This window comes from Bacillus sp. MN7755 (genome assembly GCF_054771475.1).
Genome location: NZ_BTRL01000006.1, coordinates 57,672 through 173,014 on the forward strand (window position 1 = coordinate 57,672; position 115,343 = coordinate 173,014).

General features: G+C 35.4%; 98 protein-coding genes and 3 pseudogenes (2 of these 101 cut by a window edge). 69 read left to right on the plus strand and 32 right to left on the minus strand.

Annotated elements, in window-relative coordinates:
* The 7 genes from fdhF to ACYVEC_RS04580 form a co-directional block, all read left to right on the plus strand.
* Positions 1 to 2,378, plus strand: partial view of a formate dehydrogenase subunit alpha gene (fdhF, locus tag ACYVEC_RS04550; protein ID WP_063225178.1) — the 3' portion only. Its footprint begins 559 nt before the window's first position; only the last 2,378 of its 2,937 coding nucleotides appear in the window; its start codon lies beyond the left edge, outside the window; the stop codon is at positions 2,376 to 2,378.
* 12 nt (positions 2,379 to 2,390) lie between these two features.
* Positions 2,391 to 2,873 carry a helical membrane plugin domain-containing protein gene (locus ACYVEC_RS04555; RefSeq protein ID WP_063225177.1) on the plus strand — a complete coding sequence of 161 codons (483 nt, stop codon included), beginning with the start codon at positions 2,391 to 2,393 and terminating at the stop codon, positions 2,871 to 2,873.
* Between the two features lie 165 nt (positions 2,874 to 3,038).
* On the plus strand, positions 3,039 to 4,910 hold the full coding sequence (locus tag ACYVEC_RS04560; protein ID WP_063225176.1) for a glycerophosphoryl diester phosphodiesterase membrane domain-containing protein: 1,872 nt from the start codon (positions 3,039 to 3,041) through the stop codon (positions 4,908 to 4,910).
* A gap of 370 nt (positions 4,911 to 5,280) precedes the next feature.
* Positions 5,281 to 6,414, plus strand: a complete 1,134-nt coding sequence (gene ald / locus ACYVEC_RS04565; protein ID WP_460505746.1) for an alanine dehydrogenase — start codon at positions 5,281 to 5,283, stop codon at positions 6,412 to 6,414.
* A gap of 103 nt (positions 6,415 to 6,517) precedes the next feature.
* Positions 6,518 to 7,933, plus strand: a complete 1,416-nt coding sequence (locus tag ACYVEC_RS04570) for an amino acid permease (RefSeq protein WP_063225174.1) — start codon at positions 6,518 to 6,520, stop codon at positions 7,931 to 7,933.
* Between the two features lie 266 nt (positions 7,934 to 8,199).
* Complete coding sequence (locus ACYVEC_RS04575; RefSeq protein ID WP_063225173.1) at positions 8,200 to 8,577, plus strand: ArsR/SmtB family transcription factor; 378 nt, start codon at positions 8,200 to 8,202, stop codon at positions 8,575 to 8,577.
* Between the two features lie 24 nt (positions 8,578 to 8,601).
* A complete protein-coding gene (locus tag ACYVEC_RS04580) occupies positions 8,602 to 10,968 on the plus strand; it encodes a heavy metal translocating P-type ATPase (protein ID WP_460505749.1) in 2,367 nt (788 codons plus the stop codon).
* Between the two features lie 202 nt (positions 10,969 to 11,170).
* Here the strand turns inward: ACYVEC_RS04580 and ACYVEC_RS04585 are convergent, their stop codons facing one another.
* Entirely contained in the window at positions 11,171 to 12,634 is a 1,464-nt protein-coding gene (locus ACYVEC_RS04585) for a nicotinate phosphoribosyltransferase (protein WP_063225171.1), read from the minus strand.
* A gap of 199 nt (positions 12,635 to 12,833) precedes the next feature.
* Between ACYVEC_RS04585 and ACYVEC_RS04590 the strand changes: the two genes are divergently transcribed.
* The 3 genes from ACYVEC_RS04590 (at position 12,834) to ACYVEC_RS04600 (ending at position 16,236) form a co-directional block, all read left to right on the plus strand.
* Positions 12,834 to 14,108, plus strand: a complete 1,275-nt coding sequence (locus ACYVEC_RS04590; protein ID WP_063225170.1) for a tetratricopeptide repeat protein — start codon at positions 12,834 to 12,836, stop codon at positions 14,106 to 14,108.
* Positions 14,105 to 14,359 carry a Phr family secreted Rap phosphatase inhibitor gene (locus tag ACYVEC_RS04595; RefSeq protein ID WP_063225169.1) on the plus strand — a complete coding sequence of 85 codons (255 nt, stop codon included), beginning with the start codon at positions 14,105 to 14,107 and terminating at the stop codon, positions 14,357 to 14,359. Before ACYVEC_RS04590 ends, ACYVEC_RS04595 begins: the two co-directional genes overlap by 4 nt.
* 176 nt (positions 14,360 to 14,535) lie before the next feature.
* Positions 14,536 to 16,236, plus strand: a complete 1,701-nt coding sequence (locus ACYVEC_RS04600) for a M4 family metallopeptidase (RefSeq protein ID WP_063225168.1) — start codon at positions 14,536 to 14,538, stop codon at positions 16,234 to 16,236.
* Positions 16,237 to 16,298: 62 nt separating this feature from the next.
* Here ACYVEC_RS04600 and ACYVEC_RS04605 read toward each other — a convergent pair whose 3' ends face one another.
* Complete coding sequence (locus tag ACYVEC_RS04605) at positions 16,299 to 16,847, minus strand: TVP38/TMEM64 family protein (protein WP_063225167.1); 549 nt, start codon at positions 16,845 to 16,847, stop codon at positions 16,299 to 16,301.
* Between the two features lie 394 nt (positions 16,848 to 17,241).
* Here ACYVEC_RS04605 and ACYVEC_RS04610 point away from each other — a divergent pair, with 394 nt between their 5' ends.
* Complete coding sequence (locus ACYVEC_RS04610; protein ID WP_063225166.1) at positions 17,242 to 17,760, plus strand: RNase A-like domain-containing lipoprotein; 519 nt, start codon at positions 17,242 to 17,244, stop codon at positions 17,758 to 17,760.
* Between the two features lie 14 nt (positions 17,761 to 17,774).
* Positions 17,775 to 18,047, plus strand: coding sequence for a hypothetical protein (locus ACYVEC_RS04615; protein ID WP_063225165.1), 273 nt, complete (start codon positions 17,775 to 17,777; stop codon positions 18,045 to 18,047).
* A gap of 36 nt (positions 18,048 to 18,083) precedes the next feature.
* On the opposite strand, the gene ACYVEC_RS04620 is transcribed toward ACYVEC_RS04615, so the two are convergent.
* From ACYVEC_RS04620 to ACYVEC_RS04630, 3 genes are all read right to left on the minus strand, one after another.
* The gene (locus ACYVEC_RS04620; protein ID WP_063225164.1) at positions 18,084 to 19,346 is read right to left on the minus strand and encodes a VanW family protein; all 1,263 of its coding nucleotides are present in this window, start codon (positions 19,344 to 19,346) and stop codon (positions 18,084 to 18,086) included.
* A gap of 234 nt (positions 19,347 to 19,580) precedes the next feature.
* Complete coding sequence (locus ACYVEC_RS04625; RefSeq protein ID WP_063225163.1) at positions 19,581 to 20,597, minus strand: LCP family protein; 1,017 nt, start codon at positions 20,595 to 20,597, stop codon at positions 19,581 to 19,583.
* Positions 20,598 to 20,929: 332 nt separating this feature from the next.
* On the minus strand, positions 20,930 to 22,108 hold the full coding sequence (locus ACYVEC_RS04630; protein ID WP_063225162.1) for a NupC/NupG family nucleoside CNT transporter: 1,179 nt from the start codon (positions 22,106 to 22,108) through the stop codon (positions 20,930 to 20,932).
* Between the two features lie 91 nt (positions 22,109 to 22,199).
* Here ACYVEC_RS04630 and gloA2 point away from each other — a divergent pair, with 91 nt between their 5' ends.
* The 3 genes from gloA2 to aspA all read left to right on the plus strand — a co-directional run bounded on the left by gloA2 (position 22,200) and on the right by aspA (position 25,598).
* On the plus strand, positions 22,200 to 22,586 hold the full coding sequence (gene gloA2, locus ACYVEC_RS04635) for an SMU1112c/YaeR family gloxylase I-like metalloprotein (RefSeq protein ID WP_063225161.1): 387 nt from the start codon (positions 22,200 to 22,202) through the stop codon (positions 22,584 to 22,586).
* Between the two features lie 107 nt (positions 22,587 to 22,693).
* The gene (locus ACYVEC_RS04640) at positions 22,694 to 23,992 is read left to right on the plus strand and encodes a hemolysin family protein (protein WP_063225160.1); all 1,299 of its coding nucleotides are present in this window, start codon (positions 22,694 to 22,696) and stop codon (positions 23,990 to 23,992) included.
* A 172-nt stretch (positions 23,993 to 24,164) separates the two neighbouring features.
* On the plus strand, positions 24,165 to 25,598 hold the full coding sequence (aspA, locus tag ACYVEC_RS04645) for an aspartate ammonia-lyase (RefSeq protein WP_063225159.1): 1,434 nt from the start codon (positions 24,165 to 24,167) through the stop codon (positions 25,596 to 25,598).
* 40 nt (positions 25,599 to 25,638) lie between these two features.
* Here the strand turns inward: aspA and ACYVEC_RS04650 are convergent, their stop codons facing one another.
* Entirely contained in the window at positions 25,639 to 27,258 is a 1,620-nt protein-coding gene (locus tag ACYVEC_RS04650; protein WP_063225158.1) for a lactate permease LctP family transporter, read from the minus strand.
* A gap of 809 nt (positions 27,259 to 28,067) precedes the next feature.
* Here ACYVEC_RS04650 and ACYVEC_RS04655 point away from each other — a divergent pair.
* Together ACYVEC_RS04655 and ACYVEC_RS04660 are read left to right on the plus strand one after the other, a co-directional pair.
* Positions 28,068 to 28,355 (plus strand): ArsR/SmtB family transcription factor, encoded by a 288-nt coding sequence (locus ACYVEC_RS04655; RefSeq protein WP_000081429.1) that lies wholly within the window; start codon positions 28,068 to 28,070, stop codon positions 28,353 to 28,355.
* Positions 28,356 to 28,545: 190 nt separating this feature from the next.
* Positions 28,546 to 28,725 (plus strand): acid-soluble spore protein H, encoded by a 180-nt coding sequence (locus ACYVEC_RS04660; RefSeq protein WP_063225157.1) that lies wholly within the window; start codon positions 28,546 to 28,548, stop codon positions 28,723 to 28,725.
* A gap of 38 nt (positions 28,726 to 28,763) precedes the next feature.
* On the opposite strand, the gene ACYVEC_RS04665 is transcribed toward ACYVEC_RS04660, so the two are convergent.
* Together ACYVEC_RS04665 and ACYVEC_RS04670 are read right to left on the minus strand one after the other, a co-directional pair.
* Entirely contained in the window at positions 28,764 to 30,113 is a 1,350-nt protein-coding gene (locus tag ACYVEC_RS04665; protein ID WP_017560398.1) for a peptide MFS transporter, read from the minus strand.
* Between the two features lie 381 nt (positions 30,114 to 30,494).
* The gene (locus tag ACYVEC_RS04670) at positions 30,495 to 31,460 is read right to left on the minus strand and encodes an ABC transporter substrate-binding protein (RefSeq protein WP_063225156.1); all 966 of its coding nucleotides are present in this window, start codon (positions 31,458 to 31,460) and stop codon (positions 30,495 to 30,497) included.
* Between the two features lie 172 nt (positions 31,461 to 31,632).
* Between ACYVEC_RS04670 and ACYVEC_RS04675 the strand changes: the two genes are divergently transcribed.
* From ACYVEC_RS04675 to ACYVEC_RS04685, 3 genes are read left to right on the plus strand one after another with little or no spacing between them, the layout of a single operon-like run.
* The gene (locus tag ACYVEC_RS04675) at positions 31,633 to 32,637 is read left to right on the plus strand and encodes a FecCD family ABC transporter permease (protein WP_017560400.1); all 1,005 of its coding nucleotides are present in this window, start codon (positions 31,633 to 31,635) and stop codon (positions 32,635 to 32,637) included.
* Positions 32,634 to 33,692 (plus strand): FecCD family ABC transporter permease, encoded by a 1,059-nt coding sequence (locus ACYVEC_RS04680; RefSeq protein ID WP_063225154.1) that lies wholly within the window; start codon positions 32,634 to 32,636, stop codon positions 33,690 to 33,692. Before ACYVEC_RS04675 ends, ACYVEC_RS04680 begins: the two co-directional genes overlap by 4 nt.
* A 12-nt stretch (positions 33,693 to 33,704) precedes the next feature.
* Positions 33,705 to 34,526, plus strand: coding sequence for an ABC transporter ATP-binding protein (locus tag ACYVEC_RS04685; RefSeq protein WP_063225153.1), 822 nt, complete (start codon positions 33,705 to 33,707; stop codon positions 34,524 to 34,526).
* Between the two features lie 30 nt (positions 34,527 to 34,556).
* On the opposite strand, the gene ACYVEC_RS04690 is transcribed toward ACYVEC_RS04685, so the two are convergent.
* Positions 34,557 to 35,288, minus strand: a complete 732-nt coding sequence (locus ACYVEC_RS04690) for a class I SAM-dependent DNA methyltransferase (protein WP_460505761.1) — start codon at positions 35,286 to 35,288, stop codon at positions 34,557 to 34,559.
* A gap of 213 nt (positions 35,289 to 35,501) precedes the next feature.
* Here ACYVEC_RS04690 and ACYVEC_RS04695 point away from each other — a divergent pair, with 213 nt between their 5' ends.
* From ACYVEC_RS04695 to ACYVEC_RS04710, 4 genes and pseudogenes are all read left to right on the plus strand, one after another.
* Positions 35,502 to 36,692, plus strand: a complete 1,191-nt coding sequence (locus ACYVEC_RS04695; protein WP_000095906.1) for a glycine C-acetyltransferase — start codon at positions 35,502 to 35,504, stop codon at positions 36,690 to 36,692.
* Between the two features lie 44 nt (positions 36,693 to 36,736).
* Positions 36,737 to 37,702, plus strand: coding sequence for an L-threonine 3-dehydrogenase (locus ACYVEC_RS04700; RefSeq protein WP_063225152.1), 966 nt, complete (start codon positions 36,737 to 36,739; stop codon positions 37,700 to 37,702).
* A 131-nt stretch (positions 37,703 to 37,833) separates the two neighbouring features.
* A pseudogene (pyrE, locus tag ACYVEC_RS04705) lies at positions 37,834 to 38,348 on the plus strand (orotate phosphoribosyltransferase).
* Positions 38,335 to 38,757, plus strand: coding sequence for an NUDIX hydrolase (locus tag ACYVEC_RS04710; protein ID WP_063225151.1), 423 nt, complete (start codon positions 38,335 to 38,337; stop codon positions 38,755 to 38,757). The pseudogene pyrE and the gene ACYVEC_RS04710 overlap by 14 nt, the downstream one beginning before the upstream one ends.
* Before the next feature lie 40 nt (positions 38,758 to 38,797).
* Here ACYVEC_RS04710 and ACYVEC_RS04715 read toward each other — a convergent pair whose 3' ends face one another.
* The 3 genes from ACYVEC_RS04715 to ACYVEC_RS04725 form a co-directional block, all read right to left on the minus strand.
* Positions 38,798 to 40,681, minus strand: a complete 1,884-nt coding sequence (locus ACYVEC_RS04715) for a vWA domain-containing protein (protein ID WP_063225150.1) — start codon at positions 40,679 to 40,681, stop codon at positions 38,798 to 38,800.
* Positions 40,682 to 40,684: 3 nt separating this feature from the next.
* Positions 40,685 to 41,578 carry an ATP-binding protein gene (locus ACYVEC_RS04720; protein ID WP_063225149.1) on the minus strand — a complete coding sequence of 298 codons (894 nt, stop codon included), beginning with the start codon at positions 41,576 to 41,578 and terminating at the stop codon, positions 40,685 to 40,687.
* A gap of 127 nt (positions 41,579 to 41,705) precedes the next feature.
* Positions 41,706 to 43,235, minus strand: coding sequence for a cardiolipin synthase (locus tag ACYVEC_RS04725; protein ID WP_063225148.1), 1,530 nt, complete (start codon positions 43,233 to 43,235; stop codon positions 41,706 to 41,708).
* A 336-nt stretch (positions 43,236 to 43,571) separates the two neighbouring features.
* On the opposite strand from ACYVEC_RS04725, the gene ACYVEC_RS04730 reads away from it, so the two are divergent.
* Together ACYVEC_RS04730 and ACYVEC_RS04735 are read left to right on the plus strand one after the other, a co-directional pair.
* On the plus strand, positions 43,572 to 43,910 hold the full coding sequence (locus tag ACYVEC_RS04730) for a hypothetical protein (protein WP_048525065.1): 339 nt from the start codon (positions 43,572 to 43,574) through the stop codon (positions 43,908 to 43,910).
* Between the two features lie 483 nt (positions 43,911 to 44,393).
* On the plus strand, positions 44,394 to 46,100 hold the full coding sequence (locus ACYVEC_RS04735) for a putative bifunctional diguanylate cyclase/phosphodiesterase (RefSeq protein WP_063225147.1): 1,707 nt from the start codon (positions 44,394 to 44,396) through the stop codon (positions 46,098 to 46,100).
* Between the two features lie 28 nt (positions 46,101 to 46,128).
* Here ACYVEC_RS04735 and ACYVEC_RS04740 read toward each other — a convergent pair whose 3' ends face one another.
* The gene (locus ACYVEC_RS04740; RefSeq protein ID WP_063225146.1) at positions 46,129 to 47,526 is read right to left on the minus strand and encodes an amino acid permease; all 1,398 of its coding nucleotides are present in this window, start codon (positions 47,524 to 47,526) and stop codon (positions 46,129 to 46,131) included.
* A 449-nt stretch (positions 47,527 to 47,975) separates the two neighbouring features.
* Here ACYVEC_RS04740 and treR point away from each other — a divergent pair, with 449 nt between their 5' ends.
* From treR to treC, 3 genes are all read left to right on the plus strand, one after another.
* Complete coding sequence (gene treR / locus ACYVEC_RS04745) at positions 47,976 to 48,686, plus strand: trehalose operon repressor (RefSeq protein ID WP_060629520.1); 711 nt, start codon at positions 47,976 to 47,978, stop codon at positions 48,684 to 48,686.
* A 140-nt stretch (positions 48,687 to 48,826) separates the two neighbouring features.
* Entirely contained in the window at positions 48,827 to 50,254 is a 1,428-nt protein-coding gene (gene treP / locus ACYVEC_RS04750) for a PTS system trehalose-specific EIIBC component (RefSeq protein ID WP_460505768.1), read from the plus strand.
* 13 nt (positions 50,255 to 50,267) lie between these two features.
* The gene (gene treC, locus ACYVEC_RS04755; RefSeq protein WP_063225145.1) at positions 50,268 to 51,929 is read left to right on the plus strand and encodes an alpha,alpha-phosphotrehalase; all 1,662 of its coding nucleotides are present in this window, start codon (positions 50,268 to 50,270) and stop codon (positions 51,927 to 51,929) included.
* Positions 51,930 to 51,961: 32 nt separating this feature from the next.
* Here treC and gerKC read toward each other — a convergent pair whose 3' ends face one another.
* Genes gerKC through gerKA form a run of 3 tightly spaced genes read right to left on the minus strand, consistent with a single transcriptional unit; the run spans position 51,962 to position 55,656 of the window.
* Positions 51,962 to 53,086: a spore germination protein GerKC gene (gene gerKC / locus ACYVEC_RS04760; RefSeq protein ID WP_063225144.1), complete on the minus strand. Its 1,125-nt coding sequence runs from the start codon at positions 53,084 to 53,086 to the stop codon at positions 51,962 to 51,964.
* On the minus strand, positions 53,067 to 54,173 hold the full coding sequence (locus tag ACYVEC_RS04765; RefSeq protein WP_000185786.1) for a GerAB/ArcD/ProY family transporter: 1,107 nt from the start codon (positions 54,171 to 54,173) through the stop codon (positions 53,067 to 53,069). Before ACYVEC_RS04765 ends, gerKC begins: the two co-directional genes overlap by 20 nt.
* Positions 54,154 to 55,656 carry a spore germination protein GerKA gene (gerKA, locus tag ACYVEC_RS04770; RefSeq protein WP_063225143.1) on the minus strand — a complete coding sequence of 501 codons (1,503 nt, stop codon included), beginning with the start codon at positions 55,654 to 55,656 and terminating at the stop codon, positions 54,154 to 54,156. The genes ACYVEC_RS04765 and gerKA overlap by 20 nt, the downstream gene beginning before the upstream one ends.
* A gap of 188 nt (positions 55,657 to 55,844) precedes the next feature.
* Between gerKA and ACYVEC_RS04775 the strand changes: the two genes are divergently transcribed.
* From ACYVEC_RS04775 to ACYVEC_RS04825, 11 genes are all read left to right on the plus strand, one after another.
* Entirely contained in the window at positions 55,845 to 56,816 is a 972-nt protein-coding gene (locus ACYVEC_RS04775) for a phosphotransferase enzyme family protein (RefSeq protein WP_460505771.1), read from the plus strand.
* Positions 56,817 to 56,973: 157 nt separating this feature from the next.
* Positions 56,974 to 58,434: an alanine/glycine:cation symporter family protein gene (locus ACYVEC_RS04780; RefSeq protein WP_000387178.1), complete on the plus strand. Its 1,461-nt coding sequence runs from the start codon at positions 56,974 to 56,976 to the stop codon at positions 58,432 to 58,434.
* A gap of 136 nt (positions 58,435 to 58,570) precedes the next feature.
* On the plus strand, positions 58,571 to 59,299 hold the full coding sequence (locus tag ACYVEC_RS04785) for an amino acid ABC transporter ATP-binding protein (RefSeq protein WP_162840220.1): 729 nt from the start codon (positions 58,571 to 58,573) through the stop codon (positions 59,297 to 59,299).
* Positions 59,300 to 59,311: 12 nt separating this feature from the next.
* The gene (glnH, locus tag ACYVEC_RS04790; RefSeq protein ID WP_460505774.1) at positions 59,312 to 60,142 is read left to right on the plus strand and encodes a glutamine ABC transporter substrate-binding protein GlnH; all 831 of its coding nucleotides are present in this window, start codon (positions 59,312 to 59,314) and stop codon (positions 60,140 to 60,142) included.
* Positions 60,143 to 60,204: 62 nt separating this feature from the next.
* Positions 60,205 to 60,861 (plus strand): amino acid ABC transporter permease, encoded by a 657-nt coding sequence (locus tag ACYVEC_RS04795; RefSeq protein ID WP_063225140.1) that lies wholly within the window; start codon positions 60,205 to 60,207, stop codon positions 60,859 to 60,861.
* Positions 60,862 to 61,506: an amino acid ABC transporter permease gene (locus ACYVEC_RS04800; protein WP_063225139.1), complete on the plus strand. Its 645-nt coding sequence runs from the start codon at positions 60,862 to 60,864 to the stop codon at positions 61,504 to 61,506.
* A gap of 205 nt (positions 61,507 to 61,711) precedes the next feature.
* Entirely contained in the window at positions 61,712 to 63,139 is a 1,428-nt protein-coding gene (locus ACYVEC_RS04805) for an amino acid permease (protein WP_063225138.1), read from the plus strand.
* Entirely contained in the window at positions 63,114 to 63,491 is a 378-nt protein-coding gene (locus ACYVEC_RS04810; RefSeq protein ID WP_048525050.1) for an OsmC family protein, read from the plus strand. Before ACYVEC_RS04805 ends, ACYVEC_RS04810 begins: the two co-directional genes overlap by 26 nt.
* Positions 63,492 to 63,553: 62 nt before the next feature.
* Positions 63,554 to 63,988 (plus strand): HIT family protein, encoded by a 435-nt coding sequence (locus ACYVEC_RS04815; RefSeq protein ID WP_063225137.1) that lies wholly within the window; start codon positions 63,554 to 63,556, stop codon positions 63,986 to 63,988.
* A gap of 179 nt (positions 63,989 to 64,167) precedes the next feature.
* A complete protein-coding gene (locus ACYVEC_RS04820; protein ID WP_460505777.1) occupies positions 64,168 to 64,725 on the plus strand; it encodes an RNA polymerase sigma factor in 558 nt (185 codons plus the stop codon).
* Positions 64,691 to 66,115 (plus strand): DUF4367 domain-containing protein, encoded by a 1,425-nt coding sequence (locus ACYVEC_RS04825; protein WP_460505779.1) that lies wholly within the window; start codon positions 64,691 to 64,693, stop codon positions 66,113 to 66,115. Before ACYVEC_RS04820 ends, ACYVEC_RS04825 begins: the two co-directional genes overlap by 35 nt.
* A 39-nt stretch (positions 66,116 to 66,154) precedes the next feature.
* On the opposite strand, the gene ACYVEC_RS04830 is transcribed toward ACYVEC_RS04825, so the two are convergent.
* On the minus strand, positions 66,155 to 67,150 hold the full coding sequence (locus tag ACYVEC_RS04830; RefSeq protein ID WP_460505781.1) for a helix-turn-helix transcriptional regulator: 996 nt from the start codon (positions 67,148 to 67,150) through the stop codon (positions 66,155 to 66,157).
* A 64-nt stretch (positions 67,151 to 67,214) separates the two neighbouring features.
* On the opposite strand from ACYVEC_RS04830, the gene ACYVEC_RS04835 reads away from it, so the two are divergent.
* Positions 67,215 to 67,739, plus strand: a complete 525-nt coding sequence (locus ACYVEC_RS04835) for a dihydrofolate reductase family protein (protein WP_454015928.1) — start codon at positions 67,215 to 67,217, stop codon at positions 67,737 to 67,739.
* A 38-nt stretch (positions 67,740 to 67,777) separates the two neighbouring features.
* Here ACYVEC_RS04835 and ACYVEC_RS04840 read toward each other — a convergent pair whose 3' ends face one another.
* The gene (locus tag ACYVEC_RS04840; RefSeq protein ID WP_460505783.1) at positions 67,778 to 69,148 is read right to left on the minus strand and encodes a sensor histidine kinase; all 1,371 of its coding nucleotides are present in this window, start codon (positions 69,146 to 69,148) and stop codon (positions 67,778 to 67,780) included.
* An 11-nt stretch (positions 69,149 to 69,159) separates the two neighbouring features.
* Positions 69,160 to 69,837 carry a response regulator transcription factor gene (locus ACYVEC_RS04845; protein WP_063225131.1) on the minus strand — a complete coding sequence of 226 codons (678 nt, stop codon included), beginning with the start codon at positions 69,835 to 69,837 and terminating at the stop codon, positions 69,160 to 69,162.
* Between the two features lie 175 nt (positions 69,838 to 70,012).
* On the opposite strand from ACYVEC_RS04845, the gene ACYVEC_RS04850 reads away from it, so the two are divergent.
* The 4 genes from ACYVEC_RS04850 to ACYVEC_RS04865 all read left to right on the plus strand — a co-directional run bounded on the left by ACYVEC_RS04850 (position 70,013) and on the right by ACYVEC_RS04865 (position 73,682).
* Entirely contained in the window at positions 70,013 to 71,260 is a 1,248-nt protein-coding gene (locus tag ACYVEC_RS04850; protein ID WP_460505786.1) for a cell wall-binding repeat-containing protein, read from the plus strand.
* Between the two features lie 157 nt (positions 71,261 to 71,417).
* On the plus strand, positions 71,418 to 72,869 hold the full coding sequence (locus ACYVEC_RS04855) for a SulP family inorganic anion transporter (protein ID WP_063225129.1): 1,452 nt from the start codon (positions 71,418 to 71,420) through the stop codon (positions 72,867 to 72,869).
* Positions 72,870 to 72,934: 65 nt separating this feature from the next.
* Positions 72,935 to 73,357 carry a universal stress protein gene (locus ACYVEC_RS04860; RefSeq protein ID WP_000277989.1) on the plus strand — a complete coding sequence of 141 codons (423 nt, stop codon included), beginning with the start codon at positions 72,935 to 72,937 and terminating at the stop codon, positions 73,355 to 73,357.
* Positions 73,358 to 73,556: 199 nt separating this feature from the next.
* A complete protein-coding gene (locus tag ACYVEC_RS04865; RefSeq protein WP_080468770.1) occupies positions 73,557 to 73,682 on the plus strand; it encodes a DUF4027 family protein in 126 nt (41 codons plus the stop codon).
* A gap of 100 nt (positions 73,683 to 73,782) precedes the next feature.
* On the opposite strand, the gene opp4A is transcribed toward ACYVEC_RS04865, so the two are convergent.
* From opp4A to glpT, 6 genes are all read right to left on the minus strand, one after another.
* Positions 73,783 to 75,558 carry an oligopeptide ABC transporter substrate-binding protein gene (gene opp4A, locus ACYVEC_RS04870; protein ID WP_460505789.1) on the minus strand — a complete coding sequence of 592 codons (1,776 nt, stop codon included), beginning with the start codon at positions 75,556 to 75,558 and terminating at the stop codon, positions 73,783 to 73,785.
* A gap of 12 nt (positions 75,559 to 75,570) precedes the next feature.
* On the minus strand, positions 75,571 to 76,476 hold the full coding sequence (locus tag ACYVEC_RS04875; protein ID WP_460505791.1) for an ABC transporter permease: 906 nt from the start codon (positions 76,474 to 76,476) through the stop codon (positions 75,571 to 75,573).
* 17 nt (positions 76,477 to 76,493) lie between these two features.
* On the minus strand, positions 76,494 to 77,459 hold the full coding sequence (gene opp4B, locus ACYVEC_RS04880; protein WP_063225126.1) for an oligopeptide ABC transporter permease: 966 nt from the start codon (positions 77,457 to 77,459) through the stop codon (positions 76,494 to 76,496).
* A 14-nt stretch (positions 77,460 to 77,473) separates the two neighbouring features.
* Positions 77,474 to 78,400: an ABC transporter ATP-binding protein gene (locus tag ACYVEC_RS04885; protein ID WP_098986089.1), complete on the minus strand. Its 927-nt coding sequence runs from the start codon at positions 78,398 to 78,400 to the stop codon at positions 77,474 to 77,476.
* On the minus strand, positions 78,387 to 79,406 hold the full coding sequence (locus ACYVEC_RS04890) for an ABC transporter ATP-binding protein (RefSeq protein WP_063225124.1): 1,020 nt from the start codon (positions 79,404 to 79,406) through the stop codon (positions 78,387 to 78,389). Before ACYVEC_RS04890 ends, ACYVEC_RS04885 begins: the two co-directional genes overlap by 14 nt.
* 283 nt (positions 79,407 to 79,689) lie before the next feature.
* Entirely contained in the window at positions 79,690 to 81,039 is a 1,350-nt protein-coding gene (gene glpT / locus ACYVEC_RS04895) for a glycerol-3-phosphate transporter (protein ID WP_063225123.1), read from the minus strand.
* 272 nt (positions 81,040 to 81,311) lie between these two features.
* On the opposite strand from glpT, the gene ACYVEC_RS04900 reads away from it, so the two are divergent.
* The 11 genes from ACYVEC_RS04900 (at position 81,312) to ACYVEC_RS04950 (ending at position 93,407) form a co-directional block, all read left to right on the plus strand.
* The gene (locus ACYVEC_RS04900) at positions 81,312 to 81,770 is read left to right on the plus strand and encodes a MarR family winged helix-turn-helix transcriptional regulator (protein WP_063225122.1); all 459 of its coding nucleotides are present in this window, start codon (positions 81,312 to 81,314) and stop codon (positions 81,768 to 81,770) included.
* A 19-nt stretch (positions 81,771 to 81,789) separates the two neighbouring features.
* Complete coding sequence (locus ACYVEC_RS04905) at positions 81,790 to 83,403, plus strand: MDR family MFS transporter (RefSeq protein WP_098556467.1); 1,614 nt, start codon at positions 81,790 to 81,792, stop codon at positions 83,401 to 83,403.
* A 137-nt stretch (positions 83,404 to 83,540) separates the two neighbouring features.
* Positions 83,541 to 84,512 (plus strand): ribose operon transcriptional repressor RbsR, encoded by a 972-nt coding sequence (gene rbsR / locus ACYVEC_RS04910; RefSeq protein WP_098556469.1) that lies wholly within the window; start codon positions 83,541 to 83,543, stop codon positions 84,510 to 84,512.
* A 13-nt stretch (positions 84,513 to 84,525) separates the two neighbouring features.
* Positions 84,526 to 85,422: a ribokinase gene (gene rbsK / locus ACYVEC_RS04915; RefSeq protein ID WP_098556482.1), complete on the plus strand. Its 897-nt coding sequence runs from the start codon at positions 84,526 to 84,528 to the stop codon at positions 85,420 to 85,422.
* Positions 85,419 to 85,814 (plus strand): D-ribose pyranase, encoded by a 396-nt coding sequence (rbsD, locus tag ACYVEC_RS04920; protein ID WP_063225119.1) that lies wholly within the window; start codon positions 85,419 to 85,421, stop codon positions 85,812 to 85,814. Before rbsK ends, rbsD begins: the two co-directional genes overlap by 4 nt.
* Positions 85,815 to 85,832: 18 nt before the next feature.
* Complete coding sequence (gene rbsA, locus ACYVEC_RS04925; protein WP_063225118.1) at positions 85,833 to 87,317, plus strand: ribose ABC transporter ATP-binding protein RbsA; 1,485 nt, start codon at positions 85,833 to 85,835, stop codon at positions 87,315 to 87,317.
* A 2-nt stretch (positions 87,318 to 87,319) separates the two neighbouring features.
* Positions 87,320 to 88,255, plus strand: coding sequence for an ABC transporter permease subunit (locus ACYVEC_RS04930; RefSeq protein WP_001074641.1), 936 nt, complete (start codon positions 87,320 to 87,322; stop codon positions 88,253 to 88,255).
* A 14-nt stretch (positions 88,256 to 88,269) separates the two neighbouring features.
* The gene (gene rbsB, locus ACYVEC_RS04935) at positions 88,270 to 89,196 is read left to right on the plus strand and encodes a ribose ABC transporter substrate-binding protein RbsB (RefSeq protein ID WP_060629555.1); all 927 of its coding nucleotides are present in this window, start codon (positions 88,270 to 88,272) and stop codon (positions 89,194 to 89,196) included.
* A gap of 34 nt (positions 89,197 to 89,230) precedes the next feature.
* Positions 89,231 to 89,878, plus strand: coding sequence for a fructose-6-phosphate aldolase (gene fsa, locus ACYVEC_RS04940; RefSeq protein ID WP_000667666.1), 648 nt, complete (start codon positions 89,231 to 89,233; stop codon positions 89,876 to 89,878).
* Positions 89,879 to 90,347: 469 nt separating this feature from the next.
* Complete coding sequence (gene inhA2 / locus ACYVEC_RS04945) at positions 90,348 to 92,747, plus strand: M6 family metalloprotease immune inhibitor InhA2 (protein WP_460505799.1); 2,400 nt, start codon at positions 90,348 to 90,350, stop codon at positions 92,745 to 92,747.
* Positions 92,748 to 93,065: 318 nt separating this feature from the next.
* Positions 93,066 to 93,407 (plus strand): hypothetical protein, encoded by a 342-nt coding sequence (locus ACYVEC_RS04950; RefSeq protein WP_063225116.1) that lies wholly within the window; start codon positions 93,066 to 93,068, stop codon positions 93,405 to 93,407.
* 36 nt (positions 93,408 to 93,443) lie between these two features.
* Here the strand turns inward: ACYVEC_RS04950 and ACYVEC_RS04955 are convergent, their stop codons facing one another.
* Positions 93,444 to 94,598 (minus strand): MFS transporter, encoded by a 1,155-nt coding sequence (locus tag ACYVEC_RS04955; protein ID WP_063225115.1) that lies wholly within the window; start codon positions 94,596 to 94,598, stop codon positions 93,444 to 93,446.
* 226 nt (positions 94,599 to 94,824) lie between these two features.
* Here ACYVEC_RS04955 and bdhA point away from each other — a divergent pair, with 226 nt between their 5' ends.
* The 6 genes from bdhA to ACYVEC_RS04985 all read left to right on the plus strand — a co-directional run bounded on the left by bdhA (position 94,825) and on the right by ACYVEC_RS04985 (position 101,115).
* Positions 94,825 to 95,877: a (R,R)-butanediol dehydrogenase gene (gene bdhA / locus ACYVEC_RS04960; RefSeq protein ID WP_033691573.1), complete on the plus strand. Its 1,053-nt coding sequence runs from the start codon at positions 94,825 to 94,827 to the stop codon at positions 95,875 to 95,877.
* A gap of 118 nt (positions 95,878 to 95,995) precedes the next feature.
* On the plus strand, positions 95,996 to 96,340 hold the full coding sequence (locus ACYVEC_RS04965) for a potassium channel family protein (protein WP_063225114.1): 345 nt from the start codon (positions 95,996 to 95,998) through the stop codon (positions 96,338 to 96,340).
* Between the two features lie 263 nt (positions 96,341 to 96,603).
* Entirely contained in the window at positions 96,604 to 97,455 is an 852-nt protein-coding gene (gene cerA, locus ACYVEC_RS04970; RefSeq protein WP_063225113.1) for a phospholipase CerA, read from the plus strand.
* Positions 97,456 to 97,528: 73 nt separating this feature from the next.
* The gene (sph, locus tag ACYVEC_RS04975; RefSeq protein WP_454015931.1) at positions 97,529 to 98,530 is read left to right on the plus strand and encodes a sphingomyelinase C; all 1,002 of its coding nucleotides are present in this window, start codon (positions 97,529 to 97,531) and stop codon (positions 98,528 to 98,530) included.
* Positions 98,531 to 98,641: 111 nt separating this feature from the next.
* On the plus strand, positions 98,642 to 99,814 hold the full coding sequence (locus ACYVEC_RS04980) for an amino acid deaminase/aldolase (RefSeq protein ID WP_063225111.1): 1,173 nt from the start codon (positions 98,642 to 98,644) through the stop codon (positions 99,812 to 99,814).
* Positions 99,802 to 101,115 carry a D-arabinono-1,4-lactone oxidase gene (locus ACYVEC_RS04985; RefSeq protein ID WP_063225110.1) on the plus strand — a complete coding sequence of 438 codons (1,314 nt, stop codon included), beginning with the start codon at positions 99,802 to 99,804 and terminating at the stop codon, positions 101,113 to 101,115. Before ACYVEC_RS04980 ends, ACYVEC_RS04985 begins: the two co-directional genes overlap by 13 nt.
* A 7-nt stretch (positions 101,116 to 101,122) precedes the next feature.
* Here ACYVEC_RS04985 and ACYVEC_RS04990 read toward each other — a convergent pair whose 3' ends face one another.
* Positions 101,123 to 102,274 (minus strand): VanZ family protein, encoded by a 1,152-nt coding sequence (locus tag ACYVEC_RS04990; protein WP_460505804.1) that lies wholly within the window; start codon positions 102,272 to 102,274, stop codon positions 101,123 to 101,125.
* Positions 102,275 to 102,446: 172 nt separating this feature from the next.
* On the opposite strand from ACYVEC_RS04990, the gene ACYVEC_RS04995 reads away from it, so the two are divergent.
* Entirely contained in the window at positions 102,447 to 102,650 is a 204-nt protein-coding gene (locus tag ACYVEC_RS04995; protein WP_001268339.1) for a hypothetical protein, read from the plus strand.
* Positions 102,651 to 102,708: 58 nt separating this feature from the next.
* Here ACYVEC_RS04995 and ACYVEC_RS05000 read toward each other — a convergent pair.
* Both ACYVEC_RS05000 and ACYVEC_RS05005 read right to left on the minus strand, forming a co-directional pair.
* Positions 102,709 to 103,490 (minus strand): annotated as a pseudogene (locus ACYVEC_RS05000) (undecaprenyl-diphosphate phosphatase).
* Between the two features lie 133 nt (positions 103,491 to 103,623).
* A pseudogene (locus ACYVEC_RS05005) lies at positions 103,624 to 104,127 on the minus strand (methyl-accepting chemotaxis protein); the annotation flags it as partial.
* Positions 104,128 to 104,788: 661 nt separating this feature from the next.
* Here ACYVEC_RS05005 and ACYVEC_RS05010 point away from each other — a divergent pair.
* The 4 genes from ACYVEC_RS05010 (at position 104,789) to ACYVEC_RS05025 (ending at position 107,611) form a co-directional block, all read left to right on the plus strand.
* Positions 104,789 to 106,066 carry a 3D domain-containing protein gene (locus ACYVEC_RS05010; protein WP_460505807.1) on the plus strand — a complete coding sequence of 426 codons (1,278 nt, stop codon included), beginning with the start codon at positions 104,789 to 104,791 and terminating at the stop codon, positions 106,064 to 106,066.
* 112 nt (positions 106,067 to 106,178) lie between these two features.
* Entirely contained in the window at positions 106,179 to 106,397 is a 219-nt protein-coding gene (locus ACYVEC_RS05015) for a helix-turn-helix transcriptional regulator (RefSeq protein WP_000154014.1), read from the plus strand.
* Positions 106,390 to 106,863 (plus strand): DUF2178 domain-containing protein, encoded by a 474-nt coding sequence (locus ACYVEC_RS05020; protein WP_460505809.1) that lies wholly within the window; start codon positions 106,390 to 106,392, stop codon positions 106,861 to 106,863. The genes ACYVEC_RS05015 and ACYVEC_RS05020 overlap by 8 nt, the downstream gene beginning before the upstream one ends.
* 115 nt (positions 106,864 to 106,978) lie before the next feature.
* Complete coding sequence (locus ACYVEC_RS05025) at positions 106,979 to 107,611, plus strand: class A sortase (protein WP_460505811.1); 633 nt, start codon at positions 106,979 to 106,981, stop codon at positions 107,609 to 107,611.
* Between the two features lie 29 nt (positions 107,612 to 107,640).
* Here the strand turns inward: ACYVEC_RS05025 and ACYVEC_RS05030 are convergent, their stop codons facing one another.
* The gene (locus ACYVEC_RS05030) at positions 107,641 to 109,026 is read right to left on the minus strand and encodes a peptide MFS transporter (RefSeq protein ID WP_063225104.1); all 1,386 of its coding nucleotides are present in this window, start codon (positions 109,024 to 109,026) and stop codon (positions 107,641 to 107,643) included.
* 252 nt (positions 109,027 to 109,278) lie between these two features.
* On the opposite strand from ACYVEC_RS05030, the gene brnQ1 reads away from it, so the two are divergent.
* Together brnQ1 and ACYVEC_RS05040 are read left to right on the plus strand one after the other, a co-directional pair.
* Positions 109,279 to 110,580 carry a branched-chain amino acid transport system II carrier protein BrnQ1 gene (gene brnQ1 / locus ACYVEC_RS05035; RefSeq protein ID WP_460505813.1) on the plus strand — a complete coding sequence of 434 codons (1,302 nt, stop codon included), beginning with the start codon at positions 109,279 to 109,281 and terminating at the stop codon, positions 110,578 to 110,580.
* Between the two features lie 133 nt (positions 110,581 to 110,713).
* Positions 110,714 to 112,435 carry a DUF2339 domain-containing protein gene (locus ACYVEC_RS05040; RefSeq protein ID WP_063225102.1) on the plus strand — a complete coding sequence of 574 codons (1,722 nt, stop codon included), beginning with the start codon at positions 110,714 to 110,716 and terminating at the stop codon, positions 112,433 to 112,435.
* Between the two features lie 35 nt (positions 112,436 to 112,470).
* Here ACYVEC_RS05040 and ACYVEC_RS05045 read toward each other — a convergent pair whose 3' ends face one another.
* Both ACYVEC_RS05045 and ACYVEC_RS05050 read right to left on the minus strand, forming a co-directional pair.
* Entirely contained in the window at positions 112,471 to 114,018 is a 1,548-nt protein-coding gene (locus ACYVEC_RS05045; RefSeq protein WP_063225101.1) for a hypothetical protein, read from the minus strand.
* A gap of 181 nt (positions 114,019 to 114,199) precedes the next feature.
* On the minus strand, positions 114,200 to 115,343 hold the 3' portion of the coding sequence (locus ACYVEC_RS05050; protein ID WP_063225100.1) for an amino acid permease. It continues 248 nt past the right edge of the window; 1,144 of the gene's 1,392 nt are visible here — the last part of the coding sequence; its start codon lies beyond the right edge, outside the window; its stop codon occupies positions 114,200 to 114,202.

Genomic DNA, 115,343 nt, shown 5'->3' on the forward strand with positions numbered 1-115,343 from the left:
TAAGCATAAATGACTCATCTTGTGTGAGTTGTGGGCAATGTGTAACAGTATGTCCATGTAATGCGTTGATGGAAAAATCAATGTTAGGTGAAGCTGGATTCATGACAGGATTAAAACCAGATGTGTTAGATCCGATGATTGATTTTGTAAAGGATGTAGAGCCTGGATATAGTAGTATTTTAGCGGTTTCAGAAGTAGAGGCTGCGATGCGTAAGACGAAAGTTAATAAAACAAAAACAGTTTGTACATTTTGTGGTGTCGGTTGTTCATTCGAAGTATGGACGAAAGATCGTCAAATTTTGAAAGTGCAACCTGTTTCAGATGCACCTGTTAATGGTATTTCCACATGTGTAAAAGGTAAATTTGGATGGGATTTTGTAAACAGCGAAGATCGTATTACAAAGCCATTAATTCGCCAAGGAGATATGTTTGTTGAAGCTTCTTGGGAAGAAGCTCTTGAAGTGGTTGCATCTAATATGCAGCATATTAAATCAGAATACGGCAGCGATGCATTTGGATTTATTTCTTCTTCAAAAGTAACGAATGAAGAAAATTACCTTATGCAAAAACTAGCTCGACAAATATATGGAACGAATAATGTAGACAACTGTTCTCGTTACTGTCAGTCGCCAGCGACAGATGGTTTATTTAAAACTGTCGGTATGGGCGGGGATGCTGGAACAGTGAAAGATATAGCTGAAGCAGGACTTGTCATTATTGTTGGTGCGAATCCAACAGAAGGACATCCTGTACTTGCGACGCGTGTAAAACGTGCTCATAAATTACACGAGCAAAAACTAATTGTAGCAGACCTTCGTAAACATGAAATGGCAGAGCGTGCGGATTTATTTATTCATCCGAGCCAAGGAACGGATTACGTATGGCTTGCTGGTATTACGAAATATATTATTGATCAAGATTGGCATGATAAAAAGTTCATAGCTGAAAACGTAAAGAATTTTGATGAATATAGCAAAATGGTAGAGAAATATACGCTGGACTATACAGAGAAAATTACAGGGATTTCGAAAGAAAATCTAAAAGAAATGGCTCGTATGGTATATGAAGCAGATGGTACTTGTGTACTTTGGGGAATGGGCGTAACTCAAAATACAGGAGGAAGTACGACGTCCGCTGCAATTTCAAATTTACTACTCGTTACGGGTAACTACCGTCGTCCTGGTGCAGGTGCATATCCATTACGAGGACATAATAACGTACAAGGTGCTTGTGATATGGCAACATTGCCAAACTGGCTTCCAGGTTATCAAGCAGTATCAGATGATACGCTTCGTGCTAAGTTTGAAAAAGCATATGGTACAACTATTCCGAAAGCGCCAGGATTAAATAATATTGCAATGTTACTTGCGGCAGAAGAAGGAAAACTACGTGGTATGTATGTCATGGGTGAAGAAATGGCTTTAGTCGATTCAAATGCGAACCATGTGCAACATATTTTAGCGAATTTAGATTTTCTTGTCGTTCAAGATATGTTCTTATCGAAAACAGCTCGTTTTGCTGATGTTATTTTACCAGCAGCACCAAGTTTAGAAAAAGAAGGAACATTTACGAATACAGAGCGCCGTATCCAAAGGTTGTATGAAGTATTAAAGCCGCTTGGTGAGTCAAAACCAGACTGGTGGATTTTACAAAAAGTAGCTCGTGCACTTGGTGGGGATTGGAATTACGAAAGTCCGAGTGAAATTATGGATGAAATTGCATCACTTGCACCATTATATTCTCAAGCAACGTACGACCGTCTAGAAGGATGGAATAGTTTATGTTGGGGTAGTCATGATGGTAGCGATACACCGCTATTATATGTAGACGGATTTAACTTCCCAGATAAACTTGCTCGTCTATCATTAGATGAATGGGTACCACCGGTTGTAGCACCAGATGAGTATGATTTACTTTTAAATAATGGACGCATGCTCGAGCATTTCCATGAAGGGAATATGACGAATAAGTCGGCTGGTATTTTATCTAAAGTATCTGAAGTATTCGTTGAAATTTCACCGGAACTTGCTATAGAGCGCAATGTGAAAGATGGTGGTCTTGTGGAATTAGCATCACCATTTGGGAAAATTAAAGTACAAGCGCTTATTACTGATCGTGTAACGGGGAAAGAGCTATATTTACCGATGCATGCAACGATAAATGAAGAAGCAATTAATATTTTAACTGGGACGGCAACAGACATTTATACGTGTACACCGGCGTATAAACAAACGATGGTGAAAATGCGTGTATTACGTGAAAAAGGAAACCGCCCGTTACCATCTTCGAACCCGCGAGATAAAAAGCGTAATCCGCAAAATGGTGTTGAAATCGAGCAAAAGTGGCAAAGAAAACAATACGTATCACTTGTGGACTAGGGGGCGGAGATAGTGGCGAAAGAAATTACTTTAATTAAAAAGAAAGTTATAACAGAGGAAGAACAGAAACAGCAAGTAGCAGATGAACTTCTAAATGAGCTATCTAATAATCGTGAAGCAGTAGAAGAAACAATGCAGCTTTTAGCACAGTTGCAAAAGGCTGGTATATTAGATGCGGCGATTAGTTTACTTGCTGCGAAGGAAGATGTTTCAAAAATCGCTGTGGAGCAATTAAATCGTGAACCAGTTAAAAATGCACTCAATAATATGATGGGGGCAGGGGAAGCGCTATCCTCAGTTGACCCAGAAGTAACAAAACAAATCACATCGAGTTTAGTCACTGGATTACAATTTGCAACAGATGAATTAAATAGTGGTAAAAAAACAAAAGTGATGGATTTCTTTAAAGTGTTAAAAGATCCAGATATCAATAGAGCCATTACATTCGGTTTTAGCTTCTTGAAAGCATTTGGACAAGGGTTAGAGAAAAAATAAAGTAGATGAAAAAAGTGATGGGGAGTAACCATCACTTTTTTCATTGTATGTATAAGAGTGTTCATGTTAAGCGGAATATATTATTATTATTATTATTAAAAAGATGGATTAGAAATGGAAATGTGGAATCCATCTCAAATATCGTTTTAGAATGTGGAGGAATATATGCAACACCGTAAAAGACTATCTATACCAGGAGTAATTGGACATTCCTTTCAAACAGTTAGATTTGCTTTTTGGAATGTATTAACCTTTCAACTTGCTTATAAATTATTAGCAGCGATTGTATTTGTCCCGCTATTTGGGATCATTTTTAATAAGTTATTGTATTTTGGTGGTTATGCAAATGCGACGAATGATGAATTATTAGCGTTTTTAAAGACGCCATACGGCATATTGGCAATCGTAATTTTATCATTGTTAGCACTGTTTCTTATCTTTACGGAATTTGCGGTGCTTATTATTATTTCGTACTTTGCTCATAAAAGGCAAAAGGTGAGATTACGTCCGATTTTGTATAAAACAGTAACGTATTTACCTTCCCTTTTTACATATTGCTTACCAGGATTTATTTTGTACGCAGTTGTGTTATTACCACTATTAAGTACGGGGTATAAATCTGCATTGATTCCTGAGATTCAAATTCCTAATTTTATTACAGGTGAACTATTTAAGACAACAATGGGTCAAGTTGGATATTATGCTTTCTTTGCTGTAGTTGCCTATTTAAATCTTCGTTGGATCTTTGTTTTACCTATTATTGTTTTAGAGGAAAAGCCGTTCCGCACCGCAGCACGAAAAAGTGCAAACTTAGTAAAAGAAAGCTTTTTTAAAGTATTATTCTTTTTAGTAGGTTTTTTCATATCTGTAGGAATTGTCTTTCTTTTATTTATAGGAATTTATTTACTTTGTCTGTGGGGAGTATATGAATTTACAAACCCAGCAGGGACATTTGCATTATTAGCGGAATCAACAATGTCTGTATTTTTAACGAGTACATTGTATTTATTTAGCTTTATCGTGACACCATTTTATATTATGGCGATTACGCGATTATATTTACAAAAGGTTCCAGTTGAAGACGTTTTATTAGAGGAAGGATTGGATTATTCGAAAACGAAAGCAGATAAATGTTTCTTCCAAAAACATCGTTGGAAATTTATTGGCGTATATATTGTAGGAATTATTACTGCGGGAATGGTTGTTGCCTTCATTGTGACCTTTATTACAAACACATATAAAGAACCAATTATTATGGCTCATCGTGGTTATATTTCAAAAGGTGTAGAGAATACAAAAGAAGCTTTGCAAGGGGCTATTGATGCGAAAGCAGACTACGCTGAAATTGATGTACTGCAAACAAAAGACGGTGAATTAGCAGTTATACATGATTTGAAGTTGAAACGCCTTGCTAATGCTAATGTTCATGTGTCAGATTTAACGATGGACGAGTTAAGACAACTTACGCTTAGTCAAGATGGGTTTTCAGGACAAATAAGTACACTTGATGAGATCATTAAGCTGGCAAAGGGAAAAATCAAACTCAATATTGAAGTGAAGCTTCATGGTGGCGAAAAAGATTTCGTAAACAAAGTATTAAAAGCGATTAAAGATAATGAATTTGAGAAACAATGTGTAATTCAAACGTTACACTATCCGCTTATTAAAGAGTTTAAGCGGGCAAATCCAGATATAAAAGTAGGATATATACTGTATGCGAGTAGAGCTAACTTAAAGAATGTGAAAGCTGACTTTTATGTAGCAGAAGAATACATGTTAAATAAGAAATTAGTAAAAGAAGCAAGAAAGTTAAACAAGCCAATTTACGTATGGACGGTAAATGATATGGAAAGTTTAAAGGGATATTATAAACTAAACGTAGATGGTATCATTACCGATTATCCTGAAGATGCACGTGAAACAATTAAGATATTAAAAGAGCAAGAGGCGGAAGAAAGTGATTTGTTTGATAAAATTACTGAAACAACAGATGATTTATTTTCCAAGTTATTTATAAGTTACCCAGCTGCTGGCTAAATGCCCGCAGCTGTTTTTTTTATGAAAAGAATATATCTCTAAAGTATTGTGTAAATTAATGACTGTATATGTATACGGCATCAGTAGGGTTTCTTACATTGTTACATTATTGTCAAATAATAAAAGATTACTGTTTGTTTTGAAGAAGTATAATAAAAATAGAGTGATAGATAATGAAATGAAATGAGAAACTTAATAGAATCAATGTTTTATATATTTACACTATTCTAAATATATAAACTTTTAAAAAATAGTATGTTAGCGTTTTCATAACTTTTAAGTTATGCTAGAATAAGGACATAAGTTATTAATTATTACAAAAAGAAAAAAGACTTTCTTTTTTCTGTTAATTATAAGGGGGCATTTCATTATGCGTATTGGGGTACCAGCAGAAATTAAAAACAACGAAAACCGTGTAGCAATGACACCAGCAGGTGTTGTACATTTAATTCGTAACAATCACGAAGTATTCATTCAAAAGGGTGCAGGTTTAGGATCTGGTTTCACAGATGCTCAGTATGTTGAAGCAGGAGCGAAAATTGTTGATACAGCTGAAGAAGTTTGGAACATGGAAATGGTTATGAAAGTTAAGGAACCAATTGAAAGCGAATACAAACACTTCAGCGAAGGTTTGATCTTATTCACATACTTACACTTAGCTCCAGAACCAGAATTAACAAAAGCATTAATTGAAAAGAAAGTTGTTTCTATTGCATATGAAACAGTACAATTAGAAAACCGTTCTCTACCATTACTTGCACCTATGAGTGAAGTAGCTGGTCGTATGGCTGCACAAATTGGTGCACAATTCCTTGAGAAGAACAAAGGCGGTAAAGGTATCTTACTTGCAGGTGTTCCAGGGGTTAAACGTGGTAAAGTAACAATTATCGGTGGTGGACAAGCTGGTACAAATGCTGCTAAAATTGCAGTTGGACTAGGTGCGGATGTAACAATCATCGACTTAAGTGCAGAACGTCTTCGTCAATTAGATGACATTTTCGGAAATCAAGTGAAAACTTTAATGTCTAATCCTTACAATATTGCAGAAGCTGTAAAAGAGTCTGATCTTGTAATCGGTGCAGTATTAATCCCAGGTGCAAAAGCGCCAAAACTTGTAACAGAAGAAATGATTCAATCAATGGAACCAGGTTCTGTTGTTGTAGATATCGCAATTGACCAAGGTGGTATTTTCGAAACAACTGACCGTATTACAACTCATGATAACCCAACTTACGAAAAACACGGCGTTGTTCATTATGCAGTTGCAAACATGCCAGGTGCGGTTCCACGTACATCAACTCTTGCATTAACAAACGTAACAGTACCATATGCAGTACAAATTGCTAACAAAGGCTACAAAGAAGCTTGCCTAGGCAATACTGCATTACTAAAAGGTATTAACACATTAGATGGCTATGTAACATTCGAAGCAGTTGCAGAAGCTCACGGTGTAGAGTACAAAGGTGCTAAAGAATTACTAGAAGCAGAAACAGTATCTTGCTAATAGAAGCATTATACAAAACAAAATCGAACACTATATAAAACAACATGATAAGAGCTAAGAGATAATACCTCTTAGCTCTTCTTGGTAAAAGGGGGCATTCATCGTGGCCAACCTATTTAAAAAGAAATCCGTTACGCAATTGTTAGGGGAAAGTAAAAGTAAAACTTTAACGAAAACGCTAGGGGCATTTGACCTAACAATGCTAGGGATTGGTGCGATAATTGGTACAGGAGTTCTAGTATTAACTGGATTAGTAGCCGCAAGAGATGCTGGTCCAGCAGTTATTTTTTCATTTATGATTGCAGCAATTGTTTGTGGATTTGCAGCTTTATGTTACGCAGAAGTTGCATCTACACTTCCTGTTTCAGGTAGTGTGTACACATATTCGTATGCAACAATTGGTGAGTTTGTTGCCCATTTAATGGGATGGACATTGTTATCCGTATATGTTGTAACGACTGCCGCAGTAGCTGGTGGATGGACGGGTTATTTCCATAACTTAGTGAGTGGATTGGGACTTGAAATTCCAAAAGCATTGCTAACGATTCCAGCACAAGGTGGTATGGTAAACCTACCAGCAGTTATTGTTACGTTGGTGATAACTTGGTTATTATCACGAGGTACGAAAGAAAGTAAACGTGTGAATAACATAATGGTATTAATTAAAATTGGTATTGTTGTTTTATTCATTGCAGTTGGTGTATTCTACGTGAAACCAGAAAACTGGATACCATTTGCACCTTACGGTTTAAGTGGAGTGTTCGCAGGGGGAGCAGCAGTATTCTTTGCTTTCTTAGGATTTGATGCATTAGCAACTTCTGCTGAAGAAGTAAAAAATCCACAACGTGATCTACCAATTGGTATTATTGCTTCGCTAGTTATTTGTACAATCATTTATGTTGTAGTTTGTCTCGTTATGACAGGTATGGTTTCTTATAAGGAATTAGATGTACCTGAAGCTATGGCATATGTGTTAGAAGTTGTAGGACAAGATAAAGTGGCTGGTGTAATTGCTATTGGAGCTGTAATCGGTATTATGGCTGTAATTTTCGCTTACATTTATGCAACAACTCGTGTATTCTTCGCGATGAGCCGTGACGGTTTATTGCCAAAATCTTTCGCGAAAATTAACAAGAAGACTGAAGCACCAACATTTTCAGTTTGGTTAACAGGAATTGGTAGTGCTTTAATTGCTGGATTTATCGATTTAAAAGAATTGTCGAATTTAGCGAATATTGGAGCGTTATTAACATTCGCCATGGTTGGTGTAACTGTTATCATTCTTCGTAAAACGCATCCGAAATTACAACGTGGATTTATGGTACCACTTGTACCGATCTTACCGATTATTTCAGTTGCATGTTGTGTATTCTTAATGGTAAATTTACCATTAAAAACATGGATATACTTCGGTGTTTGGTTAGCAATTGGAGTAGTTGTATACTTTGTATATTCGAAAAAGCATAGTCATTTAAAAGACGATGGAAGTTCGCAGGATAATTTAGAACAAGCTAATTAAAAGCTTAATTAAAAGGGATATAAGTATAGTAAGCCTTGTGCGTCTAGGGAACGCGCAAGGCTTTTTCTTTTGTGCAAAGTGTACATCCTTTTTTGTATGAGAATGTAATTGATGCGGAAAATATGTGTAGATCTTTTTAAAATGTGAACGAAATGTTCAAAAAAATGTATTAGATTTCATTGACACATATGAATGGACGCTCATATAATAAAGGTATAAGATATATGAATGATTGTTCATATGTTCAAATAAAGAGGTGAGCTATAATGGCTGGAAATAAAGTAGAAACACCACAAGAGACATGTTCTCAAACGATAATCCATGAAGAAGTTGTGGATCAAGTAAAACAAACAATTCCAACTGATGACAGTTTAAGTAAAGTAGCAGAATTATTTAAAGTATTAGGCGATCGTACACGTACGAGAATATTACATGCATTATTTGAAGCTGAAATGTGTGTTTGTGATTTAGCTTATTTATTAGGAATGACACAATCATCTATTTCACATCAGCTTCGTGTGTTAAAGCAAGCGAAACTTGTAAAGAATCGTAAAGAAGGAAAGGTCGTTTATTATTCGTTAGCTGACCAGCACGTAATTCATATCTTCGAGCAAGCGTTTGAACATGTAAACGAGGAAGAATAAAAAAGAACGCGAGGAGGGAGAACGATGGCTGAAGCATTAGTGAAAAAGAAACTGATGTTAGAAGGTTTAGATTGTGCGAACTGTGCAATGAAAATTGAAAAAGGTGTTGGGAATATAGAAGGAGTAAATTCTTGCTCTGTAAATTTCGCGACAAAAACAATGGTTTTAGAGACAGCACAAAATAAAGAAAACGAAGTTGTTACAGAAGCAAAACAACTCGTTACAAAATTAGAGCCACACATTAAAGTGCAAGAAGAAAAAAATACAAAAGTGGCAAAAGAAGTATTTATATTAGAAGGTTTAGATTGCGCGAACTGTGCGATGAAGATTGAAAATAAGGTTAAGGAAATGCCGACTGTTTCAGCAGCAACTGTTGATTTCGTATCAAAGAAATTACGAGTTGAAGTAGCGAATAAAAGAGAATTAGAAGCGACTGTAGCCAATATAACAAATGTCGTTCAAAAGTTAGAACCAGATGTGAAAGTTGTTCGTGAAGAAAAGGGTGGCCATGACCACGGGCATAGTCACGACCATGGTGAAGCAAATGTGAAAAAGATGGTAGGACGATTAGTGGTCGGCGGAATTTTGACAGCAATTGCTGCATTAGCTGGCTTACCACAAATGATAACAATTCCGTTATTCGTCCTTGCGTATTTATTAATAGGTGGAGATATCGTTTGGAGAGCGGTAAGAAACATAACTCGTGGCCAAGTGTTCGATGAGAACTTCTTAATGGCAATTGCAACACTAGGAGCTTTTGCGATTCAGCAATACCCAGAAGCAGTTGCAGTAATGTTATTCTATCAAGTAGGAGAACTATTCCAAAGTATTGCGGTGAACCGTTCTCGAAAGTCAATTACTTCATTAATGGATATTCGTCCTGATTACGCGAATGTAAAGGTTGGAAATGAAACGAAACAAGTATCACCAGAAGATGTACAAATCGGCGATTATATCATCGTGAAACCTGGTGAGAAAGTATCGTTAGACGGAAAAGTAGTTGAAGGGACATCAATGGTAGATACTTCAGCGTTGACTGGTGAATCTGTACCACGTGAAGTTGAAGTTGGAAATGATGTACTAAGTGGTTTTGTGAACCAAAATGGTGTATTAACAATTGAAGTTACAAAAGAATTTGGTGAATCAACTGTATCGAAAATTTTAGATTTAGTTCAAAATGCAAGCAGTAAAAAAGCGCCAACAGAAAACTTTATTACGAAGTTCGCACGTTATTACACTCCAGTTGTAGTTATTACAGCAGCGATTATGGCGTTTATTCCACCACTTATTTTAGAAGGAGCTACATTTGCTGATTGGATTTATAGAGCTTTAGTGTTCTTAGTAATCTCTTGTCCATGTGCGTTAGTTGTATCTATTCCTCTTGGGTTCTTTGGAGGTATCGGTGGTGCATCTAAAAGTGGTGTGTTAGTAAAAGGAAGTAACTATTTAGAAGCTTTAAATGATGTGAAATATATTGTTTTTGATAAAACAGGAACATTAACAAAAGGTGTCTTCAAAGTTACAAAAATGGAACCAAGCGAAGGTATTACAAATGAAGAATTATTAGAGTATGCAGCATTTGCTGAAGTGTATTCTAATCATCCGATTGCACAGTCGATTCGAAATGCATATGGAAAATCAATTGATGAAAAAATAATCGATGATTATAGCGAAATTTCTGGTCACGGTACAGTCGTAAAAGTACAAGGAAAAGAAATTTTTGCAGGTAATGCGAAATTAATGAGAAAAGAAAACATTACATTTAAGCAACCAGAAACAGTAGGTACATTAGTTCACGTTGCTGTAGATGGAAAATATGCAGGTTATATTGTTATCTCTGATGAGGTAAAAGAAGATTCAAAACAAGCAATTCAAAAGTTAAAAGAACTAGGTATTAAGAAGACAGTCATGTTAACTGGTGATGCAAAACTAGTTGGTGAAGCTGTTGGTAAAGAATTAGGTTTAGATGAAGTTCATGCAGAACTATTACCGCAACAAAAAGTAGAAGAGATTGAAAAAATTGATGCAGCGAAGCATGGGAAAGAAAAAGTTGCTTTCGTTGGTGATGGTATTAATGATACACCGGTATTAGCAAGAGCTGATGTTGGTATTGCAATGGGTGGTTTAGGATCAGATGCAGCAATTGAAGCGGCAGATATCGTTATTATGACTGATGAGCCTTCAAAAATTGCGACAGCTGTAAACATTGCAAAACGTACACGACGCATTGTATGGCAAAATATCATCTTTGCATTAGGCGTAAAAGGATTAGTTTTATTACTTGGTGCTTTTGGTATTGCAACAATGTGGGAAGCTGTCTTCTCAGATGTTGGTGTGACACTACTGGCAGTATTAAATGCAATGCGTGTATTACAAGTGAAAGATTTATAAAAAAGAGGACGCAGGTTGCGTCCTCTTTTTTAGGTTATTTTGTTGAAATTGACTCAATAAAATAATAACAAATATTACTTTATAAATAAATAACGTAATATTAAAATTTACAAATAAAAAATATTTGTCTTATTATTTTAATATATTTTCCACAAAGATACATATAGTATTGAAAAAACAGAGAAGGAGAAGCTTCTCTGTTTTATTTTTGTATATTTTTTTCAACTTGTTCTCGAACAGTTTGAATGTAATTCATTTTATGATCCCAACATTCTTGACTTAGATCGACAGGGTACTCTTCGGGATTTAAAGTTCGCATATATTCTTCCCAAAATAGTGCGAGACTCTGTTCATTATATTTTTGAATATCTAATATGCCAGGTAATTCATATGTTCTTTCACCGTTAACGAAAATATCTTTATGCAGTTCGCGTGCTTCAAAGTTTGTTACAAATTTACTTATATACGTGTGAACAGGATGAAACATTTTTAAACGTTCTTCTTTTCCTGGCTCTTCAGAATCTAATGCAATATAATCGCCTTCTGCATGATCGTTCACTCGATTGATAATGCGATAAATACGCTTAAGTCCTGGAGTGGTAATTTTTTCAGGGTTAGATGAAATTTTAATTGTATCATTTAATTTTCCATCAGTATCTTCAATCGCAACTAGTTTATAAACAGCCCCTAACGCTGGTTGCTCAAAAGACGTAATTAATTTTGTTCCAACGCCCCATACATCAATTTTTGCTCCTTGAGATTTCAAGTGCATAATTGTGTATTCATCTAAATCGCTAGAAGCAATAATTTTTGTATTTGTAAACCCAGCTTCATCTAGTAATTTTCTTGCTTTTTTAGATAAATAAGCCATATCCCCACTATCAAGGCGAATGCCGTAAAAATCGATACGATCTCCAAACTCTTTCGCAACGCGAATTGCATTTGGAACACCAGATTTCAAAGTGTCGTATGTATCGACAAGAAACACACACTTTTTATGTGTCTCAGCATATTTTTTGAAAGCAACATATTCATCGCGATACGCTTGAACGAAAGAGTGAGCATGTGTGCCGGCTACAGGTATTCCAAAGCGTTTCCCAGCCCGTACGTTGCTTGTAGAGGAGAAACCACCAATAAAGGCAGCGCGTGTGCCCCAAAGGGCTGCATCAAACTCATGGGCACGTCTTGTGCCAAACTCTAAAAGTTCATCATTATTTGCAGCGTGCTTCATACGAGCTGCTTTTGTTGCAATTAATGTTTGGTAATTCACAATATTTAACAGGGCAGTTTCAATAATTTGTGCTTCGCCGAGCGGTGCATCAACACGTAATAAAGGCTCGTTATTAAATACAACTTCACCTTCTTGCATACCTCGAACCGTCCCAGTAAATTTCATATTTTGTAAATAATGAAGGAATTCTTCTTCAAATTGTAATTCTGCTAAATAAGCGATATCGCTTTCGGTAAAGCTGAAGTTTTCTATGTACTCTACAATCTTTTCAAGACCAGCAAAAACAGCATAACCGTTCTCAAATGGAAGTTTTCGAAAGTATAAATCAAACACCGAGCGGCGATTGTGAATACCATCTTTCCAATATGTATAAGCCATATTAATTTGATATAAATCTGTATGTAAGGCATAGCTATCGTCTTTATAATAAGTCATCGCGAAAACACCTCCATAATTTGGTTATAGTATACCAATTTTTCACCGCTCGTAGCAAAGAATGGATATGGAAGTAGAGTCAAGAGGGAAAAAAATGAAATAATGCATATTTTTTAGAAAATTAACATTTATCAATTTATATTTCTCAAGATTTTATGTATTATTAGAGTAATGGGGGTAATGAGAATGGAGGAGGACAATGCAACAAACATTAGAAAAAATAGGCAAACAAGTCTTTTACAAACGGCTACAGCAAAAAATGACACAAGAAGAATTATGTCAGGGCATTTGTTCTGTCTCATACTTAAGTAAAATCGAAAATGGAAAGATCGAAGCATCAGAAGAAATTCTACAATTGCTCTGCGCAAGATTAGAAATTGCCGTGACGGATTTGAGGGATGTAGAGGAAGATGTGAAGGGGAAGCTGGATGAATGGCTAAATGCATTAGTTCATTTGGACAAGCCACAAGTAGAACGCATATATGAAGAATTACAAGGTGAAATGAAGCATGTTTTGGATTTTGAAATTATAAATTATTATAAACTGCTTTATACGCGTTATTTAATTATGAAAAGGGATTTTCCTGCTGTTGAAGAAGAGTTAGAAAGATTGAAAAAAGTTTACAAGAAATACTCACCTTTTCAGAAGATGTTGTATACGTACAGTAAGGCATTGCTACTTAGCCTGCAATATAGGCATAAGGAAAGTTTGAAGTATTTAATTGAAACGGAAGAAATGGCTAAAGAGCAAGGATATTATGAAACTGGTATATATTATAATTTGAGCCTTGCGTATAGCCACCTAAATATACCACATTTAGCCATGCACTTTGCTCATATTGCTATGGAAGGGTTCCGTAATGAATACAAATTCCGTTATGTAATAAATTGTCAAACAATTATTGCTTTAAGTTATGTGGAAAAAGCACAGTATGAAGAAGCACTAAAGATTTATGAAAGTATATTAAGAGAAGTGGATTCTTTTGCGGAAAAAGACATGATTAAAGCTATGACTTTAAATAATATGGGAGAATTATACCATTATAAGAATGAGCATGATAAATCTAAAAACTATTTTCTTCAAAGTTTCCAATTGCAGAAGACTGTCAATATGAATTATATTGAAACAATTTATGGGCTAGCTAAGCAATGCATTCATCTTAAATGTTATGAAGAAGCGCAGGAATGGATAGAAAAAGGAATTGATTGCTCGCGGAGTGATGAAAAGTATAATAAAATGATTTATTCATTCTGTATATTTAAGTACAAATATTTTGGGGAATCTCAAGAATTTAAGAGATTTTTAGAGAACGAGGCTATTCCGTTCTTTAAGAGTGTAGGTAGTATGAAGGAATTAAAAAATGCTTATTTAGAATTGGCTATGTATTTAGAGAATGAATTTAAGTACGAGGAAAGCAATAAATATTATAAAGAAGCAATTAAAGTTTTGGAAGAAAGGGAGGAATTGAATTGAAAAAGCGTATATATGGTGTAGTAGGGTTGGGAATAGTAGCAATTCTTTCTTTAGGAGTTAATTATTCTAATCCAGATATATATGGAGTAAAATCCTTGAAAGAAGGATCAGTAAATTACTCTAATCCAGATATTTATGGATTTAAGTCTTTAAAAGAAGAAAATATACAATATTCTAATCCGGATATTTATGGCTTTAATTTTTCAGAAAAAAGTTTCATAAATTATTCTAATCCAGATATTTATGGTTAAGAAAATATTGAAAAACCCCTTTCCAATCGGAAAGGGGTTTTTCAATATTTGTTCCCCAAAATTCTACAAAACTTGAGAAATAAATTAATTGAATTTTTAGTATATTAATAGTGAAAACATAATGCTAATATGAAACTACTCTTTTTCAAAAAAATAATTTATTAGGGGGAAGATTCATGAAAAAGAAAAGTTTAGCGTTAGTGTTAGCGACAGGAATGGCAGTTACAACGTTTGGAGGGGCAGGGTCTGCATTTGCGGATTCTAAAAATGTACTCTCTACGAAGAAGTACAATGAGACGGTACAGTCACCTGAGTTTATTTCTGGTGATTTAACTGGGGCAACTGGTAAGAAAGCAGAATCTGTTGTGTTTGATTACTTAAACGCAGCAAAAGGTGATTACAAGTTAGGGGAAAAGAGTGCGCAAGATTCTTTCAAAGTGAAACAAGTGAAAAAAGATGGTGTAACTGATTCAACAGTAGTACGTATGCAACAAGTATATGAAGGAGTACCTGTATGGGGTTCTACTCAAGTAGCTCACGTAAGTAAAGATGGTTCTTTAAAAGTATTGTCTGGAACAGTTGCACCTGATTTAGACAAAAAAGAAAAGTTGAAAAATAAAAATAAGATTGAAGGCGCAAAAGCAATTGAAATTGCGCAAAAAGATTTAGGTGTAACACCTAAATATGAGGTAGAACCAAAAGCGGACTTATATGTATATCAAAACGGTGAGGAAACAACATATGCATACGTTGTGAATCTAAACTTCTTAGAGCCAAGCCCAGGAAACTACTACTATTTCATTGAAGCAGACAGCGGTAAAGTATTAAATAAATATAATAAATTGGATCATGTAGCAAATGAAGATAAGTCACCAGTTAAGCAAGAGGCACCTAAACAAGAAGCGAAACCGGCTGTAAAGCCTGTAACAGGAACAAATGCAGTGGGTACTGGTAAAGGTGTATTAGGAGATACGAAGTCACTTAATACAACGTTATCTGCATCATCTTACTATTTACAAGATAATACGCGCGGAGCAACGATTTTCACATATGATGCGAAAAACCGTACTACATTACCGGGAACATTATGGGTAGATGCGGATAATGTTTTCAATGCAGCGTATGATGCGGCGGCAGTAGACGCTCATTACTATGCGGGTAAAACATATGATTACTATAAAGCTACATTTAATAGAAACTCTATTAATGATGCAGGAGCACCATTAAAATCAACAGTTCATTATGGAAGTAGATATAATAATGCGTTCTGGAATGGCTCTCAAATGGTATACGGAGATGGTGATGGTGTAACATTCACTTCATTGTCTGGTGGAATTGATGTAATTGGCCATGAATTAACGCATGCTGTTACAGAGTATAGCTCAGATTTAATTTATCAAAATGAATCAGGAGCATTAAATGAAGCTATTTCAGATGTTTTTGGTACATTAGTAGAGTATTATGATAACCGTAATCCGGATTGGGAAATTGGTGAAGATATTTACACGCCTGGTAAAGCAGGAGATGCACTTCGCTCTATGAGTGATCCAACGAAATATGGTGATCCAGATCATTATTCTAAGCGTTACACTGGCACTGGTGATAACGGTGGCGTTCATACAAATAGCGGTATTATTAACAAAGCAGCTTATTTATTAGCGAATGGTGGTACGCATTACGGTGTTACTGTAAACGGTATTGGTAAAGATAAAGTAGGAGCGATTTATTACCGTGCAAATACGCAATATTTCACGCAATCTACTACCTTTAGTCAAGCTCGTGCTGGATTAGTACAAGCTGCAGCTGACTTATATGGTGCTAGCTCTGCAGAAGTAGCAGCAGTTAAGCAATCATATAGTGCTGTTGGCGTAAACTAAGGCTTTAAGGGATAGTTATAATAAAATAACTCAAAAATAAAGAAGGAGCATAGGCTCCTTCTTTATTTTTTTCTCCATTTTTTCCACAAATAAAACAACCCAATAGCGCCTGCAATGGTTACAATCCACTTCGCTTCATTTGTTCCATTGATAACATGATATGCCGAATATACTTCAATCAATAAAGCCGGTATTTTACCTATTGTACTGGCAATACTGAAGGATAGTAATGACATTTTACCTAGAGCTGCAAATAAAGTAACGATGCTGGATGGGATGAAAGGTATCAATCGGAACGATAGGACAAGTAGAAAGGCCTCTCTACCTTTTACATAAAGGAGGCGCTCTACCCTTGGATACTTATTTACTTTACTGTGAGTGAATTTCTGAAGGCCTATACGATAAATATAAAACGAGATAATAGCTCCTAATGCCTCACCTGCGATCGAAATAATGGTTCCGTTTGTTACACCGAAGAGTTGTATGTTAATAGCCGTCAAAAAAATACTAGGGATAAAACCTAAAAGACTGATGATGATGTTAATTAAGATACTAAGTGGAATTGCAATTGAATAATAGTCTGTTAAGAAGTTTTGAATTGTTTCAGCCATTGTTTAAAATCCTTTATCTTTTTTTGCATTACACCATATTTCTGTTGTGTAGGCAAGTGGAAATTTACATAATGTAGAAAACGTTGATAAAACTACTTTCATATACCTTATATGGGTATTGAGTATATGAAAGTAGGGGTATATTTTTCTAGATTAAAAAACACCGAATAAACCCTTTAAATAAAGGGTTTATTCGGTGTTTTTATGGGTGGTTTAATTCGGGAAATAATCATAAAAACATAGGGGTATATTTATGAAGGGGGTCGAAAATAGCGATTTAATGAAACTAGGGTGGTAATATGGCAAATAGATGAGGAATTTTTAAAATGTGTTTTTTTGTTGTGAAATTGACTTTTAGTGAAGTTACGATAATAATCATGAAAGAGGTGATATGATGAAACGAATAAGTAGTCTTTTCTTGAGTAGTTTATTGGCATTAATGCTGATCTTAAGTGGATGTGCAGGAAAAGAACAAAAAACAGAGAAACAAACAGGGAATCAATCGACATCAGTAGAAAAAATTAGTGATAATATTTTAGATGAAATGGAAGGGCCGCCTAAAAATGGTCATACAATTGAAAGACATGTAGGCAAATCAGAAGAGGATTTGAAGAATCGCTTGAAGACAGATAAAGTATCAGCGGCAAGTACATACTATGATAAGGAAACAGCGACGAAAGCTGTAAAAGATAGTTTGAAGCAGCATGATAAGGAAATTCAAGATTGGTTGAAAAACTCTAAAGAGGCTCGTCTCGTATTAAATACCACTCATTCATTCCCTGTTGGTAAAACGGTAATAAAGAAAAATATGAATGTAAAAGACAAGTTAGTAAAAACTGTTACTGTTTTAGCGAGAGATAAGTCAGGAGATTTAGGATATAAGATTATTACTTCTTATCCATTTGATAAATAGAAGGGGGAGTAAATATGTATACGACATTACAATATTTTCTCAAATCGTACTGCACGTTAAGTATCCATGAAGATGAAATAGTAGGCGTGATGGAAGAATTTATAGAGCAAGAAGACGAAGAAATTGTTTTGAAATTACGCGATGAATTATTATATATGAAGAAAAAGAACGCTTGGGAAGAGGCGTGCGTATTAGTTGCGAAGCAAGGAAATCGTATGTGGTCTTTAGAAGAAACGAAAGACCATCTTGCAACCTTTTTATTATTATTGCAAAAGAAAAAGGCGTGAGTAGATCACGCCTTTTTTTGTTGGTTTGATAGTACCTCATTGTGTTGGAGCGCTTTTATATACGCTTTTTGAAATTTGTCCATTAGATACTACTTCACCGTTTTGTGTTACTTTTTTATACGTAACTGCTGTTATTTTATCACCAGTCCTACTAACTACTTGAGAAGAAACTTCAACATTTTTACCAGTATTGGTACCGAAAATGCGTGTAGTAATACTACCTCCATTTGAAAATGCTTGAATATAAATATGATTGCCTGTATTGTTTTTAAATTTTAAATCTGGACCATAATCTGCTACTGCTGCATCTTGCCCAAGTGGTAAATAATTTACAGGCATAGAATGATTGCTTCGAGAAACAATTCCTAGATCTGCCCTTAAAGCTGCGCTATATAAAGTACTACTAACTTGGCAAACGCCTCCGCCAGCACTTTGTATAACCTTACCTTGTGAATATACAGCTGCGGATTTATAACCATGTGCAGCATCAGTTACGCCGACGCGACCATTAAAACTAAACGTTTCATCAGGTGCGACAATAACGCCACTTAAAGTATTAGCCGACTTATTTACGTTGAAGGATTGATTCCCGTTACGACCAGCCATTGGAGTCGAATATTCAGCGATTACTTCTTTAATCCCCATTTTCTGTATATCTTCTGTAGAACGTTCAGGTTTTAATAGTGTAACTGGCAACGTAACGTCAGATGTACCAGAAGTAATGGCCTGTTTCGTTAAATCGGTTAACTTGCCTTTATCAATTTTTTCTCCATTTTGACTTTGGCTAATATTTACTGTAGCGCCTTCAATACTTAATTCTGCATTAACAGGATTTTTTAATGTTTCATTATATTTATCCTTCATAAAGCTTTCGTAGGTAGTTGTATTTAATTGAGGTGTTAATTTATAGTCGCGTTTCAATTCACCGTTTTCAGCCTGCTTCCGCATTTTGTAACGATTCATTGCGTTTCCTTCTTGTTCTTTAAAGATCTTGTCGATAATATCTTTTTCTTTATAATTTATCCCTAAATCTTTCCATGTGTAAGTTTGTTTATCATTTTGGAATATGTAGGTAAGAGATTTTTGATCTAATTCAGTTATCTTTTGATTAATAATTGCTTGAATATCTTTTTTATTTTTTCCATCGAGAGAAATACCTTCAAATGTAGTATTTGGTAATGCAGTAGTATCTAATTGATTATTTAGTTTGGATACATATTGATATCCACTAACACCGCCTACACAAAGTAATATGCCCCCAGCAATTGCAGAACCGATCAGTATTTTACCTAGCTTCATTTATTTCCCCCCAGAAATTTTTGTATAAATATATGTATTACATTTTTTGTATAAAAATGATGAAAATAACATTATGTACGTACTAGTATACTATTATTTTCACTACGCGTGTAATGTTTTTATAAAAATTGTTACACTGATGTAATAATTGTCTCTTTTTGTCACAATATGCATGAGAAATATGTTGAAAATTATAATAAAAAGGCTGTCTAGAAAGATCTAGCAGCCTTTTTATTATAATTTTTTATGTTGATTTTTATTCGTAACACCGAGATGTTCTTGAAGTGTTGTCGATATATTATTGACGCTTTTTTCGTTTGGAACGTAATAATAAATACCGCCTATATATTTATCAATACCTTCTACTTGCAATTTGTCCATTTTTAAGTCTGAACCCATTGAATTTTTGGCAATTGTCATCATATCATCAAAAGTTAAATTTGTTTTTAAGTCTTTATCAACAGCGTCTAATAGACCACCAATTTTATTAATGGAATTAAGCGATAATGCCTTTTCAGCAATAGCTTCTAAAACAAGCTGTTGTCGTTGACCACGCATATAATCACTATCGATATGACGAGTTCTCGCTAGTGCTAGTGCTTCTTCTCCGTTTAAATGTTGACGTCCTTTTTTAAGGTGAATTGCTTCTGCTTCATCTTTACTATTTTGTTCTGTAAACTCCACTGGAACATCTACAGTAATACCACCAAGGGAATCAACAATTTTGATAAAGGATTTAAAGTTGAATTTTACATAGTAATCAACTGGAACGTCTAAAAAATTCTCAACTGTATCAATTGTACTGTCTACACCACCGAATACGTGCGCATGTGTAATTTTATCGTATTTATCACGTGATTTAATATAGACACGTGAGTCACGTGGAATACTGACAAGCTTAACAGATTTATCGTTTTTATTAATTGTTGCAAGTAATAGTGCATCTGTACGAGTTGCTTTCCCATAATTCTTGTCCCTAATATCACTTTCATCAACACCCATAATAAGTACGGAAATGTTATCAGTCATAGGTTTAACGGCTTTTTCACGTTTGCTGGATTTATCTCCGCGACCAAGTTCAGAATAGGCATTACTTAAAATTGATTTTGCTTTACTGTATATATGGAAGGAGTAGCCTCCTGCTCCAAGTGCTATAATCAGTAATGGAATAAGAAGGAACCAAAGTAGGCGTTTTTTCTTTGAGTGTCCTTTTTTGGCTCGAGTATCTTTGTTCATATCGGATTTCATCATTTTTTCTCCTTTAAAACTATCAAAGTGTATACATCTTAGAAGCGCATTCAAACACATAAAAAATATTGTACGCTAAATAAAAGCGATTGTACATGTATAAAAAATAGATGTCTTGATTATTTATCCCGTATTAACGGGCAGTAAAACTCCCACCTCAAAGTCCAGCGAATGCAAGGAAGTTAGGCGGGAGATAACTGCCCGTAAATACCCGATTGGTTCAACTAATAATCAGAGGGGGAAATCCCGCTCTGATTAAAGTTTCACTTTATAAGACATCTATTCGTTATTGTATACAAAAGATAGGGATAAGAAAATGATAAAATTTTACCTAATTACAACATAATGCTTACGATAATTGCAGATAAAATACTAACGAGAGTGGCTCCATACAGTAATTTTAGGCCGAAGCGAGCAACGACATTGCCTTGTTCTTCGTTTAATCCTTTTACCGCACCTGAAATAATTCCAATGGAAGAAAAGTTGGCAAAAGAAACGAGGAACACAGAAATGATACCAATCGTACGGGTAGAGAGAGTACTGGAAATTTTGCTAAGATCCATCATGGCAACGAATTCATTTGTTACAAGCTTCGTTGCCATAATGCTACCAGCCGCGACAATTTCAGAACTTGGTACACCGATAAGGAATGCAATAGGTGCAAATACGTAGCCGATTAATTGTTGGAAAGTAATGCCGAATATAATGAGGAATAAGTCATTAATGCAACTAATTAATGCGACGAATCCGATGAGCATAGCGCCGACAACGATGGCTACGCGAAAGCCATCTAGAATGTATTCTCCAAGCATTTCAAAAAAGCTTTGCTTTTCGCCTTTAATCTCTAAAATATCTTCGTCATCTTTAACGTCGTAAGGGTTAATGATGAGTACGATAATAAAACCACTAAATAAATTGAGAACGAGTGCGGTTACTACATATTTAGGTTCAATCATTGTCATATAGGCACCTACAATAGACATAGACACGGTTGACATGGCAGATGCACAAAGTGTATAAAGACGGTGTTTCGGAATTTGAGCTAATTGTTTTTTTACCGTAATAAAAACTTCTGATTGGCCGACAATGGCAGATGCGATAGCATTATAAGATTCTAATTTCCCAAGACCATTTATTTTACTGAGGAAGTAACCGATCCAACGAATGAAAAATGGTAGTATTTTGAAATGTTGTAGTATACCAATTAAGACGGAAATGAAGACAATTGGTAATAAGACAGTAAGGAAAAATGGTATTTCACCTTTATTGGCAAGACCGCCAAATACGAAGTTTATACCATCAGCAGCATACTCAAGTAGCTTTGTAAACAGACTGGAAATGACTCGAATAAGTATGAGGCCGATTTCTGTATTTAATAATAAATAAGTTAAAATTAACTGTATAATAAGCATGATGAAAATTGGTTTAAATTTAATATGTTTCTTATTATTGCTAGCGATATAAGCAAGGAAGAAAACAACGATAAGCCCCACGAAAAAGGTAATAAATTTCATAGTAAGCCCCCTAAAAGAGATATTCTGCTATATATGTTTTTCATTTCAAGGGAGAATATGCATCTTTGGTAAAGAAAGGAATAGAGAAGTCATGAATATAAGTAAAGTGCATCACGTTGCAATTATTTGTTCGAATTATGAAGTGTCAAAGGATTTTTATACTAGGATATTAGGTTTTAAAGCGATAAATGAAGTATATAGAAAGGAAAGAGATTCTTATAAGTTAGATTTATGTATAGGACAAGAGTATCAAATTGAATTATTTTCATTTCCAAATCCGCCGAAGCGGCCAAGTTTCCCAGAGGCAGCTGGACTTAGACATTTAGCATTTTCTGTTACAAATATAGGAGAGGCTGTACAACATTTAAGTCAATGTGGCGTTGAAACTGAGGCGATACGTATTGATGAGATAACTGGAAAAAAATTTGTTTTTTTCCAAGACCCTGACGGTCTACCTTTAGAATTGTATGAGGTTTGAAATTGGTGAATTTTATATAGGGTTGCTTTTGAGTAAATGAAGAAACTAAAGTGAAACTTCTTTTTAAAAGGAGGTGTAACTTTAGCTAAGAAAGCTAAAGGGTATATGTGGATATTTTAAAATTACTGATGGTAGCCGTCCTTATTGGATTAACAGGTTTTTTTGTAGCTGTTGAGTTTGCAATTATTAAGGTGCGTAGCAGTCGTATTGATCAACTCGTTAGTGAAAAACGACGAGGAGCATTGGCAGCGAAAAAAGTAACTTCGAACTTAGATGAGTATTTATCAGCATGTCAGTTAGGTATTACAATTACTGCTTTAGGGCTTGGGTGGTTAGGCGAGCCGACTATAAAACATTTACTTGAGCCGTTGTTTTTAAAACTACACTTATCTCCTGCAATTGCAAGTACCGTTTCATTTATTATTGCATTTGCAGTTATTACGTTTTTACATGTTGTTATTGGTGAACTTGCTCCAAAGACGTTCGCCATACAAAGAGCGGAGCAAGTTAGCTTATTATTATCGAAGCCACTTATTTACTTTTACCGTGTAATGTATCCGTTTATTTGGGCTTTAAATGGTTCGGCAAGGCTTGTAACCGGATTATTTGGTTTACATCCAGCTTCTGAACATGAAGTAGCTCATTCAGAAGAAGAATTACGATTAATCTTATCTGAGAGTTATGAGAGCGGAGAGATTAATCAAAGGGAATTTAAATATGTAAATAACATTTTTGAATTTGATAATAGAGTCGCAAAGGAAATTATGGTGCCGCGTACGGAAATTGTAGGTTTATATGAGGACGAACCATTTGAAACACATATTAAAATAATCGCACAAGAAAAATATACGAGGTATCCTGTATTCGGTGAAGATAAAGATGAAATTATTGGGATGGTTAATGTAAAAGATTTATTTATTCGTTATATGGATGGTAATCGGGACGAGGAGTGCTCGATTATGCCATATACAAGGCCAGTTATTGAAGTGCTAGAAAATATTCCAATTCATGATTTACTATTACAAATGCAAAGAAAACACATTCCATTAGCTGTGTTGTACGATGAATATGGAGGTACAGCAGGGATTGTTACATTAGAAGATATTTTAGAAGAAATTGTTGGAGAAATTCGAGATGAATACGATGAAGATGAACACCCGCCTATAGAGCATATAAGTGAAGGGTGTAAAATTGTAGAAGGAAAAGTGCTTATTAGTGAAGTAAATGATTTATTTGGCATACATTTATTCGCTGATGATGTAGATACAATTGGTGGCTGGATTATGGTACAAAAGCAAATCGTTGCTGAAGGAGATATTATTGAAAAACACGGCTTTTCTTTTAAAGTTCTTGAAAAAGATATGCATCAAATTAAACGAGTGGAAATAAAGAAGGTAGAAGAATGATTTTCTATAGATTTTTATAAAAGATATATATAGAAAAATAAATGTTTGCGCTTTCAAAAAAGGTGCTATATAGTGAAGGTGGATACTGAAAAATTCTTCTGAATGATACTCGTATTTTTAAAGGGTGAATTTTTTGGATAAGGATTTAGAATGAAAAGTATAGGTGATGAAAATGATAGCAACGAAGGATATACGTATAGAAAAAGATTTTTTAGGTGAAAAAGAAGTACCAAGTGTAGCTTATTACGGTGTACAAACATTACGTGCTGTAGAAAACTTCCCGATCACAGGATATCGCATTCATCCGTCACTCATTACGGCAATGGCAATTGTGAAAAAAGCGGCGGCACTTGCAAATATAGATACTGGTTACTTAGCGAAAGACATTGGACATGAAATTGCGGAGGCAGCGCAAGAAATTGTTGATGGAAAATTTCATGATCAATTTATTGTAGATCCAATCCAAGGCGGTGCTGGAACTTCTATTAATATGAATACAAATGAAGTAATCGCTAATCGAGCGTTAGAACGTATGGGACATGAAAAAGGCGAGTATGCGAAAATTAGCCCAAACACGCATGTGAACATGGCTCAATCAACGAATGATGCATTTCCAACGGGAATTCATATCGCAACTCTTATGATGTTAGAAGAACTTCTTATTACAATGGAAGAACTTCATTCTACTTTCCGTGCAAAAGCAAAAGAGTTCGATCACGTCATTAAAATGGGACGTACACATTTACAAGATGCTGTTCCGATTCGTCTTGGACAAGAATTCGAAGCGTATAGCCGAGTGCTGGAGCGTGATATAAAAAGAATCAAACAGTCTCGCCAACATTTATATGAAGTGAACATGGGGGCGACAGCTGTTGGTACGGGATTAAATGCAAACCCTACGTACATTGAACAAGTGGTTAAACACTTGCGTACATTTAGCGGATTCCCACTTGTTGGTGCAGAGCATTTAGTTGATGCAACGCAAAACACAGATGCATACACAGAAGTATCTGCGGCATTAAAAGTATGTATGATGAATATGTCTAAAATTGCGAATGACCTTCGTATTATGGCATCTGGTCCACGTGTTGGATTGGCGGAAATTCAATTACCAGCTCGTCAACCAGGTTCATCTATTATGCCAGGTAAAGTAAATCCTGTTATGGCAGAAGTAATTAATCAAGTTGCTTTCCAAGTAATTGGTAATGATCATACAATTTGCTTAGCATCAGAAGCAGGACAATTAGAGTTAAACGTAATGGAGCCTGTACTCGTGTTTAATTTAATTCAATCTATTAGTATTATGAATAACGGATTCCGTGTATTCCGTGAATATTGTATTAAAGGAATTACAGCAAATGAAGAATTGCTGAAGCAATATGTTGAGAAAAGTGTTGGAATTATTACGGCAGTTAACCCTCATATTGGTTATGAAGCAGCATCTCGTATTGCACGTGAAGCGATTGAAACAGGAAAATCTGTTAGGGAGCTATGTTTAGAGCATGGTGTACTGACAGAAGAAGAATTGGATATTATTTTAGATCCATTCGAAATGACGCATCCTGAAATTGCTGGAGCTTCTTTACTAAAGAATAAGAAGATGTAATGTGAAAAAACACCGATCCATTTGGATCGGTGTTTTATTTTTAAAAGATATTAAATACAGCATTTAATTGAAGTAAGCTAATAATAGCTAAGAAGATTAAACTATATTTCATCACTGTTTTAAATAGAGCAGATTCTTTACCAACTAGTCCAACTGCCGCACAAGCAACTGCTACAGATTGTGGTGAAACCATTTTTGCTATTGTGCCACCAACTACGTTTAATGAAACGAGAGTAGATGGGACGATGTTTAATTGATCGGCAGTTACTGCTTGAAGTGGTGCGAATAGTGAACCACTAGATACTACTGAACCAGTAATGAATACGCCAATCCATCCTAAGATTGGAGAAAGAATAGGGAATGCATTTCCAGTAGAAGAGAATGCAAGTCCAAGTGTAGATGACATACCAGAGTAGTTCTCTACGTAAGCTAAAGCGATAACGCTACAAATTGTATATACTGGAACCTTTAATTCTTTTATTGTTTCAATCATTAATTCTTTAATCATTTTGCCGTTTACACGGTAGACGATAAGTGAAACGATAATTGCTAATACAATCGCAGTAGTTGTAGAAGAGAATACATCTAGTTTGAAAATCGCTGCGAAAGGTGTATCAGCTTTTGTGATTGGTGCAGTTTTTATAACTTGATTATGAAGACCAGGGAATTGAATGTTAAATACTAAGTTTGCTAATGGACCATCCGGAGCAAATAAAGCTTTAATTGGTTTTAAATTAAAGATTGTTACAAATGCAGTTAAGAATACGAATGGAGACCAAGCATATAAAATTTGATTGAATGTATGAGATTCTTTTTCTTCTTGTTTTTCTTCTTTAGCAGAAGATTTTGGTTGCCAAACACGTAAGAATAATGCAAGAGCGACCATACTTATGACTGCTGCGAAAATATTAGTAAGTTCAGCGCCTAAGAAGTAAGTTACAACGAACTGAGTAATTGCGAAAGAAACACCACTTACAAGAATACCTTGCCAAGTTTCTTTAATGCCTTTAAATCCATCTACCATTGAAACAAGTAAGAACGGTAAAACAATGCTAATGAATGGCAAAATGGAAACTGCTTGACGACCGACAGTTAATGCATCTATTCCAGTTAATTGTGCAGGTACTGTAACTGGAATACCCATAGCCCCCATAGCACCACCAGCGATATTAGCTACTAAGCAAATACCTGCTGCTTTTAATGGATTAAAGCCCATACCTACAAGTAATGCAGCTGTAATAGCAACCGGAACACCGAAACCAGCTGCGCCTTCTAAGAAAGCGCCGAAAGAATAAGCGATTAATAATACTTGTAAACGTTGATCATTTGTAATACTTGAAATGCTATCACGAATGACATTGAATTGTTCTGTTTTAACAGTTAATTTGTAAAGGAAGATAGCTGCGATAACGATAGTACAAATTGGATAAAATCCAGATAAAACACCAAATCCGGCAGATGCTACTGCTGCAGTTGTAGGCATTTTATAAACAAATATAGCAAGAATAATAGCAACAATTACACTGTAAAGACCAGCCATGTAACCTTTCATTTTGAATCCCACTAAACAAATAATGAAGCAAAAAATTGGAAGTGCTGCGATTAGTGCAGATAGCCAAATATTGTTTAATGGGTCATAAATTTGTGTCCAAGTACTCATAATAATGACAACTCCTATCTATTTTATGTGAAGAAATTCACATTATTTGTGAAACTATTCACAATCAACTTACATGCTTAGTATATTCTCCTTCAACACTATTGTCAACGTAAAAAAGTATAATTATTCCATAATAGTGTTAAAAGAAATACTTTGTTCATAAAGTGGACAAAAAGCACACTCGAATTTATTTGAGTGTGCTTTTTGAATTATTTGCATATTTTTTTACGTATTAATATGGTATTTTTCCTACAGGTGTATATTAGATGCCGTTTTTTGCATCGAGTATAAATTTTTAATACGTAGCATGTATCTGTCCTGTTGGATCTAGTGATGAGGAACGGTATATGTATTTAATAGGAAGTTCCTCACAACATTCCAGCCGCTTGCAATACGAATAAAAAATAAGAAACAAATTTTTAATACCGCAGCATCTCTTTTTACTGAAAATTCCTTTTAGCGTAACAAAGAGGTTAAATATGGTTCAACTACATTACGATAGGTTATCAATTATAGACGGTATTTTACAATACCATTACTGTGCGTTTCAATGAGGTAAAAATATAACAAAAAGCCTGATAAAACAACGTTTACAAGCAAAGTATTCGTAGGCCATTATTTTGCTTTTTCGTTATATCATATAGTATAATATTCAAAATCAGCAAGGATTTTTTCCTGAATTTTTTGCTGATAAAGATGGAAAAATTTTTCGGCTTTATAGGTTGATAAAGTTATGTCGTAACAGGAAATATAAGAACAGATATATAAATAAATAAAAAGAAAATAAAAACGAAAATGAGGGGAACTTTATGAGCCAAAATCAATTCGAATGTCGTATTTCAGAAGAAGATGTACAAATGTTAAGAGCGTTAGCGCATCCATTGCGTCTGCGTCTAGTAATGGAACTAATGCAACGTGGAACTTGTAATGTAACACAATTACAGGAAGTGTTAGAAATTCCGCAATCAACAGTTTCGCAACATTTAACAAAATTAAAACAAAATAAAGTAGTGCGCTTTGAAAGACGAGGATTAGAAGTGTATTATCAAATTCATAATGATAAAGTAAGTGAAGTTGTAAAAACATTATTTTCTTAAAATTTGAATATTATGGAAAAAGACGTGTGGAATATACGTCTTTTTTATTTGTCATAAAGGTAACAAGAGAGTAAATATTAGCATGTGTGGAAGAAATGACTATTAACTAACATGCTGCTTTACGGAATATATTCTAAATAGAAAAGAGAAGATAGAAAGGAGTGTAGTAACTAAAAGGAGGAGTAATAGTATGGATGTAAAACGTGTGAAACAAATTTTATCTTCTTCAAGTAGAATTGACGTTACATATGAGGGCGTACCAGTATGGATTGAGAGCTGTGACGAGCAGAGTGGAATTGCTCAAGTGTATGATGTATCTAATCCTGGAGAAAGCGTTCACGTAAACGTGACGGCTTTAGAGGAGAAGTAATAGAAAAGACGCTTCTAATTTTAGAAGCGTCTTCTTATTTATTCCATCATATGTGCAATTTTCTTAGAGAACATAAGAAGTACTAATCCGAGTACGATTACGATAACACCGATGCTTGCGAATACTTCTAAATATCCTAAAGATTGAGTGAAAGCAGCTAATTGTCCTGCTAATAAGTTTGCGAAGCCAGTACCAGCTAACCATACACCCATTAATAATGATGCTAATTTAACAGGAGCGATTGCACTTACCATAGATAATCCGATCGGTGATAAGAATAATTCACCAATTGTATGGAACATGTAAGTGAATACAATGAATAGTAAGTTTGCTTTCATTGTAATATTACCTTCATCGCTACCAGTTTTTAATACAGCTAAAGTTAGAACTAAATATCCAATCCCTAGTAAGATCATACCAAATGCCATTTTTGTTGGGATTTTTAAGTCACCATTTTTCGTTTTTGAAAGTTTAATCCATAATGCTGAAACCGGTAATGCTAGTAAGATAATGAATAGTGGGTTTACAGATTGGAACCAAGGTGTTGGGATTGTAAATCCACCAATTGTACGATCCACGAACTTATCCGTGTAAAGTGTTAAAGAACTACCAGCTTGTTCAAATCCTGCCCAGAAGAATACAACGAAACAAGTTAAAATTAAAATTGCAGTTGTACGCTTTTTCTCTTGTGTTGTTAAAGGTTTTTTCTCAATTGCTTTTGCATTTTTTTCTTTAGACTTTTTACCTACAACAGTTGTTCCGATAGACCCTAAGTAACGAGGTGCTAAGAAATTAAAGGCAAGTTGCCCAATAATCATACCGATACAAGCTGTTAAGAAACCGTATCTATAATCTGCGAAATAACCGCAAATGAATGGAGCGATAAGAGCTCCTAAGTTAATTCCCATGTAGAAGATAGTGAAGGCACTATCACGACGAGAATCGTTTTCGCTATATAATTGACCTAATAAAGTCGAAATATTTGGTTTGAAGAATCCGTTACCAATAACTAATAATCCTAATCCTAAAAATAGTCCAGTTTTCGTGTTCATTGAAAATAGTACAAAGTTACCAATTGCCATGATGATACCACCAATAGTAATGGCGTGTCGCTTCGTAATGAAATGGTCAGTTAACCAACCACCGATAATTGGTGTGAAGTATACTAACATTGTGAAAATACCGTAAATTTGAACGGCAACTGCTTTATCAAATCCTAAACCGCCGCTTACTAAGCTCGTTGTTAAATAAAGAACTAATAAGCCACGCATTCCGTAATAACTAAATCTTTCCCATGCTTCTGTAAAGAACAACAAGTATAACCCTGGTGGATGTTTTTTTGGTGATTGTTGCTCTCCAGCTTTGTCTAATTTTAAAGCTGCATCCATTTTTGTTTCCCCCTAATCCTGTATAACGGATATTTATGTAATCATTTTAATTTACAAAATATTTAGAAGTCAATAGAATTATATGGAAATAGAAAGAAAATTTCTAAAAAAGTTCTATTTTTCTTCAACCGTTACTGTATTTTGCCCTGAAAACGAGATGATAAGCGTTTTCAAATGTAATAATTGAATTCTAAAAGAAAATAAAATAGTGATTAATCAGAAAATTTAGATTAAAATATTTATTCTGATATAGAGAAAATATATTCTATTTACTTTTATAATATAACATATTGGGAATAAAAATACAAAATGAAATAATGTGACATTTAAGTGAATTGAAAAAAAACCAGCTCCATAGAAGGGGAGCTGGTTAGGGAAATATTATTTAACAAAGCGTTTTTCGATATCATCTAATAGTAGGTTAGCAGCCATTACACCACCAGCTGTATTCCAAATAACGTCGTCAACTTTGTATGCTTTACCATTTTTCACTGCATTTAAATTTTTAAATAGAGGATCATTGATATATTCTTTTTCTAATTCAGAGCCTTTTTTCTCGTTTCCTTTATCGAATGTGAAGTAGAATAATACGTCACCATCCATTGCAGAAATACGTTCTTTAGATACGTTACGCTCTGCGAAGTCATCTTTATTTTGATCACCAGGACGTTTAAATCCAAGTTCTTTTAAAATAACACCAGAGAATGTATCACCATGATAAATACGAACATCACCAGGCATGAAGCGAACCATAGAGATTTCTTGATTTACTTTATCACCTAGTTTGGCTTTTAAATCTTTCATACGTTTATCGTAATCAGCTAAAACCTTTTGACCTTCTTTTTCTTTATTTAATGCTTTTGCATAAAACTTGAAGTTATCTTTCCATTCACCACGTAATGTTTCAGAGAACACAGTAGGTGCAATTGCTTTTAGTTGCTCATACACTTTCTCGTGACGCATTTTGTTACCGATAATTAAGTCTGGTTTTAAAGAAGCGATTGTTTCCACATTCACTTGTCCTTCATCACCAACAACTTTTACATCTTTCATTTTATCTTTAATATGTGGATACCATGGATCACCAGTCCAAGATTTTACAGCTCCAACTGGTTTCACACCTAATTCAAGTAAAGCTTCAGTACCTTCATTTGTTAAAATAACTACACGTTTTGGATTAGCAGGAACTTCTGTTTTACCCATTGCATGTTCCACAGTTATCATTTCTTTTTTCGTATCTTCTTTTGATTCTTCTTTCGTATTTGGCTTTCCGCAAGCACTTAAAAGTAATGAAAAGGCTAGTAAAAATACAAATACTGTAAACGATTTCTTTTGCATGAATTTCATTATGTACCCCCTACATACTGAGAATTTTTTTCAATAGCAAGCATGATATTAAGCCTTTATTCTTTGATTGTCAATATATACGGCTGAAAATAATTCTCATTTCCGTTGACAATGAGAATTAAGTTGAAATACACTTACAACGTATCATTATACATTGAAGGGGAAACGCTGCATGTTATTAAAAACAAATCAAGCAAAATGGATTGGATTATTTGTTGGGATCATTGCAGTCATTATTTGTATTTGGGGAAGTATTATTTTCGGATATACAAATACGAGCTGGAAATTAGCATTAGATGCTTTTTTTCATTTCAATGGTTCCAATGAACATATTATTATTCAAAATGTACGTCTACCAAGGGCATTAATTGCAGCTAGTGTTGGTGCTAGTTTAGCCATTGCGGGTTGTCTTATGCAAACTTTAACGAAGAATCCGCTTGCTTCTCCAGATTTTATTGGATTAAATTCAGGTGCTGCCTTCTTCATAGTTGTAGCAATTGTTATTTTTTCCGTGACATCATTATCAGCTTTCACGTGGATTGCCTTTTTAGGAGCAGCAGTTGCAGCTGTACTTGTATTTGCTTCTAGTTCTTTAGGAAAAGAAGGGACAACGCCTCTTAAGTTAACATTAGCAGGGGTCGCAATTAGTGCGTTATTTTCATCATTAACACAAGGATTACTTGTGTTAAATGAAAAGGCGCTTGAAGAAGTATTATTTTGGCTTGCCGGATCTGTGCAAGGAAGAAAGTTAGAAATTTTACAATCTGTATTCCCATATTTATTAATAGGCTGGATCGCATCTATTATGATGGCAGGGAAAGTAAATACATTGATGATGGGGGAAGACGTCGCGAAGGGGCTTGGACAACGAACAATTTTAATGAAATCATTCGTGTTACTTATTATTGTCCTGTTGTCTGGTGGTTCAGTTGCGGTTGCTGGTCCAATTGGATTTATTGGAATTATTATCCCGCATTTTGCCAGATTTCTTGTTGGAGTAGATCACAGATGGAGAGTACCGTATAGCGGCTTGTTAGGGGCAATACTACTAATCTTGGCTGATATAGCAGCAAGATATGTCATTATGCCACAAGAAGTACCAGTAGGAGTTATGACAGCATTTATTGGTGCACCGTTCTTTATTTATATTGCACGTAAGAGAGGGCTTAGCAAATGAAGAAGTATATTCCGTTTCGTATAGGAAAAGGCGGGCTCTCGTTTTTAATGTATAAACGAGCTTGTCTCGTCTTATTCAGTTTACTAGTTGTTTTAATAGGATTATTTTTTGCGAGTGCAGGTATGGGAGACATGAAAATTGCTCCTTATGATGTATGGCAAGCAATCACTGGAAATGGCGATGCGATGTCCAATATGGTTGTAAATAAGTTTCGTATGCCGCGTATTTTAATTGCCATCCTTGTAGGAATCGCACTTGCTGTAGCAGGATGTATTTTACAAGGTCTCGTTCGAAATCCACTGGCTTCTCCTGATATCATCGGGATTACAGGTGGTGCAAGTGTTGCAGTTGTATTATTTTTAGCTATATTTAGTGATAAAAATAATGCGCTAACTGTAAGCATTCATTATATGCCGTTAGCAGCTTTTGTTGGGGCAACGATTGTAGCACTTTTTGTATATTTATTTGCATGGAGAAATGACGGATTATCACCGATTAGTCTTGTTTTAATTGGTGTTGGCTTTTGGGCATTAACGAAAGCGGCAACGACTTTGTTTATGTTGTTAGCGCCAATTTACCAAGCGAGTCAAGCGAATGTATGGATTACAGGCACTGTTTACGGGTCTTCATGGCAAAACGTTATGGTGCTTGCGCCGTGGGTTCTCATTTTAACGGTAATATCATTTATAGCTGCTAGACATTTAAATGCGCAAGAGCTAGGGGATGATATTGCGATAGGACTTGGTGTTCCTTTAACGAAGTCACGCATATTCATGTTATTACTTAGTACAGCTTTAATTGGCGGTGCGGTTGCTTTTGCTGGAGGAATTGGATTTGTCGGTTTAATGGCACCTCATATTTCACGAAGACTAATTGGTTCTTTATACGGTGCATTACTCCCAGTTGCGGCTATTGTTGGTGCAATTTTAGTACTTGCTGCAGATTTAATTGGGCGTACAGTTTTCACCCCACTTGAAATTCCAGCAGGGGTATTTACATCAGCAATTGGTGCACCTTATTTTATTTATTTACTTTATAAAAGTCGGAATTCATAAAGGGAGATGAATATGCAAAAAGCATTGGAGACGAAACGTTTGACGTTGTCTTATGGTGAAACAATTATTATTGACGAGTTGAATTTAGAAATTCCAAAAGGCGAAATTACAATCTTCATCGGCTCTAACGGTTGCGGGAAATCAACTTTATTGCGTTCACTAGCTAGATTATTAAAACCAACAACTGGTGACATTTTGTTAGATAATCAAGCCATTCAAAGTATGCAAACGAAGCAAATTGCTCGTCAAATGGCAATTTTACCGCAAGGACCACAAGCGCCAGAAGGGCTTACAGTATTGCAACTTGTAAAGCAAGGACGTTATCCGTATCAAACATGGCTGAAGCAATGGTCAGAAAAAGATGAGGAAATGGTACAGAAAGCACTTGAAGCAACAGGTATGACAGAATTTGCTGAGCGTGATGTGCATGCTCTTTCAGGTGGGCAACGTCAACGTGCTTGGATTGCAATGACGCTTGCACAAGATACAGATATTATTTTATTGGATGAGCCTACTACCTATTTAGATATGACTCACCAAATTGAAGTGCTAGATTTATTATTCGAATTAAATGAAACAGAAAAAAGAACAATTGTTATGGTACTACACGATTTAAATTTAGCATGCCGTTATGCAGATAATATTGTAGCCATTCAAGATAAACAAATATATGCACAAGGTAAGCCAGAAGAAGTAGTAGATGAGAAACTAGTACGTGATGTATTCCGAATGGAATGTCAAATTAGTACGGATCCGTTATTTGGGACGCCACTTTGTATCCCGCACGGAAGAGGGAGACGGTTAGTTAAAGAAGTTGTTCAGGCAATGAGATAATAAAAAAACGATGAGTGATTCATCGTTTTTTTATTTGGTACAAGAAAATAGGAGGAAGAGAGGAATTCGTAAACGACGTTCATATTCTTCATCATTTTGAAAATAAGTCTGATTTGGTGTAGCTTCTTTTAAGGATGTAATTGTAAATCCGGCTTGTTGTAACAATATGAAATACTCTTCTGTTGTGCGATGATATTTAATAACCTCCTGGTCAATCCATGGTTCAACCCGTTTGCCTAGTTTAAAATAATCATCGACGAGCCAGCTAGTTCTTTTACCACTCATTTGTAAGCTTTCAAATGAAGAGGTAATAATGGGATGTTGAACGCTAAAGGTAAAGGTTCCATTTGTTTTTAAAGTTTGAAATACATTTTGAAAAATGATATCAAGATGTTCAATATAATGTAAAGCGAGTCTAGATGTTACTAAATCAAAAGTGGAAGAGGGATAGGTATAATCTTTGAGGTTTATAAAATGAACAGATCCATTTTTATTTTCTAGTTGTTTTTTAGCTTTTTCATACATAAGCTGAGAGCCTTCAATACCGGTGTAAGAGTAGCATCCGTTTTCTAATAATTCCTCGCCAAACTTAGCATCACCACAGCCTAAATCGAGGATTTGCTTTCCTTTAACATCACCAATGAGTTGAAAGAAGGCTGGTTTTTCAAGTGACTCATTTGGGCTATTTTCTCGGTATCTTCGTTTCATATATTGTTCAAAAAATGCTTCGTTATTATATACATCAGATTCAGTAAATGCCATGATTGAAGCCCCCTTAAATATTTTTTTTATTCTACCAAATATGAAAAGTAAATGATAGATTTCTTGTAATGAATCATATATAATCTAAAATTGTAAGCGGTTACTTTAAACTATTTTTCTATAATAAATTCTGAAAACGTGTTAAGCTAGTAGAGGGATTATTAGAACTATTAAGACAATAATCCGCTTACATGAACGATGGGAGGCTTCACGATGTCTAGTAAAACACTTGCAAAATTTTTAGAAGAAAATTTAGAGGATTTAAAATCAAAGGGGCTTTATAACGTAATTGATCCGCTTGAGAGTTCAAATGGACCAATCATTACAATTGGCGGAAAAGAATATATTAACTTATCTTCAAACAACTATCTTGGATTAGCAACAGATAGCCGTTTGCAAGAAGCAGCAATTGGTGCTATTCATAAGTACGGCGTTGGAGCAGGAGCTGTTCGTACAATTAACGGTACTTTAGATTTGCATATTAAATTAGAAGAAACAATTGCAAAGTTTAAACATACAGAAGCAGCAATTGCTTACCAATCAGGATTTAACTGTAATATGGCAGCGATTTCAGCCGTTATGGATAAAAATGATGCGATTCTTTCAGACGAATTAAACCATGCTTCTATTATCGATGGTAGTCGTCTATCAAAAGCAAAAATTATCGTTTATAAACATTCTGATATGGAAGATTTACGCCAAAAAGCAATCGCGGCGAAAGAATCAGGTCTTTACAATAAATTAATGGTAATTACAGACGGTGTCTTTTCAATGGATGGAGATGTTGCAAAACTACCAGAAATCGTTGAAATTGCAGAAGAGTTAGATTTAATGACATACGTAGATGATGCACACGGTTCAGGTGTACTTGGAAAAGGTGCAGGAACTGTAAAGCACTTCGGTCTGTCGGATAAAGTTGATTTCCAAATTGGTACATTATCAAAAGCAATTGGGGTAATTGGTGGATATGTAGCTGGGAAACAAAACTTAATTGACTGGTTAAAAGTTCGTTCACGTCCATTCTTATTCTCTACAGCATTAACACCAGCTGATGCAGCAGCTTGCATGAGATCAATTGAAATCTTAATGGAAAGCACAGAGTTACATGATCGCCTGTGGGAAAATGGTCGCTATTTAAAACAAGGATTAAAAGAACTTGGCTTTAACATCGGAGAAAGTGAAACGCCAATTACACCTTGTATTATTGGGGATGAAGTGTTAACACAAGAATTTAGTAAACGTCTAAATGAAGAAGGCGTATACGCAAAATCTATCGTGTTCCCAACTGTAGCAAAAGGAACCGGACGCGTTCGTAATATGCCTACAGCAGCTCATACGAAAGAAATGTTAGATGAAGCAATTCGTAAGTATGAAAAAGTAGGGAAAGAAATGGGCATCATTTAAGTAACGACATCTTTTGAATAGCTTGCAAATGAGGAGTGGGGAAAATGAAAAAAATTCTAGTAACCGGTTCTTTAGGGCAGATTGGTTCTGAACTAGTAATGAAACTTCGTGATGTATACGGCGCATCAAATGTTATTGCAACAGATATTCGTGAAACAGATAGTGAAGTAGTAACGTCTGGTCCATTTGAAACGTTAGATGTAACAGATGGACAAAAACTACATGATATCGCAAAGCATAATGAAGTAGATACAATTATTCATTTAGCAGCTTTACTTTCGGCAACAGCAGAAAAAAATCCGTTATTTGCATGGAATTTAAATATGGGCGGACTTGTAAATGCATTAGAAGCAGCTCGTGAATTAAACTGTAAGTTCTTCACGCCAAGTTCTATCGGTGCATTCGGTCCATCAACGCCGAAAGATAATACGCCACAAGATACAATTCAGCGACCTACTACGATGTATGGGGTAAACAAAGTAGCAGGAGAATTACTATGTGATTATTATCATCAAAAGTTTGGCGTTGATACGCGCGGCGTACGTTTCCCTGGTTTAATTTCTTACGTAGCTCCTCCAGGAGGCGGAACAACTGATTATGCAGTTGAAATTTATTATGAGGCAATTAAAAAAGGCACATACACCTCATACATTGCAGAAGGAACATACATGGATATGATGTACATGCCAGATGCTTTACAAGCAATCATTTCATTAATGGAAGCTGATCCAAGTAAGCTAGTGCATAGAAATGCATTTAATATTACAGCGATGAGCTTTGAGCCAGAGCAAATTGCAGCATCAATTCGTAAACATATTCCGACGTTTACAATGGATTACGCTGTAGATCCTGCTCGTCAAACAATCGCTGATAGCTGGCCAAACTCTATTGACGCAACAGCAGCAATGAAAGAGTGGGGCTTTAAAGCGGAATACGATTTAGACAAAATGACAACTGACATGCTGGCGAAGTTAAAAAAAAAGTTCGCAGCTGAGTTAGTGATGAATTAATAGGAAGGGTCGATTCTTAGGAATTGACCTTTTTTGTTTTTATTTTAAGAATATACAAATAATTACAAACGTGATAAAATGAGTTAATTTGTGTATAAAGGGGCGACAGAGAATGGGAGTTAGCAAAGGGAATTTACAATGCGTCACGTTTAACGGGAACATTTAAGCTTCGATCGGGACAAGTATCAAATCAATACTTTGATAAGTACTTATTTGAATCTAATCCAGTACTATTATTAGAAGTTGCTAAACAATTGAAAGAGCTCATTCCTCCTGAAACAGAAGTACTCGCAGGTTTAGAGATGGGAGGTATTCCAGTAGCAACAGCATTATCTTTACAAACGAGTATACCAGTTGTATTTGTAAGAAAAGAAGCGAAGAAGTACGGTACATGTAAGTTAGCAGAAGGTATTGATATTACTGGGAAAAATATTTGTGTTGTTGAAGATGTTATTACGACAGGTGGTCAAATATTATTAAGCACGAAAGATTTAAGAGAACTAGGTGCGAAAGTACATCATGTTCTAGGTGTAATCGAACGAACAAAAGAGGAAGAGAAAACTTATTAGAAGATGGCTTACAACTACATTCTTTATTTACAATGGATGAGTTAATTGAAGGAGAAAAGCAACATGCAAAGAGTTGATGTCGTATATGCACTAATACATGACGAAGAAACAGATAAAATATTAATGGTACATAATGTAGAACAAAATGTTTGGTCATTGCCAGGCGGGGCTGTTGAAAAGGGCGAAACGTTAGAGGAAGCTTTAGTAAGGGAAGTAAAAGAAGAGACAGGTTTAACGGTTATGGCAGGTGGACTTGTTGCGATCAATGAAAAATTCTTTGAAGAATCCACGAATCATGCACTATTATTTACATTCCGAGCGAATGTAGTAAAAGGTGAACTTATGGCAGAAGATGAAGAGGAAATTTCCGCAATAGAGTGGTTAGATCGAACAATCGCAAATGAACGATTCCCATTCTACGATGGAGGATTCGAGTCATTACTAGAAGTAGCCATTCCATACAAGTTTCAGCCAGAAACAAAGTGATTGGAAGAAAAAAACAGGAGCGACAACGCTCCTGTTTTTTCTATTCAATCGTCTTCAGTAATAACTTTTTCAATAGTGGTTTAATCTTCAAACGTAAATCTTCAGCGTGATTTGCAACTAAGAAGTGATGGTTATAAATGTTCTTCATTAATTGATAAGTTGCTTCTTTCGCTTCGCCTTCTTCGATAAATATTCCGATTACTTCCATTCCGCTTTTACGAGCAAGTTTGACAGCTTCATGCGTATCTAAAATACCGTCTTGTTGATAGTCTAGTGCAGAAGGCTCACCGTCTGTGAAGACAAGTAAGAATTTATGCTTTTCTGGTCTTTTCGCGAGCTTTTCAGAAACGATACGAATAATATATCCGTCGCGATTATCTTCTTCTTCGCGAAGTTGCATAATTTCGGGACCAACGTTTGGTAACGTTGAGTTTTTATATGTCACAACTTCATGGATAACGTTCGGTTTATCTTCAGGCTTAGCACTAGAAGCATCTTCCCAAAATCCGCTAATAGCGTGCGGGATTTTTAAAGATTTCAACGCTTCATGGAATAGGACAACACTCTTCTTCGTTTCTTCCATTTTGTTATACATAGAACCAGAACAGTCCACTAATAGTTGGAATGCAACATCGAGCTCTTGCGATTCTTGTCCTTTTTTATAAAACATGCGCGGTTGCTTTTCAGTATAAATACGAAGGAATTTCTTACGAAGTCTTCCGTAGTATTTATCACTATTTGCATTCGTTTTATTTTCAATCGTTTTTTCGATAATTTTCTTTAATTCTTTTACATCTTTATTAACGACAGATTTGATAGCTTGGTAATCTTTTTTCTCGTCAGGGTTTGATTTGCGAGCTTCTTTAAATGTATGAGAGGCACCAACGTTATACTTGCCATATACACCGTCGTTTTGACTAGAAGCATGGGAAGCTCTTGCTTCCTCTGTATCAGCACCATCAAAGTTAGATTGTGTACTTTTTTGAGAAGTACCTTGTACAGAACCAAGTGCTTGGTCGCCATCCTCTGATTCACGAGCAGTATCACCCATCATATTTGTTTTTGTTCCACTTTCTAATTCAAAGCGTAAAAAGTTCTCGTTTTCGTTATTTTTATTTTCACGATGCCATGTGGAGAAACTTTCATCCATTTTGTTTTTATTTTCATCGTCATCTATGAGCTGCGTATCATCATTTGCTAATGTTTCAGGACGACTGTCTTTCTCATCTGCAATAACAGATAAGTAGAGCGGAGCATGTCCGAAATAATTGTTCAGCATGTCACTTTCAAGAAGCTCCTCTAAGCGATAGCGAATTTTCTCAACGATATACATAATATCTTCCGTATTACGAGCTTGGAATGTTTCATGCAAAATTGCTTCAATTTGCTCGAAATATTCATTATTAAACATTTCATATTTATCGCTCGTTAACGAAAGATAACATAGACAAAATAGACGATCACCGTGATAGTTACGAACGCGATTGATTTCATTTTGTGAGCCGAAGTAGTTGCGATACATTTCTTTTCTTCTTTTAAAAACATGCTTTGTGCCAGGGCGTAAGTTTTTTACGATTTCCTCAACACGTAAATCTTCTAATAGAACAAATAATTGTGTTAAAAACTTTTTTAAGGGTGATTCTTGTAATTCAATCGCATAAGAACGAATTAAAGTCATGTCCGAGTAATGTTTATTACCAAGTGCTTTTAAAAACACTTCGCTTTTTAATCCGATTACTGTATCCTCTTCTTTTCGATCATCCCAAAAGTGACTAATGACAACCTTTTTTTCAATTTCGTCGTAGTATGCTTTATAGCCATACTCAAGGTAGGCATCGTCTTCTTTTAGAAGAGCATACATTAAGTTTTCCATTTGTAGAAACAGCGACGCATCAATTTTTTTGTCACTAAAAATTTGTCTCATGAATTATCCCTCAAAGAAATAACTTTCTGCTAATTCACGGACAGTCATTTGTTCTGTTTCATCGTTTAATTTTGCGATAATGCTTCGTTCGATAGCGCGCATAACAGGAATATACACACCTAAATCACATGCGTCGAGAATACCACGAATACTTGCTGCTTCTTCACTTACACGTCCATCACGAGCTAAAGGCATAAGGTCGCTTGCAAATGCAACGAACTTTTCAATTGTTGCAACATCTTTTAATTTTGATTCAGCTAATAATAGTTCTTTTAATGTATCACCTTGAATGTAAGGAACTTCAATAATAACGAAACGGTTTTTTAACGCTTCGTTTAGTTCGCTTGTTCCAACGTAACCTTCATTAATTGCTGCAATTACGCGATATTCGTCATCACCGTATACAACTTCTTGTGTAAATGGATTTGTAATCATTTTACGGTAATCTAATGCACCGTGAAGAAGTGGTAATGTTTCAGGTTTTGCCATATTGATTTCATCAATATATAGGAAATGACCGTTCTTCATTGCTTTCATAAGAGGACCGTTAACGAATGTAACTTCAGATGCGCCATCTCTCGTTTGTAGTGTGTTGTATCCTAAAATACCTTCTACATCTAGGTCGACAGAACAGTTAATGCTATGCATTGGTTTTTGGAATAAAGAAGAAAGAGTTTCAGCTAGTACTGTTTTACCACTACCAGTCGGCCCTTTTAATAGAATGTTTTTGCCAAGAAGAAGTGCTGTAATAGCATCTTCAATAATGCTGTTATCAGATGCTTTATATATTTTCTTTCCAATTAAATGTGCATTTTCACCAGCTTCTTGCTTATTCTTTTCGTGAATTGTAGAAAGCTGCTGTTTTAAATCAGCATGTATATGAAATTGTTCTAACATGTATTTCCCACCTAACATTATTTTCATAAAGTAATACATCTTATGATAACTTGTTTTAATATGGTATGCAAAGAAAAGGAGAGGGGAGTAATGGAAAAGAAAAAGCAATCAATGTTACATTGATTGCTTACAGTAAAGGAGAAATGAGTCGCATGAAAGACTCTAATATTCGTTTTTTGATACTTCTTTTTTGGAAGGCGTTCCATTTAATTTCATAGGAATGCTTAAAGTCATCTTCAAAATCAAGTTTAATATCATGAACAGTTTCTGATTCATAAAGTACGCTAATAAGTTCATAATTTAATTCGAAGCTGCGTACATCCATATTTGCTGTTCCAATTGTCGCGATTTTATCATCAACGAGTACAATTTTCGCATGCATAAAACCATCTTTATAACTATAAATGGAGGCACCAGCTTTTAAAAGTGGAGTGAAGTAGGACTGAGATGCTTGATCACTAATAATACTATCACTTTTACCGGGATATAAAATGCGTACATCTATGCCAGAAATCGCACTTAAGCGTAATAATGTTAAAGTTTCTTGATCCGGAATAAAGTATGGTGTAGCAATCCAAATCGATTTTTTTGCAGATCCCATAACAGCTAATAATGTATTGCGAATGCTTTTATCATCTGAGCTTGGTCCGCTCGCTACAATTTGCACAGCACCTTCTGCACTTGAAATTTCTTTACCTGGGAAGTATTGTCTATTCATAAATTGATCCCAAGAATAAGTATTCAATCCACTAGATGCATAGAGCCAATCCTCTAGAAAAATTGCTTGTAATTTATATAGCGCTTTTCCTTCTATTTTTAAATGACTATCACGCCAAACGGGAAATTTTTTTGAACGGCCAAGATATTCATCACCAACGTTGAGTCCACCAGTAAAACCGATTTCTCCATCTACAATGACGATTTTACGGTGGTTACGATAATTAACTGTTTCAAGTAACCAAGCTGAAAAAATAGGGTCAAATTCAACAATTTCAATCCCAGCTTCTTTCATAGGCTTTAAAAAGCGTCTTCTTAACGTATTACTTCCTAATCCATCATAAAGGAAGCGTACAATAACACCAGATTTTGCTTTTTTTATTAACGCATCCCGAACTTTTGTACCAATCTCATCAGATTTATAAATATAGTATTGAATATGTATGTGATGTTTTGCTTGCTCGATAGCTTGCAAAATTTCTGAGAATGTTTGATCTCCGTTTGTTAAAAGTTTTGTAGTTGTTCTATCTGCGGCAGGTCCGCCTCCAAATTTTTGTATAACTTTTGTTAAATGTGTAGAACGCTCATGTAAGGGGACTGTGAGTGATAATTCTACTCGTCTTCCTTCTAATATTTCACGGAATAATTTTCTTTGTTCTTCTGAACGATGGAGATGTTTTTTTCTTCTCCAACGGCTACGCCCGAAAATAGAGTATAAAAGCACACCTACAACGGGAAGAAGTGCTAATACTAAAAACCATGCTAAAGTGCTTTGTGGAGATCTATTTTCGATAAAAATAACGAAAGATATTCCTATGATTGTAAGAGACCATAATACACCGAAAAAGGTATATAGTGAGAGGATAGACGTATCTAAAAGTAAGAGTACGATAGATACAATTATAAATACCAATAATAATTGAACGATAGGCTTCTTCATTGCTATAAAATTCCTCTAATCTTTCTTAAATATAGACTTCTTATATAAAAAGGTACAATCCGACATTCTTATTATAAAGTGTTTTGTTTTTTTTACAAAATATAGACATTTTCCCCATGCTTTCCGCATTTGTCCTACATACAGTATATTGTTACGTTATTAGCCCGCTATTTGCTGGTTAATAAACAGTGTAGGGGGACAAAATCCTTGCCCCTTATATAGGAAAGGGGATAACCATATTACGTGGATTCTTCCTATTATATAGGTTGCCAACAAGGTCCGTACTATTCATACAATATCTATTAAGATAAGAAAATGGAAAAGGAGCGGGGAAACATGAATTATATAGAAAATAACGGATTGTATTATCGTAATCATCATCATGGAGGGCACCATCATAACGGCGGACATCACCACCATGGAGGGCACAATCACCATGATCATCATCACCATCACGGAGGTGGATGGGGCTGGGGTGGCGGCTCATGGGGCGGTGGATTTTTCCCTGGAAGTTTTGCTGGAGGCGTGTTAGGTGGGCTTACAGCTGGCGCATTAACGGGTGCAGCAAGTGGAGGCTACTATCCAGCGCCGTACCCAGTAACTTACCCAGCGCCATACCCAGCACCATATCCAACGCCATATCCGGGTTATCAGCAAATACCATATCCTTATTAAACTAAAAAAGAGGCTTTCCTCTTTTTTTAGTTTAATGAAGCATTTATTTCTAAAATACTTCCAAAATAAAGGTGGGAATATGTTAATATTTTGTTATTGTAATTCAAAGACATATATACTAATTTTATATTATTATTCGTGAATAGTTGTATAGTGTGCTCGAACTTCTATTTCGCTAGTAAAAGGTTAGATGTGAGCAGAATTAGTAGGAAACAGAGGTCGTATAGAGCTAGTTTTATAAAGGAATGTAAGAGAATGAATAAGGTATAATAAAGTCAGCTAATTATAGCGATAAGAAGCTACTATGTATAATTGAAACGGTATTATATTGCTTTTTATTACAAATAATATTATGTTATTTTAATCGACATATTTCAAAATGTGATTTATGTAAAGGACGATTATTAGGAAATGAAATATCTCTATTTCTATGAAAAGAAACAAGTTGTGTTTTAGTCAGATAGGAAGCAAGGAGAGATGCGCATGCTAGAACAAAGAGGTCATGCATTATATGACTCTTCATTGCGAGATTTAAAGTTAGCATTAGATGAGTCTTCAATTGTTGCGATTACAGACCGAAATGGTCGTATTACATATGTAAATGATAAGTTTTGTGAAATCTCCAAATATACACGAGAAGAGTTAATAGGGAAAGATCATCGTATTTTAAATTCAGGATATCACCCAAAAACATTTTTTCAAATGCTATGGAAGCGTATTTTAAGCGGAAAAGTATGGAGAGGTGAGATTCGAAATCAAGCAAAAGATGGTACATATTATTGGGTTAAAACAACAATTGTTCCATTTTTAAATGAAAAAGGAGAGCCATATCAATTTATTGCAATCCGAAATGATATTAGTAGTAGGAAAGAAGCAGAACAGAGGTTGCGGTTAAGCGAAAGTCGTTATAGAGAGCTTGCGTATCATGATGCTTTAACAAGTTTACCGAACCGCTTACAATTAATAACGACTGTTAACGAATTGATCGCAGATAAAAAAGAGTTTGGTATGATTTATTTTGATTTGGATCGTTTTAAATTAGTAAACGATACGCTAGGTCATATGATAGGAGATTTACTTTTAAGCGAAGTTGCTTCACGGTTGCATTATGTGCTAGGAGAGAAAGACGTTCTGGCTAGGCTGGGTGGCGACGAATTTGTGCTGTTAACAAAAAATCATACACAAGATGAGATGAGGCAGCTAGCGACATCTGTGTTGTCGTGTTTTCAAGCACCATTCATGCTTGAAGGTCATGAAGTATATATTTCAGCTAGTCTAGGACTTTGTTCATATCCGCAAGACGGACAAGATGTGGAAACGTTATTGAAGAATTCGGATTTAGCTATGTATAGCGCAAAAGAACAGGGCAGAAATGCAGCGTGTTTCTTTACAGATGAATTACGTGCGAAAATAAATCGTAGAATGAAAATTGAATTTACTTTGCAAAAGGCAATTCGTGATGAAGAGTTAGAGGTGGCACTGCAGCCTATTATTGATTTGAAAACGAAGAAATATACTGGTATCGAGGCTTTAGTACGTTGTACGACAGAAGAAGGGCCTATTTCCCCAAGCGAATTTATCCCTATAGCTGAAGAATCTGGACTTATTATAAAATTAGGAGACTGGGTATTAGAAAAGTCATGTCGCTTATTTAAAACATTGCCAGAGTACGAAGAAGGACTAAAGTTATCTGTGAATTTATCTATACAACAATTAATGCAAAAGCATTTTATTTTATCTGTACGTAGTATTTTAAAGAGAACTGGCTTTTCTCCAAATCGTTTAATTTTAGAAATAACGGAAAGCACTGCTGTTCGTCATTTTGATTATATTATTGCTACATTACAAGAATTAAGAAGTATGGGCGTTTTAATTGCTTTAGATGACTTCGGAACGGGCTATTCTTCCTTATACTATTTAAAACAACTGCCACTGGATATAGTGAAAATTGATCGTAATTTTATTCGTGAATTTCATTATGATCACGCACAGCCAGAGCGAACGATTGTAAAGTCTGTTATTGAAATTGCCCATAGCTTAAATTTAGCAGTAGTTGCTGAAGGGGTAGAAACAGTAGAGCAAGAAAGCTTATTACAATCTATGGGCTGTGATTATGTACAAGGATTTTATTATGCGAAACCTTTATCTGTAGGAGAGTTAAAAGAAAAGTTAATTACAGATTTTGAATAAAAAAGAGAAGCCGGTAGCTTCTCTTTTTTTAATTCATTTTTTGTGAGTCTTTCATTAGTACTGGATAAAGAATAAGACCTAATACGAATAATCCAATTCCTAAGAAGAATGTTTTTAAATCAGCAGTTCCCGTTTTGATAACCCAAATAGAGTATACAAATGCTAATGTAGTAATGATTCCATCCTTTATTCGAGAGCCAGGCATTATATCATAAGTTTCCCCTGTAATAACCAATTTAAATTGGTACAGCGTCGAAACAAGGTATGGAATTAAATAAGCTAATGTTGCTACAATGATAGCGAAATTATAAGCTTCTGATACAGTACCAGAAATCGTTGAGAATAAGAAAATTTGTGTCATCACATTTGTAATAAATAATGATTTTGAAGGACTACCTTTTTTATTTGTTTTCGCGAACAACTTAGGAAAAAGTCCATTCTTTGCTGCCTGATAAGGTACTTCTGAACTAACAACGATCCAGCCAACTGTAGATCCAAATAAAGATACAAGTGCAAGTAAAGCCATTATATATGCGCCTTTATTGCCAATTGCTAAATTTAATGCGTCTACTAATGGTTTTTGAGATTCCTTTAAAGCATCTTGTGGAAGAGCTCCCATTGTAAGTAGAGTAATTGACATGTAAATAAGAAGAGCGATAATTAATCCGAAAATAGTCGCTTTTTTAACATCACGCTGAGATTTAGCACGGTTAGAAAGCATTACAGCAGATTCAATACCGATAAATGCCCAAAGCGTTGCAATAGCAGCTGAATTGATTTGTCCACCTAACGAAATTGATTGTCCTGCTTCATTCATAAATGTTTGGCCGTCTCCGAAATTAGAGGCATTGAAAATGAATAATGTGATTACAATAAACATTGTAAATCCGATAATTTTTGCAATGGTAGCAAGAAGATTCATATTTCCAGCTCGATCAATATTTTGAGAAAGAATGTATTGAATTCCCCATAACATAAGGCTACATACGAGGAAAGTTAATCCTTTTCCGAGTTCTAGTGAAAATCCGTTCGTTGAAAAGAGAATTTGCTTACTTTGTAACACTGGAAAGAATGTTGATAAATATCCAGCAAAGGAAATAATAACAGATGCTGTTGCAGCCCAGTTCGCAGCCCAATATCCCCATGCCATACTATATCCAGCAACTTTACCCGCTTTTTTTGAAGGAAACATCGCTTGCGCGTAACTTTGTGGTCCTGCTTTTAATTCTGGCTTGCGAATTGCTAAATTTCCAAATACGAGTGCAATCATAAATACGCCAAGGCCTGTAATACTCCATGCAAGTGTAGAACCCATTGGACCTGATACGTGCGCTAAATTTGCTGGAAGCATAAATACGCCACCGCCAACCATATTCCCGATAACAAAAGCTGTTAAAATCCATAATCCCCATTTTTTCGTTTCCATTTTTGTTAACTCCTTTGTAGTAAGATTTGCTTAAACATCATTTTTTACTAGCTTTTTGGCAATAAAAAAAGAGCCATGTAGATAAAAAATACCTACATGGCTCTTCGCCTAACGTAGGTACAACGGGAATAACCCTTGTACCTACGCGTAATTTTTCCGCTAGGTTTCAAGGGTTACGTATGATGATGATGTTTTTGTGCAAATGTAACTACAATTGTTGTATAAGTAAGCATAGTTCTTTGCTCCCTTTCTCCTCTGATTTTGAAGTTAGTATACTACATGTTTTTTTGAATGAAAAGAAAAATATAAAAATTTTTATAAAAATACGCTTTAGAGACTAAATATTTACCTGTATTTTTCCTATACTGGAAAATAAGTGAGAGATTGGCAGAAGAGTATAGCATGGTATAATACATATAGAATTAGAAGGTGACAAGGGGCTATTGTAGATGATGAGTAAGTATGAGCAAATTTATACAGAAATCAGTAAGTCTATTGATAATAAACAATTAAAAGAGGGATGCAAAATCCCATCAGAAACTGAATTAATGAAGCAGTATGAAGCAAGTCGAGGTACTGTAAGAAAAGCAGTAGATTTATTGCAAGAGCGTGGATATGTTCAAAAAATACACGGAAAAGGTGTTTTTGTTTTAAAGAGAAAAAACATTGAATTCAACTTTGGTGGTATTGTAAGTTTCCAAGAAGAAAATGAACGTTTAGGACGTCATTGTATTACAGAAGTCGTAGAAATAGAAAAAGTAAAAGCGACAAAAGAAGTTGCAAAACTATTAAACGTGAAAGAAAAAACAGAAATAGATCATATTAAACGCGTACGAAATATTGATGGAGAAAAAGTAATTTTGGATATCAATCATTTTGTGTCGGAATATATTCCAGGATTAACGAGTGAAATTGCGGCGGAGTCCATTTATAAATACATTGAGAAAGAACTAGGGCTTCATATTAGTTACTCACAGAGGGTAATTGAAGTGCAACCATGTACAGAAGACGATAGAAAGTATTTAGATTTAAATGGGACAGACTATGTTGTTGTTGTGAAAAACTTTACACATTTTTATGATGGAAGTCAGTTCGAATATACAGAATCCCGCCACCGTTTAGATATTTTTCATTTTTCGGATGTGGCGCGGAGAAAGTAAAGAGGTGGAACAAACTATTGTTTCATCTCTTTTTTTATAAAAAAAATACAAACTCGTATATACGAGTGTTGACTAACTTATATATACGAGTTAATATGTAAGTGTAAACGGTATCAAAAAAAGAAAAGAGGGACGGGAATATGGGGAAAGACTATCGTAAAACAGCAGAGGAAGTGTTGCAGTATATTGGTGGGAAAGACAATATTGAACAAGCTGCGCACTGTGTAACGAGGCTCCGTATCGCTTTAAAAGATGAAAGTAAAATAGATAACGATAAATTGCAGTCTGTTTCATTAGTGAAGGGAGCGTTTCATAATGCTGGGGTATTTCAAATTGTAATCGGTCCAGGAGATGTTGATCGAATATATGCCGAATTGATAACGCTTGCAGGTATGAAAGAAGCGACAGTAGCTGACGTAAAAGATTCCGGAAACCAAAAGTTAAATCCAGCTCAAAAGTTTGTAAAAGTATTTTCAGATGTATTTATGCCGATATTACCAGCAATCGTAACAGCTGGTTTACTAATGGGTATTAACAATCTATTAGGGGCAAAGGACTTATTTTTTGAAGGTAAAAATTTATTAGATGTGTATCCAAACTTAAGTGGGCTTTGGGATTTAATTAATATGATGGCGAATACAGCATTCGTATTCTTACCAGCACTTGTCGGTTGGGCAGCAACGAAGCGTTTTGGTGGTAGTCCGATATTAGGGATTGTTATGGGGTTAATGCTTGTGCATCCTGCCTTATTAAACGCGTGGGATTATGGAAAAGCAGCGACTGGTTTAGATGGACAAAAGATTGAGTACTTCGATATTTTAGGATTATTTCAAATTGAAAAGGTAGGGTATCAAGGTCAAATCTTGCCTGTCTTAGTAGCAGCATTTGTATTAAGTAAAGTAGAAATCTTCTTAAAGAAACATGTACCAAATGCAATACAATTATTAGTTGTACCAATTACAACGATTGTCGTAACAGGTGTGTTGGCATTAGGGATTATTGGTCCAGTTACACGTCATATTGGAGATTTATTAACAGCTGGATTAGTAGGTGTATATGAAACTGTGCCAGTAGTTGGAGCAGTATTGTTTGGAGCATTATATGCACCGCTCGTAATTACAGGTATGCATCATATGTTTATTGCTATCGACTTACAATTAATTGCACAGCACGGTGGTACATTCATTTGGCCAATGATTGCTCTTTCTAACATTGCGCAGGGGAGTGCGGCACTTGCAATGTTCTGGATTTCTAAAAATCAAAATGATAAAAGTATGGCATCGACATCAGCGATTTCAGCATATTTCGGTATTACAGAGCCAGCTATGTTTGGTGTGAACTTACGAAATAAGTTCCCGTTCTATGCAGCAATTATAGGATCGGCTGTGGCAGCGATATTCATTACGTTAAATGGTGTATTAGCACCTGCTATCGGAATTGGCGGATTACCAGCATTTATTTCTATCATTCCGAAATCGATTCCAATGTTTATTGTAGGAATGGTTATCGCAGTTGTAATCCCGTTTACGTTAACGTGGTTATTTGCAAAAAGAGTTAAACAGAAGTAGGAGGAAGTTAAACATGAAGGATTGGCATAAAAGTGTAGTTTATCAAATTTATCCGAAGAGCTTTAATAGCTATTACAATAAAGAAACCGGTGATATAAAAGGCGTTACAGAAAAACTAGATTACTTAAAAGAACTCGGAGTAGATTATATTTGGTTAACACCGATATACCAATCACCACAAAATGATAATGGATACGATGTAAGTGATTATTACAGCATTGATCCATCTTACGGAACGATGGAAGAGTTTGAAGAGCTTTTAGAAGAAGCGAAAGCGCGTAACATTGAAATTATGCTAGATATCGTTGTAAATCATAGCTCGACGGAGCATAAGTGGTTTAAAGAAGCGAAGGAAGATAAAAATAGCCCATATCGTAATTACTATATTTGGCGTGATGAAAAAAATAATTGGCAATCTAAGTTTGGCGGATCTGCTTGGAAATATGATGAGAAGACAGAGCAATATTTTTTACATCTATTTGATGAGACACAAGCTGATTTAAATTGGGAAAATGAAAAGCTTCGTGAAGAAGTATATGATATGATGCGTTTTTGGCTAGATAAAGGGGTAACTGGATTCCGATTAGATGTTATTAATTTAATTTCAAAAAATCAACAGTTCTTAAATGATGACGGAAGTACGGCGACAAGCGATGGCCGTAAATATTATACAGATGGCCCGCGCGTTCATGAATATTTACAAGAGATGAACCGAAATGTTTTTGAAGGGAAAGATGTCATTACAGTTGGAGAAATGTCATCTACGACAATTGATAATTGTATTAAATATTCGAATCCGGATCGTAATGAACTGAGCATGACATTTAGTTTCCACCATTTAAAAGTAGATTATCCGAATGGTGATAAGTGGACGAAGGCTGATTTTGATTTCATTAAATTAAAAGAAATTATGTCTAATTGGCAAATTGAAATGCAAAAGGGCGGAGGATGGAATGCGTTATTCTGGTGTAATCATGACCAACCTCGTATTGTGTCACGTTTCGGTAATGATGAGAAGTATAGAAATGAATCTGCAAAAATGTTAGCGACAGCTATGCATATGTTGCAAGGCACACCTTACATTTATCAAGGCGAAGAAATCGGTATGACGAATCCTAAATTCGAGTCTATCGAGCAATATCGCGATGTGGAATCGTTAAATATATATGATATAAAGCTAGAAGAAGGATTATCAAAAGAAGAGATTATCGGGATTTTAAAACAAAAATCTCGTGATAACTCCCGTACTCCAATGCAGTGGAATGAAGAGGTGAATAGCGGATTTACAACAAATACACCTTGGATTACAGTTGCTGAAAACTTTAAAGAGATAAATGTAGAGAAGGCACTAGAAGATAAAGAGTCTGTATTTTATCATTACAAAAAACTAATTGAACTAAGAAAAACATATGATGTAATTACAGAAGGAAAATATGCTATTTTAGATGAAAATCACCCTAAGATTTGGGGATATACACGTATTGTAAATGATGAGGTATTACTTGTTATCAATAACTTTTATGGAGAAGAAATAACGTATTCTGTACCAGTCCATGTTCAAGTAGATGGAATGAAACAAGAAGTACTACTGTCGAATTATAAAGATTCCAGCAAGGATATTACAAAACTTAACTTAAGACCATATGAATCAATTGTGTATCGATATACGAAATAAAAAGGTTGTATGCCCGCGTGGCATACAACCTTTTATTTTAAGACACCGCTGTATAAAATATTTACTTCTACCTCTGGTTTGAATTTTACCTTTGCATAATCTTTATTCCAATTTTTTTTCTTCCATAAGTCAGGATGATAAGCAATAAGATGTCTTCCAATACCGAAAGCATCACAATTTGCTTTTTGTAGTTTGTTTGTTATTTTTTTCGCTTCTTTCGTAAGTTGTTTTGATAGTTCCTTATTTAGTTTTTTTCTGGCTTCCATTTTATAAATATTATCTCTTGGGGCTTCAAGTGCTATTACTTTTAGTTGGAGCTTAATGTGAGCATAAACATTTCCTTTTTTATCTGTTGTTATTTTTAAGTCCCGTTTTAACTTTCGATTGCTAATTTCCATTGTTAAATAATCAGATGTTTTCTCTGATTCATCGCTAGTAAGTTTTTGGGTTATACGGGCACTTGTTCCCATCTTTCCGGTTAATAATACGAATAAAACAGAATGTTTTAAAGGTAAATGCCCAGTTAATTTATCATTGTTAAATAAAGCTAACCCGTTTGTAATTACTTCTGTTCCTTTTATTTTTATAGAAGGGAGGGTAAAGTCTTTACCGGGATCTAACATTTTTGTAGCAGCTGTTTCTAAAGTTTCTTTTGGAAATACACTCATATCTTCTAAGCTTTTCACTTTTTTCTTTAGAAAATCTCCAATTAGTAAATTTCCTACTTTCTTTTTTTCTAGTATCTCGGATGTTTCACCATCTACTGCAATAAGTTTTACTAAAGCAGTTGGGTTTGTTGGGTCCCGAAAGCTGACATCTAAATAAGGTAGTACACCTTTTTTTAGAATTTTGGTTCCTAGTAATTGAACACCATATTTGAAATAACGAATATTTCCGGTTACATTTTTTTTCAGTGCATCGCTTGTATCTCTTATGTTATGCCCAGTTGCTGAATGTATTTCATTCTCGAATGAAGCTTGTTCTCCGCTTGAACTTTTTACGAGCTCAATTGTTTGCTGGAGTTTATTCTCTTCCGTAATATCAGATCCAATACTATAAGCTAACCTTGCTTCTCTTAATGGTTCTTGATCCCAGCAGCCAGAAAGGAATGCACTAGTACATAATACAAAAAGTAATTTAACTCTTTTTTTGAACATACTGTTCTCCTTTCTTATTTCTTATTACTGAATAAAGTAGAAATAAAAGAGGGAGGACAACGATGAAAATATAGGTGAACTTATCAGTGAAAGTTGCAATCACTTTTAATTCTTCAGGTGTATCGATAAATAAGGCTACACTAAAGGCAATAATACCAACGATTGGGACAGCTTTTTTATGATTAGCAAGATTGAATATATGTCCAATTCCTATAGAAGCAGCGCAGTAATAACTAGCGATAGAAGCTACAACTGTTATCATCCAAATTGGTATGAATAGTAAATCAGTTCGGTCTATAATCCCGATATGCAAGGAGCGTAATAAGTAAGCAACTGGTTCTGGAATAAGCTCAATTTGTTTTGGACTAAATACGATAAAGCAAATCCAAACAGTAAAAGTATAAAAAAGGGTTACAAATCCATTAGCGATAGAAATTGCCTTTAGTTTTGCTACAGAACTCCCGTTTACTTTTGGGAAAGCGATAAGAATAATTTCAAAACCATACATAGCTGTAATTGTTTCTTTTGATGCTTGAATAATATTCCACCATCCGGCTTCTGTAATTGGAAAAATATAAGAAAAATCAGCTCGTGAAAACCCTAGTGCAATTAAAAGAGCCATGGGCAAAATGAGAATAGAAGCCATGACATAAAATCGTACAATAACTTTGAATGTGTTATAGGCTATATAGCAGCAAGCTATCGTAAATAGTAAGAGAATTGCGTACCAAGGGGTCGCTTGCAAAACCCATACTTTAATGACATTACAAGCATTTAACATAACTGTCATACCGATAAGAGTAAAATAAAAAACATAAGCAAAGCCTAATAGTTTTCCAAACTTATTACCAAATAGCATACAAACACTTTCATACATATCTGCATCAGGAAATCGTTTTAAGAAAAGCCACATAAGTAAAATAATAAGTTGAATTGCAAGCCCAGCGATGAGAGCGGAAATCCATCCACCACCTTTTGCTATTGGGTGAAGACGGTTAGGTAGAGAAAGTATACCAACCCCGATTTGGCATTGAATAACGAAAAAGGTAAATTGAACAAGCGAAATTTTACTTTGCGTGTTTGTCACCGTCCTCATCCTCTCTCGTTACATGTTGGCGCTGCATTTTTTTCGGTTTTGGATCATGTGGTCGTTCCCAAAAAGACCAAATTGGTAGTCTTACAAAAGAATCTTTCATATCTTTAATCCGCATCGGAGCAACAGGAGAAAGATATGGTGTATGAAATGAATGTAACTGGCATAAATGAACGAAAGTTATAATGAGACCGAATGATATTCCTACGTATCCGAATATAGCAGCAAGAAGCATTAATGGAAAACGAAGAATTCGAACTGCTGAACTCATATCGTTCGATGGAACAAGAAAAGATGAGATTGCAGTTAAAGCTACAACGATAATCATTGTGTAAGAAACGAGTCCGGCTTTTACAATCGCATCACCAATTACTAAACCGCCTACAATACCGATTGTTTGTCCAACTCGGCTCGGCAAGCGAATACCAGCTTCCCGCAATAACTCGAAAATTAGCTCCATTAAGAGAGCTTCGAAAATAGGAGGAAGTGGTACTTTCTCTAATGAGGCTTTAATTGTATACACAAGTTCGAGCGGCAATACATCAGGATGAAAGGCTACGGTTGCGATATATATAGCTGGTAAGAGAAAAGCAATCAAGAAACTAACTAAGCGAATCATTCGGACGAAAGATCCAACGATCCAGCGGTTATTATAATCATCTGGTGATTGATAAAAAGCGAATAATGTAACGGGAACGATAAGAGCTGTTGGATCTCCATCAGATAAAATAGCAACTCGTCCTTCCATTAAATTTGCAGCTACTCTATCTGGACGCTCTGTATTTAATTGCTGCGGGAAGGGTGAGAATGACGTATCTTCTATAAATTCTTGTATGTATCCTGGTGGCATGAGTGCATCTGTCTTAATCGTTTCTAACCTTCTTTTTACTTCTGTAACTAAATCGTCATTAGCTATGTTTTGCATATAAGCAATTGCCACTTTCGTGTGCATTTCTTCACCAAGCGTGAAATATTTAACGACGACATGTGGACTTTTTATGAGTTTGCGAATAGAGGCTAAATTCGTTGCTAGATCCTCTACAAAACCAGTATGTGGACCGCGCACAATCCCTTCATTATCAGGCTCTGCTATATCTCGCTTTAAAGATAAAGCTGTTTCGAAAATACAAAAACTGTCGACGTGTTCATGAAAATATAAGGATTTACCTTGTAATAGAAGCTGTACGCCATAATTTAAATTTGTTTCTTTTTTCATATTTAATGTGGCGAAAGCTTTATCCAAAGGTAAATCCGAACGGGTTAATAAAGGCTCAAGAGCTAATTGGTGAATTAAATTTGGGTCTGCTAAAGATTCGATATATAAGATTGTTCCTTTGCCGTTTTGAAATGGGAGATCTAATTTTTTTATATCATCAGAATGGGAAAGTTTATTTTCAATGTAATTAATGTTCTCCGGAAGTGATGGAAACATATGCTTTTGTTTTTTACTCTCTTGTTGTTCTTTTTTCTCTGTCATAATTTCCACCTCTTTTAGAGTACAATTGTTTCTGTTAATTTTTGTCGTTTGTGAGAAATTTATGCTTGAATTATTTTTTAAAAAGAGGGTTGAAGGTTACGTTACATTGTCTTTTGTGCATTATTCAATTTCATAGCAGTACTTCTCACATTTGTGTCGAATTAAGAAGATATATAGGAGGGATACATATGGAAAGAGCTGTAGAACGAGTTTTTACAAAAGCGATTTTAGCAAGAGCAGCAAAGGCATTTCATGTAACAGTGGAAGACAAGCCGCTTGGAGATTTTGAGAATTATATTTTTAAGGCGAAGGGTGATAATGGAGAAGACTATGTATTACGTTTAACGCATTCGTCGCATCGCTCTAAAAAAGAAGTCGAGGCTGAACTAGATTTTTTACGATATGTTGCGGAGAACGGAGCAAAGGTAGCGGGACCTCTTTATTCAACGTCTCAAAATCTTGTAGAAGAAATCAGAGCAGAGGATGGGACTTTCTTTTTCGCTTCCTTATTTACATATGCAAAAGGTGAGCAAGTAAAAGGAGAAGGATCGCATTATTGGGGAGATGCTTACTTTGAAGCGTGGGGAAAAGCGATTGGTCAACTGCATCGCCTAACAATGAACTATCCTAAAACAGATTATCGTGATACGTGGGAAGAAGATGAGAGCGGGATTGTTAATGAATTAGAAGATGATCAAGTGAAAAAGATTGCTGCGGTATTAATGGATGAAATAAAGGCTCTTCCAATTGAAAGAGAAACATTCGGCCTTATGCACGGTGATATCCATCCCGGTAATTTTCATTATGATGGAAAAGAGCTAACAATCTTTGATTTTGATGATGCGGCTTATAATTACTTTATACATGATTTAGCGATGGTTCTCTATTACTCTGTTCTATTTACACCGTGGACAGCGGAAGAGAAGACAGATTTTGCTCGTAAACAATTACAAGTTTTACGAAAAGGATATGAGTATGAGCACAGGCTGGTGGATAGTTGGTATGAATCGTTACCACTATTTTTACGTTTGCGTGACATAGGTCTATACGGCACACTCCAAAAGAAGTTCAAGGGGAAAGATATGCCAGATAACTTCCGAAAATTATCTGAAGAGTTATATGAAAGAATTATAAGCGAAGAAGCAATTGTGAATATATAATACATTTTGTTCAAAACAAAGTATACAAAATAAATGTATACTTTGTTTTTTTATACAAAAATATGTTTGTTTTATTAAAATAATATTGTCATAGATTCGGTATACATTTATAATTTTTATATATTCTGAATATTCTTGATAAAAAGGAGGGGGAATATTGGAAGCTTTCGTAAATTGGTTAAATAATATTGTTTGGAGTCCAGCACTTGTTTATTTATGTTTAGGAGTAGGTTTATATTTTTCTATTCGAACGAGGTTTTTACAAGTAAGGCATGTAGGAGAAATGGTGAAGCTGACATTTCAAGGAGAAAAATCAGAGGCTGGTGTTTCTTCCTTCCAAGCGTTAGCACTTTCGTTATCAGGGCGCGTTGGGACAGGGAATATAGCTGGGGTAGCAACGGCAGTAGCCTTCGGTGGACCAGGGGCTGTATTTTGGATGTGGGCAGTAGCCTTTTTAGGAGCAGGATCAGCTTATGTAGAATCAACACTCGCGCAAATATATAAGACGAAACACCAAGGTCAGTTTCGCGGTGGACCTGCTTATTACATTGAAAAAGGTTTAGGTGTGAAATGGTATGCTTTAGTATTCGTTGCAGCTACAATTCTTGCAACGGGGCTTTTACTACCAGGTGTGCAGGCTAATAGTATTGCTGTAAGTTTAGAAACGGCTTTTGGGATTAACACTACAGTATCAGGGGCTTTATTAGTTGTTGTATTAGCTCTTATTATCTTTGGTGGGGTAAAGCGAATTGTTAATGTGGCGCAAGTTGTCGTACCGTTTATGGCTGTTGGCTATATTTTAGTAGCTTGCGTCATTGTTGCTATGAATATTGAAAAATTGCCAGAAGCATTTATGTTAATTATAAGAAGCGCGTTTGCATTAGAAGCTGCTTTCGGTGGTATTATCGGTTTGGCAATCTCTTGGGGAGTAAAACGTGGTATTTATTCCAATGAAGCAGGGCAAGGAACTGGGCCACATGCGGCGGCAGCAGCTGAAGTATCACATCCAGCTAAGCAAGGTTTAGTGCAAGCATTTTCCGTTTACATTGATACATTATTTGTTTGTTCAGCAACAGCATTTATGATGATTATTACAGGCATGTATAACGTATTTGATGCAAGCGGAAAAAACTTTATCGTAAATAAATTAAATGGTGCTCAGCCAGGACCAGGATATACACAGGCAGCGGTAGAATCTGTTTTCCCTGGATTTGGAAACGGTTTCGTTGCAATCTCGTTACTATTCTTTGCATTTACAACAATTATGGCATATTACTACATTGCAGAAACGAATATCGCGTACTTGAATCGAGATAAAGACCGTCCTTGGTTGTCTATGGTACTAAAATTTGTCTTTTTAGGAGCTGTATTCTACGGCTGTATCAAAACAGCAGCAACGGCGTGGGCTTTAGGTGATATCGGTGTAGGAATTATGGCATGGGTAAATATCATTGCGATTTTACTATTACAAAAACCTGCATTAGTTGCATTAAAGGATTATGAAAAGCAGAAAAAAGAAGGAAAAGATCCAGTATTCGATCCAGGACCATTAGGCATTAAAAATGCTGATTTCTGGGAGCATGAATACGGAAAAGATAAGAAAGAAGAAGTATCTTAATAGAATAGGAATGAAAAAGCAAAGGGAAAATCCCTTTGCTTTTTTTATGGACAAAATGGAGCTGGAAGTTATTTTTTTGCCTATTTTTGAATATAAAAAGAATGTACATGCTTTGTTAGTGGAAGGGGGGAGTATGTTGATAGAGTTTCGTAATGTAAATAAATATTATGGCAATTTTCAAGTTTTAAAAGATATTAATGTGCAAGTGAAAAAAGGTGAAGTGGTAGTAGTTGTTGGGCCTTCAGGATCAGGAAAAAGCACGTTGCTTCGGTGTATAAATCAATTAGAGACAATTACAGATGGAGAGTTAATTGTACAAAATACGGAGGTACACAATGTCAAAACAGATATGAATAAATTACGCCGCAATATTGGGATGGTCTTTCAACATTTTTATTTATATCCACATAAAACGGTTCTTCAAAATATTACACTAGCACCTATTAAAGTAAATAAAGTTTCAAAAGAAGAAGCTGAGAAAACAGCGATGTTTTATTTAGAGAAAGTAGGAATTCCGGAGAAGGCCAATGTATACCCACACCAATTATCGGGGGGACAACAGCAAAGGGTAGCAATTGCTAGAGGACTTGCGATGCAGCCAGAAATTATGCTATTCGATGAGCCTACGTCTGCTCTTGATCCAGAGATGATTGGGGAAGTACTTGATGTTATGAAAACGCTAGCTAAAGAAGGGATGACGATGGTCGTTGTCACACATGAGATGGGATTTGCACGAGAGGTAGCAGATCGGATTTTATTTATGGATGATGGCAAGATCATTGAGGATACAACACCGGCGCAATTTTTTGCGAGTCCTGAACAAGAAAGAGCGCGTCTATTTTTAAGCCGAGTGTTAAATCATTAAAGGAGGAATTTCATGTTTAAAATGAAAAAGTTGCTTACCGTAATCGTATTTTCATGTTTATTCGTACTTGTCGTTGCTGGGTGCGGAAGTAAAACAGATGAGGCAAAAGAAATGAATACGAAGCAAGGCGGGGCCATTGAGCAAATTAAAAAGCGCGGGAAACTAGTAGTTGGGGTGAAGAATGATACGAATTTATTTGGATTGAAAAACCCTTCAACAGGGCAGGTAGAAGGATTTGATGTTGATGTTGCAAAGGCGCTTGCGAAAAAAATCCTCGGAGATGAAAAGAAACTAGAATTAAAAGAAGTAACGTCTAAAACGCGTATTCCACTACTGAAAAATGGTGACATTGATGCAATTATCGCAACAATGACAATTACGGAAGAACGTAAAAAAGAAGTTGATTTTTCAGATGTATATTTTAAAGCGGGACAATCGTTACTTGTGAAAAAAGGGAGCGCTATTAAAAGTATTGATGATGTGAAAAAAGGCGTGAAGGTGTTAGCTGTAAAAGGTTCAACGTCTACAAATAATATACGTCAAAAGTCACCAGAAGCGACTGTATTAGAATTTGAAAATTATAGTGAGGCATTTACGGCGTTAAAAGCAGGGAAAGGTGATGTTTTAACGACAGATAATGCAATTCTTTACGGAATGGCAAAACAAGATTCGAATTATGAAGTTGTAGGGAAAATTTTCACGGATGAGCCATACGGAATTGCTGTGCAAAAAGGTGCAGATGATTTGACGAAAGAGATTAATAGCTTGCTAAAAGATATGAAGGCGAACGGAGAGTATGACAAACTGTATGAGAAGTGGATTGGACAAAAACCAGAAAAGTAGATAGTAAAAGTGAGAGGATGAGAGTACTCATCCTCTTCTTGTAAAGAAAGAGGGGAGAATATGTGCCTGATTTTTCTATATTAACGAATAACATTGATATGTATTTAGAAGGGTTTAAATATACAGTAATGTCTAGTGTAATTGCATTAATAGGCAGTTTTATTTTAGGAGTAATTTTGGCTATAATGCGTATTGCACCGATTCGTATTTTAAACTGGATAGGATCAGCTTTTGTGGAGTTTGTAAGAAATATTCCACTCGTATTAATTGCATTTATATTTTATTTCGCTTTACCTGTAATAGGAGTTACTTTAAATGGTTTTGTAGCAGGAACAGTTACGCTTACGGTATATACTGCAGCGTTTATTGCCGAGGTTATTCGCGCTGGTATTTTATCAGTCGCCAAAGGTCAAATGGAAGCAGCGCGTTCCTCAGGATTGACTTATACGCAAGCGATGTACCATGTCGTTTTACCTCAAGCGATGAAAATCGTAATCCCTCCTCTAGGAAATCAATTTCTTAATTTAGTAAAAAACTCTTCCATACTCGGAATTATCGCTGGTGCTGATTTAATGTATCAAGGAGATTTAATTTCAACGAAGACGTTTGTTACGTTTGATGTTTATATATTTGTCGGGATGTTTTATTTAATATTAACAATTCCGCTCAGTATGCTAGTGCGTTATTTAGAAAAACGCTTGGCAAAGGAGGCGGTGTAAATGGATTTTAAGGGAGCTATAACAGGGGATCATATCCTCTTTTTATTAAAAGGATTACTCATAACGTTAGAGGTAGCGCTTGTAGCGATTGTACTTAGCTTTATTATTGGCAGTGTAATAGGGATATTGCGCTATATGAAAATACCTGTCGTCTCACAAATATTAGGAATTATCGTTGAAGTGATTCGAAATTTACCACTACTTTTAATTATATTTTTCACTTATTTTGCACTTCCAGAAGCAGGATTGAAATTAGAAATTATAACAGCTGTAATTGTTGCGTTAACAATATTTGAAGCGGCAATGATATCTGAAATTGTTCGAAGTGGTTTATTATCGATTGAAAAAGGACAGATTGAAGCCGCAAGATCTTCAGGATTAACGTATGTTCAAGCGCTTTGGCATATCATTTTACCACAAGCATTAAGAAGAATGGTTCCACCGCTTGTTAGTCAGTTTATTTCATTGCTGAAAGATACAGCATTAGCAGTTGTTATATCACTGCCAGAGCTTATGCATAATGCTCAAATTATTAGCGGACAGAATGTGAATTATATGATTCCAACGTTTATAGTAGTAGCTTGTATGTACTTTATCGTAAATTATAGTTTATCAATTTTATCGAGAAGATTAGAACTTCGTTGACCTTTACAATATATGTAAAGGTTTTTTCCTTGTTTAACCTTATTTTCCTCTAATTAGAATCTAAATCTCGTGATAATTCAATTTTTTATATTATTTTATCAGAAAAGTTTTAATTTTATATAGAAATTGTAATCGCTTTCGTGTATATTTTTATTATCAGAAAATTTTAACAAGATATAGGGGTATCGGTAGGGGGAGGATTTAGATGCAGCAACCAACGAATGAGAAATTACATCGTACGATGAAGAGTAGACATTTATTTATGATCGCACTTGGTGGTGTAATCGGGACAGGTTTTTTCTTAGGTTCAGGTTACACCATTAATCAGGCTGGACCAGGGGGAGCCATCCTTTCATATTTAGTGGGCGGATTTATTATGTATTTAACAATGCTTTGTCTTGGAGAATTAACGGTAGCAATGCCGGTTTCAGGATCTTTCCAAAAGTATGCGACGAAGTTTATTGGACCAGGAACTGGCTTTATGATTGGCTGGTTATACTGGCTTGGCTGGGCTGTAACAGTAGGACTAGAATTAACGTCAATCGGTTTAATGATGAAAAGATGGTTTCCGAATGTTGATGTTTGGGTATGGTGTCTTGTATTCGGCGTTATTTTATATGCTTCAAACGCAATTTCGGCGAAAAGTTATGCTGAATTAGAATTTTGGTTCTCTAGTATTAAAGTAGTTACAATTCTTGCATTTGTTGTTCTTGGTGGTAGTGCATTGCTAGGATTTTTACCATACGATGGAAAAGAAGCGGCACCTCTTTTCTCTAACTTTGTAAGCGATGGCGGGTTATTCCCGAATGGATTAGCTGCCGTATTACTTACAATGATTACAGTTAACTTCTCATTCCAAGGAACAGAGTTAATCGGAATTGCAGCGGGAGAAAGTGAAAATCCAGAAAAAACAATTCCACGTGCGATCCGTAATACAGTATGGCGCATTATGTTATTCTTCATTTTAACAATGACAATTTTAGTAGGATTAATTTCTTGGAAAGAAGCAGGCGTAATTGAAAGTCCATTCGTAGTCGTATTTGATAAAATCGGTATTCCATACGCAGCTGATATTATGAACTTCGTTATTATTACTGCGTTATTATCTGTAGCGAACTCTGGATTATATGCAGCGACGCGTATACTATGGTCACTTGCAAATGAAGGAATGGCACCAACTTCCTTCCAGAAAGTAAATAAGCGTGGTATTCCAATTACAGCGCTAGTCGTAACGATTGCTGTAGCTGGTCTTTCTTTATTCACAAGCTTCCTTGCAGAAGATACAGTGTACATGTATTTATTATCTATAGCTGGTTTATCAGCTGTATCAAGTTGGATCATTATTGCTCTATCGCAACTACGCTTTAGAAGCCAGTATATAAAAGGCGGAGGAAAGTTAGAGGACTTAAAGTATAGAACACCGTTATATCCAATTGTTCCTATTTTAGCTTTAATTACAAATAGTATTGTTGTTATTAGTTTAGCGTTTATTCCAGAACAAAGAATGGCGTTATACTGTGGTATTCCATTTATCATTTTCTGCTATATATATTATTATATGAGTAAGAAACGGCAGAAACCGATGAAAGTGGAGATGGAAAAAACAAATGAAACTAATAATCAAACACCATGATATAGAGGCAGATTTATCGTATGGTCAATTAGCGATTGGAAAAGAAAACGGATATTCACCGTTACAATTACTCGTTTCCTCTATCGCAGGGTGTAGTGCAATTGTCTTTCGAACAATTTTAGAAAAGAAACGTATTCCATACGATACGTTTACAATTGAAACTGAAATTGGTAGAAGTGAAGCTTTATCAAAACCAGTTGAAAGTGTTCATTTGCACTATAAAATTAAAGCACAAAACATTACAGAAGAGCAGTTGGACAAGGCGCTGCAACTTGCAGTGAAAAATTGCACGATTGTTCAATCTGTAAAAGATAGTATAAAAGTTACGGAAACAATTGAACTAATAAAGTGAAATATAAAAACGTGAGAATACGGTTCTCACGTTTTTATGTTTTAGAGAGAGGGGAAAGTGTAATGGATTGTTTAGGTTGTAAATTAGCAAACGAAGAAGAAAAAATATATAAAGTATATGAAGATGAATATGTAACATGCTTTTTAGATCATGAACCTTTTTATCCAGGCCATACTTTAATTGTGCCGAAGCAGCATGTTGTAGAAGTAGACGAATTAGATGACGTTGTAGCGAAATCGATTATGGATGCTTCTAAGATTATTGTAAAAGCGATTAAGGCATTATATAAACCAGATGGAATTACAATTTGTCAAAATGGTGGAATCTTTAACGAGTTAACACATTACCATATGCATGTGGTACCAAGATATAAAGAGCGTTCATTTGCTGAGTTTTATACGGTGCAACTGGGGGAAAAGAAGAATCATAACTTTGAAGAGACAAGGAATTTGTTAAAAGAAGCGATAGAGCAAATACTGCTTACTGAAAAGGCATAAGAGGGATGTTCTTAATGGAACAGTGAGGAAAATTCTAATAAACAAAAGCCCAATTTCTTAGTTACAATAGAGAAATTGGGCTTTTGTTTATTCTATTATTAAATTTTATCTATAAAAAGATTTTGCAGTGTCACAAAGTATATCGTTCATTCGTTATATAGAGTGAGAGGAGGAATTATATGAAAGTTACAAACAACGATTACGAAAAGATGGAAGAGCTATACGAGTTGTACGAACAAAAAGTTTATTATGTAGCGTATTCTATTTTAAATAATATTCAGCAGGCTGAAGATGCAGTTCAAGAGACGTTTATTACTCTTTATAAGAACTTGGAAAATCTCCATAGCTTGAACATGCAAGAGCTTAAACGCTACATTTTGAGGGTCGCGAAAAATAAGGCGATTGATAGCTACCGGAAAAATAAACGACATGAAACATTTTTAGAAGAATATCAAAGAGAATCAATAGAAGCAGTAGATGAAAATATTGAAGAGTGGGAAAAACGTAAAATGTCTGAGGTTCAAATTGATACATTGCTAAAAGAGTTAAATGAATCTAACAGACAGGTGTTTAAGTACAAAGTCTTCTATAACTTAACGTATCAAGAAATTTCAAGTGTAATGGGGATTACGGAGGTTAATGTCCGCAAGCAGTTTGAACGCGCTCGAAAACGAGTCCAAAATATGATAGGAGGTATACAACATGACGAATTCAAAGAACTCCAAAGAAATATATGAACTTGCTGAAAAAATTGCTTTAGATGATTTTGATAAACTCGAAGAACGACATGAATTTTCACATACATATACACGTAAAAAGAAATTGTTTATGGAGGAAATGAAGCTGAAAGATGGACAACCGCAGAAAAAGCGTAAAAGACATTGTATGTTAATCGCTGCTGCTTGCTTATTGATTGGTATGCCGACAACCGTTTTTGGTGTAGTGAAAGTATATAATATGATTGTCCAAAAACAAAATTACGAAGTAAATGTTTCAGTAACAAATAAGGATTCGAAAAAGGGTAATAAGTGGTATAAGTTGAAGGTTGGTAAATTGCCAGAAAATATGGAAGCAATTGATGACAGTGCTATGAAATATTCATTTAAAGATAACGCCGCAATGGGGGGTTTTTCATTTGCTCTTTGGAGAATAGGAGAAAATGCAGATTTTCAAACTTTGTATTCAAAAAGCTATGAAGAAAAAGAGATAAATGGTAGGAAAGCAGTAATTGTTCATAAAGAAACTGGAAACAACAATGTAATGTTTGATAGGAAGGTCTTTCTCTTTTTTGAGAAAGAAGGGATTATGTTAGAAAGTTTTATTGGGTCAGATATAAACGAAGAACAAATGATAGATGTGTTAGGGAATATTTCACTTGAGCTTACTTCAAAAGAAAAGGCATCATATATAACGGATTATGATAAAAAGTATTTTAGCGAAGCAGATGAATCTAAAAAAACTAAGGTGATTCCTTTGAAAAAAGATAGCAAACGACTATTTCATATAGGGCAAAAGGTTCCAGTAACGATATCTATGGATAACAGCCAAATTGAATATGTGATAGAAAAAGTTGAAGTCTTTGATTCAATCAAAGATTTTAAACAAGAGAACTTTTATGAAATGGGCTTAGGAATACTAAGCAGGAATCAGGCTTTGGATCAAGCTGGACGATTGATACCATATAGAAGGGATAAATATAAAATTGGAAATGGTAAAGATTCAATTGATCAATTAGTAGAGTCAAAATTAGTTCATCCTAAATTTATTTATCTAACAACAACAGTGAAAAATATAGGTAAGCAGGCGACAGAAGAAATTTATATGCATCCATCTATAAAACTGCTTAAATCTAAAGGTAATGCATGGAACTACGCTAAAGAAGATGGAATTGCCGAGAAAAATATTATGACGGGCGAAGTTGATTATTTAGAGCCTCACGGAGATGGGAAAAGCTTCTACAATATTGGCAGTATTCGACCAGGAGAAACGGTAAAAGTTAACTTAGGTTATTTTGTAGATGAAGATAAACTAGATTCAATCTTTTTGGATGCTTTCAATTACAGAGGGATTGGTGACACTGAAAACATGAATTCGAAAAATCGTTGGTGGTTTGATATTCGTCAATAGTAAAACAGTAGGAACAAATACACTAAAAGCTGCTTACATTTAGCAGCTTTTTTCGTCTTCATACATATGTAAAACTTCTTTCGCACGAATACGCAAACCATCTATTAGTTCTTTCGGTTCTAAAACTCGTGCATCTTTTCCAAGCCTATAAAATAAAGGCGTAATAAAATTGATTTCTCCTTTATCAATTGTTGAATGTATATATCCTGTCCCGTCTTCGTTTATTACCACGAATTCTTCAAGGTAAGGCACGCTTTTACATTGGCGCACACCTTCTGTTGTCAGTAAAACATGTAACTGAATAGGACTGTATACTACGTTAGAGTTAGAGGTAAACCACTCTTCTAAATTCATGAATGTATCCTTATTTTCTTCCGTTGATAATATGGAAAGAATACGATCGACGCGATACAGTAATACTTTTTTTCTACTAAAATCATAGGAGGGCAAATACCATAAACCGTCGTGAGCATATACACCGATCGGATGAACATGCTTTGTTTTTATCCCCGATTTAGATTCGTATTGGAAGTGTAAATTTTTATTTTCGATAGCCGCTGTTAACACTTCGTTTAAAAGATGTGTATCAATTGTTCTTTTCGGATTCCAAAAAGCGATATAAGAACGTATTGTATCAACTTTCGCTCTCGCATCATCTTGTAGAGAACCATACAGTTTATGAGTAACAGAATTGATTTCGGTATTAAAAGGTAAGTCTCGGTAGTAGCTTAAAGACTGAAAAGCAAAAAAGATGGAGACTGCTTCTTCTTCCGTAAATAAAATAGGGGGAATAACTCTATTCGTTAATACTTTATAGCCGCCGTTACGACCTTGCTCAGCATAAATGGGTAATCCCATATCACTTAAATTTAAAATGTATCTATGGACAGTACGAACGGAAATATTAAATTCATCAGCTATTTCTTGAGCTGTAAATGTCTTTTTGGCAGAAGCAAATATAAGAATATCTAATAAGCGTTTAGCTTTTGACAAATGTATCACCTTTTTTCTTTTTAACATGACATAAATTGTCATGTTTTACTGTTAGTATATTGTTTACATCATATGTTATCAAGATGAGATGCAAGGAGGAAAAGATATGTCACGTGAAATAGTTTTATTTATTGCAGCTAGTTTGGATGGATATATTGCGAAAGAAGATGATGATTTACAGTGGTTAATGGAAACGGAAGGAGAGGGAGATAACGGTTATACAGAAATGTATGAAACGATTGATACAATAATCATGGGAAAAAGAACGTACGATTATGTAGTAGAGCATACGGAAACATTCCCGTACTTAGACAAAAAATGTTATGTTTTTTCTAATTCAGAAAAAGGCACGAACGGACATGTAGAGTTTGTAAATGAAGATGTAGTGGAGTTTACAAAAAGGTTAAAAGCACAAGAAGGATCTAAAATATGGATGGTCGGTGGAGGAAGTCTATTAAGAGAGTTCTTTAAGAATAATCTAATTGATGAATATGTTGTTACGATTACACCTCATATATTAGGTTCTGGAGTGCCGTTATTTCAAGGCAAGAACCCAGAAATCAATTTAACTTTAACGGATACGAAACGTTTTGGGCAATTTGTAAATTTATATTATAAAGTAAAATCTTAAAGGATAAACAAACACGACTACTGATAGTAGCCGTGTTTTTATATAGATGGTAATGAAATGGTGAAAAAAGACCCATGATCAACTTCACTTGTGACTGTAATATTCCCGCCGTGTAGTTCTACAATTTCCTTCACGATAGAGAGTCCTAAGCCAGTTCCACCTGTAGCGCGTGTTCTTGCTTTATCGACGCGGTAAAAGCGGTCGAAAATGTGAGGAAGGTCTTCAGGCGGAATACCTTCGCCTTCATCTTCAATTGTAATGGAGATACGTTTATTTTCTTCTATAACAGAAATGTGGATATGAGAATATTCTTTTGAATGTCTATAAGCGTTATTCAAAATGTTCACTATAACTTGTTCAAATCGCTGCTCATCTAAGCTTACTAGCAGTGTAGAAGGGCAAGAGAAAGAAACTTTAATGTATCTTTCTTTATACATGGCGTTTACTTTTTCGGTTATGCGAGTCAGGAAGGTGTGTAAATGTACTTCTTTTACTTGAATAGAAAAATTATGTTGTTCCATTTGTGCAAGTGAAAATAAATCTTGAACTAAGTTTGTAATGTAATCAGACTCATCTTTTATAATAGATAAATATCGTAAACGTTGTTCAGGCGATGTGCTTTCTTTTAATGCTATATCCGCATAACCCCTTACATATGTTAACGGTGTTCGTAATTCATGAGCAACACTCGCTAGAAATTCACTTCGCTCTGTTTTCATATAATGTAAATCATTAGCAAGCGTTTGAATAGACGATGCTAGTTCACCAATTTCGTCATTTCGACTAGTTGTTAATGAAACAGATAAATCGCCTTTGCTCATTTTTTCAGTGGCATGTTTCATGTGTAACAATGGTTTTGTTAACAACCGTGATAAGAGAAAGATGGTGATGGCTGTTAATAGAAAAGTAATGACTCCGGCAATAATGAATTGTCTCGTTAGCCCATTCACCATTTCTTCTATTGATGCTGTTCCGAGAAACATATATACATAGCCTTCTGTTTTTCCTGTGACTATAATTGGACTAACTGTACATATATAATTAGATGTTTTCCAATGATTCTCTATAATTGCTCCGTCATGATCTGTCCGTGTTTGCATCTTTTCAATATGCTTTTTTATAGTAGTATTTATTTCATTGGATTTAGCTAGTACATCCTTATTTGCATTTGTAATAACAACAGTGGTTTCGGCTTCGGATTCCATTAGTGCAACATGGGAGATTGTTTGCTTATCAAAATACTTTTCAAGGACATCTCTGTGACTATTTCCGCGCTTTAATAAAGCTGTCATTTCTTCATTTACTCTATTGTTGACAAGGCTATAATAAAGCGAGACAAATAGAACACTTTCGATTAAAAGTGTAACAATCAAAAAATAAAATCCGAGCTGAATAGAAATTCGCTTCATTGCTTTGCTCCTTAATCTAGAGTATCAATCCATCGATATCCGACGCCATAAACTGTTTTTAAATGGTGATCGATAGGGAAATTTACTTTTCGTAATTTATCACGCAAATTACGAATATGTGAATCGACAGTTCTATCTTCTGTATTTGTATTTAATCCCCAAATTCGTTCAATGAGCTGATCACGGCTTAATACGTAGTTCACATGGCGTAAAAATAATCCGAGCAAAGAAAATTCGATTGGAGTGAGAAGAAGTTCTTCATCATGGACAGACACAAAATGTTTTGCCTCATCCCATAAAATGCCGTGATATTCGATTTGCGCATCTTGATTCGTACGCCGTAAAACAGCTTCAATTCTTGCGAAAAGTTCCTCCTCATGGAAAGGTTTCGTTACGTAATCATCGGCTCCGATTTTTAATCCTTGGACGACATCTACTGTTTGATCACGAGCGGTAACCATAATAATAGGAACGTTACTAAATGAACGGATTTTTTTGCACGTTTCCCATCCGTCCATCTTTGGCATCATAATATCGAGTAAAATAAATTTAAAGTTTTGATTTTCTATATGTGAAATAGCTTCTTCTCCGGATTGTGCACATATGCAGTTATATCCAATTGGAGTAAGGTAAAGTGTTAATAATTCAAGCATTCTCGGTTCATCGTCTACGAGCAGTATATCAATCATAGAGAGCCCTCCATAGTTATAATCGTTACTTAAAGTTTAATGCAAAATCATGAAGAAATGGTGCAGATTATAATGCATCTGCATAATTTCTTCAGAATTGCTTGTTATTGTAAAGTTGAAATTCCATTTTAGATAATCATATTGGCTCGAAAATGATTCATACGGAGGCGGTATAGTGAAAAAGATGACCCGGGTTTTTGGGATAACAATAATTACAGCAGTTGGTCTTGCAGCATGTGGACAAACGAATACAGATCATAAAAATCATGAATCTAAAGAAGAGAAGAAAACAGAGCAAAAGGAAATGAAAATGAAGCAGGAAGTAACTGCGCCGAAAGAAATGAACGAAGGGGCATCGAATGATTTATTAACGACAAGTTTAAAAAATGTGACGAGGTTAAACACAAATGATCCATTGCAAATGGCTGTATTAACTTCACAAACGATATGGCCAGCAACTCATAAGGAGAATCAGCCAGGCGCTGTTATTTTAGTGCCAGTGAGCGAGTGGCAATTAGGGATTGCAAGTGCGGATCTTATTCATCATCCGAATAACGGGCCGATCTTATTTATAGAAAAAGAAAAGGTACCTGAAATGACGTTAAAAGAAATAAAACGGCTAAATCCGCTCGGAACGAAAGATGGAACACAAATTATGGTGATGGGGGATGTCGGTGCATCAATCCTGGAGCAATTAAAAGAGTATAAAGTAAAGCAAATAAAAGAAACGGATCCAGCTACATTTGCAAAAAATGTGGATAAAGAATATGCCGATATAACAGGAAGCTACCCAAATAGTGTTATTATCGGTTCGCCTGAAGAAGAAGGACGTTTATACACAACACCAGCTGTAAACTGGATTTCTCATATGCCAGAACCGCTTTTATATACAGAGAAAGATAAGGTGCCAGAAGCGACGATAGAGGCATTAAAGATGAGAAAAGATAAAGCGAATATATATGTATTAGGACCAGAAAAAATCGTTTCAAAAGAAGTAGAAAAAGAGTTAAGCAAATACGGGAAAGTAACGCGTATTAGTGGTGAGACTCCAACAGAAAATTCTATTGCATTTGCAAAATTTAAAGATGAGAAAACGAAATTTGGCTGGGGGTTCACAAAACCAGGCCACGGTTTATCATTTGTTTCAAGCAAAACACCAGACTTAGCAGTTGCAGGAGCACCATTTTCACATATGGGTAAACACGCACCTGTTGTAGTGTTAGAAGAAGGTAAAGCTTCACAACCAGTGTATGACTTCCTTGCTAGTATTCAACCGAATTTTAAAGATGACCCAACGCTTGGACCGTATAATCACGGTTTCTTATTAGGAAGTACGAGTGATATTTCATTTGAAACACAAGGTATATTGGATGAGAGGTTAGAGATTGTACAAGAAAGTGGTCAAGGACACGGTGGACATTAATATAATGAACAAGGGCGCTACTAAGGTAGTGCCTTTTTCTTTAGGAAACTTTTACATAGCACAAAATCCTCTACTCGTTATATAATAACCTTCGTGCAGTCGGCCTTGATTTTCTTACGGAGAAAATCAAATGATAAAAGAGTAGAGGAGTGATATTTTGTTTCAGACGATAAAAAATGACTGGTTTTCCAATGTGAAAGGGGACGTGTTATCAGGAATTGTCGTTGCTTTAGCATTAATTCCTGAAGCGATAGCTTTCTCCGTTATTGCAGGTGTAGATCCGACCGTTGGATTGTATGCAGCTTTTTGTATCGCAGTTACCATTTCATTTGTTGGCGGAAGAACTGGGATGATTTCAGCTGCAACAGGTGCAATGGCATTATTAATGGTAACGCTCGTTAAGGATCACGGTTTGCAATATTTATTTGCTACAACAATATTAACAGGTATTGTCCAAATTATTTTTGGCGTGTTCAAACTGAGTTCATTTATGAAGTTTGTCCCTAAGTCAGTTATGAGTGGTTTTTTAAATGCCCTTGGCATTTTAGTTTTTACAGCGCAATTACCGCATTTTAAAAATGCAAATTGGCAAATGTATGCACTTGTCGCATTAGGTCTTGTAATTATATATGTATTTCCACGTATTACGACGGCTGTTCCGTCTACACTTATTTCCATTATTATTGTGACAAGTATTGCACTTATGAGCGGATTACAGTTGAAAACAGTAGGGGATATGGGAAGCTTGCCGAAAGAATTACCGTTCTTTAGCATTCCTGACGTGCCTTTTACACTTGAGACATTAGGGATTATTTTACCGTATGCAGTTATGCTTGCAATTATTGGTTTATTAGAGTCATTATTAACAGCTTCAGTTTTAGATGATATGACGCATACGGAAAGTAATAAGCATAAGGAGGCACGTGGGCAAGGGATTGCAAACGTTGTTGCTGGTTTCTTCGGAGGTATGGCAGGATGTGCAATGATTGGTCAATCTGTTATTAATATTAAATCAGGTGGACGCGGACGATTATCGACGTTTGTAGCGGGCGGATTTTTAATCGTATTACTATTCGTTTTAGGTGATTATGTTGTTCATATTCCGATGGCAGCATTAGTTGCAGTTATGATTATGGTTTCAATCGGAACATTTGATTGGAACTCTGTAACAACGATTCATAAAGTACCAAAAGGGAATGCATTCGTTATGATCGTAACAGTAGTAGTCGTTCTTATCACTCACAATTTAGGATTAGGCGTAGTTATTGGTACAGTAATTAGTGCTGTATTATTTGCATTCAATATGGCAAAGATTCACGTGAAACATTTATATATTGAAAATAAGAAAATATACGAAATTCACGGTCAACTTTTCTTTGCGTCTACGGCAGATTTTATAAATGCTTTTTCATTTAATGAAGATGTGAAAGAAATTGAGATGAACTTTACTCATGCGCATGTATGGGATGACTCAGCAGTGGCATCAATTGATAAAGTTATCATGAAGTATGAACAAATTGGTGTGAAAGTAAGTATAACAGGATTAAATGAACGTAGCGCAAAACTTGTTACAAATTTAGCTACTTATAATAAAAGAATTGCTAGTTAGAAGCCTCCTTTTTAGGGGGCTTTATTATATAATACGAGTAGGATAACGAAAAGGGGATTCAGCATATGTATAAACAAATTATATTAGCGTGTGACGGTTCTGAACATGCACTTCGAGCAGCTGAGCACGCGACACATATTGCAAAATTTAACGAAGAAACAAATGTTGAAGTCGTGTATGTTGTAGATAATAGAACGGCAAAGTCAGATATTATACAAGGTCAAACGGATTTAGAAACAGTATCAGCTAGTCGAAAAGATAAATTAAAAGAGATTGAAGGTTTATTAAAGAAAGAGAACATTTCTTATAAAATTACGATATTACATGGCGATCCAGGAGATACGATTGTTCAATATGTAAATACAGGAGATATAGATCTTGTTATTGCTGGGAGTAGAGGATTAAATACATTACAAGAAATGGTACTTGGTAGTGTCAGTCATAAAATAGCAAAGCGTGTGAAATGTCCGGTGATGATTATAAAGTAAAACGAAATAGAACGTAACTAAGACCTTGATATAATTCGAGGTCTTTTTTGACGTATAAAGGGAGAGTGGGTGGGCATACTAGATATATAAGTTTTAAAAAATACTAACTTACAAATTTGTAAGTTAGTTGTTAGGAAAATCGATGTTATGAAATTTTTCTCATTGGTAAAATAAGAGTATCAAAGGGGAGATAGGGAGGATGGAAGCAATGAAATCATTTCAAAATTTATCATATAGTCAAGGGGTAAGCTTAATTTGTTTAGGGGGATTTGCTGCATCTGTTACGTTAGCTATTTTAATAAAGATGATTCATCAAATCTTTTAATCTTAGAGTAGGGAAGGAATTGGTTATTATAAATAGCAAGAAAAGGATTGTAAAGAAAAAATAGCTCCTGGCATGTATCTCAGCGCCAGGAGCTATTTTCTTATTTCTCTGTTTCTGCTTTATCGCTTGTTACGCTAACGTTACCCCATTTATATTGATCTTCTGGTGTATATTTATAATCTTTTACGCGATTATTTACACCTTTTAGGTCAAATTTATAATGAAGTGGAATTAATGGTACTTCATCATGAACTAATTTTTGCCATTTATCGTATACATCTTTACGGTACTTTTCATCAGCAGCTTTTGGAGAAATACCTTGTTTTAATAATTCTGTGTTTTTGTCAGTAGCCCAACGTGTGTAATTGAACGGCGCGTTTTTAGCCCAAATACCAGAAGGGTCTGGATCAGATGCAGTTCCCCAAGCTGCAGCGAAAAGATCAACTTTTGGATCATCTTTTTTAATCATATCGTAGAATGAGTTAAATTCATGTAAGCGGCCATCAAGAAGCTCTACTTTTAGGCCGATGTCTTTCCAAGATTGGATAAAGAATTTTGCGAGTGGTTCACTTACATCGCTACCACTCATTGATAAGAAATTAGCTTTAAATTCTTTACCATTCGGATCTTCACGGAATCCATCTCCGTTCGTATCTTTATAGCCAGCTTCATCTAATAATTTTTTAGCTTTCTCTACATCTTTATCATAGGCACCAACTTTATTGTTATGATATTTTGGTAGAGATGGTGGGATTGGTGAGTTAGCTGGATAACGTAGGCCGTGATATAATTTTTCACCAATTTCTTTTCGATCGATAGCATACGCCATTGCTTGACGTACACGAACATCTTTAAATTTCTCCTTATCCATCACTACTTCTTCTTTTTCTTTATCCATATGGCCTAATTTAAAACCGATATAGCTATAGTATAAATCGGTTTTACCGACTAATTGTGCATTTTTTAATTTACTTACATTTGGATATTGATCTGCACTTACTTCAGCGATATCAATATCACCATTTTTTAAGGACGCGTTAACAACGGAAGGGTTAACAACTTTTAAAACCATGCTTTTCAGTTTTGGTTTTCCACCATAATAGCCATCAAAACGTTCAAATTCAACGGATTCTCCTGGCGTAATTTTCTTCACTTTAAAAGGTCCGAAACCAATTGGGTTTTTACGGATTTTATCAGATTCTGCTAATTTATCGATTGGTACATCTCCTAAGTATTTCTTATGAAGAGGGTATGCCCAAAGCCCAGTTTTCACTGAAGGATTCTCTGTTTTAAATGTAATCGAAATTGTTTTTGGATCCGTTACCTTTATACCTGAAATTTTATCGGCTTTTCCATTGTGGTAATCTTCCATACCTTCAATCATTTGCATTTGAGTGTCATAGCGAGAACCAGCATATTGTTTGCTACCAATTACTAGATAAGAGTATTCTAAATCCTCAGCAGTAACAGGGTTTCCATCATGCCATTTTACATTATCTTTAATTTTTAGTGTAATTGTCTTTTTATCTTTAGAAATTTCATATGTAGCAGCACCATCATTCGTGTATTCCCAGTTTTCGTCATTTGATAATAAAGACTCATCGAAAATTGTAATGACCTGGTTATCAGGATCTCCTTCATATACAGCGAAGTTCAAAAGTCCTTCAAATGGTGTGTTAGAAACAAGACCATAAGTTAATGAACCATCTTTAATTTCCTTTTTATCATTTTTAACAGATGCACTAAATTTATTTGTATCTACTTTTTTTGTGCTGCTCGTTTTTTCACTACCACCACTGCCCCCACATGCTGAAAGTAGTAATGTTGAAACCGCAAGTGTACTTAATACTTTGAAAAACTTTGGCTTATTTGTCATTTCTTCCACCCCTTATCCTTTTCTTTGTCTTGCGTCTGCCGAGCGGCGTAACGCTTGACCAATAAAATTTATACACAGCATCAATGTTAAAATCATGACTGATGCGGGTAACCAAATCCACCATTTTTCTTGTAATACATCTGGATTTCTAGCATAACTAACAAGTGTACCAAGGCTTGGTGTACTTTCTGGTAGACCAAATCCTAAGAAAGTTAGACCAGATTCAATACCAATGTTTCCAGCAAGATTTAATGTAATACTAACGATGATAATTGAACTTAGGTTAGGTAGTACTTGGAAAAGGATGATTTTCCAGTTTGGTGTTCCTAAAGTTTTAGATGCAGAGACATAATCTAGTTCTTTTTCAGTTAATACTTTTGAGCGAATTAATCTGGCCTTTCCTGTCCATAAGAACACGCTCATAATTAAAATGAAAGTAAAAATATTGAATGTAGGAACAAGTGTAATAAATACAATTACAAGCATTAAAAATGGTAAAACCATAACAAAGTCGATAATGCGCATAATGATATTATCAATAGCTCCTCCAAAATACCCGGCAATTAATCCAATTGAAAGACCAATTAAACAAGAAAGAATAGTAATTGCTAATCCAATTGTAAAGGAGTTACGTGTACCAATAATAAGTTGGCCGAAAATGTCGCGTCCTCCGTAATCTGTTCCTAACCAATGTTCAGCAGAGGGAGGAGCATAAATAGCGAATAAATCAACTCGTACAATATCTTCTTGTTTCATAATAAAAGATGCTGTGTAGACTGCTAGTAATAAGATTGCTAGGAAAATAAGTGAAAACATTGCTAATTTATCTTTACGAAGTTCTCGCCACATAATAGAGAAACCAGAAGGGCTTTTTTCGTAATGAATAACTTCAGTTTGTTTTTCAGGGTTTGCTAACATAACGTCATCTCCTTTCTTTAATCAATACGAATACGTGGATCGACGATGCTTAGAATAATATCTGAAAGGAGAGTTCCAAGTAACGTTGCAAATCCAGTAAACATAACGAGTGCAGTTATTACACTAAAATCACGTTGAGAGATAGATTGTATAAATAGTTGTCCAATTCCTGGATAGCTAAAAATACTTTCTAAAAAGATGGCACCGCCAACTAATCCTGTAATTTCATAGCCTAAGAAGGCTGCAATTGGTAAGAATGAATTTCGTAAAATATGTCTAGAATAGATTTTTGATTCTGGAACACCTTTTGCTCTTACTGTACGCACAAAATCTTTATGCTTCGTATCAATAATTTCGCTTCGTAAATATTGAACCGTACCAACTGTCGCAATTAATGCACCAGATAAAGCTGGTAATAGCATGTGATTCAATTTACTTAAATAATAAGCAAATGTACCTGTTGCAACTTGAGGATCAACGCTACCGCCGGTTGGGAATATTGCAAACTTAAATCCGAATAGGAAGAGCATAATTAATGCAAATATAAATAGTGGTGTAGCAAAACCTAGATAGTTGTAAATGGTAATGAGTCGATCAGCCCAGGTATCATTCCACCGCCCACTTATAACTCCTAGTGGTATGGCAATTAAATAAGTAAGAATAAGAATGACAAGTGCTAAAGATACTGTATTTCCAAGTCGTTCTCCAATTAAATCGGTTACCTTCATTTTATGTGCATAGGAAATACCGAAGTCACCTTGGACGGCATTTTTAATCCAGCGAACATATTGTGTTGCAACTGGGTCATTTAATCCAAGCTTTTCACGTTGTTCTTCAATCACTTTTGGATCCGCTTTTGGATTCATCGCTCTGCCGGTTAAGGCATCGCCAGGCATTGCTTTAGCTAGTAGAAAGACAAGTATACTTAACACGAATAATTGCGGGATCATCACTAAAAATCTCCGTAATATAAACTTCCACATGTTTTATCACTCCCTTATGGTAATGCCACCCGGTGCGTTGGCGAGATTGCTTTTAAGTCATAAGCCCGACCGTTTTCATTGAAATAATTTTCGTATGATTTCTCGTACTCAGAGCTTACTTGTTGACGGAGCTTACGCTGTTGTTCTCTGTTTTCAGGACGAATATCAGGAATTGCTGATATTAGGCGTTTCGTATAAATATGTTGCGGATTATTATAAATTTCTGTACTAGTTGCTTCTTCGACAATGCGTCCGCGATACATAACACCGATACGGTCACACATATGACGAATTACACCTAAATCATGACTAATGAATAAGTATGTTAGTCCGAGTTCAGCTTGTAAATCTTGCAAGAAGTTTAACACTTGTGCCTGTACAGACACGTCAAGCGCAGATACTGGCTCATCTGCAATAATAAGCTTCGGTTTTAAAGTAAGAGCGCGTGCAATACCAATCCGCTGCCTTTGTCCACCGGAAAATTCATGTGGATATTTATAAATAGACTCTGGATTTAGACCAACTTTATCAAGATATTCTTGAACTGCTCTACGTTCTTCATCAGGTGAGAGCTTCTCAAAATTTCGAAGAGGCTCAGCAATAATGTCGAGAACACGTTTCTTCGGATTTAATGATGAATAAGGATCTTGGAAAATCATTTGAATATCTTTTCGTTGTTCACGTAGCTCAGAGCGACTTAATTTTGTTAAATCTCTATTATTAAAATGAATGCTACCCTCTGTTGCTTTCGTTAAATGCATAATTGCTTTACCCGTTGTTGATTTGCCACTTCCTGATTCACCAACAATCCCGTATGTTTCACCTGGTTGTAATTCAAAACTTACACCATCGACAGCGCGCACGTAATCTAATGTGCGTCCGAAGAAACCACCTTTAATTGGAAAATGTACTTTTAAATCTTCTACTTTAAGCAGTGCCATGAGTTACGTCATCTCCTTTCTTATCTTGGAAGTTGAAATGCTTGTAGCAAGTACAACGTACCCAATGGTCTGGTTTTACTTCATGTAAAATTGGATTTTCCTCGTGTTGATCAGGTCTAATCCATGGAATTCGAGCTTGGAAACGGCAACCTGTGCGAGGAAGTTTCGCTAACGAAGGAACCACCCCTTGAATTACATGCAATTTTTCTTTTTCAGCATACGCAGATGGAATGGAGTTTAATAGAGAACGAGTATATGGGTGAAGAGGATTGTTAAAAATCTCTTCAACTTTTCCTGTTTCTACAACTTGTCCAGCGTACATAACGACGATACGATCAGCTGTTTCTGCAACAACACTTAAATCATGAGTAATTAAAATGATGCCCATTTTCGTTTGTTCTTGAATAGATTTTAGTAAGTCTAAAATTTGTGCTTGGATGGTTACGTCAAGAGCCGTTGTTGGCTCATCTGCAATAATGAGTGCTGGGTTACAAGCAATTGCAATTGCGATAACAATTCTTTGTCTCATTCCGCCAGATAATTCGTGTGGGTATTGTTTATATGTAAGTTCTGGTTTTGGAATACCAACTTGATGAAGTAGTTCTAAGGTGCGTTCTTTCTTTTCAACTTTTGAAAGGCTTGTGTGGTAGTCTAAGTTTTCTTCGATTTGTTTTCCAACTGTCATAAGAGGATCGAGTGCTGTAAGAGGTTCTTGGAAAATCATGCCGATGTTTGAGCCGCGTACTTTATTCATCTCTGCGGCTGACATAGTTAGCAAATCCTTATCTCTATAGTTAAGCTGCCCTTGTAACTTTGTATTTGCTTCATTATGCAGTCGCATAATAGAAAGGGCAAGTGCACTTTTTCCGCAACCTGATTCACCAACTATCGCGACAATTTCATTTTCATGGACAGTTAACGAAACATCATCAACTGCGGCATGATATTGATCTTGTATACGAAAGGAAGTCTGTAAGTTTTCAATGCGAAGAAGTGGATTCTTCATGGCTATCCCTCCATCTTTCTGAAAAGACTAAATATTTTGTATGTTGTTGTTATTTTAATATAAATTGACAATGTTTGACAAGCACAAGTTGAAAAAATATTCAAAAATCTTTTTATATAAAGATTGGATGCATTTATATAAGTAGTTGGAGTGCTTTGAAAACGCTAACATGTATAAGGTAGGGAAATAAATCTTTTGTAGGAAAAAAGGTTTATATGTAGAAAAAAGAGAGGTGTTCTCGAAAGAACAGTCTCTCTTTTTTTGATAAGAATAATATTAGTGCTTAAGCTTGCTTTTGTTTTACTGACCCTGTATTTAAAGTAAGAGCAAGGAAGAACATTGCAAGTACACAAGATGCAAGTAATAAGATGAATCCGCCATCCCATCCGAATGCATCTACGATAAAGCCCATAGCGGCACTGGCGAAAGTTGCTCCACCTAAGTAACCGAAGAAGCCAGTTAAGCCTGCTGCAGTTCCAGCCGCTTTCTTTGGTGCTAAGTCAAGAGCGTGTAGACCAATTAACATAACAGGTCCGTAAATTAAAAATCCAATCGCGACAAGTGCGATACTATCAACCATTGGATTACCAGGAGGGTTTAGCCAGTAAACAAGAACGGCGATAAATACACCAACCATAAATAAAATACCAGCAGGTGCGCGGCGTCCTTTAAATAGTTTATCACTCATCCATCCGCAAAGAAGCGTACCTGGAATACCAGCCCATTCATATAGAGCGTAAGCGGTACGTGAGCTACTATGAGTAAAGCTTTTTTCCTCTACTAAATAAGTAGGAGCCCAGTCTACAACGCCGTAACGTACGAAGTATACGAAAACGTTCGCGATAGCGATGTACCATAAAAATTTATTGTTTAGTACGTATTTAAATAAAATTTCCTTTACCGAAAGTTCGCGTTCGCGATCTTGTACTTTTTCATCTGTTGGATATTCTCCAGTATGTTCCTCGATAGAAGGTAATCCGCAAGATTGAGGTGTATCTCTCATTGTAATTAACACATAAATACCAACTAAAATTGAAAGAATACCTGGGAAGTAAAAAATACTCTTCCAGTCATTTGCAAAGAAGTATAATCCTAATGTTACAAGAGAAGGCATAAGTGCGCCGCCGACATTATGAGCGACGTTCCAAATAGACATTTTTGTACCCCGTTCACTAATAGAGAACCAGTGAACCATCGTACGACCACAAGGAGGCCATCCCATACCTTGTACCCACCCATTTAAAAACTGAAGTACAAACATAAGTATGATGCTCGTTGTAATGAAAGAAAATGAGCCGAAAATAATATTAATGATACCTGATAAAAATAGCCCAGCTGCTAAAAAGTAGCGAGGATTACAACGGTCGGATACGATACCCATAAGAAATTTACTTAATCCGTAAGCGATAGATACTGCTGAAAGGATAACCCCAAGTTCGCCTTTACTAAAGCCTTGTTCGATTAAGTATGGCATTGCTAGTGAAAAGTTTTTTCGAACAAAGTAGTAACCTGCATAACCGATGAAGATACCTAAGAATACTTGTAAACGTAATTTACGGTATTCGCTATCAACGCGATCAGCTGGTAAGCGTTCCGCGTGGGGCGCAGGCTTAAATAATTGTGTAAAAAACATAAAATGAAAATCCTCCCCTAATTAATTCGAAGTGTTGTAAGGCAGAGAGAATATAAAAAGGCCATGAAATATAAAAAAGTTTCCTTTTTTATGATTCATAGCCGTGTACTCCGATTCTCCGTGACTGTCAATATTAACTTCGTCGAAAATTATACAACTTTGTGACAAAAATGTAAACGTTTTTATAAATAAAAAGTGTTGACGGATTTTATTCGTGGGATTAATATTTAAATACGTTAAATATTTTATTGCTTAAATAAGAGGTGGATAACATGCCAAATGATATGACGCATATCGATAAAATTCAAGCTCTTGCCTTTTCGATTGGAAAGAAAATGCAGACGGAGTTATTAGAACAAATGCAAGCAACAGGACTTACACCACCGCAGTTTTATATTTTAAAGATTTTAGATCATTACGGTGCTTCAAGAGCGACAAAATTAGCAAAAAAGATGTATGTAAAGCCTAGTGCAATTACAGTGATGATTGATCGCCTAATTGACCAAGAGCTTGTAGAACGCTATCACGACAAAGATGATCGCCGTGTTGTCATCATTGAGTTAACAAAAAAGGGGAAATCTAGAGTAGAAGAGGCAATGATCGCTCGTAATGAGCACATTGCAAAATATTTCTCACATTTAGAATTACAAGAAAGAGAAGATTTGTTACGTCTCTTTGAGAAGCTAGAAACAATTATTTGCGGGACACAAGAGAAAAAAGAGAATAACTAAGAGGAATTGAGGAGATTACATGGAGCAACAAGAAAACATAAATAGAAAGTTGCTGTTAATTGGTTTAATAATCGCGATGCTATTTGCTGCATTAGATGGAACAATCGTTGGTACAGCAATGCCGCGTATCGTCGGTGAACTAGGCGGATTAAGCTTAATGACGTGGTTAACAACAGCTTATATGTTAACATCAACGACAGTTGTACCAATTGCAGGTAAATTAGCGGATTTACTTGGTCGTCGTAACGTATATATAACAGGGCTAGTTATCTTTATGGTTGGTTCTGCGTTATGTGGTATGGCAAATGGTATGACAGAATTAATTATTTTCCGTGGTATTCAAGGTCTTGGTGGCGGTATTATGATGCCAATGGCTATGATTATTATCGGAGATATGTTCACGGGAAAAGAACGTGCAAAATGGCAAGGTGTTTTTGGTGCGTTATACGGTCTTGCTTCTGTAATTGGACCACAAGTTGGTGGTTGGATTGTAGACGCAGTGAACTGGAGATGGGTATTCTACATTAACTTACCAGTTGGTATTTTAGCAACAATCTTTATTGCAATGGGATTAAAATCACATAAACAAACAGGACCAATTAAAATTGATATTGCTGGAATATTTACGATGATTCTCGGTGTTGTAAGTTTATTACTTGCATTAACGTTTGGCGGGAAAGATTATCCATGGGATTCTTGGCAAATTATCGGGTTATTTGCATTAGCTTTAATTGGTATCGTTAGCTTTGTTATCGTTGAAACGAAAGCAGAAGAACCGATTTTACCGATGCATTTCTTTAAAAATCGTACATTTACATTATTAAATGCGATTGGATTCTTTATGAGTATCGGAATGTTCGGTGCGATTATGTTCGTACCATTCTTTATGCAAGGAATTGTAGGAGTAAGTGCTGCTGAATCAGGAACAATTATGACGCCAATGATGATTACAATGATTGTGATGAGTATTATCGGTGGGCAACTTGTATTAAAAGTTGGTGTAAAACCACAAATTATTACAGGAATGCTTATAATGGCTGGAGGATTCTGGTTATTAACAACGATGGATATGCACACAACTAAATTAACTGCAACGTCTTATATGATGGTTATCGGTTTAGGCATGGGTCTTGTAATGCCAACATTAACATTAGCGTTACAAGAAAGCTTCCCGAAAAAAGACCTTGGTGTCGTAACATCATCAAGTCAGTTCTTCCGTCAAATCGGTGGAACATTTGGTATTACAATTTTAGGGTCAATTATGAATAACACTTCAGGTACAACATTAACAAAGAATTTAGTACCTGTATTAGATACGTTCCCGAAAGAAGCGGGACAAATGGTAACGAAATTTAAAGATATGATTCATACAGACCCACAAGGTTTATATTCGATGTTATTTAGTCCAGAGGCATTAAAACAAATGCCAGAAGCTTTTGCTAACAGCATTGTACCGATCTTGAAAAACTCTTTAGTAGACTCACTTCATACTGTATTCTTAACAGGATTAGTATTTATCGTAGTAGGCGCTGTCTTTACGATTTTCTTACAGAAGATTAAACTGTCAGATCGTAAAAAAGATGCTGAAGAGCCAGCTACAGAGGAAAAAGAACAAACTGTATCCTATTCGTAATGAAAAAGCATCGCCTTATGGCGGTGCTTTTTTGAGTATAACCTTAAAAGCTTTTTCGTGAGAAATGATTGACGTATTTCGAGAAATACGTTATATTATTTTCTGTAAACGGTTACATGAAATGGAGAGGGAAGAGAATGAGTACGATTAAAGACGTTGCAAAATTAGCGGGAGTATCTGTTGCGACCGTTTCCAGAGTATTAAATAAAAATGGATATGTTCATGAAGATACATTAAAAAAAGTAGAACGAGCAATTGAGATGCTAGATTATAAACCTAGCACAGTAGCGCGTTCACTGTATAATAAAAAATCTCGTTTAATTGGTTTAGTTGTTCCAAATATCGTGAATCCATTCTTTCCAGAAGTTGCACGTGCCGTAGAAGATGTAGCTCATAAGCAAGGATACACAGTTGTACTTTGTAACTCTGATGAAAATTTAGAGAAAGAAAAGCAATATATTGATGTACTTAGGCAAAATAATGTGGATGGATTTATTGTAGCAACAAATCCACAAAATAGTGTGAATTACATGAATTTATCAGTACCAGTCGTTGCAATTGACCGTATGTTTAATGAGCGTATACCTGCTGTGTATGCAGATAACTATGCGGGAAGTCAGGCAGCGACAAAGTTATTAATAGATAAAGGCTGTAAACATATTGCGCATATTCGCGGACCGCGTGACGTAAGCACGGCTAATGAACGTTTTGAAGGCTTTGTAGATGTAATTACGCAAAATAATCTTTCTTATATGATTGCAGAGAGTACATTTGATCCAGCTAATAGTGAGCGTGTAGCGGTGGAATTATTAGAAGAGTACCCACATATAGATGGAATTGTTGCCGGGAATGATTTAATTGCAATAGGTATTGTAAAGGCTGCACTTCAAAAGGGGATTTCTATTCCGGATGATTTACAAATCATCGGATTCGATGGAATTTCTTTAACAGAGATGATGTATCCATCTATTACAACTGTTGCACAGCCAATTTATGAAATGGGGAAAATTGCAACAGAGCTGTTATTAGAGCAGATGGAAGGAAACGTATTAGAAGAGAAACACTATCGTTTACCGATTGAAATTATAGAACGAAATACAACGAAGTAAGGAGATGAAACAGATGCCAAATATTGCAGTAGTAGGTAGTATTTCAATGGACTTAGTAGCCGTTTCAAAAAAACGTCCGAAAGCAGGGGAAACAGTAATTGGTGAAGCATTTCATACAATTCCAGGAGGGAAAGGAGCCAACCAAGCGGTTGCTGCAGCTAGATTAGGCGCAAATGTAGCGATGGTTGGTGCGGTAGGAGACGATAATTATGGAAGTGTAGTTAAGAAAAATTTAGAGAACGAACGTGTTTTTATCGACTATGTGGTACCGGTTACAGATACAGCGACAGGAATTGCTCATATCGTTTTAGCAGAAGAGGATAACAGTATTGTTGTCGTGCAAGGGGCGAATGCTCTTGTAAATGAGTCGATTGTAGATCGTTCAAAAGATCTTCTTATAAAAGCAGATATGATTGTTCTTCAACTAGAGATTCCACTTGAAACAGTAAAATATGTATTGGCTATTTGTGAGGAACACAAAATCCCGGTTATGTTAAATCCAGCGCCAGCACAAGTATTATCAGAAGATATTTTAGAAAAGGCAACTTATATTACGCCAAATGAACATGAGTGCCGCATCGTATTAGATGATTTCACATCACCAATTGAAGAGTTACTGGCTAAATATCCAAATAAACTATTGATGACAGAAGGTTCTAATGGTGTGCGTTTCCATAATGGTACGGAGATTGTACATGTTCCTAGCATTGCTGTCGATGTAGTAGATACGACTGGAGCTGGTGATACATTTAATGGCGCATTAGCAGTTGCGCTTTCTGAAGGAGAAACACTTCAAAAAGCAATTCGTTTTGCAAATATTGCTGGTGGTCTTTCTGTAACGAAACTTGGGGCACAAGGTGGTATGCCAACGAGAGATAGAGTACGTGAAGTGCAGGTGATTGTTGGATGAAAAAGCATGGTGTATTAAACAGTGAGATTGCAGCAGTCCTTGCTTCACTTGGGCATACAGATACAATTGTAATTGCAGACTGTGGGTTACCGATTCCTGACGGGGTAAAACGAATTGATTTAGCTGTTGAGATTGGAAAACCTAGCTTTTTAGATGTATTGCAAGTGGTAGCTGATGATATGGCAATTGAAAAGGTGACGTTAGCAGAAGAAGTCATTAACAAGAATGCGGAAGTAAATAAAGAGATTGAGCTGAAATTAATAGAACCAGCGTTTGAATATGTATCTCATGAACAATTTAAAGAGCATACAAAGAAAGCAAAAGCCATTATTCGTACAGGAGAGGCTACTCCTTATGCCAATGTAATTTTACATGCAGGCGTGATTTTTTAATAAAGGGAAGTGATGAGAATGCATATTGAAATGAAAAACATTTCAAAGGCGTTCAATGGCAATTCTGTTTTGAAGAATGCACAGTTTATGATTGAAACAGGAGAAGTCCATGCATTGATGGGGGAAAATGGAGCGGGTAAATCAACGCTCATGAAGATTTTAACAGGTGTATATAAAAAAGATGGTGGAACGATCACGATCGATGGGCAAGAACGAACTTTTAAAAATGCAAAAGAAGCTGAAGAATACGGTATTGCATTTATACATCAAGAATTGAACATATTATCGAATTTAACAGTAGCTGAAAATATGTTTCTCGGTAAAGAGTTAATGTATGGGAAGACAGGTATTTTACGTACGCGTCAAATGAACGCGATTGCGCAGCAGCAACTAGCGGAGTTAGGATTACACGTAAAAGGTGCTATGTTAGCAGGAGAGTTATCTGTTGGACAACAGCAGATTATTGAAATTGCGAAAGCGTTAATGACAAACGCGAGCGTTATTATTATGGACGAACCTACAGCTGCATTAACAGATCGTGAAATTGAAACGTTGTTTACTGTCATTAATAAATTACGTAAAGAAGGCGTTTCGTTCGTTTATATCTCACACCGAATGGAAGAAATTTTTTCAATATGTGATGCCATTACAATTTTACGTGATGGGGAATACGTAGGAAAGAGATTAATTCCAGAAACATCGTTTGATGAAGTAGTGAGTATGATGGTGGGACGCAGCATTGGTGATCGTTACCCAGAACGAAATAGTCAAATTGGCGATGTTATTTTTGAAATGCGTAACGGAACGAAAAAAGGGAAGTTTGAAAATGTTTCGTTTCAAGTTAGAAAAGGTGAAATCCTTGGTGTTGCTGGCTTGATGGGAGCCGGCCGCACGGATATTATGAAAGCGATATTTGGATACGAGCCTTTAGATTCTGGCCAAATTTTTATAAATGGACAAGAAGTAAAGATTGACAGTCCGATAGATGCGATTAGACAAAGAATAGCATTCATTACAGAGGATAGAAAATCTGAAGGGTTAGTGTTAGATTTCTCAATTCGAGAAAATTTAGCCTTACCGAATTTAGAAAGTCTTTCAAAGGGAAGTGTCTTAAGTAACGGACTAGAACAACAGTTTACAGCGGACATGATGAAACTTCTTAATGTGAAAGCAGCTAGTGGAGAGCAAACAGTGAAATCTCTTTCTGGTGGAAATCAGCAAAAGGTAGTTATTGCAAAATGGTTAGGTATCCACCCGCAGCTACTCATTTTAGATGAGCCAACAAGGGGTGTTGATGTTGGAGCGAAAAAAGAAATTTACTCTATTATGAATAAGCTTACCGAGCAAGGAGATGCCGTTATTATGGTATCATCTGAGCTTCCAGAAGTTTTAGGGATGAGTGATCGCGTTCTTGTTATTCATGAAGGAAAAGTCGGCGGCATTTTAGAGAAAGTTGAGGCATCACAAGAGTCTATTATGGCACTAGCTACAGGGGGAGAGTAAGGATGGCTAAGAAGGGGAATGTATTACAACAACTTGGGTCTTTAATTGGACTAGTATTAATTATTGTAGTAATTACAGCTTTAAATCCAGCATTTATTGAAATTCCAAATTTATTTAATATACTGCGTCAAGTATCGATTAATGCGCTTATTGCATTCGGAATGACCTTTGTAATTTTAACAGGGGGTATTGACTTATCGGTAGGTTCTATTTTAGCATTATCAAGTGCACTTGTTGCTGGAATGATGGCAAGTGGCATGGACCCGTTTCTTGCAATGGCAGTTGGATTATTGGCTGGTCTTGTAATGGGAATTGTAAACGGTATCATCATAGCGAAGGGAAAAGTAGCTCCATTTATTGCGACTTTAGCAACAATGACTATTTTTCGTGGGTTGACGCTTGTTTATATGGACGGACGTCCGATCACTGGTCTTGGTGATCATTTAATGTTCCAAATGTTTGGCCGCGGTTATTTTCTCGGTATTCCGGTACCAGCTGTTACAATGATGATTGCTTTCGCAGTACTGTACTTCATTTTGAAGAAAACGACATTTGGTCGCCGTACATTTGCAATTGGTGGAAATGAAGAAGCAGCAGCATTATCAGGTATTAATGTTACGAGAATTAAAGTAATGATTTACGGTCTTTCCGGAATTTTGGCAGCGCTTGCAGGTATTGTCTTAACATCACGACTAGATTCTGCACAGCCAACTGCAGGTACTTCTTACGAATTAGATGCAATCGCAGCAGTTGTATTAGGTGGAACAAGTCTTTCTGGAGGAAGAGGATGGATTGTTGGCACATTCATCGGTGTGCTTATTATCGGTGTACTAAATAACGGTTTAAATTTATTAGGCGTATCTTCTTTCTTCCAACAAGTTGTAAAAGGACTTGTAATCTTACTAGCTGTATTAATTGATCGTCGAAAAGAAGCGTAATGGAGGGACAGTTCATGAAGAAATGGTTACTTATACTCGTTGCATGTATTATGGTCATTACTGCTGGTTGTTCGATGGAACCACCAGAATGGGCAAAGGATTCTAGCGATAAAGGTCGAAATAAAACTATTAAAGTTGGATTCTCTGTTTCAACTTTAAACAATCCATTTTTTGTGACTTTGAAAAAAGGAGCAGAAAAGAAAGCGAAAGAAAGCGGCATTGAATTGATTGCTGTTGATGCACAAAATGATGCAGCAAAGCAAACGAATGATGTTGAAGATTTAATTCAAAAAGGTGTCGATGTAGTTGTTATTAATCCAACCGATTCAGATGCTGTTGCCTCAGCAGTAAGTGCGGCAAATGCAGCGAATGTCCCTGTTATTACAGTAGACCGCGTTGCAAATTCAGGTAAAGTTGTTTCTCACATTGCCTCTAATAACATTGAAGGTGGTCAAATGGCTAGTGATTACATTCGTGAATTAGTCGGCGAGGGAGCAAACGTTGCTGAATTAGAAGGAATCCCTGGCTCTTCTGCTGCTCGTGAGCGCGGGAAAGGATTCCATAACGTAGCTGATAAGTCTTTAAAAGTAGTTGCCAAACAAGCAGCTGATTTTGATAGAGCAAAAGGATTATCTGTTATGGAAAACATTTTGCAAGCAAATGGTGATATTAAAGCGGTGTTTGCGCATAACGATGAGATGGCATTAGGGGCACTTGAAGCATTGAAGTCTGCTGGAAAAACGGATGTAGTCGTTGTTGGGTTTGATGCAACAGAAGATGCTGTAAAAGCGGTTAAAGATGGGCGTATGGCTGCAACAGTTGCTCAAAAACCGGAATTAATCGGGGAGAAGGCGATGCAAACAGCAAAAGAAATCACACAAGGTAAAAAAGTGGACAAATCTATTCCGATTGAATTAGAGCTTATTAAGAAAAACAAATAAATATAAATTGAAAATTAGGAAGGAAGAATAACAAATGAAATTCTTTATTGATACAGCAAACATTAACGAAATTAAAGAGGCAAATGCATTAGGCGTAGTAGCTGGAGTAACGACAAACCCATCACTTGTAGCAAAAGAAGGCGTAGATTTCCATGAGCGTATTCGTGAAATTTGCAGCTTTATAGAAGGACCTGTAAGCGCAGAAGTAATTAGCTTAGAAGCTGATAAAATGATTGAAGAAGGAAAAGAATTAGCGAAGATTGCTCCAAACGTTGTTGTAAAAGTACCAATGACAACAGAAGGTTTAAAAGCAGTAAAAGCATTCTCAGATTTAGGGATTCGTACAAACGTTACATTAGTATTCTCAGCAGTTCAAGCATTACTTGCAGCTCGTGCTGGTGCAACATATGTATCACCATTCTTAGGTCGCTTAGATGATATCGGTCATAACGGTATGGACTTAATCCGCCAAATCGCAGAAATCTTTGCAATTCACGGAATCGAAACAGAAATCATCGCAGCATCTGTACGTCACAGCGTTCACGTAACTGATGCAGCATTAAATGGTGCACATATTGCAACAATCCCAGCAAACGTAATTGCTTCATTAGTGAAGCACCCATTAACAGATCAAGGAATTGAGAAATTCTTAGCTGATTGGGAAAAAACACAAGAGAAATAATAGAAAATCAAGAATCCTAGTTTAATTGACTAGGATTCTTTTTTTGTATTTAAAAGAATTTTCATGCAATTTTGCATATTGTCTTTTAAATTTGTTATATAAACTATTTAATATATACAAATCACTCTTTATTTTTCATATTTTGATATAAAGTGAAACTTTAATTAGTGGGGGGCTTTGTTCATTCCCCCACTAATTATTAGTTGAACCAATCGGGCTTTTACGGGCAGTTATCTCACACCTAACTTCCTCGCATTCACCGAATTTTGAGGTGGGAGTCTTACTGCCCGTTAAAGCGGGATAAACAGATAGAGGGTCTGACCAGAAAACTGGAGGGCATGATTCTATAACAGAAAGTTTAACGTTTATAGAATTATGCCTTTTTATATAGGGAGGTAGTAAACAGGGATTTCGACAAAAATGCAACTATTTATCTGAATTTTAAGTTTTATAAAAGGAGAGAAATGGAATGAGAAGAAAAGCGCCATTTAAAGTGTTATCGTCATTAGCAATTGCGGCAATTATCGGATGCACATCTGTAATGAGTGCTCCATTAGCATACGCAGAAACGCCAGCAAAAGAGAAAGACAATGTATCTACAACACCAATTGATTACAATTTAATTCAAGAAGATCGTTTAGCGGAAGCGTTGAAAGAAAGAGGAACAATCAATCCAGCATCGTCTAAAGAAGAAACGAAAAAAGCCGTAGAAAAGTACATTGAAAAGAAACAAGGGGATCAGGCAAATAAAGAAATTCTTCCAGCTGATACTGCTAAAGAGGCATCTGATTTCGTGAAAAAAGTAAAAGAGAAAAAAATGGAAGAAAAGGAAAAAGTAAAGAAACCTGAAAGAAATGTTAGTCCTGAGCAAAAGCCAGAACCAAATAAAAAGCAATTGAATGGACAAGTCCCAACTTCTAAAGCGAAGCAAGCACCGTATAAGGGACCTGTTCGAAATGATAAAGTATTAGTATTACTCGTTGAATTTAGTGATTATAAACATAATAATATTGATCAAACGCCAGGGTATATGTATTCGAATGACTTTAGTAGAGAGCATTATCAAAAAATGTTATTTGGTAATGAGCCGTACACATTATTTGATGGTTCAAAAGTAAAAACGTTTAAACAATATTATGAAGAGCAGTCTGGCGGTAGTTATACGACTGATGGATATGTAACAGAATGGCTAACAGTCCCAGGAAAAGCGTCTGACTACGGTGCTGATGGTAGCAGTGGTCATGATAACAAAGGTCCAAAAGGCGCACGTGATTTAGTGAAAGAAGCTTTACATGCAGCTGCTGAGAAAGGTTTAGATTTATCTCAATTTGATCAGTTTGATAGATATGATACAAATAGTGATGGAAATCAAAATGAACCTGACGGTGTAATTGATCATTTAATGGTAATCCATGCTGGTGTTGGTCAAGAAGCTGGTGGCGGTAAATTAGGTGATGATGCAATTTGGTCACATCGTTCAAAATTAGCAATAGATCCAGTAGCGATTGAAGGCACAAAATCAGAGGTAGATTACTTTGGTGGAAAAGTAGCAGCACATGATTACACAATTGAACCAGAAGATGGAGCAGTAGGTGTATTTGCGCATGAATTTGGACATGACCTTGGCTTACCAGATGAATATGACACGAAATATACTGGAACTGGTTCACCTGTCGAAGCTTGGTCACTAATGAGTGGAGGTAGTTGGACAGGGAAAATTGCAGGAACAGAGCCAACTAGTTTCTCACCACAAAATAAAGATTTCTTACAAAAGAATATGGGTGGCAACTGGGCAAAAATTTTAGAAGTAGATTACGATAAAATTAAGCGCGGTGTAGGAGTTCCTACATATATTGATCAAAGTGTTACGAAATCTAATCGTCCAGGCGTTGTACGTGTTAACTTACCAGGTAAAAGTGTTGAAACGATTAAACCAGAGTTTGGAAAGCATGCATATTATAGTACAAGAGGCGATGATATGCATACAACATTAGAAACACCGTTCTTGGATTTAACGAAAGGAACAAATGCAAAATTCGATTATAAAGCAAATTATGAGTTAGAAGCAGAGTGCGATTTTGTTGAAGTGCATGCAGTAACAGAAGATGGAACGAAAACATTAATTGATAGACTTGGAGAAAAAGTAGTCCAAGGAGATAAAGATACAACAGACGGAAAATGGATTGATAAATCATATGATTTAAGTCAATTTAAAGGGAAAAAAGTGAAACTGCAATTCGATTATATTACAGATCCAGCTGTAACATATAAAGGTTTCGCGATGGATAATGTAAATGTAACTGTTGATGGACAAGTAGTATTTTCTGATGACACAGAAGGAACATCTAAAATGCAGTTAAATGGATTCGTTGTTTCTGATGGGACAGAGAAAAAAGCTCATTATTACTACTTAGAGTGGAGAAACTATGCGGGATCAGATAATGGATTAAAAGCAGGAAAAGGTCCAGTGTATAATACAGGTCTTGTCGTTTGGTATGCAGATGATAGCTTTAAAGATAACTGGGTTGGGGTGCATCCAGGTGAAGGCTTCCTTGGGGTTGTAGACTCTCATGCAGAAGCGTTTGTTGGTAATTTAAATGGGAAACCAGCGTACGGTAATACAGGTATGCAAATTGCGGACGCTGCATTTTCGTTTGATCAAACACCAGCATGGAGTGTAAATTCATTAACACGTGGACAGTTTAACTATTCTGGATTACAAGGTGTTACAACTTTTGATGATTCAAAAGTATATAGTAACAAACAAATTGCAGACGCAGGAAGAAAAGTTCCGAACCTCGGACTTAAATTCCAAGTTGTTGGACAAGCAGAGGATAAATCAGCAGGCGCTGTTTGGATTAAACGTTAATAACAGAAAAGCACATTCTTCATATGAAGAATGTGCTTTTGAATTTGTACAGTAAGTTATTATTTTAGCTTATGTAATACAAGTGTCTGTTCATATGTAGTGTATCAAATTCTGTAGGGAAAGGAAATATTTCCGAGGAAATTGTCGAAGTATCGTTGGTATTGATACACTTTTTTTGTAAAAGAAGAAATGTAGTATTGCCTTTACAGTTTAATTTATTTACATTGTTACTTGACTATACACAAAAGTAATATATTCGGAAATAAAAGAGCGCTATTCGATAGTGCTCTTTTTTATGAATAGAAAGGAGTGAGTTAAATGAAAGAAGTAATTGAATGTCCACAGTGTGAAGGGAATATTACTGCGCAACATATTATGGATCTCCCGCATCCTTTTTCATTCAGGTGTCCACACTGTAAAGTGAGGATAAAAGAAATGAGGATCACACCGTGCTTAATATTAGCAGCAATTTGTATAATCCCACTGTTTATTATAATTGGAGAGAGTATTAAGGAATTACTAGTAAAATATTTTTCTATTATAGACGATGTGCCAACTGTACTTATTTTCTTCTTATTTTGTTATCCACTGTATTATCTCTATGAAAAATATAATGCCATATTGTTTATTAAATACGGCTTATTGAAAGTTAAAAGTTGAATAGGAGTTTATCATTAAAAAAAGACAATGATGGAATTAACCCATCATTGTCTTTTTTACTTTGCTTCTTACGTAAATCATTCCGGCAAATGTTAATAAGAATGCAGTTCCAATAACGAAGCTGACGCTAGGTGATGCCCCGATTGCTCCGACTGTAAAGGATCCAGCAACAACGCCTAATGAGAAGAAAGCATAAAACAATCCGAATGCTTTTCCACGCTTATCATCTGTCGTATTTTCAACAAGTAATGCATTTATTGATGGGAAAAGGATAGCGAATCCAATGCCATAAACCATCATAACGATAAAGAGCATACCTTTTGTTGCGAATAATCCAAGTAAAGATAATGCTAATGCCATTACTGCAATACCAATTAGCATTAGTTTTGAACGATTAAATCGATCGTAAATACGATTTGTTGGCAGTAAGAAGAAGAGGATAGCGGTAATGCCGAATACACTTAACATCATGCCTGTTGTAGATGCTTTAAGTGCTAATGCCTCAACTTTCACTGGTAACATATAAGTGACAATTCCTTGTGAAAACATTAGTGTGAAAGCACCAATATATGCCTGTAATAACGGTTCTGATTTTAATAGTTCAAACATATCTTCTTTGTTCATCATTTGTGTTCTTGAAGTATCTTTTCTTGATACGTTATTTGGTAAGAAGAAGAGAGATACGATTGTACCAAGAACCATTAAAATAGAAATGGTAATGAACACCCACTCTATACCAGCAGTTGCTTTCATAATCCCGCTGAAAGCAGGTCCTACAATTGCCGCTGTTCCAACAGCAGCACCAGATAGAGCCATTGCCTTACCTTGTCTTGCTGCATTTGTTTGTTTTGATAAAAACGTAAAGGCAGCAGGAATTAAAAATCCATCACTAAAGCCATGCATAAAGCGCACAACTAATAGTTGTTCACCACTTTGAAGAACGGTGTATAACAAGACTATGAAACTCGTAAGCCCCATGCTTATATAAAGTATTTTTTTTGCACCAAATTTATCGACGGCAGCGCCAGCAATAATATTACCGATCATATTTGCGAATGAGTACATGCCGACAACTAGCCCAATAATAAGAGGGGATCCTCCAAGACTTTGAGCGAACGTACTCATAATAGGTAATTGTGAAAATGTATCTAGAAACGCTACGATAACAATAAAGTAAATAAAATATTTCAAGCGATATTCACCTCTCCTATGCTATTATGGCATAATGCTAATTTCAACCGCAATGAAATTAGCATTAACAGATGTGGAAAAAAGTACAAAGTGACAAAATGTTGAACATTATTTGTTAAAATTTAGTGGAAATGAGATTGTTTTTTTGAAATATATGGATTAAAGTATTATAATAGATTTGTAAACTTCACCAGGTTAAGTATATACGTAGAGAGGGATGTATAAGATGAAAGCACTACTTTGGCATAATCAACGTGATGTACGAGTAGAAGAAGTACCAGAACCAACTGTAAAACCAGGAGCAGTGAAAATCAAAGTTAAATGGTGTGGTATCTGTGGGACAGACTTGCATGAATATTTAGCAGGACCTATTTTTATTCCAACAGAAGAGCATCCATTAACACATGTAAAAGCACCGGTTATTTTAGGTCATGAGTTTAGCGGTGAGGTAGTTGAAATCGGTGAAGGCGTTACATCTCATAAAGTGGGAGACCGCGTCGTTGTAGAACCAATTTATTCTTGTGGTAAATGTGAAGCTTGTAAACATGGACATTACAATGTTTGTGAACAACTTGTTTTCCACGGTCTTGGTGGAGAAGGCGGCGGTTTCTCTGAATATACAGTAGTACCAGAAGATATGGTTCACCATATTCCAGATGAAATGACGTATGAACAAGGTGCACTTGTAGAACCAGCAGCTGTAGCAGTTCATGCAGTACGTCAAAGTAAATTAAAAGAAGGGGAAGCTGTAGCGGTATTTGGTTGTGGTCCAATTGGACTTCTTGTTATCCAAGCAGCTAAAGCAGCAGGAGCAACTCCTGTTATTGCAGTTGAACTTTCTAAAGAACGTCAAGAGTTAGCAAAATTAGCAGGTGCGGATTACGTATTAAATCCAGCGACTCAAGATGTATTAGCTGAAATTCGCAACTTAACAAATGGTTTAGGTGTAAATGTGAGCTTTGAAGTAACAGGTGTTGAAGTTGTACTTCGCCAAGCAATCGAAAGCACAAGTTTCGAAGGTCAAACTGTAATTGTTAGTGTGTGGGAAAAAGATGCGACAATTACTCCAAACAACCTTGTATTAAAAGAAAAAGAAGTTATAGGTATTCTTGGATACCGTCATATTTTCCCAGCTGTTATTAAATTAATTAGCTCTGGCCAAATTCAAGCTGAGAAATTAATTACGAAAAAAATCACAGTGGATCAAGTTGTTGAAGAAGGATTTGAAGCACTTGTAAAAGATAAAACACAAGTAAAAATTCTTGTTTCACCTAAATAATAGAGAATAGTAAAAAGTAGCTCTTTTCTAGAAATAGAAGAGGGCTACTTTTTTTCTATACAGAAAGGTGATAGACTTTCCTGTAACTAAAGGTATTTTGTTTGGAAGGGGAAGTCTAATGCTTTCATTTATGTTGACATTGAAACGGATGCTAAAAGCTTGTTTACGAGCGTGGAAAGATAAAGAATTTCAAGTATTATTCGTATTAACAATTTTGACATTAATATCTGGTACAATCTTTTATAGTACAGTGGAGGGGTTACGTCCTCTTGATGCTTTATATTTTAGCGTTGTGACGCTGACTACTGTCGGTGATGGGCAATTTAGTCCTCAAACTGACTTCGGAAAGATATTTACGATATTATACATATTTATAGGGATCGGATTAGTGTTTGGATTTATACATAAGTTGGCAGTTAACGTACAACTGCCAAGTATACTATCGAAGAGAAAAAAAGAGTAAAGCATGTGGATGCTTTACTCTTTTTTACATTAGTTTAGACAAGTATTTGCAGAAGCTTAACAATACTTTATTACAATATAAGTGCAGTCATTCATTATATTCACTATGTATAAAGTTATAATGATATGAAAATTTGCATATTTTAATTTAGTAATAGATATTTCGTGAAAGGTGGGATATTCTAGTCATAGGTTAACCGGACGACATCATAGGATCCTAACAAAAAGTTTACAATAATTCAATTATAAAATGGAGGATTTCAGATGAAAAAGAAAGTACTTGCTTTAGCAGCAGCTATTACATTAGTAGCCCCTTTACAAAGCGTTGCATTTGCTCATGAAAATGATGGGGGAAGTAAAATAAAAATAGTTCACCGTTGGTCTGCTGAAGATAAACATAAAGAAGGTGTAAACTCTCATTTATGGATTGTAAACCGTGCCATTGATATTATGTCTCGCAATACAACACTTGTAAAACAAGATCGAGTTGCACAAGTAAATGAATGGCGTACGGAATTAGAAAATGGTATTTATGCTGCTGACTATGAAAATCCTTATTATGATAATAGCACATTTGCTTCACATTTCTATGATCCAGACAATGGAAAAACATATATTCCATTTGCAAAGCAGGCAAAAGAAACTGGAGCTAAATATTTTAAATTAGCTGGTGAATCATATAAAAATAAAGATATGAAACAAGCATTCTTCTATTTAGGATTATCTCTTCATTATTTAGGAGATGTAAACCAACCGATGCATGCGGCAAACTTTACAAATCTTTCGTACCCACAAGGATTCCATTCTAAATATGAAAACTTTGTAGATACGATAAAAGATAATTATAAAGTAACGGATGGAAATGGATATTGGAACTGGAAGGGTACAAATCCAGAAGATTGGATTCATGGAGCGGCAGTAGCAGCAAAACAAGATTACGCTGGAATTGTAAATGATAATACGAAAGATTGGTTCGTAAAAGCAGCTGTATCACAAGAATATGCAGATAAATGGCGTGCTGAAGTTACACCAATGACAGGTAAGCGATTAATGGATGCACAACGTGTTACTGCTGGATACATTCAGCTTTGGTTTGATACGTACGGAGATCGTTAAGTATTTAAAAAAGGTCAAATCTCATAATAGAGTATTTGGCCTTTTTATCACTATACACATGGAGGTATGAAACGTGAAAGGTAATTTGCTAAAAGGTGTACTTAGCTTTGGAATTGGTTTAGGAGTTTTATACGGAGGATTTTCAGCTCAAGCAGACACATCTACAAATCAAAATAGTACTTTAAAAGTGATGACACATAATGTGTATATGTTATCAACAAATTTATATCCGAACTGGGGGCAAAGCCAGCGTGCTGATTTAATCGGGGCAGCGGATTATATTAAAAATCAGGATGTTGTTATATTAAATGAAGTGTTTGATAATAGCGCTTCAGATCGTCTTTTAGGAAATTTGAAGAAAGAATACCCAAATCAAACAGCTGTATTAGGTCGTAGTAACGGAAACGAATGGGATAAAACGTTAGGTAGCTATTCATCTTCAACTCCTGAAGACGGGGGCGTTGCAATCGTGAGCAAATGGCCAATCATTGAAAAGGTTCAATATGTATTTGCAAACGGATGCGGACCAGATAATTTATCAAATAAAGGATTTGTATACACGAAAATTAAGAAAAATGATCGTTTCGTTCATGTGATTGGGACGCATTTGCAGGCTGAAGATAGTATGTGCGGAAAAACTTCACCTGCATCTGTACGTACAAACCAGTTAAAAGAAATTCAAGATTTTATTAAAAATAAGAATATACCAAATGACGAGTATGTCCTATTTGGTGGTGATATGAACGTAAATAAAATAAATGCAGAGAAAAATAGTGACTCAGAGTACGCATCAATGTTTAAAACATTACATGCTTCAATTCCATCTTATACGGGACATACAGCAACTTGGGATGCGACGACAAACAGTGTTGCGAAATACAATTATCCAGATGCACCTGCTGAACATTTAGATTATATTATTGCAAGTAAAGACCATGCGAATCCATCTTATATAGAGAATAAGGTGTTGCAGCCGAAATCTCCAGAATGGACTGTTACATCATGGTTCCAAAAATATACGTATAATGATTATTCTGATCATTATCCAGTAGAGGCGACTATTTCTATGAAGTAGTCCTAAAAAAGTTTCTTCTTAAATAGGAAGAAACTTTTTTATTTTGAAAGAGGAAATTTAAACTTTCTTTCCAATATGTATAAGACATATAGAGAAGAGGGGAGAAAAAATGTGGATCGAGGGATTTTTAAAGAAGTTCCATTACCGTGTGCATTTTTGGATGAAGTGGCTTTAGATAGAAATATTCAATCGATTATAGAACTAAGTGGGAATAAAAAGATTCGTATCGCGAGTAAATCGTTACGTTCTGTTTCGGTTATGAAAAAGATTTTAGCTGCAAATGATCGATTTCAAGGTATTATGTGTTTTTCACCTAGGGAAGCTTTGTTTTTACTTGAACAAGGATTCAATGACTTATTGCTCGGGTATCCTGCTTATGATGAAAGAGCGTTACATGAAATAAGTTTGTTAACAAAGCAAGGGCTCATTATAACTTGTATGGTGGATTGTGAAGATCATATTGTTTATTTAGAAAAAATTGCTGAGAAGTCTAAAGGGTGTTTTCGTGTTTGTTTGGATATTGATATGAGTAGTTGTTTTTTAAAGTTTCATTTTGGAGTCAAAAGATCACCGGTAAAAGATGGGCAAGGTGCTTTGAAAATAGTAAAAAGGGTGAAAGAATCATCATTTTTAATACTAGATGGTGTAATGGGATATGAAGCCCAAATTGCTGGGGTAGGAGATCACATACCGAATCAACGAGTGAAAAGTAAAGTAATTTCGTATTTGAAGAAGAAATCGGTGTTAGAGGTTAAAGAGAGAAGGGGACATATCGTAAAAGAAATACAAAATCTAGGCATTGAACTAAGGTTTGTAAATGGGGGAGGCACAGGAAGTATAAAAACAACCGAGAAAGATAATTCAGTTTCAGAGATTACGATAGGTTCTGCTTTTTACGCTCCGAAACTGTTTGATTATTATAAAGAGGTCAAATTTCATCCAGCTGTCGGATTTGCTTTACCAGTTGTGCGTAAACCAGCTCCAACTATTTACACTTGTCTAGGTGGTGGATATATTGCCTCAGGCGCAATTGGGAAAGATAAAGAACCTGAGGTTTGGAGGCCTGATGGTGCAAAATTAGTAGCTTTAGAAGGTGCTGGCGAGGTACAAACACCAATTTTTTATAACGGCGAGGAACGAGTAGAGATAGGAGATTCTATCTTGTTTCGCCATAGTAAAGCTGGAGAGTTATGTGAGCGCTTTCCTTTTTTATATCGTGTGAAAGAAGGAGAGATTGTTGGGGAGTATTCAACATATCGGGGGGATGGCCAATGCTTTCTATAAAGGGACAGAAATGGAGAAATTGGACAGGGAATGTAGAAGGAACGCCGCATTATACGATGTATCCAGAAAGTGTACAAGATGTGGTAGAGGTTGTAGGACTTGCGCGAAAAAAAGGGAAGAAAATTCGTGTTGTCGGTTCAGGGCACTCTTTTACACCTCTCGTGCAAACGGAAGAAATTTTAGTTTCTTTAGATGAATTGAAGGGCATTGTGAGTATTGATGCGGAGAAGATGGTTGCCGAAGTATGGGCAGGAACAAAGCTATATGACCTAGGGAAGTTACTTGAAGAAAAAGGTTATGCACAAGAAAATTTAGGGGATATTGATTCACAATCTATTGCAGGAGCGATTAGTACGGGAACTCATGGGACGGGTGTTACCTTTGGGAGTTTATCAACACAAGTTATAGAGATTACCGCAGTTTTATCTACAGGTGAGAGTATAGTTTGTTCAGAAACGGAGAATGTGGAATATTGGAGAGCTTTTCAGTTGTCGCTTGGGATGCTAGGTATCATTGTAAAAATAAAGTTGAAAGTTATCCCAGCGTATTCGCTCGTCTATGAAAGTGAAAAACAGTCATTATCTACTGTAATGAACAAGCTAGAAGAATATAAGAAGAATCGTCATTTTGAATTTTTCGTTTTTCCTTATTCAGATGAAGTGCAAGTGAAGTTTACCAATGAAACGATGAGTAAAGAAAGTGATTTGAAATGGCATAAATTAAAGGTGGAGTTACTAGAAAATAGGATGTTCTCTTTGTTATCTAAAGGATGTAAATGGTTTCCTTCTATAAGTAAGGGAGTAAGTCGATTATCAGCTAAAGCTGTACCAAACACAAAAATAATAGGTCCGAGCTATGAAGTGTTTTCTACATCACGTACGGTACCATTTTATGAAATGGAATATAGTGTTCCGTCAAAGTATATGAGAACTGTTGTAGAAGAAATTTCAAAGCTTATTGAAAAGAAAAAGTATAAGGTGCACTTCCCAATCGAATGCCGCTATGTGAAAGGTGATGATATATGGCTCAGTCCAGCATACGGTAGAGATTCAGCCTATATCGCTGTTCATATGTATAAAGGTATGAAATATGCTGCTTATTTTGGTGAGGTGGAGAAAATTTTTCTAAAGTACGAGGGACGCCCACATTGGGGGAAAATGCATACGTTAACTTACGAAAAATTACAAAATATATATCCAGAATTACACTCGTTTCTAAAGGTGAGGAAGTTATTAGATGAAACTGGAATGTTTTTAAACCCTTATACAGAAAAATTATTTACGCCTATGAAAAAAAGCTGACAAAGTATTACTTGTCAGCTTTTTTTAGTGTAATTGCATTTCTTGTTTGACTGATATGCTCGTAAAATAGTAACTTATCACGACTAAATACATGTAATAAAACATGAATAATAAATATGCCGTTAATTACGAATTGGAATAATACTATAACTAGTAATACTAAAGGCTCTGTAAGATTTAAGATAGAACTACTAGAAAGAATATAATTGATTCCACCTAAAATGAAATAGAATATACCATAACGGATGAATAGTTCCTTCATCGTAATACGATCTGACTTTCCTTTCACGTAAATACGAAGCAATGCTTTACCAATTGTTTTTCCATTCGTAAAGTATGGAATGATAATAAAGTAAATAAAGATCGAACACGTTATGAAAATGAGTTCGTATATGTTCGTGTAAGATTGAATATTAGAAACAAAGAAAGAATTTCCTTTGTTTTTAATGACAGGTACAACGATAGATAAGAAAATCCAATCAATTTGCATCGCGATAAAGCGACGAACGAATCCGACTGGTTTCGTTTCCAAATCAATATGACTATCTAACTCGTTTGCTTTCGGAAGGAAGTACGTAAATATTGGTGCAATGATAAAGCCAATTACGCCGCCTAATGTATTTAAAAACAGATCGTCTATATCAAATAAGCGGTATGCACAATTGTATATACCGTATAGTCCAGTCAATTGTGTTAGCTCGAAAAAGAGTGAAAGACAAAAAGAAATACAAATTGTTTGTAGGAAACTACGGCGGAAATAATAACGTAAGTAAATACCGAATGGAACGGTTAATAGAACGTTAAATGCTACTTGTAAAAATGCAGATTCTTTTAATAGGTAGAAATAAGTAGCTGGTTTCGTTAAAATTGCCGAGGTATGATTACTAATTTCTTGTATGAAATAAAATGGTGATAGTTGCATGTGCTGCGTATTAGCCGGTTGTAGGCTACAAGTATCATATGTTTGTGGCAACGGCAAAATCACAAGAAAATAGGCATTTAATAAATAAAGTAATAATGAGTATAAAATAAATGAACGCCATTTATTTAAATAACCATACTTTCGATAATTAAAAATTAAGAAAGGGATTAATAGAAACATTGCTAAAAAAGGAAATAAAATAAATGCTGTTTTTACTGGAAATAAATATGCAGTCAAAATGAAGCTCCTTTCAATGAAAATTCGTTTACCATTATAACGTTAAAAGAACCTTAAAACAAAATTAAAATATTTTGAAATAGAAAAAATTATAAATTTTAATGGAATTAAGTTATACTAAATTTAATATAAGGATATTATGATTATGATAAGTTGAGAGAGGGTACAAGATATGCGATATGAGCTTTTTTCTGTAAGTGGGAATCATATTACAACTTTTGAAAGTGCTTGGCGTTTTCAAGAGGGAGAACAGATTTTTGTTCATGATGATCAAACAAAACGAAATTTTATTATTATCCGCCTAACGCATGATGTATTTCAACAAAATAAACATGTTATTCGTTTGTATTGTCAAGAAAAGAAAGTATACGCATAAAAAAGCGAGTCATTCTAGTTTAATAGAATGACTCGCTTTTCGTTTTGTAAGTTTCACTTTATAAGAAAATAAGAGTAAGTACACCTACGATAATGCAATAGAAAGAGAAATATTTTAAATTTCCTTTTGCCATAATGTTCATAAACCATTTTAACGAAATATACGCCATGATAAATGTTGCGATAAATGCAACGACATATGGTACGAATAATGTGTTTAGATTTGGATCTTTTGCAATGTCTGTAATACTTAGTAATAAACCACCTAAGCTAACAGGGATATATAGTAAGAAGGAGAAACGAAGGGCTGTTTCTTGTTTCATACCAAGTAACATCGCTGCTACGATTGTTGCACCTGATCGGCTAATCCGACGATAATTGCATCTTTCATAGAAAGGTCACCATCATTTTTACGTCCACGCAAGTTTCTAATAATCCAAAGGCCGACAGCAGTAATGAGAAGGGAAATCCCAACCATCTTCACACCTTTTAAGTACTGATCGATGTAATCTTTAAATAAAACACCAATAACACCTGCTGGAATGGTCGCAATAACAAGGTAAATAATAAAGAAGAAATCTGATTTTGCGTCTTCTGCTCTTGTAAATATATAAGATAGACCATTCTTCGTTAGACGAATTAAATCATTTCTATAAATAAGTAATACAGCTAATAATGAAGCTGAATTAACAAGTAGTTCGAAGCTAAACCCTTCTATTTTTAGTCCTAGCAAATGCTGTGCTAAAACGAGGTGACCGCTTGAAGAAATCGGAATTGGCTCTGTTAGTCCTTGGAACAGACCAAGAATTAAATATTTTAAAATGTAATAAAATTGTTCCATAATAACGTCCTTGTTTATTAGTCGAAAGAAACAACTTGTCCATTATAACAAAGATACGGATGAATATTGAGAAGAAATAAATATTCGAAAAATAATAAAACCCCCTTATAGCGCTATAAGGGGGTTTTTATTATTAATGAGAAGCCGCTGTTTCTTGAAGACCTTTAGTCAATTGAACATCGACTTTTTCGGCATCATGAATATGGTTCATAATAGTAGTATTTAATTTTTGGAACATTTGTTGTGTATTAGCGAATTCTCGTAATATATCATCATTACAAGATTTTTGGTTTTCGATAGCTTTAATAACATTTGTAGCACCATTTTGTAACGTTTGAATCATAATTAAAATATTTTCAATTCTAGCGTTTGTATCGGCACTCATTTCTACACCTTCATCGACTAAATGTAAATTATCTTTTGTGTTATCGTATGCTTTTTCAATTTCTTCTTGAATTTTTTTCGTTAAGTTGCCGATGTTTTTTGTACTTTCCGCTGTACTTTCCGCTAGTTTTCTTACTTCATTGGCAACGACAGCGAATCCTTTACCATGCTCTCCAGCACGCGCAGCTTCAATACTCGCATTTAAAGCAAGTAAATTTGTTTGTGCTGCAATGTTTTGAATGACTTCTACAATTTGCTCGATTTCTTTTGAGCGTTCACTTAAATGATTCATACTATTAGACGTACGTTGAGATTGTTCACCTAATTTGTTAATTACAATAAGTAAACGGTGAACAGATTCTTTTCCTTCATTAGAACAGTCAATAATTTCTTCAATAGATTGAATTAAGCTTTGCTCTTTTTGTAACATTTCGTTATTCAATTCATTGGAATGTGTAGTACGGGTTGAAACATTTTCGAAACATGAGTTTAATTGTTGAACTAAATTTTGAAGTGTATGGTGTTGATTATTTACAAGTTTATGCTCTTGAACAACGCTTTGTACACGATCGTGGATAGAAGAAATAATCTCTTGTTTTTCAATATCTTTTTGTTTTAATTCTGTTTCTAGTTCCTGTATACGATTTTCTAATTGATCAATTTTATGTTGGAGTGATTTCTTTTGAGTAAACATATATTTATTTCAACCGCCTTTAGAAGTTATATTTTCTCTATATTTGGATTTTAGCATCTTTTATAATTTTTAAATATAGGAATTGTTAAATATTTAAGAATCTATTACATTTTATGCATAATTCCCTTTTTTTCGTCATGAAAAATAAACTGTATTTAATGGTATTGTAAACAAACTGTAAAATAAATCATGTATAACTGTATAAGAAGGGAGTCGGATTATGAACTATTTTAAGCGAATCAGTAGTCTAGTATTAGCAGGCATTATCGGTCTTTCTAGTACAGTCGCTGTAAAAGCAGAGTCAAACGACGAGAAACTTAACAACATGCAACAGCAATTGCAGCAAAATGATGCAGATATGCAAAAGAAAGAGCAAGAGAAGCAAGCTGTTAGTAAAGAAATTCAAGGTATCGAAAACGAACTACATAATTTAAATAATACAATTGCAAAAAATAAAGAGGATCAAGCTGCTATTCAACGTAAAATTGATGAAACACATAAGCAGATTGAGCAAAAAAAGAATGAAATTGTCGTTTTAGAAGATAAGGTCCTTGCTCGTAAGGATATTATGAGAAAACGTATGGTTTCTGTTCAAAACAGTTCAAATACAAGTTTAGTAGTAGAAGTTGTAGTAGAGTCAAAAAACTTTGCAGATTTCTTACAACGTATGAACGCAGTTTCTACCATTCTAGAAGCTGATAAAGAAATTTTACGTCTACAAGAACAAGATCTTCGTCAAATTGAAGAAGATAAGAAAACAATTGATGAAAAAGAAGCATCTTTAGTAGTAGACAAACAAAAATTAGCAAAAGCACAAGCTGAGTTGCAAGATAACTTGAAAAAGCGTCAAGATAACTTACAAACAGTTCAAGCTAAATATAATGCGGTTGCAAGCCAACTTAATTTAGCAGCAGAAGAAAAAGCTAAAATCGAATCAAATATGAAAGCAGTTCAAGAAACAATTGCTCGTGAGCAAGAAGCAGCAAGAATTGCAGCAGAAGAGCGTGCAAAAGCAGAGGCAGCTGCAAAGGCTGAGCAAGAAGCTTTAGCTAAGGCACAGGCAGATGTTGCTGAAAAGCAAAAGCAAAAGCAAGAACAAGAACAAGAACAAGCTAGTAAGCCAGCTCAATCTAAAAATAATAATTCAAATGTAGAACCTGCACAACCTTCTAAGCCAACTGCTGGCGGAAAAGAACTTTATGTACATGCAACAGCGTATACAGCAGACCCAGCTGAAAATGGTTATGGACCAGGTCAACAAGTATATTCTGCATGGGGAGGCTATAATTTAACTGCAAACCCAGGAATGAAATTAATTGCGGTAGATCCATCTGTTATTCCATTAGGTTCTCGCGTATATGTTGAAGGATACGGAGAAGCAATTGCAGCAGATACTGGTGGCGCGATTAAAGGTCATAAAATTGATGTTTTAATGCCAGATAAAGCTTCTTCTAGTAAGTGGGGCAGAAAAAATGTTAAGCTTACAATTTTAAACTAACACGTAATCCAACTTTACAATACGTAAAGTTGGATTTTTTTATAAAAATAATGTTAAGTTGAGTTTACATTTTGTTAAGTAAAGCATACAATGAAATTGAGAGGTGGTAAAATTGACCATTTTAAATAGAGTGAAGGAGTTAAGAGCTCGCTTTAATTTTTCGCAAAGTGTATTAGCAGAAAAAGTGGGAGTAACGAGACAAACAATTGCTGCAATTGAAAAAGGGGATTATGTTCCTTCCTTGTTATTAGCACTTACAATTTGCGATGTATTTCAGTTGAAAATGGAAGATGTGTTTGTTTTAAATAAGGAGGGGAAAGAGGATGAATAGACTTGTATTTTCCTATATGTTAAATGTACTTTTAATGGTATTAGCAGGTTGGGCATTTATTGAGTTGTATTATTTTACTATTGAAGTTGCTAATTTTATTCAAACAGAGAGAGTACCATTCGAAGTTTCATTGAGTTTAATGCCGCTAGCATTACTTTTAATATTTGGTATTGTATCGACTGTTCTTTATAAAATTCAAAAGAAAAAATATAAAGAGCTCTCGTATTGGATGTTTCCGCTATTATTTCCTCAAGAAGATGAGCGAGAAAAGGCAATTACAGAAAAGGCTTGTCGTACTACATTTATGTCACTATGGTTCGTGTTGCCTTGTGCGGTTGGTTTTTTAACTCTTTCCCCAATTGTTAATCTATATGTTCCTGCATATCCGATATATATTGTGTTTAGTATCTTCTTTATTCAGATGACGATTTTTCACGTGTCCTTATATCGAAATAAAATTGCTTAAAAAGAAACCTTCTTGCACATGCAAGAAGGTTTCTTTCAGCTTACACTTGTACATATAGCAATATTATTTTATCATTTTATATAGAGTAAGATTTTGTAAGGGAAAGGAATTGTATATGAATAAGCAAAGAATTTATAGTATAGTAGCAATCCTTCTATTTGTTGTAGGTGGTGTTTTAATTGGAAAGCCATTTTATGATGGATATCAGGCAGAGAAGAAACAGACAGCGAATGTGCAAGCTGTTCAAAAGATGAATTATGAAAAGCATGAGACGGAATTTGTAGATGCTTCCAAAATTGATCAACCAGATTTAGCTGAAGTAGCGAATGCATCATTAGATAAAAAGCAGGTAATTGGTCGTATTTCGATTCCAAGTGTTTCCATAGAACTTCCTGTTTTAAAATCTTCTACTGAGAAAAACCTATTGTCAGGTGCAGCAACAGTAAAAGAAAATCAAGTAATGGGAAAAGGGAATTATGCATTAGCAGGACATAACATGTCTAAAAAAGGTGTTTTGTTTAGTGATGTAGCATCTTTGAAAAAAGGCGATAAAATTTATTTGTATGATAATGAAAACGAATATGAGTATGCGGTTACTGGTGTATCTGAAGTAACTCCTGATAAATGGGAAGTTGTCGAGGATCACGGAAAAGATGAGATAACGCTTATTACATGTGTATCTGTGAAAGATAATTCTAAACGTTATGTTGTTGCTGGTGATTTAGTAGGATCGAAGGCGAAGAAATAAAAAAGATGAGGGAAATCCCTCATCTTTTTTTAATCCATCCACTTCACTAATTTTTTGGAAATTAGTAATAAAACACAACCTAAAACGATTGCTACAGCGCCAATAACTGTAAATACTTCAGCATATCCAAGTGAAGTTGTGAAGCTTGCAAGTTGTCCACCTAAAATGTTGGCGATACCTGAACTCGCTAACCATACGCCCATTAGTAAAGATGCTAGTTTTACTGGAGCGAGAGAACTAACCATTGATAGTCCAACAGGTGATAAGAATAGCTCACCTAACGTATGGAAAAGATACGTAAAGACGATAAATAGTAAGTTTGCTTTTTCTGTAATGTTATGTTCATCACTACCTGTTTTTAATGTAGCGATAACGAGAATGATATAACCGATACCGAGTAGAATCATACCAAGTCCCATTTTGGTTGGGATTTTTAAATCCCCACGCTTGCGAGTTGCAAGTTTTGCCCATAATGCTGAAATGACTGGAGCAAGTAAAATAATAAATAATGGGTTGACCGATTGGAACCAAGATGTTGGAACTTCCCATCCGAACACTGAGCGGTCTACAAATTTGTTTGTATATAATGTTAATGAGCTACCAGCTTGTTCAAAGCCAGCCCAGAAGAAGACAACGAAGCATGTTAAAATGACGATAACTGCAGTACGTTGTTTTTCTTTTTTTGTTAACGGTGTATCTCCTACTGATGGTTGTCCAGCAGCAGCTTGCAAATCGCGAGTTGGTTTTTTACCGATATCACCAAGGTAGCGATTTGATAGTGTTGTAAATAAAATTTGTCCAACAATCATTCCGATTGAAGCGGCTAAGAAACCGTAACGGAATCCGTAATGTACAACGCCATCAACTGTTGTTTTGAATAAATTTTCTGATAAAAATCCGCAAACGAGTGGAGCTAAAAATGAACCGACGTTAATACCCATATAGAAAATGGTAAATGCACTATCACGTTTTGGATCATTCTCTTCGTATAATTCTCCAACCAGTGTAGAGATGTTCGGTTTGAAGAATCCATTACCAATAATAATAAGCGCTAATCCGAGGTATAGGCCCAATTGGTTTTGCAAGGCAAATAGTGTAAGGTTACCGATTGCCATTGTTATACCACCAATTGTGATCGCTTTTCGTCTACCTAGAAAACGGTCTGTTAAGTATCCACCAATCATTGGTGTGAAATAGCAGGCTCCAGTATAAAATCCGTAAATAGAGAGTGCCCATGCGGGACTAAACCCAAGACCACCGCTTACTAAAGCTGTCGTTAAATATAATGTTAATAATCCTCGTAATCCATAGTAACTAAATCTTTCCCACATCTCTGTAAAGAAGAGTAAGTATAAACCTGGAGGATGTTTCTTTTTTCTTTGTTGTTCTCTTTCTAGTTGTATCGTTGATTCCATGTTATTTTCCTCCTGACACAAACAAAAACAAAGTTAATAATTTTGTACATTTAATATTTTACCTTATTAACTATTATAAGTCAATAAAGGTTAATTTTTCAGAAGAAATTGGAAAAGAGGGATAGCTATAGAAGGGGTGTTTCTTTTGTGATAGACTATGGACTATGTTTTCTTTGTTAGGAAGCGAATTATTGCACTTTTTTATATGTGAAATTGATTTCATAACAGATGGAATTAAAGAAGGAGAAAGAAATGAAATTGTTACAGAAAAAAGAAATTTTACTTATTAGTCTTATGTTATTCTCGATGTTCTTTGGAGCAGGGAATCTTATATTCCCACCTTTTCTTGGGTATGAAGCAGGAGAACATGTGTGGATTTCATTAGTAGGGTTTATTATATCAGCAACAGGTCTTCCTATATTGGGGGTTATTGCGATTGCGAAAGCAGGAAGTTTTCAAACGCTAGCGGGTAGAGTTCATTCTTCATTCGCCATTATTTTTCCGTGTATCGTGTATTTATTTATTGGACCAGGTCTTGGTATACCACGTGCAGGCAGTTTAGCTTTTGAAATGGGACCGGGTCAGCTATTCTCGGAATCGGGTAGCGTAGTTTTATTATGTTACACAGTTATTTTCTTTAGTATTGTGTACTGGTTAAGTTTATCACCGTCTAAATTAATGGGGTTGTTCGGAAAGGTTTTAACACCGTTATTATTAGGTATGATTGCTCTTATCTTTATAAAGAGTATGTTTACATCAGTAGGTAGTGTGAAAGAGGCTGCTGGAAACTATGGACAAGCGCCTATGTTCCAAGGATTTTTAGATGGATATTTAACGATGGATGCATTAGCAGCTTTAATTTTTGGGATTGTGATTGCAAATGCTCTTCGTGCAAAAGGTATTGAAGATGATAAAGGTTTAGCAAAATATATGAGTATTGCTGGAATTGGTGCAGGACTATTATTATCTATTATTTATGTCATACTTGGATATGTTGGTTCAATGAGTGGCTCATTAGGGACATTTGATAATGGCGCGCAAGTGTTAGCACAAGTGATGACTACATTATTTGGACAAGGTGGAGTCGTTTTATTAGGTCTTATTTTTACGATCGCGTGTTTATGTGTTTCAATCGGACTTGTTACATCTTGTAGCCAATTTTTCGCAAGTGCATTTCCGAAAGTAGCGTATAAAGTTTGGACGTTTATATTAAGTTTTGTTAGTATGATTTTAGCTAATTTAGGATTAACACAAATTTTAAAAGTATCAGTACCGATTCTTGGATTTATTTATCCAGTTGCATTAACGCTTATTATTTTAGGCCTATTCCATAAGTATATTGGGAAGTATGTATGCATATATACTGTTACAATTGTGATTGTAGCAGTATTTAGTGCAATTGATATTTTTAATAAAAATGTAATGATGAATCAGTGGACATCAGTATTGAAATACATTCCGTTTTATACAGAAGGTGTTGGGTGGATTATTCCAGCTATTATAGGTGCTTGTATTGGTGTTATCGTTAGTGTTGTTTTAAATAAGAAGAAATAAGTAAGAGGTGTTTTCCGATTTCGGAAAACACCTTTCTTTTTTTGAAAAATAGTATTGAAAATGAATAGACTAAGAGTATGATAAAGGTAATTGGTAATATATAGGTTTCGAACGGATGATGAGGGGGGAGCGTATGAAGGAGGATTTGAATAAGAAAATAGAAGCACTCGAAACGGCAATTGAAACGATTCAAGAAGCACTCTTTGAATTGAAAGCAAAACAAAGAGAAATAGAAGTAGAAAATGCTCAGCAACATGTTAGTAAGGAAAAGAAAGAATACATTGAAACGGTAATAGAGGAAAAACAAAAAGAAGAAGTAGTTACAATAAAAGAGCCTGTGCAAGAACGTGAGGTAAAACAAGTGGATATATCTGCTTTTAAACCAGAACCATTTAATATTATAAAGTTTTGCCAAACTTGGTTACCACGCGTATTTGTCGGCATTATGTTACTTGGAGTAATCTGGTTATTTAAAGCAGGGGTAGATGCTGGTTTATTAACACCAGCAATACGAATTGTGTTTGGTATTGTCCTATCTATCGGTTTTTATTATATAGGGGATATTCAAATTAAACGAGCGCGGCAAGCATTAGGGTTAGTATTAGCAGGAGGAAGTATTACAGGTATAGTTTTAACAACATTTGCGGCACATTATTTATATGGATTTATTCCAGCAAGTGTCGCGTTTCTATGTAATATTGCATGGGTCATTTTAGGTATTTATATAGCGAAGAGGTATCAATCAGAATATCTTACTATCTTTGTAGCAGTAGGAGCTTTCTTCGTGCCATTCTTATTAAATAGTACGACTCCTAATCCGTATATTTTCTTTGGATATGAGACGATACTAACGCTTAGCTTATTATGGTATGCGTTGAAAAATCGTTATCAGTATTTATATATGATTTCTTATGCTGTTGCTGCTATTGTTCTTTTAGTCTTCTTTACTGTTATGTCAATGTTAGTAGAGGATTTGCAAGTACAGTTAACAGTAGTTTATGGTTTGATTCACTTACTATTATTTTGGCATATGTTTACGGAGAGAAGTTTTATAGTAGAGCCACGCTTGGCGATATTTAGTGCGAATGCCGTTTTTTTCATATTAGCCATTTCAAAAATACCTGAATTTACAACATGGGGATTAATGATTAGTGCACTCGTGCACGCTATTATGTTCGTGTTTGAATATAGGAAGAATAGACATTCTACATTTACAAATCTTTTATTTGGTTTCGCAATGGGGGCATTTAGTTTAGCGATTTTATATGAGTATAGTTTAGTGAATGCAGCGATTGTACTATTATTACAAGGTTTCCTCGGTATGGTGACTTCTATTAAAGGAAAACAGCAGATAAAATTGTATGTTAGTGCGACGGTTTACGCAATTGGAATGATACAGACTATTTTTAGCCCGTTTGATCAATTTATTTCGGCAGGCTTTGTTGCTCATATTATTTTAATAGGTACATTTTATTACTGCATGAAACAAGCGAAAGATGTGTTGATGAGCTTTGGAAAATATGTTTATTCAATAACACTCTATTGGTTTATGGTTATCGTATTTATTGCAATCACTAGAGTCGGTGAAGTGCTTTCTACAGATGGAAGTATAATAAGCGTATCTGTATCGTTATTATGGATGGTATATGCATTATTTGCAGTTTGGCTTGGACGGAATAAAAATATGAATGAAGTATTGTATGCTGGCTTAGTCGTGTTAGTTGTAACGATAGGGAAGCTATTCCTTCTGGACTTACCAGAAGTGTCAATGATGATTAGAGCAGTGTTATTCTTGATAGTGGGTAGTATAGGTATCGTTATTTCAAGGATGTTTTTCTCAAAAGAAGAGAAGTAAAAAGAAGGCAATCCATATCCGGATTGCCTTTTTTATTATTTCTTATTAATCGTTACAGTCTCACTATATTTCGCTGTTGTATTTTGACGTAAACGAAGCGTTGCTTGTCCAGTAGTATTTGGATCGATTTGCACATTTACAAGCTTCTCAGCAGAACCTAAGCTGTTTGTTGTGAAAGAAAATGCACTACTATATCCAAAAGTAGATGGCCAAGTGCCATTTGTATTTTGAACTTTTGCTACTTGTGTTCCGCCAGTAGTGAAGATACCTAAAGAATAATTGTTATAAGTTGTGTTAGGTAGTAAGTTGTTCACTTGAATTTTTATTTGAAACACTTCATTGTTTGGTAGAGTGCTAGGGTGTGTAACTACATAGTCGTTTGCTGTTACAGCACCGTTATAACCGTATGAACCTGGTTTGAAAGTATTTGTATTAAACCATTGATAACCTGCATTTGGTGCACTCCAAGGTTCAGGTTGTGGCTCAGTTGATAAGTTTGGTTGTTCAAATGTTTGTAAAGTAGTAGGTAAATCAAGTTGTAAACCGTTTACTTGATCTAAACTTGTAAATGTTTCTTTATTCGATAACCAATTTACGATATTTTCTAGTAAAATTGCATCGTTTTCTTCTTTATATCCATCGTAAGTTTTCTTTGTTTGGCCAGAATCTTCACGAACGTATTTTGGCGTAGCATCTTCAACGGGAGAAGAGTCTCCAATAAAAGCAGCTTTTCCAAGCCCTACTTTTGCGATTGCAGCATAAGGACCCTCTGCAACACCACCGCCATTATAAACACCGCTATCAACAGCATTATTCCATTTTGACGGGTTTTCTGGCAGGTAAACTAGGCCTTTAGCTAGTTTCGGATTGGTAATGGCTAGAGTAGAACCAGCATGCATTGCTACAGATGAAACACCTTCTGTAATTCCGAATGATTGTTCAGGTGACACAATATTTTTAGCTGCAACATCGCCAATTGCATTGTAGCGGAAGCGAATACCGAAGTTATCAGATAGCCAATCGGAGCTTTCTACTCCTTGCATAGCTTGTGAATTTACTTCTTCGTTAGACATTCCTTTTGCTGGATTATCCCAAGCACCGCGTCTATATCCATTAAATACTTCAGAAGAGTCCCACCGATTTTTATTACGATCTGCATTATAATGATCGGCAATGAAGAAGATACTACCGCCATTTTTCACGTATTGTAACATAGCATCTTGTTCTGATTTTTTGTAAGGAATATTTGCTTCTGGAACGATAAACACATTGTAGTCTTTTAAATCTTCGTATGTAATCGGTGTTGATTTACGAAGTTCTTTTACATGATATCCGTTTTCGGCAATGCCGTTTCCGAAATCAGAAAAGCCGCCATCAATAACCCAGTCAGCAGTCCCGGCAGTTTGACCGTGTGTATTATCGAATAATACTTTTTTCCCATTGTTTTGATTTACAACTTTTGCAGCAATTTCAGGAGCTGGGTCTACAGAGCTTTCTGCATAAGTAGATGGTATGAACGAAGCCCCTATACTTAGTGTAATTGCTGTTGCTAAAGAAAATGTAATCCATTTTTTATTCTTCATAGAAGAATCCCCCTAATAATAAATATATGTGCTTTAATAATGTAATTTATTTTTCTGTAAAAATAAAGACGGAAAACATAAAAAATATTAAAAATTTGTAAAAATACCGTGAATTTTGTTGAGAAATATTTGTATAGACATAAAAACATCCCTTCCAATCAATAAGGAAGGGATGTTGTGTTTAACTAATTTTTGAATTAGGTGTTTCATCAATCTTATGAAACCCTTTCATGTAATACACGATAGCTAAGCCGATAAGCCAAATTGGGCCGACAATCAATGCGATTCGTGTATCTTCTGAATACGCCATTATACCTAATACTAGTGCAAGGAAAGCGAGTGAAAAATATGAACTTAATGGATGTAAAGGCATTTTATATGTTAGCTTATCCTTTTTATCAGGTTGCAATCCTTTACGGAATTTAATTTGAGCGACTAATATAATTCCCCAAGTCCAAATTGCTCCAAAAGTTGAAATACTAGTGAGCCATGTAAATACCTTTGCAGGTACGAGATAGTTTAATATAACGCCAATGAGTAAAACGATAGCAGTTGCTACAATTCCTTGACTTGGAATGCCATTTTTATTTAAACGACCGAATCTTTCAGGAGCTTTCTTCTGCTGAGCCAATGTATATAGCATACGGCCTGTACTAAATAAACCACCATTACAAGATGAAAGAGCTGCTGTTAATACGACAAAGTTAATAATTCCTGCTGCTTTTGCGATACCGATTTGCTGGAATGTTAATACGAATGGACTGCCTTTCTCACCAAGTTCGTTCCATGGATAAATTGCCATCATAACGAATAGAGCCCCAACGTAGAACAGTAATATTCTCCAAAATACGTTATCAATTGCTTTTGCGAGTGTTTTTTTCGGATTTTGAGCTTCCCCCGCTGTAACACCGATTAATTCAACACCTAAATAAGCGAATAACACCATTTGTAAAGAGAGTAGTAATCCAGAAAAACCATTTGGGAACCAGCCACCATGTGACCAAAGGTTTGAAATGCCGGTAGCGATACCGCCGTTTCCGAATCCGAATAAAATAATACCAGCTCCAACAATTATCATACAGATAATTGTGACAATTTTAATGAGAGCAAACCAAAATTCAAGTTCTCCAAATACTTTTACGGATAAGAAGTTAAAAGCACTCATTAATAATAGAGCGAGTAAAGCCCAAGTCCAGCGTGGAATATCTGGGAACCAGTACTGCATGTAAATGCCAGCTGCTGTAATTTCAGCCATACAAGTAACAACCCATAAGAACCAGTAGTTCCAGCCGGTAATATAGCCAGCTAGTGGTCCAAGGTAATCA

Bases quoted from the DNA above. Each gene is read 5' to 3' on its own strand.
- ACYVEC_RS04995 (WP_001268339.1), top strand. From the start codon at position 102,447: ATGCGATATGAGCTTTTTTCTGTAAGTGGGAATCATATTACAACTTTT.
- rbsD (WP_063225119.1), top strand. From the start codon at position 85,419: ATGAAAAAGCATGGTGTATTAAACAGTGAGATTGCAGCAGTCCTTGCT.
- ACYVEC_RS04890 (WP_063225124.1), bottom strand. From the start codon at position 79,406: ATGAAGAATCCACTTCTTCGCATTGAAAACTTACAGACTTCCTTTCGT.
- ACYVEC_RS04600 (WP_063225168.1), top strand. From the start codon at position 14,536: ATGAAAAAGAAAAGTTTAGCGTTAGTGTTAGCGACAGGAATGGCAGTT.
- ACYVEC_RS05045 (WP_063225101.1), bottom strand. From the start codon at position 114,018: ATGAAGAATAAAAAATGGATTACATTTTCTTTAGCAACAGCAATTACA.
- ACYVEC_RS04815 (WP_063225137.1), top strand. From the start codon at position 63,554: ATGGATTGTTTAGGTTGTAAATTAGCAAACGAAGAAGAAAAAATATAT.
- ACYVEC_RS04865 (WP_080468770.1), top strand. From the start codon at position 73,557: ATGGAAGCAATGAAATCATTTCAAAATTTATCATATAGTCAAGGGGTA.
- treR (WP_060629520.1), top strand. From the start codon at position 47,976: ATGATGAGTAAGTATGAGCAAATTTATACAGAAATCAGTAAGTCTATT.
- ACYVEC_RS04615 (WP_063225165.1), top strand. From the start codon at position 17,775: ATGTATACGACATTACAATATTTTCTCAAATCGTACTGCACGTTAAGT.
- treC (WP_063225145.1), top strand. From the start codon at position 50,268: ATGAAGGATTGGCATAAAAGTGTAGTTTATCAAATTTATCCGAAGAGC.
- ACYVEC_RS04680 (WP_063225154.1), top strand. From the start codon at position 32,634: ATGAAGAAGTATATTCCGTTTCGTATAGGAAAAGGCGGGCTCTCGTTT.
- aspA (WP_063225159.1), top strand. From the start codon at position 24,165: ATGATAGCAACGAAGGATATACGTATAGAAAAAGATTTTTTAGGTGAA.
- ACYVEC_RS04685 (WP_063225153.1), top strand. From the start codon at position 33,705: ATGCAAAAAGCATTGGAGACGAAACGTTTGACGTTGTCTTATGGTGAA.
- ACYVEC_RS04985 (WP_063225110.1), top strand. From the start codon at position 99,802: ATGCTTTCTATAAAGGGACAGAAATGGAGAAATTGGACAGGGAATGTA.
- rbsR (WP_098556469.1), top strand. From the start codon at position 83,541: ATGAGTACGATTAAAGACGTTGCAAAATTAGCGGGAGTATCTGTTGCG.
- ACYVEC_RS04800 (WP_063225139.1), top strand. From the start codon at position 60,862: ATGGATTTTAAGGGAGCTATAACAGGGGATCATATCCTCTTTTTATTA.
- opp4A (WP_460505789.1), bottom strand. From the start codon at position 75,558: ATGACAAATAAGCCAAAGTTTTTCAAAGTATTAAGTACACTTGCGGTT.
- ACYVEC_RS04620 (WP_063225164.1), bottom strand. From the start codon at position 19,346: ATGAAGCTAGGTAAAATACTGATCGGTTCTGCAATTGCTGGGGGCATA.
- ACYVEC_RS04775 (WP_460505771.1), top strand. From the start codon at position 55,845: ATGGAAAGAGCTGTAGAACGAGTTTTTACAAAAGCGATTTTAGCAAGA.
- ACYVEC_RS04585 (WP_063225171.1), bottom strand. From the start codon at position 12,634: ATGACTTATTATAAAGACGATAGCTATGCCTTACATACAGATTTATAT.
- ACYVEC_RS04950 (WP_063225116.1), top strand. From the start codon at position 93,066: ATGAAAGAAGTAATTGAATGTCCACAGTGTGAAGGGAATATTACTGCG.
- ACYVEC_RS05025 (WP_460505811.1), top strand. From the start codon at position 106,979: ATGAATAAGCAAAGAATTTATAGTATAGTAGCAATCCTTCTATTTGTT.
- ACYVEC_RS04660 (WP_063225157.1), top strand. From the start codon at position 28,546: ATGGATGTAAAACGTGTGAAACAAATTTTATCTTCTTCAAGTAGAATT.
- ACYVEC_RS04905 (WP_098556467.1), top strand. From the start codon at position 81,790: ATGGAGCAACAAGAAAACATAAATAGAAAGTTGCTGTTAATTGGTTTA.
- ACYVEC_RS04875 (WP_460505791.1), bottom strand. From the start codon at position 76,476: ATGTTAGCAAACCCTGAAAAACAAACTGAAGTTATTCATTACGAAAAA.
- ACYVEC_RS04590 (WP_063225170.1), top strand. From the start codon at position 12,834: ATGCAACAAACATTAGAAAAAATAGGCAAACAAGTCTTTTACAAACGG.
- rbsB (WP_060629555.1), top strand. From the start codon at position 88,270: ATGAAGAAATGGTTACTTATACTCGTTGCATGTATTATGGTCATTACT.
- ACYVEC_RS04630 (WP_063225162.1), bottom strand. From the start codon at position 22,108: ATGAAATTTATTACCTTTTTCGTGGGGCTTATCGTTGTTTTCTTCCTT.
- ACYVEC_RS04735 (WP_063225147.1), top strand. From the start codon at position 44,394: ATGCTAGAACAAAGAGGTCATGCATTATATGACTCTTCATTGCGAGAT.
- ACYVEC_RS04805 (WP_063225138.1), top strand. From the start codon at position 61,712: ATGCAGCAACCAACGAATGAGAAATTACATCGTACGATGAAGAGTAGA.
- brnQ1 (WP_460505813.1), top strand. From the start codon at position 109,279: ATGAAATTGTTACAGAAAAAAGAAATTTTACTTATTAGTCTTATGTTA.
- ACYVEC_RS04820 (WP_460505777.1), top strand. From the start codon at position 64,168: ATGAAAGTTACAAACAACGATTACGAAAAGATGGAAGAGCTATACGAG.
- ACYVEC_RS04575 (WP_063225173.1), top strand. From the start codon at position 8,200: ATGGCTGGAAATAAAGTAGAAACACCACAAGAGACATGTTCTCAAACG.
- ACYVEC_RS04560 (WP_063225176.1), top strand. From the start codon at position 3,039: ATGCAACACCGTAAAAGACTATCTATACCAGGAGTAATTGGACATTCC.
- glpT (WP_063225123.1), bottom strand. From the start codon at position 81,039: ATGTTTTTTACACAATTATTTAAGCCTGCGCCCCACGCGGAACGCTTA.
- ACYVEC_RS04730 (WP_048525065.1), top strand. From the start codon at position 43,572: ATGAATTATATAGAAAATAACGGATTGTATTATCGTAATCATCATCAT.
- ACYVEC_RS04710 (WP_063225151.1), top strand. From the start codon at position 38,335: ATGCAAAGAGTTGATGTCGTATATGCACTAATACATGACGAAGAAACA.
- rbsK (WP_098556482.1), top strand. From the start codon at position 84,526: ATGCCAAATATTGCAGTAGTAGGTAGTATTTCAATGGACTTAGTAGCC.
- ACYVEC_RS04720 (WP_063225149.1), bottom strand. From the start codon at position 41,578: ATGTTAGAACAATTTCATATACATGCTGATTTAAAACAGCAGCTTTCT.
- gloA2 (WP_063225161.1), top strand. From the start codon at position 22,200: ATGAATATAAGTAAAGTGCATCACGTTGCAATTATTTGTTCGAATTAT.
- cerA (WP_063225113.1), top strand. From the start codon at position 96,604: ATGAAAAAGAAAGTACTTGCTTTAGCAGCAGCTATTACATTAGTAGCC.
- ACYVEC_RS04860 (WP_000277989.1), top strand. From the start codon at position 72,935: ATGTATAAACAAATTATATTAGCGTGTGACGGTTCTGAACATGCACTT.
- ACYVEC_RS04740 (WP_063225146.1), bottom strand. From the start codon at position 47,526: ATGGAAACGAAAAAATGGGGATTATGGATTTTAACAGCTTTTGTTATC.
- ACYVEC_RS04670 (WP_063225156.1), bottom strand. From the start codon at position 31,460: ATGAAATTCATGCAAAAGAAATCGTTTACAGTATTTGTATTTTTACTA.
- ACYVEC_RS04830 (WP_460505781.1), bottom strand. From the start codon at position 67,150: ATGACAATTTATGTCATGTTAAAAAGAAAAAAGGTGATACATTTGTCA.
- inhA2 (WP_460505799.1), top strand. From the start codon at position 90,348: ATGAGAAGAAAAGCGCCATTTAAAGTGTTATCGTCATTAGCAATTGCG.
- ACYVEC_RS04700 (WP_063225152.1), top strand. From the start codon at position 36,737: ATGAAAAAAATTCTAGTAACCGGTTCTTTAGGGCAGATTGGTTCTGAA.
- ACYVEC_RS05010 (WP_460505807.1), top strand. From the start codon at position 104,789: ATGAACTATTTTAAGCGAATCAGTAGTCTAGTATTAGCAGGCATTATC.
- ACYVEC_RS04675 (WP_017560400.1), top strand. From the start codon at position 31,633: ATGTTATTAAAAACAAATCAAGCAAAATGGATTGGATTATTTGTTGGG.
- ACYVEC_RS05040 (WP_063225102.1), top strand. From the start codon at position 110,714: ATGAAGGAGGATTTGAATAAGAAAATAGAAGCACTCGAAACGGCAATT.
- ACYVEC_RS04840 (WP_460505783.1), bottom strand. From the start codon at position 69,148: ATGAAGCGAATTTCTATTCAGCTCGGATTTTATTTTTTGATTGTTACA.
- ACYVEC_RS04965 (WP_063225114.1), top strand. From the start codon at position 95,996: ATGCTTTCATTTATGTTGACATTGAAACGGATGCTAAAAGCTTGTTTA.
- ACYVEC_RS04810 (WP_048525050.1), top strand. From the start codon at position 63,114: ATGAAACTAATAATCAAACACCATGATATAGAGGCAGATTTATCGTAT.
- gerKC (WP_063225144.1), bottom strand. From the start codon at position 53,086: ATGTTCAAAAAAAGAGTTAAATTACTTTTTGTATTATGTACTAGTGCA.
- ACYVEC_RS04885 (WP_098986089.1), bottom strand. From the start codon at position 78,400: ATGGCACTGCTTAAAGTAGAAGATTTAAAAGTACATTTTCCAATTAAA.
- ACYVEC_RS04665 (WP_017560398.1), bottom strand. From the start codon at position 30,113: ATGGATGCAGCTTTAAAATTAGACAAAGCTGGAGAGCAACAATCACCA.
- ald (WP_460505746.1), top strand. From the start codon at position 5,281: ATGCGTATTGGGGTACCAGCAGAAATTAAAAACAACGAAAACCGTGTA.
- ACYVEC_RS04625 (WP_063225163.1), bottom strand. From the start codon at position 20,597: ATGATGAAATCCGATATGAACAAAGATACTCGAGCCAAAAAAGGACAC.
- ACYVEC_RS04610 (WP_063225166.1), top strand. From the start codon at position 17,242: ATGAAACGAATAAGTAGTCTTTTCTTGAGTAGTTTATTGGCATTAATG.
- ACYVEC_RS04690 (WP_460505761.1), bottom strand. From the start codon at position 35,288: ATGGCATTTACTGAATCTGATGTATATAATAACGAAGCATTTTTTGAA.
- opp4B (WP_063225126.1), bottom strand. From the start codon at position 77,459: ATGTGGAAGTTTATATTACGGAGATTTTTAGTGATGATCCCGCAATTA.
- bdhA (WP_033691573.1), top strand. From the start codon at position 94,825: ATGAAAGCACTACTTTGGCATAATCAACGTGATGTACGAGTAGAAGAA.
- ACYVEC_RS04930 (WP_001074641.1), top strand. From the start codon at position 87,320: ATGGCTAAGAAGGGGAATGTATTACAACAACTTGGGTCTTTAATTGGA.
- rbsA (WP_063225118.1), top strand. From the start codon at position 85,833: ATGCATATTGAAATGAAAAACATTTCAAAGGCGTTCAATGGCAATTCT.
- ACYVEC_RS04605 (WP_063225167.1), bottom strand. From the start codon at position 16,847: ATGGCTGAAACAATTCAAAACTTCTTAACAGACTATTATTCAATTGCA.
- ACYVEC_RS04825 (WP_460505779.1), top strand. From the start codon at position 64,691: ATGACGAATTCAAAGAACTCCAAAGAAATATATGAACTTGCTGAAAAA.
- ACYVEC_RS04650 (WP_063225158.1), bottom strand. From the start codon at position 27,258: ATGAGTACTTGGACACAAATTTATGACCCATTAAACAATATTTGGCTA.
- ACYVEC_RS04900 (WP_063225122.1), top strand. From the start codon at position 81,312: ATGCCAAATGATATGACGCATATCGATAAAATTCAAGCTCTTGCCTTT.
- ACYVEC_RS04845 (WP_063225131.1), bottom strand. From the start codon at position 69,837: ATGATTGATATACTGCTCGTAGACGATGAACCGAGAATGCTTGAATTA.
- ACYVEC_RS04580 (WP_460505749.1), top strand. From the start codon at position 8,602: ATGGCTGAAGCATTAGTGAAAAAGAAACTGATGTTAGAAGGTTTAGAT.
- ACYVEC_RS04655 (WP_000081429.1), top strand. From the start codon at position 28,068: ATGAGCCAAAATCAATTCGAATGTCGTATTTCAGAAGAAGATGTACAA.
- ACYVEC_RS04695 (WP_000095906.1), top strand. From the start codon at position 35,502: ATGTCTAGTAAAACACTTGCAAAATTTTTAGAAGAAAATTTAGAGGAT.
- glnH (WP_460505774.1), top strand. From the start codon at position 59,312: ATGTTTAAAATGAAAAAGTTGCTTACCGTAATCGTATTTTCATGTTTA.
- treP (WP_460505768.1), top strand. From the start codon at position 48,827: ATGGGGAAAGACTATCGTAAAACAGCAGAGGAAGTGTTGCAGTATATT.
- ACYVEC_RS05020 (WP_460505809.1), top strand. From the start codon at position 106,390: ATGAATAGACTTGTATTTTCCTATATGTTAAATGTACTTTTAATGGTA.
- ACYVEC_RS04725 (WP_063225148.1), bottom strand. From the start codon at position 43,235: ATGAAGAAGCCTATCGTTCAATTATTATTGGTATTTATAATTGTATCT.
- ACYVEC_RS04715 (WP_063225150.1), bottom strand. From the start codon at position 40,681: ATGAGACAAATTTTTAGTGACAAAAAAATTGATGCGTCGCTGTTTCTA.
- fsa (WP_000667666.1), top strand. From the start codon at position 89,231: ATGAAATTCTTTATTGATACAGCAAACATTAACGAAATTAAAGAGGCA.
- ACYVEC_RS05030 (WP_063225104.1), bottom strand. From the start codon at position 109,026: ATGGAATCAACGATACAACTAGAAAGAGAACAACAAAGAAAAAAGAAA.
- gerKA (WP_063225143.1), bottom strand. From the start codon at position 55,656: ATGACAGAGAAAAAAGAACAACAAGAGAGTAAAAAACAAAAGCATATG.
- ACYVEC_RS04835 (WP_454015928.1), top strand. From the start codon at position 67,215: ATGTCACGTGAAATAGTTTTATTTATTGCAGCTAGTTTGGATGGATAT.